The organism is Actinomadura rugatobispora (assembly GCF_055379765.1).
This window is the reverse complement of the sequence record NZ_AP029191.1, coordinates 1,825,120-1,940,462: the sequence shown is the minus strand read 5'-3', so window position 1 is coordinate 1,940,462 and position 115,343 is coordinate 1,825,120. Positions and strand designations below refer to the sequence as shown.

General features: G+C 71.5%; 95 protein-coding genes, 2 tRNA genes and 2 pseudogenes (2 of these 99 only partly in view). 65 read left to right on the top strand and 34 right to left on the bottom strand.

Features of this window, described 5'->3' with window-relative positions; all coding sequences use genetic code 11:
• Positions 1-1,187 carry the 3' end of an AfsR/SARP family transcriptional regulator gene (locus tag ACZ466_RS08045; RefSeq protein WP_378282647.1) on the top strand. It extends 1,930 nt beyond the left edge of the window, so only the last 1,187 of its 3,117 coding nucleotides appear in the window; its start codon lies beyond the left edge, outside the window; the stop codon is at positions 1,185-1,187.
• A gap of 1 nt (position 1,188) precedes the next feature.
• On the opposite strand, the gene ACZ466_RS08040 is transcribed toward ACZ466_RS08045, so the two are convergent.
• Positions 1,189-3,867 (bottom strand): ATP-binding protein, encoded by a 2,679-nt coding sequence (locus tag ACZ466_RS08040; protein WP_378282648.1) that lies wholly within the window; start codon positions 3,865-3,867, stop codon positions 1,189-1,191.
• A 246-nt stretch (positions 3,868-4,113) separates the two neighbouring features.
• Entirely contained in the window at positions 4,114-5,742 is a 1,629-nt protein-coding gene (gene groL, locus ACZ466_RS08035) for a chaperonin GroEL (protein WP_464043101.1), read from the bottom strand.
• Between the two features lie 218 nt (positions 5,743-5,960).
• Here groL and ACZ466_RS08030 point away from each other — a divergent pair, with 218 nt between their 5' ends.
• On the top strand, positions 5,961-6,536 hold the full coding sequence (locus ACZ466_RS08030) for a TetR/AcrR family transcriptional regulator (RefSeq protein WP_378293013.1): 576 nt from the start codon (positions 5,961-5,963) through the stop codon (positions 6,534-6,536).
• A 67-nt stretch (positions 6,537-6,603) separates the two neighbouring features.
• On the opposite strand, the gene ACZ466_RS08025 is transcribed toward ACZ466_RS08030, so the two are convergent.
• On the bottom strand, positions 6,604-7,533 hold the full coding sequence (locus tag ACZ466_RS08025; protein WP_378293011.1) for a LysR family transcriptional regulator: 930 nt from the start codon (positions 7,531-7,533) through the stop codon (positions 6,604-6,606).
• Between the two features lie 132 nt (positions 7,534-7,665).
• Complete coding sequence (locus ACZ466_RS08020) at positions 7,666-8,085, bottom strand: histone-like nucleoid-structuring protein Lsr2 (RefSeq protein ID WP_378293009.1); 420 nt, start codon at positions 8,083-8,085, stop codon at positions 7,666-7,668.
• A gap of 364 nt (positions 8,086-8,449) precedes the next feature.
• On the opposite strand from ACZ466_RS08020, the gene ACZ466_RS08015 reads away from it, so the two are divergent.
• The 8 genes from ACZ466_RS08015 to ACZ466_RS07980 all read left to right on the top strand — a co-directional run bounded on the left by ACZ466_RS08015 (position 8,450) and on the right by ACZ466_RS07980 (position 14,767).
• Positions 8,450-8,647 carry a DUF3073 domain-containing protein gene (locus tag ACZ466_RS08015; RefSeq protein ID WP_378293007.1) on the top strand — a complete coding sequence of 66 codons (198 nt, stop codon included), beginning with the start codon at positions 8,450-8,452 and terminating at the stop codon, positions 8,645-8,647.
• A gap of 47 nt (positions 8,648-8,694) precedes the next feature.
• Complete coding sequence (locus ACZ466_RS08010; RefSeq protein WP_378293005.1) at positions 8,695-9,045, top strand: ArsR/SmtB family transcription factor; 351 nt, start codon at positions 8,695-8,697, stop codon at positions 9,043-9,045.
• 397 nt (positions 9,046-9,442) lie between these two features.
• Positions 9,443-10,285, top strand: a complete 843-nt coding sequence (locus ACZ466_RS08005) for a universal stress protein (RefSeq protein ID WP_378293003.1) — start codon at positions 9,443-9,445, stop codon at positions 10,283-10,285.
• An 18-nt stretch (positions 10,286-10,303) separates the two neighbouring features.
• Positions 10,304-10,732 (top strand): RNA-binding S4 domain-containing protein, encoded by a 429-nt coding sequence (locus tag ACZ466_RS08000; RefSeq protein ID WP_378293001.1) that lies wholly within the window; start codon positions 10,304-10,306, stop codon positions 10,730-10,732.
• 76 nt (positions 10,733-10,808) lie between these two features.
• On the top strand, positions 10,809-11,636 hold the full coding sequence (locus tag ACZ466_RS07995) for an alpha/beta fold hydrolase (protein WP_378292999.1): 828 nt from the start codon (positions 10,809-10,811) through the stop codon (positions 11,634-11,636).
• 25 nt (positions 11,637-11,661) lie between these two features.
• Positions 11,662-12,705 (top strand): AI-2E family transporter, encoded by a 1,044-nt coding sequence (locus ACZ466_RS07990; RefSeq protein ID WP_378292997.1) that lies wholly within the window; start codon positions 11,662-11,664, stop codon positions 12,703-12,705.
• 59 nt (positions 12,706-12,764) lie between these two features.
• Positions 12,765-13,160 carry a winged helix-turn-helix transcriptional regulator gene (locus ACZ466_RS07985; RefSeq protein ID WP_378292995.1) on the top strand — a complete coding sequence of 132 codons (396 nt, stop codon included), beginning with the start codon at positions 12,765-12,767 and terminating at the stop codon, positions 13,158-13,160.
• A 125-nt stretch (positions 13,161-13,285) separates the two neighbouring features.
• A complete protein-coding gene (locus tag ACZ466_RS07980) occupies positions 13,286-14,767 on the top strand; it encodes a multicopper oxidase family protein (RefSeq protein WP_378292993.1) in 1,482 nt (493 codons plus the stop codon).
• A 2-nt stretch (positions 14,768-14,769) separates the two neighbouring features.
• On the opposite strand, the gene ACZ466_RS07975 is transcribed toward ACZ466_RS07980, so the two are convergent.
• A complete protein-coding gene (locus tag ACZ466_RS07975) occupies positions 14,770-15,606 on the bottom strand; it encodes a helix-turn-helix transcriptional regulator (RefSeq protein WP_378292991.1) in 837 nt (278 codons plus the stop codon).
• 104 nt (positions 15,607-15,710) lie between these two features.
• Between ACZ466_RS07975 and ACZ466_RS07970 the strand changes: the two genes are divergently transcribed.
• The 7 genes and pseudogenes from ACZ466_RS07970 to ACZ466_RS07940 all read left to right on the top strand — a co-directional run bounded on the left by ACZ466_RS07970 (position 15,711) and on the right by ACZ466_RS07940 (position 23,745).
• A complete protein-coding gene (locus tag ACZ466_RS07970) occupies positions 15,711-16,715 on the top strand; it encodes an ABC transporter substrate-binding protein (RefSeq protein ID WP_378292988.1) in 1,005 nt (334 codons plus the stop codon).
• Positions 16,712-17,521 (top strand): siderophore-interacting protein, encoded by an 810-nt coding sequence (locus tag ACZ466_RS07965; RefSeq protein WP_378292986.1) that lies wholly within the window; start codon positions 16,712-16,714, stop codon positions 17,519-17,521. Before ACZ466_RS07970 ends, ACZ466_RS07965 begins: the two co-directional genes overlap by 4 nt.
• Positions 17,511-18,131, top strand: a complete 621-nt coding sequence (locus ACZ466_RS07960; protein WP_378292984.1) for a FecCD family ABC transporter permease — start codon at positions 17,511-17,513, stop codon at positions 18,129-18,131. The genes ACZ466_RS07965 and ACZ466_RS07960 overlap by 11 nt, the downstream gene beginning before the upstream one ends.
• 103 nt (positions 18,132-18,234) lie before the next feature.
• Positions 18,235-18,417: an iron chelate uptake ABC transporter family permease subunit gene (locus ACZ466_RS07955; protein ID WP_378292982.1), complete on the top strand. Its 183-nt coding sequence runs from the start codon at positions 18,235-18,237 to the stop codon at positions 18,415-18,417.
• Positions 18,418-18,753: 336 nt separating this feature from the next.
• Positions 18,754-19,488: pseudogene (locus ACZ466_RS07950) on the top strand (FecCD family ABC transporter permease); the annotation flags it as partial.
• A complete protein-coding gene (locus ACZ466_RS07945; RefSeq protein WP_378286875.1) occupies positions 19,485-20,261 on the top strand; it encodes an ABC transporter ATP-binding protein in 777 nt (258 codons plus the stop codon). The pseudogene ACZ466_RS07950 and the gene ACZ466_RS07945, both read left to right, overlap by 4 nt.
• A gap of 70 nt (positions 20,262-20,331) precedes the next feature.
• A complete protein-coding gene (locus tag ACZ466_RS07940) occupies positions 20,332-23,745 on the top strand; it encodes a protein kinase domain-containing protein (protein ID WP_378286876.1) in 3,414 nt (1,137 codons plus the stop codon).
• On the opposite strand, the gene ACZ466_RS07935 is transcribed toward ACZ466_RS07940, so the two are convergent.
• Positions 23,742-24,971: a beta-ketoacyl-[acyl-carrier-protein] synthase family protein gene (locus ACZ466_RS07935; RefSeq protein ID WP_378286877.1), complete on the bottom strand. Its 1,230-nt coding sequence runs from the start codon at positions 24,969-24,971 to the stop codon at positions 23,742-23,744. The two genes, ACZ466_RS07940 and ACZ466_RS07935, sit on opposite strands and share 4 nt — an antisense overlap.
• A gap of 173 nt (positions 24,972-25,144) precedes the next feature.
• Between ACZ466_RS07935 and pgfA the strand changes: the two genes are divergently transcribed.
• The 3 genes from pgfA (at position 25,145) to ACZ466_RS07920 (ending at position 27,484) form a co-directional block, all read left to right on the top strand.
• The gene (gene pgfA / locus ACZ466_RS07930) at positions 25,145-26,074 is read left to right on the top strand and encodes a cell envelope lipid trafficking protein PgfA (protein WP_378286878.1); all 930 of its coding nucleotides are present in this window, start codon (positions 25,145-25,147) and stop codon (positions 26,072-26,074) included.
• A gap of 62 nt (positions 26,075-26,136) precedes the next feature.
• Positions 26,137-26,478 (top strand): DUF5713 family protein, encoded by a 342-nt coding sequence (locus tag ACZ466_RS07925; protein ID WP_378286879.1) that lies wholly within the window; start codon positions 26,137-26,139, stop codon positions 26,476-26,478.
• Between the two features lie 97 nt (positions 26,479-26,575).
• On the top strand, positions 26,576-27,484 hold the full coding sequence (locus ACZ466_RS07920; RefSeq protein ID WP_378286880.1) for a M56 family metallopeptidase: 909 nt from the start codon (positions 26,576-26,578) through the stop codon (positions 27,482-27,484).
• Positions 27,485-27,496: 12 nt separating this feature from the next.
• On the opposite strand, the gene efeU is transcribed toward ACZ466_RS07920, so the two are convergent.
• Positions 27,497-28,405, bottom strand: coding sequence for an iron uptake transporter permease EfeU (efeU, locus tag ACZ466_RS07915; RefSeq protein ID WP_378286881.1), 909 nt, complete (start codon positions 28,403-28,405; stop codon positions 27,497-27,499).
• A gap of 137 nt (positions 28,406-28,542) precedes the next feature.
• Between efeU and efeO the strand changes: the two genes are divergently transcribed.
• Together efeO and efeB are read left to right on the top strand one after the other, a co-directional pair.
• Complete coding sequence (gene efeO / locus ACZ466_RS07910; protein ID WP_378286882.1) at positions 28,543-29,673, top strand: iron uptake system protein EfeO; 1,131 nt, start codon at positions 28,543-28,545, stop codon at positions 29,671-29,673.
• Complete coding sequence (efeB, locus tag ACZ466_RS07905) at positions 29,670-30,884, top strand: iron uptake transporter deferrochelatase/peroxidase subunit (RefSeq protein ID WP_378286883.1); 1,215 nt, start codon at positions 29,670-29,672, stop codon at positions 30,882-30,884. Before efeO ends, efeB begins: the two co-directional genes overlap by 4 nt.
• 12 nt (positions 30,885-30,896) lie before the next feature.
• Here the strand turns inward: efeB and ACZ466_RS07900 are convergent, their stop codons facing one another.
• On the bottom strand, positions 30,897-31,238 hold the full coding sequence (locus ACZ466_RS07900) for a BlaI/MecI/CopY family transcriptional regulator (protein ID WP_378286884.1): 342 nt from the start codon (positions 31,236-31,238) through the stop codon (positions 30,897-30,899).
• A 286-nt stretch (positions 31,239-31,524) separates the two neighbouring features.
• On the opposite strand from ACZ466_RS07900, the gene ACZ466_RS07895 reads away from it, so the two are divergent.
• Positions 31,525-32,268, top strand: a complete 744-nt coding sequence (locus tag ACZ466_RS07895; protein ID WP_378286885.1) for a FadR/GntR family transcriptional regulator — start codon at positions 31,525-31,527, stop codon at positions 32,266-32,268.
• 22 nt (positions 32,269-32,290) lie between these two features.
• Here ACZ466_RS07895 and ACZ466_RS07890 read toward each other — a convergent pair whose 3' ends face one another.
• Together ACZ466_RS07890 and ACZ466_RS07885 are read right to left on the bottom strand one after the other, a co-directional pair.
• Positions 32,291-33,388 carry an ABC transporter ATP-binding protein gene (locus ACZ466_RS07890; protein ID WP_378286886.1) on the bottom strand — a complete coding sequence of 366 codons (1,098 nt, stop codon included), beginning with the start codon at positions 33,386-33,388 and terminating at the stop codon, positions 32,291-32,293.
• 56 nt (positions 33,389-33,444) lie between these two features.
• On the bottom strand, positions 33,445-34,245 hold the full coding sequence (locus ACZ466_RS07885; RefSeq protein WP_378286887.1) for an alpha/beta fold hydrolase: 801 nt from the start codon (positions 34,243-34,245) through the stop codon (positions 33,445-33,447).
• 386 nt (positions 34,246-34,631) lie between these two features.
• Between ACZ466_RS07885 and ACZ466_RS07880 the strand changes: the two genes are divergently transcribed.
• The 4 genes from ACZ466_RS07880 (at position 34,632) to ACZ466_RS07865 (ending at position 39,644) form a co-directional block, all read left to right on the top strand.
• Complete coding sequence (locus ACZ466_RS07880; RefSeq protein ID WP_378286889.1) at positions 34,632-36,419, top strand: ABC transporter permease; 1,788 nt, start codon at positions 34,632-34,634, stop codon at positions 36,417-36,419.
• 203 nt (positions 36,420-36,622) lie between these two features.
• Positions 36,623-37,681, top strand: coding sequence for an ABC transporter substrate-binding protein (locus ACZ466_RS07875; protein ID WP_378286890.1), 1,059 nt, complete (start codon positions 36,623-36,625; stop codon positions 37,679-37,681).
• Positions 37,682-37,860: 179 nt separating this feature from the next.
• Entirely contained in the window at positions 37,861-38,931 is a 1,071-nt protein-coding gene (locus tag ACZ466_RS07870; RefSeq protein ID WP_378286892.1) for an LLM class flavin-dependent oxidoreductase, read from the top strand.
• Between the two features lie 62 nt (positions 38,932-38,993).
• On the top strand, positions 38,994-39,644 hold the full coding sequence (locus tag ACZ466_RS07865) for an NADPH-dependent FMN reductase (RefSeq protein ID WP_378286893.1): 651 nt from the start codon (positions 38,994-38,996) through the stop codon (positions 39,642-39,644).
• A gap of 557 nt (positions 39,645-40,201) precedes the next feature.
• Here the strand turns inward: ACZ466_RS07865 and ACZ466_RS07860 are convergent.
• Positions 40,202-41,032 (bottom strand): FadR/GntR family transcriptional regulator, encoded by an 831-nt coding sequence (locus ACZ466_RS07860; RefSeq protein ID WP_378286895.1) that lies wholly within the window; start codon positions 41,030-41,032, stop codon positions 40,202-40,204.
• Between the two features lie 842 nt (positions 41,033-41,874).
• Between ACZ466_RS07860 and ACZ466_RS07855 the strand changes: the two genes are divergently transcribed.
• From ACZ466_RS07855 to ACZ466_RS07815, 9 genes are all read left to right on the top strand, one after another.
• Complete coding sequence (locus ACZ466_RS07855; protein WP_378286897.1) at positions 41,875-42,669, top strand: enoyl-CoA hydratase/isomerase family protein; 795 nt, start codon at positions 41,875-41,877, stop codon at positions 42,667-42,669.
• Complete coding sequence (locus tag ACZ466_RS07850; protein WP_378286898.1) at positions 42,666-43,856, top strand: ABC transporter substrate-binding protein; 1,191 nt, start codon at positions 42,666-42,668, stop codon at positions 43,854-43,856. The genes ACZ466_RS07855 and ACZ466_RS07850 overlap by 4 nt, the downstream gene beginning before the upstream one ends.
• Positions 43,857-43,890: 34 nt before the next feature.
• Complete coding sequence (locus ACZ466_RS07845; protein ID WP_378286899.1) at positions 43,891-44,760, top strand: branched-chain amino acid ABC transporter permease; 870 nt, start codon at positions 43,891-43,893, stop codon at positions 44,758-44,760.
• Positions 44,757-45,830 carry a branched-chain amino acid ABC transporter permease gene (locus tag ACZ466_RS07840; RefSeq protein WP_378286900.1) on the top strand — a complete coding sequence of 358 codons (1,074 nt, stop codon included), beginning with the start codon at positions 44,757-44,759 and terminating at the stop codon, positions 45,828-45,830. The genes ACZ466_RS07845 and ACZ466_RS07840 overlap by 4 nt, the downstream gene beginning before the upstream one ends.
• Entirely contained in the window at positions 45,827-46,567 is a 741-nt protein-coding gene (locus ACZ466_RS07835) for an ABC transporter ATP-binding protein (protein ID WP_378286901.1), read from the top strand. Before ACZ466_RS07840 ends, ACZ466_RS07835 begins: the two co-directional genes overlap by 4 nt.
• A 4-nt stretch (positions 46,568-46,571) precedes the next feature.
• Positions 46,572-47,372: an ABC transporter ATP-binding protein gene (locus tag ACZ466_RS07830; RefSeq protein WP_378286902.1), complete on the top strand. Its 801-nt coding sequence runs from the start codon at positions 46,572-46,574 to the stop codon at positions 47,370-47,372.
• Positions 47,369-48,913, top strand: coding sequence for an AMP-binding protein (locus ACZ466_RS07825; RefSeq protein ID WP_378286903.1), 1,545 nt, complete (start codon positions 47,369-47,371; stop codon positions 48,911-48,913). Before ACZ466_RS07830 ends, ACZ466_RS07825 begins: the two co-directional genes overlap by 4 nt.
• Before the next feature lie 3 nt (positions 48,914-48,916).
• Entirely contained in the window at positions 48,917-49,708 is a 792-nt protein-coding gene (locus ACZ466_RS07820) for an SDR family NAD(P)-dependent oxidoreductase (protein WP_378286904.1), read from the top strand.
• 475 nt (positions 49,709-50,183) lie between these two features.
• Complete coding sequence (locus ACZ466_RS07815; RefSeq protein WP_378286905.1) at positions 50,184-51,638, top strand: tyrosine-type recombinase/integrase; 1,455 nt, start codon at positions 50,184-50,186, stop codon at positions 51,636-51,638.
• Positions 51,639-52,691: 1,053 nt separating this feature from the next.
• Here ACZ466_RS07815 and ACZ466_RS07810 read toward each other — a convergent pair.
• The 7 genes from ACZ466_RS07810 to ACZ466_RS07780 all read right to left on the bottom strand — a co-directional run bounded on the left by ACZ466_RS07810 (position 52,692) and on the right by ACZ466_RS07780 (position 64,257).
• The gene (locus ACZ466_RS07810) at positions 52,692-53,003 is read right to left on the bottom strand and encodes a hypothetical protein (RefSeq protein WP_464043088.1); all 312 of its coding nucleotides are present in this window, start codon (positions 53,001-53,003) and stop codon (positions 52,692-52,694) included.
• Between the two features lie 442 nt (positions 53,004-53,445).
• Entirely contained in the window at positions 53,446-54,585 is a 1,140-nt protein-coding gene (locus ACZ466_RS07805; protein WP_378286907.1) for a hypothetical protein, read from the bottom strand.
• Positions 54,542-59,002, bottom strand: a complete 4,461-nt coding sequence (locus tag ACZ466_RS07800; RefSeq protein ID WP_378286908.1) for a coiled-coil domain-containing protein — start codon at positions 59,000-59,002, stop codon at positions 54,542-54,544. Before ACZ466_RS07800 ends, ACZ466_RS07805 begins: the two co-directional genes overlap by 44 nt.
• Before the next feature lies 1 nt (position 59,003).
• Positions 59,004-59,819, bottom strand: a complete 816-nt coding sequence (locus ACZ466_RS07795) for a hypothetical protein (RefSeq protein ID WP_378286909.1) — start codon at positions 59,817-59,819, stop codon at positions 59,004-59,006.
• Positions 59,820-59,824: 5 nt separating this feature from the next.
• Complete coding sequence (locus ACZ466_RS07790; protein WP_378286910.1) at positions 59,825-61,303, bottom strand: hypothetical protein; 1,479 nt, start codon at positions 61,301-61,303, stop codon at positions 59,825-59,827.
• 1,068 nt (positions 61,304-62,371) lie between these two features.
• Positions 62,372-62,890, bottom strand: coding sequence for an NUDIX domain-containing protein (locus tag ACZ466_RS07785; protein ID WP_378286911.1), 519 nt, complete (start codon positions 62,888-62,890; stop codon positions 62,372-62,374).
• A 14-nt stretch (positions 62,891-62,904) separates the two neighbouring features.
• Positions 62,905-64,257 carry a helix-turn-helix domain-containing protein gene (locus ACZ466_RS07780; protein WP_378286912.1) on the bottom strand — a complete coding sequence of 451 codons (1,353 nt, stop codon included), beginning with the start codon at positions 64,255-64,257 and terminating at the stop codon, positions 62,905-62,907.
• A 438-nt stretch (positions 64,258-64,695) separates the two neighbouring features.
• Here ACZ466_RS07780 and ACZ466_RS07775 point away from each other — a divergent pair, with 438 nt between their 5' ends.
• The 5 genes from ACZ466_RS07775 (at position 64,696) to ACZ466_RS07755 (ending at position 68,388) form a co-directional block, all read left to right on the top strand.
• On the top strand, positions 64,696-65,157 hold the full coding sequence (locus tag ACZ466_RS07775) for an ATP-binding protein (RefSeq protein WP_378286913.1): 462 nt from the start codon (positions 64,696-64,698) through the stop codon (positions 65,155-65,157).
• Positions 65,158-65,518: 361 nt separating this feature from the next.
• Positions 65,519-65,938 carry a plasmid mobilization relaxosome protein MobC gene (locus ACZ466_RS07770; protein WP_378286914.1) on the top strand — a complete coding sequence of 140 codons (420 nt, stop codon included), beginning with the start codon at positions 65,519-65,521 and terminating at the stop codon, positions 65,936-65,938.
• Positions 65,935-67,482 carry a relaxase/mobilization nuclease domain-containing protein gene (locus tag ACZ466_RS07765; protein ID WP_378286915.1) on the top strand — a complete coding sequence of 516 codons (1,548 nt, stop codon included), beginning with the start codon at positions 65,935-65,937 and terminating at the stop codon, positions 67,480-67,482. Before ACZ466_RS07770 ends, ACZ466_RS07765 begins: the two co-directional genes overlap by 4 nt.
• 195 nt (positions 67,483-67,677) lie before the next feature.
• Complete coding sequence (locus tag ACZ466_RS07760) at positions 67,678-68,178, top strand: hypothetical protein (protein WP_378286916.1); 501 nt, start codon at positions 67,678-67,680, stop codon at positions 68,176-68,178.
• Positions 68,179-68,190: 12 nt separating this feature from the next.
• Positions 68,191-68,388, top strand: a complete 198-nt coding sequence (locus ACZ466_RS07755; protein ID WP_378286932.1) for a DNA-binding protein — start codon at positions 68,191-68,193, stop codon at positions 68,386-68,388.
• Between the two features lie 239 nt (positions 68,389-68,627).
• Here the strand turns inward: ACZ466_RS07755 and ACZ466_RS07750 are convergent.
• Positions 68,628-68,701: transfer RNA gene (locus ACZ466_RS07750), tRNA-Gly, on the bottom strand.
• A gap of 136 nt (positions 68,702-68,837) precedes the next feature.
• On the opposite strand from ACZ466_RS07750, the gene ACZ466_RS07745 reads away from it, so the two are divergent.
• A tRNA-Pro gene (locus ACZ466_RS07745) sits at positions 68,838-68,911 on the top strand.
• Positions 68,912-69,362: 451 nt separating this feature from the next.
• On the opposite strand, the gene ACZ466_RS07740 is transcribed toward ACZ466_RS07745, so the two are convergent.
• Positions 69,363-70,442, bottom strand: coding sequence for a peptidoglycan-binding domain-containing protein (locus ACZ466_RS07740; RefSeq protein WP_378286917.1), 1,080 nt, complete (start codon positions 70,440-70,442; stop codon positions 69,363-69,365).
• Between ACZ466_RS07740 and ACZ466_RS07735 the strand changes: the two genes are divergently transcribed.
• Positions 70,429-71,118 carry a nucleotidyltransferase domain-containing protein gene (locus ACZ466_RS07735; protein ID WP_378286918.1) on the top strand — a complete coding sequence of 230 codons (690 nt, stop codon included), beginning with the start codon at positions 70,429-70,431 and terminating at the stop codon, positions 71,116-71,118. The two genes, ACZ466_RS07740 and ACZ466_RS07735, sit on opposite strands and share 14 nt — an antisense overlap.
• Here ACZ466_RS07735 and ACZ466_RS07730 read toward each other — a convergent pair.
• The 3 genes and pseudogenes from ACZ466_RS07730 to ACZ466_RS07720 all read right to left on the bottom strand — a co-directional run.
• A complete protein-coding gene (locus ACZ466_RS07730; RefSeq protein WP_378286919.1) occupies positions 71,115-71,630 on the bottom strand; it encodes a hypothetical protein in 516 nt (171 codons plus the stop codon). The two genes, ACZ466_RS07735 and ACZ466_RS07730, sit on opposite strands and share 4 nt — an antisense overlap.
• Before the next feature lie 52 nt (positions 71,631-71,682).
• Positions 71,683-73,923 (bottom strand): alanine--tRNA ligase, encoded by a 2,241-nt coding sequence (alaS, locus tag ACZ466_RS07725; protein ID WP_378286920.1) that lies wholly within the window; start codon positions 73,921-73,923, stop codon positions 71,683-71,685.
• 44 nt (positions 73,924-73,967) lie between these two features.
• A pseudogene (locus ACZ466_RS07720) lies at positions 73,968-74,321 on the bottom strand (alanine--tRNA ligase-related protein); the annotation flags it as partial.
• Positions 74,322-74,490: 169 nt separating this feature from the next.
• Here ACZ466_RS07720 and ACZ466_RS07715 point away from each other — a divergent pair.
• Positions 74,491-75,078, top strand: coding sequence for a hypothetical protein (locus ACZ466_RS07715; RefSeq protein ID WP_378286921.1), 588 nt, complete (start codon positions 74,491-74,493; stop codon positions 75,076-75,078).
• Here ACZ466_RS07715 and ACZ466_RS07710 read toward each other — a convergent pair.
• Positions 75,065-75,514: a winged helix-turn-helix transcriptional regulator gene (locus tag ACZ466_RS07710; protein WP_378286922.1), complete on the bottom strand. Its 450-nt coding sequence runs from the start codon at positions 75,512-75,514 to the stop codon at positions 75,065-75,067. The genes ACZ466_RS07715 and ACZ466_RS07710 overlap by 14 nt on opposite strands.
• 161 nt (positions 75,515-75,675) lie before the next feature.
• On the opposite strand from ACZ466_RS07710, the gene ACZ466_RS07705 reads away from it, so the two are divergent.
• Together ACZ466_RS07705 and ACZ466_RS07700 are read left to right on the top strand one after the other, a co-directional pair.
• Positions 75,676-76,263, top strand: coding sequence for a YceI family protein (locus ACZ466_RS07705; RefSeq protein ID WP_378286923.1), 588 nt, complete (start codon positions 75,676-75,678; stop codon positions 76,261-76,263).
• A 131-nt stretch (positions 76,264-76,394) separates the two neighbouring features.
• Entirely contained in the window at positions 76,395-79,046 is a 2,652-nt protein-coding gene (locus tag ACZ466_RS07700) for an ATP-binding protein (protein ID WP_378286924.1), read from the top strand.
• Between the two features lie 21 nt (positions 79,047-79,067).
• Here the strand turns inward: ACZ466_RS07700 and ACZ466_RS07695 are convergent, their stop codons facing one another.
• From ACZ466_RS07695 to ACZ466_RS07675, 5 genes are all read right to left on the bottom strand, one after another.
• A complete protein-coding gene (locus ACZ466_RS07695; protein WP_378286925.1) occupies positions 79,068-79,808 on the bottom strand; it encodes an HAD family hydrolase in 741 nt (246 codons plus the stop codon).
• Positions 79,805-80,653: an alpha/beta fold hydrolase gene (locus ACZ466_RS07690; protein WP_378286926.1), complete on the bottom strand. Its 849-nt coding sequence runs from the start codon at positions 80,651-80,653 to the stop codon at positions 79,805-79,807. Before ACZ466_RS07690 ends, ACZ466_RS07695 begins: the two co-directional genes overlap by 4 nt.
• Positions 80,654-80,759: 106 nt before the next feature.
• Positions 80,760-82,361 (bottom strand): glycosyl hydrolase family 18 protein, encoded by a 1,602-nt coding sequence (locus ACZ466_RS07685; RefSeq protein WP_378286927.1) that lies wholly within the window; start codon positions 82,359-82,361, stop codon positions 80,760-80,762.
• A 237-nt stretch (positions 82,362-82,598) separates the two neighbouring features.
• Positions 82,599-83,243 carry a LuxR C-terminal-related transcriptional regulator gene (locus ACZ466_RS07680; protein ID WP_378286928.1) on the bottom strand — a complete coding sequence of 215 codons (645 nt, stop codon included), beginning with the start codon at positions 83,241-83,243 and terminating at the stop codon, positions 82,599-82,601.
• Complete coding sequence (locus ACZ466_RS07675) at positions 83,195-84,490, bottom strand: sensor histidine kinase (RefSeq protein WP_378286929.1); 1,296 nt, start codon at positions 84,488-84,490, stop codon at positions 83,195-83,197. Before ACZ466_RS07675 ends, ACZ466_RS07680 begins: the two co-directional genes overlap by 49 nt.
• Positions 84,491-84,684: 194 nt before the next feature.
• Here ACZ466_RS07675 and ACZ466_RS07670 point away from each other — a divergent pair, with 194 nt between their 5' ends.
• Positions 84,685-85,122, top strand: a complete 438-nt coding sequence (locus tag ACZ466_RS07670) for a DUF6210 family protein (RefSeq protein WP_464044008.1) — start codon at positions 84,685-84,687, stop codon at positions 85,120-85,122.
• A gap of 272 nt (positions 85,123-85,394) precedes the next feature.
• The gene (locus ACZ466_RS07665) at positions 85,395-87,977 is read left to right on the top strand and encodes a Tex family protein (RefSeq protein ID WP_464044007.1); all 2,583 of its coding nucleotides are present in this window, start codon (positions 85,395-85,397) and stop codon (positions 87,975-87,977) included.
• Positions 87,978-88,072: 95 nt separating this feature from the next.
• Here ACZ466_RS07665 and ACZ466_RS07660 read toward each other — a convergent pair whose 3' ends face one another.
• On the bottom strand, positions 88,073-89,476 hold the full coding sequence (locus ACZ466_RS07660; protein WP_464043079.1) for a hypothetical protein: 1,404 nt from the start codon (positions 89,474-89,476) through the stop codon (positions 88,073-88,075).
• A 346-nt stretch (positions 89,477-89,822) separates the two neighbouring features.
• Between ACZ466_RS07660 and tig the strand changes: the two genes are divergently transcribed.
• The 4 genes from tig to clpX all read left to right on the top strand — a co-directional run bounded on the left by tig (position 89,823) and on the right by clpX (position 94,424).
• On the top strand, positions 89,823-91,361 hold the full coding sequence (gene tig, locus ACZ466_RS07655) for a trigger factor (protein WP_378292388.1): 1,539 nt from the start codon (positions 89,823-89,825) through the stop codon (positions 91,359-91,361).
• Positions 91,362-91,619: 258 nt separating this feature from the next.
• Positions 91,620-92,252 (top strand): ClpP family protease, encoded by a 633-nt coding sequence (locus tag ACZ466_RS07650; protein WP_378292408.1) that lies wholly within the window; start codon positions 91,620-91,622, stop codon positions 92,250-92,252.
• 61 nt (positions 92,253-92,313) lie between these two features.
• Positions 92,314-92,976, top strand: coding sequence for an ATP-dependent Clp protease proteolytic subunit (locus ACZ466_RS07645; protein ID WP_378292410.1), 663 nt, complete (start codon positions 92,314-92,316; stop codon positions 92,974-92,976).
• Positions 92,977-93,149: 173 nt separating this feature from the next.
• Complete coding sequence (clpX, locus tag ACZ466_RS07640; protein WP_378292391.1) at positions 93,150-94,424, top strand: ATP-dependent Clp protease ATP-binding subunit ClpX; 1,275 nt, start codon at positions 93,150-93,152, stop codon at positions 94,422-94,424.
• 121 nt (positions 94,425-94,545) lie between these two features.
• On the opposite strand, the gene ACZ466_RS07635 is transcribed toward clpX, so the two are convergent.
• From ACZ466_RS07635 to ACZ466_RS07625, 3 genes are all read right to left on the bottom strand, one after another.
• Positions 94,546-95,211 (bottom strand): response regulator transcription factor, encoded by a 666-nt coding sequence (locus ACZ466_RS07635; protein ID WP_378292393.1) that lies wholly within the window; start codon positions 95,209-95,211, stop codon positions 94,546-94,548.
• A complete protein-coding gene (locus tag ACZ466_RS07630) occupies positions 95,208-95,993 on the bottom strand; it encodes a sensor histidine kinase (RefSeq protein ID WP_378292395.1) in 786 nt (261 codons plus the stop codon). The genes ACZ466_RS07635 and ACZ466_RS07630 overlap by 4 nt, the downstream gene beginning before the upstream one ends.
• 156 nt (positions 95,994-96,149) lie before the next feature.
• The gene (locus ACZ466_RS07625) at positions 96,150-96,704 is read right to left on the bottom strand and encodes a hypothetical protein (protein ID WP_464043076.1); all 555 of its coding nucleotides are present in this window, start codon (positions 96,702-96,704) and stop codon (positions 96,150-96,152) included.
• A 289-nt stretch (positions 96,705-96,993) separates the two neighbouring features.
• On the opposite strand from ACZ466_RS07625, the gene ACZ466_RS07620 reads away from it, so the two are divergent.
• Together ACZ466_RS07620 and ACZ466_RS07615 are read left to right on the top strand one after the other, a co-directional pair.
• Positions 96,994-99,627, top strand: a complete 2,634-nt coding sequence (locus ACZ466_RS07620; RefSeq protein WP_378292400.1) for a valine--tRNA ligase — start codon at positions 96,994-96,996, stop codon at positions 99,625-99,627.
• A 305-nt stretch (positions 99,628-99,932) separates the two neighbouring features.
• Positions 99,933-101,057 (top strand): hypothetical protein, encoded by a 1,125-nt coding sequence (locus tag ACZ466_RS07615; protein WP_378292402.1) that lies wholly within the window; start codon positions 99,933-99,935, stop codon positions 101,055-101,057.
• Positions 101,058-101,063: 6 nt separating this feature from the next.
• Here the strand turns inward: ACZ466_RS07615 and ACZ466_RS07610 are convergent, their stop codons facing one another.
• On the bottom strand, positions 101,064-102,299 hold the full coding sequence (locus tag ACZ466_RS07610; protein WP_378292404.1) for a folylpolyglutamate synthase/dihydrofolate synthase family protein: 1,236 nt from the start codon (positions 102,297-102,299) through the stop codon (positions 101,064-101,066).
• 175 nt (positions 102,300-102,474) lie between these two features.
• On the opposite strand from ACZ466_RS07610, the gene ACZ466_RS07605 reads away from it, so the two are divergent.
• The 11 genes from ACZ466_RS07605 to ACZ466_RS07555 all read left to right on the top strand — a co-directional run.
• Positions 102,475-103,845: a bifunctional folylpolyglutamate synthase/dihydrofolate synthase gene (locus ACZ466_RS07605; RefSeq protein ID WP_378292412.1), complete on the top strand. Its 1,371-nt coding sequence runs from the start codon at positions 102,475-102,477 to the stop codon at positions 103,843-103,845.
• Positions 103,846-103,853: 8 nt separating this feature from the next.
• Positions 103,854-104,258 carry a DUF4233 domain-containing protein gene (locus ACZ466_RS07600; protein ID WP_378292406.1) on the top strand — a complete coding sequence of 135 codons (405 nt, stop codon included), beginning with the start codon at positions 103,854-103,856 and terminating at the stop codon, positions 104,256-104,258.
• A 123-nt stretch (positions 104,259-104,381) separates the two neighbouring features.
• On the top strand, positions 104,382-105,758 hold the full coding sequence (locus ACZ466_RS07595) for a hypothetical protein (protein WP_464043073.1): 1,377 nt from the start codon (positions 104,382-104,384) through the stop codon (positions 105,756-105,758).
• A 121-nt stretch (positions 105,759-105,879) separates the two neighbouring features.
• Entirely contained in the window at positions 105,880-106,290 is a 411-nt protein-coding gene (gene ndk / locus ACZ466_RS07590; RefSeq protein ID WP_378291305.1) for a nucleoside-diphosphate kinase, read from the top strand.
• Between the two features lie 232 nt (positions 106,291-106,522).
• Positions 106,523-107,557: a rod shape-determining protein gene (locus tag ACZ466_RS07585; protein ID WP_378291302.1), complete on the top strand. Its 1,035-nt coding sequence runs from the start codon at positions 106,523-106,525 to the stop codon at positions 107,555-107,557.
• Between the two features lie 146 nt (positions 107,558-107,703).
• Complete coding sequence (gene mreC / locus ACZ466_RS07580; RefSeq protein WP_378291300.1) at positions 107,704-108,723, top strand: rod shape-determining protein MreC; 1,020 nt, start codon at positions 107,704-107,706, stop codon at positions 108,721-108,723.
• Positions 108,724-108,728: 5 nt separating this feature from the next.
• The gene (mreD, locus tag ACZ466_RS07575) at positions 108,729-109,328 is read left to right on the top strand and encodes a rod shape-determining protein MreD (RefSeq protein WP_378291298.1); all 600 of its coding nucleotides are present in this window, start codon (positions 108,729-108,731) and stop codon (positions 109,326-109,328) included.
• Positions 109,325-111,397: a penicillin-binding protein 2 gene (mrdA, locus tag ACZ466_RS07570; RefSeq protein WP_378291295.1), complete on the top strand. Its 2,073-nt coding sequence runs from the start codon at positions 109,325-109,327 to the stop codon at positions 111,395-111,397. The genes mreD and mrdA overlap by 4 nt, the downstream gene beginning before the upstream one ends.
• Positions 111,394-112,578 (top strand): rod shape-determining protein RodA, encoded by a 1,185-nt coding sequence (gene rodA, locus ACZ466_RS07565; RefSeq protein WP_378291293.1) that lies wholly within the window; start codon positions 111,394-111,396, stop codon positions 112,576-112,578. Before mrdA ends, rodA begins: the two co-directional genes overlap by 4 nt.
• A 130-nt stretch (positions 112,579-112,708) precedes the next feature.
• Complete coding sequence (locus ACZ466_RS07560) at positions 112,709-114,631, top strand: TIGR03960 family B12-binding radical SAM protein (RefSeq protein ID WP_378291291.1); 1,923 nt, start codon at positions 112,709-112,711, stop codon at positions 114,629-114,631.
• Positions 114,632-114,870: 239 nt separating this feature from the next.
• Positions 114,871-115,343, top strand: partial view of a TIGR03936 family radical SAM-associated protein gene (locus tag ACZ466_RS07555; protein WP_378291289.1) — the 5' portion only. Its footprint extends 418 nt past the window's final position; only the first 473 of its 891 coding nucleotides appear in the window; it begins with the start codon at positions 114,871-114,873; its stop codon lies off the right edge, out of view.

Here is a 115,343-nt window from a genome sequence, read left to right as displayed (position 1 = left end):
TCGAGGACGGCGCGGCCGAGGCCGCGCTGCGGCTCGTGAACGCCCTGTGCTGGTCGTGGTTCCTGAGGGGACGCCTGGGCGAGGCGCTGCACGCCTTGGACAAGGCGATCGGCGCAGCGACCGGCGCCGCGTCCCGGGGCATCGACCCCGCGCTGCTCGCCCGCGCCCGGACCTGGCGTGCCGGGCTCGCGATGCTCGAAGGCGACGGCAACGGCCGCGCGGAACTGACGCGGGAGGCGCTGGCGGCCTTCGAGGGCCTGGGGGACGGCCACGGCCGCGCCTGGGCGGCCTGGTTCCTGGGCTTCGCCCGCGCCGGGTTCGGCGACCTCGGCGCCATCGACGACCTGGTCGGCCAGGCCCTCGACGGGTTCGCCGCCGCGGGCGACGGCTGGGGCACGGCCGCGGCGCTGCGCTCCCGCGCCGGGCAGGCGATGGTGCGGGGCGACCTCGCGGCCGTGGAACGCGATGGTGAGCGAAGCGCCGCACTGTTCCGGAGCCTCGGCGACCGGTGGGGGCTGCTCCAGGTCACCGAGCCGCTGGGCGTGCTCGCCGAGACCAGGGGCGACTACCCGCGCGCCGCCGCGTACCACGAGGACGGGCTGCGCACGGCCGAAGAGCTGGGGCTGTGGACGGAGGCGTCGGGCAAGCTGGCCCGGCTCGGCCGCGTCGCGCTGCTGGAGGGCGACCACGACCGCGCCGACGACCTGCACCGCCGCGCCGCACGCCTGGCCAGGGCCGAGTCGCACCGGCGGGCGGAGAACTTCGCCGAGATCGGGCTGGCCCTGGCCGCCCGGAGACGCGGCGACCTGGACGCGGCGGAGTCGTACCTGCGCGCGTGGCTCGACTGGTGCCGCGACGCCGACGGCAGCCCCGGCCTGGCCCTGATCCTCGCCGAACTCGGCTTCGTCGCCGAACTGCGCGGCGACGGGGAGTCCGCGCTGCGCCTGCACCGGGAGGGGCTCGCCGCCGCCCGCGCCACCGGGAACCCGCGCGCGGTCGCGCTCGCACTGGAGGGCCTGGCGGGGGCGCTGGACGATCCAGGCGAGGCGGCGCGATCGCTGGAGGAGGCCACCGCGATCCGCGCGTCCACCGGCGCGCCCCTCCCGCCCGCCGAACGCGCCGACGTCGACCGCATCGCCGCCCGCATCGCCGCGTCGGCCACCCCCACGCCCGCTTCCGCCGGCTGAGTCAGGGGGAGGGCACGGCGGCCTCGGACTCGGGGAGTTCGCGGACGGTGTCGTCGTCGAGGATCAGCAGCCGGTCACGGACCCGGGACGCCTGCGGTGAGCGCAGGTCCTGGAACGCCTCCAGGGCCCGCGTCCAGCACGCGCGGGCGGCCTCGGGCCGCCCGGCCCTCAGATGGGCCTTGCCGAGGCCGTCGAGGGTCTCGCCCCGGCCCCGCCAGTCGCCGATCTCGCGGAAGATCTCCAGCGCCCGCCCGTAGTGGCCGGTGGCCTGCTCGGGACGTCCCAGCGTCTGGTAGGCGTGGCCGAGCCCGTACAGCGCCCAGCCCTCGGCGCGCCGGTCGGTGCCCCGGGCGATGCACAGCGCCCGCTCGAAGTGGTTCAGCGCCTCGGCGTGGCGGCGCCGTCCCGCGTACGCGAACCCGAGCCCGCCGAGCGACCAGGCCCGGCCGCCCGCGTCGCCGATCTCGGTGGAGATCCGCAGCGCCTGGCGGTGCAGCAGGATCGCCTCGTCGTAGCGGTGCAGGCGGCGCAGCGCGTACCCGAGGCCGTGCAGCGCCCACGCCTCGCCCCGCCGGTCCCGGACGTACTTGAAGATCAGCTGCGCGCTGAGGAAGTGGTTGGCCGCCTCCTCGAAGCGGCCGCGGTCCTGCCGGGCGAAGCCGAGCGCGCCCAGCGCGTACGCCTCCCCGGCGTCGTCGCCGGAGTGCCGGGCCGAGTCGAGGGCGCCGCGGTGGGCGGCGACCCAGTCCGTCCACGGGCCGCGCGGAAGGCAGAGCGTCCACAGCGCCAGCGGGAGCCGCCACCCGATGTCGTGGTGGCCGGTCGCGGGCGCGTGGCGGACGGCGGCGACCAGGTTGTCCCGCTCGGACTCGCACCACTCCCGCGCCTCCCGCGCGGACCGGAAGCGGCGCGGCGGCGGGCCGTCCGGCACGGTCAGGCGGGGCGCGACGCGGTGCGGGCACAGCAGCCGCCGTGCGTCGTCGGCGGTGTGCAGGTACCAGGCCAGGACGCGGCGCACGGCCGCGGAGCGGTCCCGCCGCGGCTCCTCGGTCTCGGCCAGCTCGGCGGCGTAGCAGCGCAGCAGCCCGGTGAGGCGGTAGCGGCCGCCGGGGGCCGCCTCCTCCAGCAGGTGCGCCCGGACGAGCCGGTCGAGCAGCCGCCGCGCCTCGCCGGGCCCGGCACCGGCGAGGGCGGTGGCGGCGCCCGGCGACACCTCCGCGCCGGGATGCAGCGCCAGCAGCCGGAACATCCGCGCGGCCGGGGGCGGCAGCGCGTGGTACGACCACGACAGGACGGTGCGCGGCGCGGTGTGCTCGTCGTCGGCGCCCAGCACGTCCAGGCGGTTGCGCTCGTCCAGCTCCCGGACCAGGCCCGCCAGCCGCAGGCCGGGACGGGCCGCGGCGCGCTCGGCGGCCACCCGCAGCGCCAGCGGCAGGTGGGCGCAGTGCCGGGCCAGGTCCGCGGCGGCGCCGGGCTCGGCGTCCACCCGTTCCGCGCCGACGATCCGGCGCAGCAGCGCGCGGGACTCGGCGGGCTCCAGCGGCGCCAGCTCCAGCGGGCGGGCGCCCTCGCGGGCGGTGAGGCCGGACAGGTCGCCGCGGCCGGTGACCAGCACCGCGCAGCCGGGGGCGCCCGGCAGCAGCGGCCGGACCTGCGCGGCCGAGGCGGCGTTGTCCAGCACGATCAGGACGCGGCGGCCGTCCAGCAGCGACCGGTACAGCGCCGACCGGGCGGCGGGCGGGGCGGGGATCCGCCCGGCGGGCACGCCCAGGGCGTGCAGCACCCCCTCCAGGGCCTGCTCCGGTGCGAGCGCGGGCTCGGCGGCGTACCCGCGCAGGTCCACGTACAGCTGGCCGCCGGGGAAGCGGTGCCGCGCGCGGTGCGCGGCGTGCACGGCCAGCGCGGTCTTCCCGACCCCGGGCGTGCCGGTCACGAGCGCGATCACCACGTCGTCGCCGGGAGTGAGCCGATCGTCGAGCAGGGCCAGTTCCGCGTCCCGGCCGACGAAGTCGCGGACCGCGGCGGGGAGCTGGCGCGGTCCCTCCGGCTCGCCGGGGGCCCGTCCCAGGACGAGCCCGGACAGAGAGGGGAGGCCCGGCAGGCCCGGCAGGCGCACCCAGCCGCGCGTCAGCGTCTCCTTGACCGCCACCGGCACCTGGCGGTACGCCTTGGGGTCGCTCGCCGGGTGGTGCCGGATCACCTCCTCGTAGAACCACTCGGAGGCGATGAGCGCGAGCGTGCCGGGCGACCCGCGCAGCGCGTCCTTCAGCGGACCGGCCTCCAGCAGGCGGAACGCCAGGTTGATCGCCGTCCCCGCCACGCCGTGGTCGTCGTGCTGCACCTCCCCGGCGTGGACCGCGGCGCGCAGCCGGATCCGCGCCTCCGGCCCGGCGCCCCCGTTGTGGGCCTCCAGCTCCGAGGCCAGCTCCACCGGGAGCCGCCCGGCCAGCAGTTCCTTGGGCACCTCCGAGGGCACCAGGATCAGCACGCCGTCGCCGCGGTCCTCGCGGTGGCAGCGCTCCCAGCGCAGGCCGGAGCGGATGAAGGCCCGCCGCAGCGCCCTGTACAGACCTTCGCGCACCGCGACCTGGTCGCGGTTGGTCCGCCGGTGATCCCCGTAACCGGCCACGTCCACGCACATGATCGCCCGATGGACCGCCGGTGGTCGCTCCGCCGCCATCACCCGTCACCCCGTTCCCGTCCGTTCCGCCTTCCACATCCCGTGCATCGGCCCATGCATCGGCGTATGCATATGGGTGCCCAAATGCACGTGCATACGCATGAGCATGGGGCGATGCTAGCGCGTCCCGGCGCTCCCGTTCTTCCGTTCACGCGCAAGACTTTTCGGTACTGACGCACCGCAGTGATCGAAAAAAGGGGCGGTCCTGTCGGACCGCCCCTTTTGGACCTGTTCAGTGGTCCATGCCTAGAAGTCCATGCCGCCCATGTCCGGGGCGCCCCCGCCGGCGGCCGGGGTCTTCTCCGGCTTCTCGGCGATGACGGCCTCGGTGGTCAGGAACAGCGCCGCGATCGAGGAGGCGTTCTGCAGCGCCGACCGCGTCACCTTGGCCGGGTCCAGGATGCCCGCCTCGAACATGTCGACGTACTCGCCCGTGGCGGCGTTCAGGCCCTCACCCGGCGTCAGGTTGCGGACCCGCTCCACCACCACGCCGCCCTCCAGGCCGGCGTTCACCGCGATCTGCTTCAGCGGCTCCTCCAGGGCCCGCTTGACGATCGCGGCACCGGTGGCCTCGTCGCCGGACACGTCCAGCTTCTCGAAGGCCGGGACGGCCGCCTGCAGCAGCGCCACGCCGCCACCGGGGACGATGCCCTCCTCGACCGCGGCCTTGGCGTTGCGCACCGCGTCCTCGATCCGGTGCTTGCGCTCCTTGAGCTCCACCTCGGTCGCCGCACCGGCCTTGATCACCGCGACACCGCCGGCCAGCTTGGCCAGCCGCTCCTGCAGCTTCTCGCGGTCGTAGTCGGAGTCGGTCCCGTCGATCTCGGTCCGGATCTGGTTGACCCGGCCCGCGATCCCGACGGCGTCGCCCGCACCGTCCACGATCGTCGTCTCGTCCTTGGAGACGACCACCTTGCGGGCGCGGCCCAGCATCTCCAGGGTGGTGTTCTCCAGCTTCAGGCCCACGTCCTCGGAGATGACCTGGCCACCGGTGAGGGTGGCGATGTCGCCGAGCATGGCCTTGCGCCGGTCGCCGAAGCCCGGGGCCTTCACCGCCACCGACTTGAAGATGCCCTTGATCTTGTTCACCAGCAGCGTGGGGAGCGCCTCGCCCTCCACGTCCTCGGCGATCAGGAGCAGCGGCTTGCCGGACTGCATCACCTGCTCCAGGACGGGCAGCAGGTCCTTGGCGGCGGAGACCTTCCCGTCGACGACCAGCACGTACGGCTCGTCGAGGACGGCCTCCAGCCGGTCCGGATCGGTCACGAACAGCGGGGCCAGATAGCCCTTGTCGAAGCGCATGCCCTCGGTGAGCTCCAGCTCCAGCCCGAAGGTGTTGCTCTCCTCGACGGTGATGACGCCTTCCTTGCCGACCTTGTCCATCGCCTCGGCGATCATCTCGCCGATCTGCGGGTCACCGGCCGAAATGGACGCCGTCGAAGCGATCTGCTCCTTGGTCTCCACATCCTTGGCCAGCTTCGACAGCTCTTCGCTCACCCGCTCCACCGCGGCCTCGATGCCACGCTTCAGCGACATCGGATTCGCACCGGCGGCAACATTGCGCAGACCCTCACGGACGAGAGCCTGGGCCAGGACGGTCGCCGTCGTCGTGCCGTCACCGGCGACGTCGTCGGTCTTCTTCGCGACCTCCTTCACCAGCTCCGCGCCGATCTTCTCCCACGCGTCCTCGAGCTCGATCTCCTTGGCGATCGACACACCGTCATTGGTGATCGTCGGAGCGCCCCACTTCTTCTCCAACACCACATTGCGACCCTTGGGACCAAGGGTCACCTTCACGGCATCGGCGAGCTGGTTCATCCCGCGCTCCAGACCCCGACGGGCCTCCTCATCGAACGCGATCATCCTTGCGGCCATAGGCTCCGTCCTCCCGAAAACACGACGGCCGTGACGGACCCGTCCGGCGCCCGCGACGGACCACCCCCGCGAGGAGGTGTCGCCGGCCGGATCCGCGCTGGCCCGCATTGGCACTCTCCTTCCCGGAGTGCCAATCCCTGACGCCAGTACTGTAACCACAAGTTGCGTGCCACGCACAAGTTGCGCGTCACGCAAAGATCTTCCGCTAGACTCCCCGCATGGACGACCTGGACCTGCGCACCCGCAACCGGCTCGCCACCCGCGCCGCCATCAGCGCCGCCGCCCTCCGGCTGGCCCTGGAGAACGGCCCGGAGAACGTGCGCGTCACGCAGATCGCCGAACTGGCCGGGGTCTCGCCGCGCACCTACAACAACCACTTCTCCAGCCGCGAGGAGGCGATCTGCGCCGTCGCGGCGGACCGCGGCGAGCAGCTCGCGGCGGCGCTGCGGGCCCGCCCGGAGGCCGAGCCGCTGAACGAGGCGCTGGTCGCCGCGGTGATCGAGGTGCACACGCCCGCCGAGCCGGACCGGGCGATCATCCGCATGATCGCCTCCAACCCGTCGCTGCGCGGCGAGTACCTCAAGGCGATGGCGGCGATCGAGCCGCCGCTGGCCGCCGCGATCGCCGAGCGGAGCGGTGCCGGCGAACTGGGCGCCGCCGTCCTGGCCGCCTCCGTCGTCGGCGCGACCGCCGCCGCGACCGGCCACTGGCTCCGGCTCGACGACGGTACGCCGTACGAGACCGTCCTGCGGGAGGCCCTCCAGCAGATCGGCCTCCCCGGGCTGTGTTTCTAAGTCCCGGCCCACGGCGCTCGCCTGGCGGCTCGCCCCTGACCGGGACTTGGCGAGCGCGGCCAGGCCTTTAGCCCCTCGTAGGGCGGTCGCGCGCACGCCGCGCGTCCGCCGCCCGGCGCAGCGCCTCCAGGCCGTGCGCGACCGGCGGCTGCCGCCCGCTGCCCCGCCGGACGCAGGTGATGATCCGCCGGGACGGCACCGGATCCCCGCGCAGCGGCACCCGGACCGCGCCGTTCTCGGGAGGCAGCGACGCGAGCCGGGGCACCAGCGCGACCCCGAAGCCCGCCGAGACCAGGGCGGAGACGGCGAACCACTCGTTGGCGTCGTGCGCGATGCCGGGCGTGAACCCGGCCGCGGCGCACGAGGCGAGCAGCAGATGGTGCTGGTCGGGACGGTTCGGGCAGCCGATCCACGGTTCGTGCGCCGCCTCGGCCAGCTCCACCGCGCCGCCCGCGGCCAGCGGATGCCCCGGCGGCACCAGGAGGTCCTGCGGCTCGTCCAGCAGCGGCCGCTGGTCGAAGCGCGGATCGCCGGGCGGCGGGCCGTCCGCCGTCGGGATCACCACGGCGATGTCGGTGCGGCGGGCCAGCAGCTGCGAGAACACCTTCTGGCTCTCCTGCTCGGCCATCCGCACGCCCAGCCGGGGGTGCTCGGCGCGCAGCAGCGCGGCCGCCGGGGCGACGAGCGCGGCCAGCGCGCTGGACACGGCGGCGAACCGGACCTGGCCCGAGGTGCCCTGGCGGTGCGCCGCGAGATCGGCCTGGGCCCGTTCCCACTGCGAGCAGAGCGTGTCGGCGTGCTCCAGCACCGTGTACGCGGCGGGCGTGAGGCGGACCCGGCGGCCCTGCGCCTCCAGCAGCGGCACGCCGAGGTCCTTGCCGAGCTGGCGGAGCTGCTGGGAGACCGTCGAGGGCGTGAGGTGCAGGACCTCGGCGGTCGCGGTGACCGTGCCCTCCTCCTGGAGGACGCGGAGAGTCTGCAGCCGAGGGTCGATCATGTGGCCATTCAACACGAAACCCTGCGGGATCTTGTGATGGCCGTGAACGATCCGTTCCCGGGAACGCGGACGGGCGGCGCGTGACCGCGCCGCCCGTCCATCGTGCGGGGATCCCGTGCCGGGCGCGAGACGCTAGGCGTCGTCGCCGGGGCCTTCGCCGGAGGCGTCCGCGGACGCCTCCCCGGAGCCGGGCCTGCCGTCGGGCGCCGCGTCGGGGTGGGCCTCGATGAACGCCGCGTACACCTCGTCGGCGATCACGCCCTTGGCCGAGACCTCGACGTCGTTCTCCCGGGCCCACTCGCGCACGTCGGAGTTGGTGTACCCCTTGATCTTGGCCGGGCTCGCGGCCTTGCGCCCCCGTCCGGCGGCCTTCACCTCGCGGGCCTTGTCGACGAACGCCTCGATGGTGTCGAGCGCGTCCCGCAGGCGCTTGTCGTTCGCGTCGCTCAGATCGATCGTGAACTTCCGTCCGAGGACGTCGAAGTCCCGCTTGGCGACATCGCTGTCCTCGGTGCCGTCGATGTCGTCGACGAGGATGACCTTCTCCGCCATGTGGTCCTTTCCGCTAGCTGGCTACCCAGACGCTAGCGGACTCGGGCGCGTAGTAGCGCCGCTCTCGCGGCGTGCCCTCTCGTTCTCATCGGCGCTGGTCGTCGCCCTGCCGGACGGGGCGATTCCGGCCCGCCCGGCCGGCTCGCCGCCCTCCGTCACCGGGACCGGCCGCCCGCCCTCCAACCGGGTCCCGCCCGTGCCGGGGGCGTGTACGGGCCGTGATGTGGGGGCCGTCACATTCAGAGTTCGAGTTGAACAAATTTTCAATTGGCTACAATCGCGGGCGTGCTCAGCATGAGTCGGCGATAGAGCGGGCCGCGTCGTTCAAGGGTGACGTGGCCCTTGCACGAGAGAGGGCGGGCGTATGGGACGCGGTCGGGCCAAGGCCAAGCAGACGAAGGTCGCGCGGAAGCTGAAGTACAGCGGAGGCGGTACCGACCTGGAGCGGCTTCGCCACGAGCTGGGAGTCACCGAGTCGCCCGCGGTGCCCGCGGGGCACGTGTCCGTCCCCGAGGACGCCGCCGAGGGCGAGCGTGACCATGACCGGGAGCCGGGCGCGTGAACGACGGCGCCCGCGTCCCGCACGGCCCCTGGACGAGGGCCTGAGGGATGCCGGTCCCCGCGCACCGGGCCCAGGCCGAGCTCTTCAAGACGCTCGGCCACCCGGTGCGCGTCCGGGTCCTCGAGATGCTGTGCGAGGGGCCCAGACCGGTCCGCGACCTGCTCGCGGAGATCGAGGTGGAGGCCTCCAACCTCTCCCAGCAGCTGGCGGTGCTGCGCCGCTCCGGGATCGTGACCGCCCGGCGCGAGGGGGCCAGCGTGACCTACGAGCTGGCGGGCGGTGACGTGTCGGAGCTGATGGGCGCGGCCCGGCGGATCCTGGCCGACCTGCCGGCCGGTGAGGACGAGCCCGCCACCGGGCTCGAGACCGGCGGCCGCACCCGGCTCGCCACCCGCTGAACCGTCCCGTCCACGGGGCATCCCCGGCCCCAATTTCTGGTCGCGCCGGAGTGAAAAGGCCCCAGCGGAGGACCAAGGTCCCTATCTGAGCCGCCCCTCCTCGACCACAGTGAAGATCGCGCCGGATGGCCGATCATGACCATGGTCCCCCCGTCCGGCCGCGCGCCGGTGGACGGGAGGGAGCGGGAATGGGCACGTCGCGGCCGCCCTGGCTGATGCTGGCCATGGCCACCCTCGGGTTCGCGCTGAACTGGGACGGATCCCGGTGGGCGCGCTGACCGACCGGTTCGGCGGGTGGGTGATGCATCGGCGTGTTCGGCATGGGCATGGGCGGCACCGCCGCTGCGGGGCTGGGAAAGAACACCGTGAGGCACGCGAGCCGAGGGAGCTGAGCACGATGACCGACCCCATCGCCGTGGGCACCGACGGATCGCCGGGCGCCTCCCGCGCGGTGCGGTGGGCGGCGGACGAGGCCGCCCTGCGCCGCCGGCCGCTGCACATCGTGCACGCCATCGACCGGGGCCTGTACGAGCTGCCGCTGTTCGCGCCCGGCCAGATCGCCGAGAGCGTCGCCGAGGCGGGCGAGGAGATCCTCACCGAGGCCGCGCGGACCGCCCGGGAGCACCGGCCCGGGATCGAGGTGACCACCGAGCTGGTCGCCGAGGCGATCGCGGTCGTGCTGGCCGACCGGTCCCGGCGCGCCTTCGAGCTGGTGGTGGGCCATCGCGGCCGGGGCGGGTTCGCCAGCCTGCTGCTGGGCTCGACCGGGCTGCGGCTGGCCGGGCACACCGCCGTGCCGGTCGTGATCGTGCGCGGCGATCCCGCGTCCGCCGAGGGCGGGGGAGAGGTCGTCGCCGGAATCGACCTGGTCTCGGACCCCGGCGGCATCCTCCGGTACGCCTTCGACGCCGCGTCCGTGCGCGGCGCCCGCGTCCGGGTCCTGCACGCCTGGCGGGACGGCGGCGCGGACCTGCCCGCCGCGGCGGTCGTGGAGAAGCTCGAGCAGGAGGTGGTCCGCGCCCAGGCCCCCGTGCGCGGGGACTTCCCGGACGTCGAGGTCGTGGCGGACATCGTCCGCGACCATCCCGTCACCGCCCTCCGCGAGGCGTCCCGCGGGGCCGCCCTGGTCGTCGTCGGCGCCCACGACCACAACTGGCTGAACGTCCCGGGCCTGGGCTCGGTCAGCCACGGCGTGATCCACCACGCCCACAGCCCGGTCGCCGTCGTCCAGTCCGGCTGACCGGCTAGGGTCGGGGGCATGGAGGGTGAGGGCGGTTCGGTCCGGGTGGACGTCTGGCTGTGGTCGGTGCGCCTGATCAAGACCCGGTCCATGGCCACCGGCGCGTGCCGTGCGGGGCACGTCCGGGTGAACGACGTGCGCGTCAAGCCGGCCTCGGTGGTGCGGCCGGGCGACGAGGTGCGGCTGCGGCTGGACGGCCGCGAGCGGATCGTCGTCGTCCAGAAGATCATCAAGAAGCGGGTCGGCGCGCCCGTCGCCCAGGAGTGCCTGATCGACAAGAGCCCGCCGCCGCCCCCGCGCGAGGCGCTGGTCCCGATCGCCCGGCGCGACCGCGGCGCGGGACGTCCCACCAAGCGCGACCGCCGCGAGATGGAGCGGCTCCGCAGCCGGCCGGGCATGCCGGCGCCCCCGGTACCGCCCGGTAAAGATCTGCCGACCGGATCTTGACTTTCCGGACATCCCGCCCGGGTACCGCCTCGTTGGTGACCGAAACACCGCCAACGAGGAACCGGGGGGCCGCGGCATGGGTGTCATCACGACGCGCGACGGAGTGGAGATCTTCTACAAGGACTGGGGCTCCGGCAGGCCCGTCCTGTTCTGCCACGGCTGGCCGCTGAACGCCGACGCCTGGGAGGACCAGCTGAAACTGGTCGCCGAGAACGGCTACCGCGGCATCGCCCACGACCGCCGCGGGCACGGCCGCTCCAGCCAGCCCTGGGACGGCTACGACTTCGACACCTTCGCCGACGACCTCAACGACCTCATCCAGGCCCTCGACCTGCGCGACATCGTCCTCGTCGCGCACTCCATGGGCGGCGGCGAACTCGCCCGCTACATCGGCCGCCACGGCACGGGCCGGGTCGGCAAGGCCGTCCTGCTGTCGGCGATCCCGCCGCTGATGCTCAAGACCGACACCAACCCCGAGGGCGTGCCCGCTGAGGCCTTCGAGGACATCAAGAAGGGCATCCTCGCCGAGCGCTCGCAGTTCTGGAAGGACGCCAGCGAGGGGTTCTTCGGCGCCAACCGCCCCGGCAACAAGGTGACCCAGGGCAACCGTGACGCCTTCTGGTACATGGCCATGCACGAGTCCATCCAGGCCGGGGTGAAGTGCGTCGACGCGTTCGCGCGCACCGACTTCACCGAGGACCTCAGGAAGTTCGACATCCCCACGCTCGTCGTCCACGGCGACGACGACCAGATCGTGCCCATCGACGCCACCGGCCGCAAGACCGCGGAGATCGTCGCGAACGCCACCCTCAAGGTCTACGAGCGGGGCTCCCACGGCATCGCGCTCGTCCCGGGCGACAAGGAGAAGTTCAACCGCGACCTGCTCGACTTCCTCAAGGGTTAGGGCCCGAAGTGGCCTCAGGCGTCGCGTGAAACCCGCCGGGCCGCCGCCCGGGCTCCGCCGGGCCGCGCTCAGCGTCGCCTGCCTGCTGGTGCTGACCGCGGGGGCCGGCCTGGTGCTGGCGCTGCTGGTCCACCTGGCGCCGCTCACCCTGGCGCTGGTGGCGACGCTGCTGATGGCGGCGCTGATCGAGCCGGTCTCCCGGAGGCTGCGGGCGCTGCGCCTCCCGCCGTGGCTGGCCGCGCTGGCCGGGGTGTTCGCGCTGATCGCGATGGTCTCGCTGCCGCTCGTGCTGATCGGGAACCAGACCGTCCGCCAGTGGCCGCACCTGCGCCTGGGCCTGCGGCGGGGACTGGACAAGATCCGCGAGCTGATCCTGGGCGGCCCGTTCCCGATCACCGCCCAGCGGCTCGACGCGCTCGCCGAGGACCTGCGGCACGCGCTGGTCAAGTCCGCCCCCGATCTGGCGACCGGCGCCGGGGTCGCCACCCAGGGCGTGGCGTCCATCCTGATCGCGCTGGTGCTGCTGTTCTTCGTCCTCAAGGACGGCGCCTCCATGTGGCGGTGGGCGCTGGGCCTCGCCCCCGCCCGCGTCCGCCACCGCGCCGACGCGGCGGCGCGGGCGGGCTGGGAGGCGCTGGTCGCCTACATCCGCGGGACGGTCCTGATCGCGTTCGTGGACGCCGTCGGCATCGGCACGGCGCTTCTGGTCATCGGGATCCCGCTGGCGCTGCCGCTCGCGCTGCTGACCTTCGTTGCCGCGTTCGTCCCGATCGCCGGGGCGACGGTCGCGGGCGCGGCGGCCGTGCTCATCGCCTTCGTGAGCAACGGCGTCGGCGACGCGCTGCTGGTGCTGGCGGCGGTGATCGTCGTGCAGCAGGCCGAGGGCCACCTGCTGCAACCGCTGATCATGGGCCGGGCGCTGCGGCTGCACCCCGCCGTCATCATCATCGCCGTCACCGCCGGGACGCTGCTGGCCGGGATCGCGGGCGCGATCGTCGCCGTCCCGGTCACGGCCGTGTCCTACCGGGTCGCGATGGTCCTGCGCGAGACGCCCGCCGAACCCCCCTGACGCGCCGCGCGGACGCGTGGAGCCCGGCGGTACCTGGTACGCCTCGTATACTGCCTGCCATGGCGCAACCGACCACGGAGCCGGACGCCCCCGCGCCCGCCGCGTCCGCCGCGTCCGAGGAGGGCCGTGACCTGGTCCGCGACGTGCTCGGACGGATCGGCGACAAATGGTCCGTGGTCGTCGTCTGCCGGCTGGGCGGCACCACCCGGCGTTTCAACGAGCTGCGCCGGCTCAGCGCCCCCATCACCCAGCGGATGCTCAGCGCGACGCTGCGCGGCCTGGAACGGGACGGCCTGGTGACGCGGACCGTCCACGACACCAAACCGCCGCGCGTCGACTACGCGCTCACTCCGCGCGGGCTCGGCCTCCTCCAGGTCGTCCGGCCGCTGGCCGGATGGGCCGAGGACAACGCCACCGAGATCCGGGACTCGCGGGCGGCCTTCGACGCCCGGTGACCCACCGGCACCGGATCGTCACCGTGAGATGAACCGGCGGACTCCCGCATTTCACGATGCGTCCGCTTTCCGCGGTCATGACAAGGGAGCCATGTGTTGATCTTCCTAGCGTTGTCGGAGACCGCATGAAACGCCGCAGATTTCTCGCCGCCGCCGGTCTGGCCGGGCTGGGCACCGGGTGCGGGCAGGCCTCCTCCGGGGTCTCCGCGCCGCGGAAGCCGCTCTGGATCCCGCCGATGCTGCGGCCGCGGCGCGACGTCGACGGCGTCCGCCGGTTCCAGCTGAACCTGCGGCCGGGGCGGACCGAGTTCCTCCCCGGCAAGAGGGCCGCGACCTGGGGCGTCAACGGCCCCCACCTCGGCCCGACGCTGCGCGCCTCGCGCGGCGACCGGGTGGAGATGCGGGTCATCAACGGGCTCCCCGAGTCGACCACGCTGCACTGGCACGGAGTGCGGGTGCCCGCCGAGGCGGACGGCGGCCCGCACCAGATCATCGGCCCGTACGGGATGTGGGTGCCGGAGTGGACCATCGACCAGCCCGCCGCCAGCGCCTGGTACCACCCCCACCCCCACGGCCGCACCGAACTGCACATCTACCGCGGCATCGCCGGGATGTTCCTCATCGACGCCCCGGACGCGCCCGACGCCCTGCCCCGCGCCTACGGCGTGGACGACATCCCGCTGATCATCCAGGACCGGACCTTCCGCGCCGACGGTTCGCTGGACGAGGCCGCGCTGTACCAGGACAGGTTCGGATTCGAGGGGCAGACCGTCCTGGTCAACGGCACCTACCGGCCCCTCCTGCGCGTCGGCGCCGCGCGCGTGCGGTTCCGGCTGCTGAACGCCTCCAGCGCCCGCGTCTACCAGGTCGGATTCACCGACGGGCGCCGCTTCCACCTGATCGCCACCGACGTCGGCCTGCTCGCCGCGCCGCTGGAGGTCGACCGCGTGCAGCTCAGCCCGGGCGAGCGGGCGGAGGTGCTGGTCGACTTCGCGGCGGGCGACCGGGTGACGCTCAACAGCCTGGGCGAGCAGCCCAAGAACACCGCCGGCGACGGGAAGGCCGACGGGAAGGACGACCTCGACCTGCTGGCGATCGCGGCGGCCGGGCGGCTCACCCGCGCGGGCCGGATGCCGTCGCGGCTGTCGGCCGACCCGATGATCGAGCCGCCGCCCGGCGCCCGCGTCCGCACGTTCGTCCTGGGCCACCACGACATCAACGGCAAGATCATGGACATGGGCCGCATCGACGAGGTCGTGCCCGCGGGGAGCACCGAGATCTGGGAGATCCGGAACGAGAGCTTCGCCCACAACTTCCACATCCACGGGGTCGCGTTCAGTGTCCTGGACGTCAACGGGGCGCCGCCTCCCGGCCACCTCCGCGGCCTCAAGGACACCGTCCTCGTCCCCAGGGCGGGCACGGTCAGGGTCGCGGTCACCTTCAGCGAATGGTCCGACCCCGTCAGGCCGTACATGTTCCACTGCCACTTCCTCCGGCACGAGGACCTGGGCATGATGGGCCAGTTCGTCGTCGTCGAAGCGGGCACCGAGGACCGGGTCCCGACCCGGCTTCCCGGCATACCCGCCCACCACCGCCGGCGCCACTGACGTCATGTCGTCCGGCCGGGCGCCGGCAGCGGGCCGCGGGACGCGTCCGGGAGGCGGCCGGGGGTGTGGCCGTACTCCTTGGCGTAGGCCGCGATGAAGGCGGACGGGCTGCCGTAGCCGACGCGGTGGGCGACCTTGGTCACCGGCTCGGTCCGCAGGAGGGCGCGGGCCGCGCTCAGGCGCAGCTTGGTCCGCCAGGTCGTGTACGACATGCCGAACTCGCGGGTGAAGTCGCGCTGGAGCGTCTTCACGCTGATGCGGAGGTGGTCGGCCCATTCGGCCAGGCCGGTGGGGTCGCCGGGGTCGTGCGTCATCCGGCGCGCGACCGACCTCGCGAACCCGAGCCCGGACGCGCGGGCCGCGGCCTGGGCGTCGGACGAGGCGGCGAGGCCCGCCATGATGCGCTCGCGGGCGGCGAGCGCGGCGGCCGCGTCGTACCCGGGCCGGGAGATCTCCTGGACGAGCAGCGCCGCCTCCTCCGTCAGCGACACCGGCCCGGCGTGCAGCCCGCCGATCCCGGGGGGCACCTCGCGCAGGCAGACCCGGTAGACGGTCTGCCGCTCCCCGGCGGTCACCTCGTGGACGACGGCGCGCCGTGCCCAGAACGCCTCCTCGGAGGCGGTGAAGCACGAGGACGGGCCGTGCGCCGACGCCAGGACGCCGTCGGGGGACCAGTAGAGCTGGTGCAGGAAGTCCTGGCGCTGCGGCCCGAACGACAGGGACCCGGACGACCGGTAGCGCAGGATCAGGATGCCTCCCGGGGTGCCGAGCCCGTAGCCGAACTCCTCGCACCGCTCCGGATTGACCAGATTGTCCAGGGAGTGTCCCAGCACCGTCACAAGACGACCTCTCAGCGATATCCAGCGAACTGAGGTAAGGCTAACCTAATTCGCGCTGCCGCTGTTCGGGCGGTGCCCCAATCCTGTGCACGAAGGAATCGACCATGTCCCCACGCAAGTCCCGGCGGATCGCGGCGGCGCTCGCGTCAGCCGCCGCCACGGCGCTCGTCCTGACGATCTCCGGCTGCGGCTCGTCCGGATCGGCGGCGTCGTCCGGCGCGACCCGCGTGTTCGAGGCCGACAACGGCAGGGTGACGATCCCGGCCGCGCCGAAGCGCATCGTCGCCACCGGGTACGCCGTCCCCGTCCTCATCGAGGCGGACGCGCCGCTGGCCGGCATCTCCGAGTGGACGCGCGGCGTGCCGATGATGACGCGGGAGGACCTCGCGACCTACCAGAGGCTCACCAAGATCGCGGGCAACCCGGCCGACACCACCAACTACGAGGCGATCGCCAAGGTCAAGCCGGACCTCATCATCGTCGGGGTGCCCAAGCCCGTCCTCGGCGACCTCGACATGAAGCGCCTGGAGTCAATCGCCCCGGTGGCGGTCGTCGGGCCGTCGCTGCCGTCGTCCTGGCGCGAGCTGTCCAGGCGGCAGGCGGACGCCGCGGGACGGGCCGCGACCTTCCAGCAGACCAAGGACGCCTACGAGAAGCGGGCCGCGGAGCTGAAGGCCAAGTACGCCGGCGTGCTCGGCGGCCTCGAGTTCGGGCACGTCGGAGCCTACGGCGAGGGGCAGCAGGGGACCTTCCAGCGCGAGTTCGCCGGATCCTGGGGCACCAACATCGCCACCGACGCCGGCGTCACCTACTACGGCCAGGTCAAGAAGAAGGGCGGCGGCTCCAGGGACGTGAGCGAGTACCCCTCCATCGAGGAGGTCCCCGCCAGCCTCGGCGAGGCGGACGCCATCACCTACACCGTCAACGCCGACGGCTCCGTCCCCGACCCGGTGAAGTACGTCCTGGACTCCAAGCTGTGGAAGAACCTGCCCGCGGTGAAGGCCGGGAAGACCTTCGCCGTCCGCTACACCGAGGCGGCCACCTACACCTCCGCGCTCAAGACCCTCGACGCGCTCGACACGGCCCTCGCGCCGCTGGTGAAGTCATGACCGCGGTCGACCGCAGCGAACCGGGGGCGCGCGTCGCCGCCCACCACCGCGACGGCACGGGCCTGACCCGCGTCCCCTACCCGATCGAGGTCCGGACCGCGACCGTGCGGCGGCGGGAGACGGTCACCCCGAACATTCTGCGGCTGACGTTCGGCGGGCCGGGTACGGCGGGGCTGCACACCTACCAGTTCGACGACCACGTCCGGATCGTCTTCCCCGACCCGGACGGGACTCGCCGCGACCCCGTCCCGAACCGGCGGACGATGATGCTCGACTGGCCGCGCCCGATGCCGCGCACCCGCAAGTACACGATCCGCCGGTACGCGGGCGACGAGATCGACATCGACTTCGTGCTGCACCCGGGCGGGCTGGCCTCCGACTGGGCGCGCCGCGTCGAACCGGGGGAGGAGGCCGTGCTCGCCGGACCGCCCGGCGCCAAGGCGTTCGCGCAGACCTACGACCACTACGTGCTCGCGGTGGACGCCACGGCGCTCCCCGCCGCCGCGCGCTGGCTGGAGGAGTCGCCCGCGGACGTGTCCGCCCACATCGTCGTCGAGACCGCCGATCCCGCCGACCACGCCTACCCCTTGGCCGACCGGCGCGGCGTGGAGGTCACCTGGCTCGTCCACGCGGAGGGCGGGCTCGCCGACGCGGTCCGCTCGCTGGACCTGCCCGAAGCCCGGACGTTCCTCTTCGCGGCGGGCGAGACGGAGGCCGTCAAGCCGCTGCGGGCCTGGAGCTCGGAACGGATGGACGCGCTGTTCACCGGCTACTGGAAACGTGGAGTCTCCGGGCTTGAAGACTGAGTCCCCAACGTCGCCGGACGCGCGGAGGGGACGCGCCGGCCTGCTGCTGGTCGGCGTCGCGCTGATCGCCGCGCTGGCGGTGCTGAGCGTGTGCGTCGGCGCGCAGGCCGTCGCGCCCGGCGAGATCTGGCGCGCGTTCACCGACCACACCGGCACCGACCAGCAGACGATCGTCCGGGACGTCCGGCTGCCGCGCACGCTCCTCGCCGTGTGCGTGGGCGCGGCGCTCGGCGTCGCGGGCGCGCTCGTCCAGACGCTGACCCGCAACCCGCTCGCCGAGCCCGGCATCCTGGGCGTCACGTCCGGCGCCGGGTTCGCGATCATCGTGGGCACGGTCCTGGGCACCGGCGACTCGCAGCTCTCGCGGCTGCTCCTGGCCGTCGCCGGGGCGGTCCTGGCGACCGCCGTCGTGTACGGGGTGGGGCGGACGTACCCGCTGCGGCTCATCCTCGCGGGCGTCGCGGTGACCTTCGTCCTGTCGGGCGTGTCGCTCGGCCTGCGCCTGGTCCACCCGGAGGCGCTGGACCGCCTCCGCTTCTGGTCCGTCGGATCGCTGGCCGGCCGCGCCCTCATCTGGGCCGTCCGCCGGCACGGGACGGCGGCGCTGTGACCGTCATCCGGATCGGGCCCGTGTCCGCGCGGGCCGAGCGGCGGACGCTCGCGGCCACCGCCGCGCTGGGCGCCGTCGCGCTGGTACTGGCGGCGGTCGCGCAATGCCGCGGGGACGTGTTGGGACCCCGCCCGCCGAGGTGCTGCCCGCGCTCTTCGGGCACGGCGACGCGGCGATCGCCGTCCGGGAATGGCGGCTGCCGCGCGTCGCCGCCGCGCTGGTGTTTGGCGCCGCGCTGGGATTGTCCGGCGCGATCTTCCAGAACCTCACCCGCAACCGTTCCTAAGGACTGTGCATAAGTTGCTCAGCCGCGCGCCCCGAACGGTCTTGGACGCACTGGTCCCCGGCGTACTCGACCCCGGGCCGGCGACACGCATCCTGTGCGTGGTCCGTTCCCGGGAGGCCGGTTCCCTACGCGACCTGGCCAAGTGGGCTCGACCAGAGGCGACGGGGAGGCCCCAGACCATCACTCCGGTGGAAAGGGGGCCCCGCACGCCGACATCGAACCCGGCGTCCCAGATCACGCTACAGAAAGTACAGGGACCAACACAAGCCGTCAAGTCGGATCACTTGATCACCCCCATGTTCACTCAACCGACCTCACAGGCGAACAGTTCGCAACCCCCTCGGCAGCCCCGACGTCCTGGGTCTCGACCAGGGCGCCTACACGGGCGTGCTCGCCGCGATCACGCTGCTCGGCGGCACCGCGGGCGGGCTCGCCGCCGGGTCCCTCGCGGGCGGCGTGCTCGCGGCGCTGGCCGTCTACGCGCTCGCGTACCGGTCCGGGATCAGCGGGCTGCGGCTCGTCGTCGTCGGCATCGCCGTAAGCGCGATGCTCACCGCCGTGAACTCCTGGATCGTCCTGCGCGCCGAGCTCGACATCGCGATCGCCGCGACGAGCTGGAGCGCGGGCTCGCTCAACGGCGTCGACTGGAGCGAGCTGCGGCTGCCGTTCCTGCTCGTCGGCGCGTTCACGCTGATCATCGCCGCCAATGCCGGCGCGATGCACCAGGCCGCGCTCGGCGACGAGGTCGCCGCCACGACTGGCGTGGGCCTCGGACGGCACCGGCTGCTGATCGTCCTGGCGGGCGTCGGCTGCACCGCGACCGTGACGTCGGCGACCGGCCCGATCGTGTTCCTGGCGCTGGCCGCGCCGCAGATCGGCCGCCGCATCGCCGGGGCGGCGGGCGTCCCGCTGGTGCCCGCCGCGGTCACCGGCGCGGTGCTGCTGCTGGCGGCCGACCTCGCCGCGCAGACCGTCCTGGCACCCGTCGCGCTGCCCGTCGGCGTCGTGACGTCGGCGCTCGGCGGCTCCTACCTCATCTGGCTGCTCATCAAGGAGGTGCGGCGACCGTGACGGACCGCCTGACCGCCCGTGACCTCACCCTCTCCTACGGCGAGCGGGTGGTGTCGACGCGGCTCACCCTGGACGTCCCCGACGGCGCGTTCACCGCCGTCGTCGGGGCCAACGCGTGCGGGAAGTCGACGCTGCTGCGCGCCTTCGTCCGGCTGCTCGCGCCGACGGAGGGACGGGTGGCCTTCGACGGGCGCGACGTCCGCGACCACCGTCCCAAGGCCATCGCCCGGAAGATCGGGTTCCTGCCGCAGGGGGCGGTGGCACCGGAGAACATGCTGGTCAGGCAGCTGGTGGCGCGCGGCCGCTACCCGCACCAGTCGGTGCTGTCGACCTGGTCGCCGGGCGACGAGCGGGCCGTCGCCGCCGCGATGGGCGCGGCGGGCGTCACGGAGCTGGCGGAGCGGCGCGTGGAGAACCTGTCGGGCGGGCAGCGGCAGCGCGCGTGGGTCGCGATGGTGCTCGCCCAGCAGACGCCCTACCTGCTCCTCGACGAGCCCACCACCTTCCTCGACATCACGCACCAGTACCAGCTGCTCGCGCTGCTGGCCCGGCTGCGCGACGAGGGGCGCACGGTCATCGCCGTCCTGCACGACATCAACCAGGCGTGCCGGTTCGCCGACCACCTCGTCGCGATGAAGGACGGCCGGATCGCCGCCGAGGGCAAGCCCGCCGACATCGTGGACGCGGACCTGCTGCACGCGGTGTTCGACCTGCCGTGCGTCGTCGTCCCCGACCCGGTGAACGGCACCCCGATGGTCGTGCCCACGATCTGAGGTTCGCGGCCGGGGGGCGACTGTGATTGGGTCGGTCATGCAGACATGAGTGTCTACTTGCGGGGGACGGGTGCGGGTCGGCGACGTGATCGACGGGCGGTACGAGGTGACCCGCGTCCACGAGCACGGCGCCATGGGACTGGTGTACCGGGTCCGGCACCTGACCTGGGGCATCGACCTCGCGGTGAAGAGGCCCCGGCCGGAACTGCTCACCGCGGACCGGGACCGGGCGCGCTTCGTCGCCGAGGCGGAGGCGTGGGCGTCGCTGGGCCTGCACCCCCACGTGTGCGCGTGCCATTACGTCCGCACGCTGGACGGCGTCCCGTGCGTGTTCGCCGAGTACGTGCCGGGCGGGGGCCTGCACGAGTGGATCGAGGACCGCGGGCTGTACGAGGGCGGCCCGGCGCGGGCGCTCGAACGGATCCTGGACGTGGCCGTCCAGATGGCGTGGGGCCTGGAGCACGCGCACGGCCGCGGCCTGGTCCACGGTGACGTCAAACCCGCCAACGTCCTGCTCGACGCCGAGGGGACGGCCAAGGTCACCGATTTCGGGCTGGCGGGCGTCCACGGCACCGAGGCCGGCGGCGGCCCCGGCGAGGTTTCCGGGGACGGGACCATGCTCGTCCCGTGGGGCGGGCACTCGCCGCCCTACGCCTCGCCCGAGCAGTTCGCGGGCAAGAGCCTGGGACGGCGCAGCGACGTCTACGGCTTGGCGGTCTCGGTGCTGGAGATGCTGGCCGGGGGACGGACGTGGATGGTCGGGCCCGCCGCCGGCGAGGCCCTGACGGCGCACGTGGCCGCGGGCCCGGAGGCGGGGACGGGACTGCCCGCCGTGCCGCCCGAGCTCGCCGAACTCCTCGCCCGGTGCCTGCGCGAGGACCCCGGGGCGCGTCCGCGCACCATGGCCGAGGTCACCGCCGAGCTGGTCGCCGTCCACCGCCGTGTGACGGGCCGCGCCTACCCGCGCCCGGAGCCGGTCGTGGCCGAGCCGCGCGCCGACGAGCTGAACAACCAAGCACTGTCCCTGCTGGACCTCGGCCGCCCGGACGAGGCCGAGGAGATGTTCGCGGCGGCGCTGGCGACCGACCCGCGCCACCTGCAGGCCGGCTACAACCGGGCCCTGCGGCGCTGGAGGACCGGTGCCCTCACCGACGGGGAGGTGGTCGACGAGCTCCTCGACTTCCGTCCGCACGACGGAGGCCCGTGGCAGTCCCTCTACCTGCTGGCCCTGGTGGAGCTGGAGCGCGGGAACCTCGTCCAAGGCCGCTATCTCCTGGAGACCCTCGACGAGGACCGGCCCGGCGAACCGGAGGTGCGGGCGGTCCTGAACGCCCTGCCGCCGCGCGGCGTGACGACGAAGCCTCCCGGCGCAGGCCAGGCGGCCCCGTGGAGCGTCCCTCCGCGCCAGGCGCCGCGGAACTGGCGTCCCCCGGAACCGCCCGCGCCGGCCGCCCTGCGAATCCTGCACGGGGGACGCCGCCTGCTGTACGGGGACGCCGACGGCGTCGTCAAGTTGTGGGACCGCGAGACCTGGAGATCCCTGCAGACGCTGAAAGGGCACGCCGGTCCCGTGCGTTCCGTCGACGTCTCCGCGGACGGCCGCCTGGCGGTCTCCGGCGCCGCCGACGACCAGGTGCACGTGTGGGACCTCACCGACGGCACCCTCCTGCAGACCCACACGCCGCCGGGCCTGGAGGCCACCCCGTGGATCCACGCGGTCAGGCTCGCCCGAGGAGCCCGCGACGTGCTCGCGGTGTCGGAGGAAGGGCACCTGTTCGTCTGGGACCGCGAGAGCGGGCGGCCGCGGCTGACGCTCCAGCCGCCCGGCGACGGCCTCAGGCGGCAGGTCGAGGTGAGCGCCGACGGCCGCCGGGTGCTGCTGGTGACCTGGCCCGGCGGCGCGGCCGAGCTGGTGGACCTCGACACGGGACGCGTCGAACGGCGGAGCCCGTTCGGCCTGAACGTCACCGCCGCACGGCTCGGCGCCGGCGGGCGCACCGCCGTCGTCGCCCAGGGCGACACGATCGCCATCTGGGACCTGCGCGAGGGACGCCGCCTGCGCACCCTGACCGGGCACACCGACGAGATCGGGGCGCTGTCGCTGAGCCCGGACGGCCGGTTCCTGATGTCGGGCGGCCGGGACCAGACCGTGCGGCTGTGGGACCTGGACACCGGGCGATGCGTCCGCACGTTCGGCCGGGCCCACGGCGTCCACGGGCACACCCTCCCGGTCACGGGGGTGCTGATCCGCGCGGACGGCAACGGCGGGATGTCGGTCGGCGCCGACGACACGGTGCGTTCCTGGGAGATGGGGCCGCCGTACACCGCCCCGTACCAGGTGGCCGTCCCGCGCCGGACCGAGGAGATGAACCGGCAGGCCGTCCAGATGCGCGCCCTGGCCGAGGAGGCCGAGCGGGCACTGGAAGAGAGCAGGTACACCGACTCCCTCGGCCTGCTCACGCGGGCGCGGGCGATCCCCGGGTATGAGCGGGAGCCGCGCCTGGTGGACGCCTGGCACGAGCTCGGCCGCCACCTCGGCCGCACGGGCCTGCGCGACGGCCACCTGGTGACGGCGCTCGGCGGGCACCGCACGGCCGTCCGGTCGGTGGACGTCGACCCCGGCGCCGGGCTCGCCGCGTCCGGCGGCGACGACGGCACGGTCCGGCTCTGGGACCTGCGCGCGGGCCGCTGCACGCGGGTGATCGAGGCGACCGCCGGGGCGACCCGGGTGTACGAGCTCGGCGTGGTCGCGGTCCGGCTGACCCCCGACGCCCGCGTCCTGGCGCTGACCTGGGACGGGAGATTCCACGCCTGGTCGGTCGCGACCGGGGAGCGGCTGGCCGGGAGCGCGGTCGTGCCGGTGCGGTCGCGCGGGGCGGGCGTCACCGCCGCGTCGTTCACCCCGGACGGGCGGCGGCTGCTGGCCGGCGGCGGCGACGACGATCTGATCCGCTGGTGGAACCTGGACACCGGCGGGCTCCTGCAGGTCCTGGACGGGCACGCCGGCCCGGTCGCGGCGGTGTCGGCCGCCGCGAGCGGCTGGACGGCGGCGACGGCCGGACGCGACGGCACCGTCCGGCTGTGGGACCTGGCCACCGGCCGCCCGACCCGCCACCTGGGGCGGTTCACCGGCCGTCCCGGCTCGGTGTGCCTGAGCGCCGACGAACGCCTGGTCATGGCGACCGGCTGGGACGACGACCGGCCGACCCGGATCTGGGACGCCGGCAGCGGCGAACTGCTGCACGGCGGCGCGTGGAAACCGCGGTCGGGCCGGCTCACCGCCGACGGCCGCTTCGCGGTGATCGGCGGCACGGACGCCATGCTGCGGGTCTGGAACCTGCGGAACGGGCGCGGGACCGTCCTGCACGGGCACCGCAAGGAGATCAACGACCTCGCGCTGACGCCGGACGGCCGCCACGTGGTGTCCGGAAGCGCCGACGGCACGGTACGGCTCTGGGAGTTCGACTGGGAACCGGGCGGCTAGCCGAGCCGCGGGCTCAGCACCAGGGCGGCGTTGTGGCCCCCGAATCCGATGGAGCAGGACAGCGCCGGCGCCACGGGCAGCGCCCTCGGTGCGCCGGCGACGATGTCCAGCCCCTCGGCGTCGGCGCCGCCGGTGAAGTTGGCGACGGGAGGCGCGAGCCCGTCCCGCGCGCTCAGCAGAGCCATCACCGCCTCGAAGGCCCCGCCCGCGCCGAGCAGGTACCCCGTGACGCCCTTGAGCGCGGTGATGGGCGGCCCCGCGCCGTCGAACACCGCCCGCAGGGCCGCCGCCTCGGCGCGGTCCCCGGCCGGTGCCGCGCTGCCGTGCGCGTTGACGTGCCCGATGTCGGCGGGGCCGAGCCCCGCGTCGGCCAGCGCGTCCGTCATCGCCCTGGCCACCAGGGCCCCGTCAGGACGCGGGCTCACGATGTCCGCCGCGTCCGAGGTCAGCGCGTATCCGGTGATCTCGCCGTGGACCCGCGCCCCGCGCCGTTCGGCGACGTCCGCGCGTTCCAGGGTGAGGAACGCCGCGCCCTCGCCCATGACGAAGCCGTCGCGCTCCGCGTCGAAAGGGCGGCTGGCCTCCGCCGGCGTGGCGGTGCGCCGCGACAGGGCCCCTAGCCGGTCGAAGGCGTGCACGAAGAACGGCGTCAGCAGCGCGTCCACCCCGCCCGCGACCGCCCGGTCGAGGTGACCCGCGCGGATCGCCCGTACCGCCTCGCCGATCGCCACCGCGCCGCTCGCGCACGCCGCCGCGAACGTCAGCGCGGGGCCGCGCAGGCCGTACCTGATGGAGATGTGCGCCGCCGTGGCGCTCGGCATGATCATCGGAATGGTGTAGACGGGCGGCCGCTCTCCGGCGAGCAGCACGGCGGTGGCCAGGCTCAGACCGCCGCTGCCGACGTAGACGCCCGAACGGGCCGCGTCGCCGGCGAAATCCGGACCGGCGTCGGTGACGGCGTCGACCGCCGCGGCGATCCCGAGCTGTGAGGCTCGGTCGAGACGCCGCCGCTCGGCCTTGGAGAAGTAGCGATCGGCGCCCAGCTCGGGAACCGGGCATCCGATCGCGACGGACAGTCCCGAGTCCAGGAGCTCGGGCAGGTGGACGGCCTGCGGCTTGCCCGACAACACCGTCTCGTAGGCGTCCGCGACGGTGTTCCCCGCGGGGCTCTTGACGCCCATCCCCGTCACCACGACGGGGTGGGAAACGCGCTGGGCTGTCGACACGGGGTGCCCCTTCCAACGGCGTACGGCCGAGCAGGCTACGGCCCGGGAGCGGCGCTCCGCTTAGCCCGGGCGCAACAAGTGGCCCGCTCCCGACTGTCCGACCGTGACAAGCAAACGGTCCAAAGCCTGGGAGAGCCTTGGCCGCCCAGTTCCAAAGCACGAGGAGGCGGCACATGCGGCGGACCATCGGCCCGGTCCTGACCGGCGCGGCGGCGTTCCTGCTGATCACCGGCGCCCTGCTCCACTTCTACGTGGCGCCGCGGATGACGCGGGCACCGGCGAACGTCTACGCGGTCACCACCATGCGCGCCGAGAACGCGACCTACCTCGACGCCTCGACGGCGAAGGTCCGTACCGGGGCCACCGTGACCTCGACCACCACCGTGCGCGGCGACCCCGCGGCCGGCCACGGCCGGATCGCGGTGTGGGAGTCCTTCACCGCGACGCAGGACCTCGCCAACGACACGACCCTGAGCTACGCCCGCGACCGGATCGCCTTCGACCGGAGCAGCGCTCAGCTCGTCAACTGCTGCGACGCGTCCATCGACGGGCACACCGGCGTGCCGATGTCGGGCATCGGCAAGTTCTGGCCGATGAACGTGGAGAAGAAGACCTACATGCTCTTCGACATCCCCACCCAGCGGGCCTGGCCGGTCACCTACCAGGGCGAGGAACGCGTGGGCGGGCTGCGGACGTACAGGTTCGTCCAGCGCGTCCCCGACACGATCGCCCCGGGCGAGGTCCCCGCGGTGCCCGCGTCCATGCTGGGCATGAAGGGCAACGCCCCGACCCCGGTGCAGCGCCACCACCAGGGCGAGGCGACCTACTGGATCGACCCGCGCACCGGGGCGCCGGTGAACGTCCGCCAGAAGGTGCACTCCACCCTGGTCGCGAAGCAGGGCCCCGGCCGCCTGGTGGTCGCCGACATGGACCTGCGCATGACCGAGGACGGCCGCCGCAAAGCCCTCGCCCAGGCCAAGAACGGCCGATGGGGCCTCCTGGCGCTCACCACCCTGGCCCCCATCGCCTGCCTGCTCCTGGGCCTGGCCCTCCTCGCCACGGCCCTGATCACCGCCAGAACCCGGACGCCGCACAGGCACTGACTCCGCGAACTGTCGGCGGCGCAGGGCAGTATCGGCCGCAGCCGTGCAGAGGAGAGAAACCGGTGCCGTTCACCAACCAGCAGATCAGCGATCACGCCTTCCTGAAGGGGATGTACGAGGACGGCTACTATCCCGATCACGTCGTCGACAAGGGGAAGGCGATCCTGCTGCGGCTGTGCGAGCGGATCGAGGCCGAACGCCCGTCCGACCTGGCGGCGCTCTACGTCCTGACGCAGGCCGCGACGGAGGAGTTCAACGCGCTGGCCGAGGATTTCGACGCGGCGGGCAGCGAGCTCGAGACGGTGGCGCGTGAGTTGATCGGCGAAGACTTCTGGTTCGTGGCCACCGCCTACGGCTTCGCGGACGCGGACGCGGAGGAACTGATCGCCACCCGCGACTGGTGACCGGCACCCCGCGACGGGGCGGCGTCGTGGCGCGATGCGAGACTGTCAGCCACGCGCGAGTCGGGAAATGAACGTGTTTGATCATTTTGTCTGGTCAGTGCTGGTCGCACCGGCCCTGGTGGTGGTCGTCGTCTCCGTGCCGGCCGACCGCGTCAGGCCGGCGGCCGGGGTGACGGCGCTGGCGTGGTCGGCCGCGGCGGCGGCCGTGGCGACCCTGGTCAATCTGGGCGCGTTCACGGTGAAGGCCGCCGCCGAGGTGCCCGGCGTCGCCCATCGTTTCGGCCTGTCGTACCAGACGGTCGTGCAGGACACCGCGCACCAGCGGTGGGTTCCGTGGCTGTCGGCGGCCCTGCTCGCCTGCGGGACGGTCGCGGCGGCGCGGGTGTGGCGCAAGCACCGCCGCGGTTGGCGGTTCGCCCGCCGGTTCGCCGGGACGCCGGGTGACGGGCAGGTCGTCCTGGTCGATCGGACCGAGATCGACGCGTTCGCCGTCCCCGGCCGCCCCGGCCGGATCGTCGTCACGACCGGGATGCGGGAGGCGCTGGACGACGACCAGTTCGCCGCGCTCGTGGCGCACGAGCGCGCCCACCTGGACGCCGGCCATTCCCGCCTGATGCTGGTGGCCGAACTGGCGGGGGCGGTGCATCCGGCGCTGCGCTGGGTCGCGCGCCGCGTGTCGTTCCTCATCGAGCGCGCCGCCGACGAGCGGGCCGCCGGCGCGGTCGGAGACCGGCGGACGGTGGCGACGGCCATCGCGGCGGCGGCGCTGGCCGCCGACCGGCGTCCGGCGGCCGACGGGCCGGTTCGCCTGTCCTTTGCCAGAGCCGTCCACCCCGGGGCCGTCCCGCGGCGCGTGGCCGCCTTGCTGGCACCGCCGCCAGGCCGGCGGCGCGCCTGGCCGGTCATCGTCCCGGTGCTCCTGGCGGCCGGCTCCGTGGTCTGGACCGGGGAGGCGCTCTACGACCTGTACGAGTTGCTCGTCCTGGCGCACCATCTGGCGCCCTGAACGAACGAGCCGTCACGCCGCCCCGGGACCCTGCCCGGAGGCGGATCCGGAGGCGGATCCGGGCGCCGGCGCGGGGGCCGGCCGGCCAGGTGCGGTGCGCGGGGTCCCGGCGGCCTGGGGGCGCAGGAACAGCACCATGACCGGGACCAGGTAGGCGATCCAGATGATCAGCTGGAGCCAGGTCACGGTGGGGGTGAGGTTGAAGACCCCGTGCAGCAGCGTCTGCGTCCACTGCCCGGCCCTGCCGAACCCGGCGAAGAACTCGGCGGGCTGCAGCGCCAGCGCGCCCAGCCCCGGCAGGACTCCGGCCTCCTGCAGGTCGTGGAAGCCGTAGCCCAGCACGCCGGCCGCCACCACGATCAGCGCGATACCGGTCCAGGTGAAGAAGCGCTTGAGGTTGAGCCGCAGCCCACCCCGGTAGAGCAGGTACCCGAGCACCACCGCGGTGGCCAGCCCCAGCAGCGCGCCGATGATGGGCGTGCTGCCGGAGTTGGAGTTGCTCGTGTTGATCCACAGGAACAGGGCCGTCTCCAGCCCTTCGCGGCCGACCGCCACGAACGCCACCACGGCCAGTGCGGCCGGGCCGACGTTCAGGGCACCGGCCAGCTTGCCCTCCAGTTCGGCCTTGATGGAACGGGCGGCGGTGCGCATCCAGAAGACCATCCAGGTCACCAGGGCGACCGCCACGATCGACAGCAGCCCGCCGGCCAGCTCCTGGACCTTGAAGTGGTTCTCCTGGGCGACCAGCAGGTTCAGTAGCAGCGCGAACCCGACGCTCACGGCGACGGCGGTCCCGATGCCGGCCCATACCGGGATCAGCGCGTCCCGCCGCCCGGTCTTCACCAGGTAGGCGGTCAGGATGCTGACGACCAGCGCCGCCTCCAAGCCCTCGCGCAGGCCGATCAGATAGTTGCCGAGCATCGCACCGTCCTTCGCGGTGAGCGCCGGAAGCCGCGCTCTAGCTTCTACACGCGAATAAAATTAAGGTTAGCATTAACTAACTTTCAACCCCCTACGCGGCGCTCGTGCCCGCACCCCTGGAGAACGAAGTCATGCGCATGTCGCCGTCTTCCGCGGTCCTCACCGGCGTCGCGGCGGTGTCGGTGTCCCTGCTCGCGGCCTGCGGCGGGGACGCCGGGGGCGGGAACCCGGACACCACGAAGATCGTCGCCTCCGACAGCGAGTGCGAGGTCACCAGGAAGGACTTCCCGGCCGGGGTCAACGAGTTCCACGTGACCAACACGGGCTCCCGGGTGACCGAGGTCTACGTCTACGCCCCCGGTGACAAGATCGTCACCGAACGGGAGAACATCGGCCCCGGCACCAGCGTCACCCTGACCGTGCAACTGGCCGCAGGCACGTACCAGATCGCCTGCAAGCCCGGCATGGTCGGCGCCGGCATCCGCCAGGACATCACCGTCACCGGCCAGGCCGACCCCAAGCTCGACCCGCGCGCCGAGAAGGCCGTCACCGACTACCGCGCCTACGTCGTCGAGCAGACCGACAGCACCATCGCCGCGACGCGGAAGTTCGCGGCGGCGTTCAAGGCCGGGAACGTCGCGGAGGCCAAGAGGCTGTACGCGCCGTCCCGGATCGGCTGGGAGCGGATCGAGCCCGTCGCCGAGTCGTTCGGCGACCTGGACCCCCGTGTGGACCTGCGCGAGGCCGACCTGAAGCCCGGCGAGAAGTGGACCGGATGGCACCGCCTGGAGAAGGCGCTGTGGAAGACCGGCTCCACCAAGGGCGAGGAGCAGTACGCCGACCAGCTCATCAAGGACCTCGGCGAGCTCAAGGCCAAGGTGAACGCCGCCAGGCTCGACCCGCCCATCACGCCGGTGTCCATGGCCAACGGCGCCAAGGAACTCCTCGACGAGGTGGCCACCGGCAAGGTGACCGGTGAGGAAGAGGTGTTCAGCCACACCGACCTGGTCGACTTCAAGGCCAACGTGGACGGCGCGTTCAAGGTCTACCAGCTGCTGCGGCCGGTCGTGCGGGACAAGGACCCGGACCTGGCCAAGGAACTGGACGAGAACTTCACCAAGGTCCAGGATGCGCTGACGAAGCACCAGAGAGGGGACGGCTATGTCTCTTACGACACCGTGGGCAAGGCCGACCGCAAGACGCTCGCCGACGCCGTGAACGCGCTCGCCGAACCGCTGTCCAAGCTCGCCAAGGCCGTCACCAAATGACCGGACGCCCGTCCCGCCGCCGGATGCTGGGCTTCTCCGGCGCGAGCCTGCTGGTCGGGGGCGCCGCAGGAGCGGGCTTGGGCCGGGTGGCCACGGCGGAGCCCTCCCAGACCCCGCCCGTCCCGCCCGTCCCGTTCCACGGCCGGCATCAGGCGGGCATCGTCACGCCCGTGCAGGACCGGCTGCACTTCGCGGCCTTCGACGTGGTCACCGACGACCGCGCCGAGCTCGTCCGGATGCTCAAGGAGTGGACGGTCGCCGCGGCGGCCATGACCCGGGGTCGGCCGGTCGGCGACGGCGCGGTCGGCGGCCTCCCGCAGGCCCCGCCGGACGACACCGGCGAGGCCCTCGGCCTGCCGCCGTCCCGCCTGACCTTGACGATCGGATTCGGGGCCGGCCTGTTCGAGAAGAGCGGCAAGGACCGCTTCGGCATCAGGGACAAGCGGCCCGCCGCCCTCGTCGACCTGCCGCACTTCCCGGGCGACCGGCTCGACCCCGCGCGCGGCGGCGGCGACATCGCCGTCCAGGCGTGCGCCGACGACCCGCAGGTCGCCGTGCACGCCGTCCGCAACCTGGCCCGCATCGGCTTCGGCACGGTCGCGGTGCGCTGGTCGCAGCTCGGCTTCGGCAAGACCTCCTCGACCACGCCCGCCGAGCAGACGCCGCGCAACCTCTTCGGCTTCAAGGACGGCACCGAGAACATCCCCGGCACCGACGCCGGCCTCCTCGACGACCACGTGTGGGCCGCCGACGGATGGATGGCCGGCGGTTCCTACATGGTCGTGAGACGCATCCGCATGCACATCGAGACGTGGGACCGCACGTCGCTGCTGGAACAGGAGGACATCATCGGCCGCGACAAGAGCGAAGGCGCCCCCGCGGGCAGGTCCAAGGAACGCGACAAGGTGGCCCTGGCCGCACTCAAGCCCGATGCCCACGTCCGGCTGGCCCACCCTGACACCAACCACGGTGCGCGCATCCTGCGCCGCGGCTACTCCTTCACCGACGGCACCGACGGCCTGGGACGCCTGGACGCGGGTCTGTTCTTCATCGCGTTCCAACGCGACCCGCGCAAGGGGTTCATCCCGATCCAGCAGTCTCTGGCAGGCGACGCCCTGAACGAGTACATCCAACACGTCGGCTCAGGAATCTACGCCTGCCCACCGGGGGTGAACCAGGGCGGGTACTGGGGCGAGACCTTGTTCGGGTGACAAGAGCCGTCCTCAGCCCTCGTCGTCCTGGCGGAGCAGGTCGCGCAGGAGTTCCTCGTCGCCGGGGTCCAGCGAGCTGACGAACCGCCGCAGGACCGAGGCACGATCGTCTTCCTTGCTCAGCAGCCGGTTCATCCTGAAGGCGGTCAGGCCCGCCGCGTCCGCCACCGCCCGGTACCGGAAGGCCCGCCCGTGACGGCGCCGGGAGGCGACACCCTTGCTGTGGAGCCGGTTCAAGGTCGTGACGACCGTGCTGTAGGACAGGCCGGCCCCGGCACCCAGCCGCTCCAGCACCTCGCCGGTGGTCAGCGGCTGCTCGGCCTCCGCCAGGACGGTGAGGATCTGCGCCTCCAACTGCCCCGCTCCCCGGCGTGCCGCGGGCGGACCGGCTTCTGAAGGCGGATTCGACGTCACCTGGAAAACTCTAGCTCCCGCGGCTCCCGCCGCGGCGACTTCGGGGTGCCGCCATCAGTGCCGTACATATACTGATGGACACGTCCGGTTGTCTGCGCACCCCTGCCGTCGGCGCCCCTCGCAACCGCCGTCGAAGCCGTCGCCAGCGAATGGGGAAGGTCCAGCACTGATGAAGGCCCCAAGCTCTGGGGTGGCCCGGCAGATGAATCAGCCATCGATCGGCGAGATGGTGGCTGACATCCTGCGCACCCGGATCCTCACCGGCGAACTGCCCGAGGGCTCACTGCTCCCGCGTCAGGAGGACCTGATGCGCGAGTTCAATGTCAGCCGTCCCCCGATGCGCGAGGCGCTGCGGATCCTCGAGGCCGAGGGACTGGTCGTCGTCCGCCGCGGCAACGTCGGCGGCGCCCAGGTCCGCGCACCGGACCGCAGCGCCGTCGCGAGCAACCTCGGCATGCTGCTCCAGTTCAAGGACGCGCCGCTGAAGGACCTGGCCGACGCCCTGGTGGAGATGGAGCCGCTCTGCGCGGCCCTCGCCGCGGACCGCGAAGACCGCGTGGAAGCCGTGATCGCCAAGCTCCGGCCGTACCTCGATCGGCAGCGCGAGCACCTCGAGAACGGCGCGGAGTTCACGGCCCACTGCAAGGCGTTCCACGACGCGATGATCGCCGCGTGCGGCAACGACACGATCCGGATCTCCGTGGGCGCCCTGGCCGCCCTCTGGTCGACGCAGGAGCAGGCGTGGGCCGACGTCGCGGCGTCGACCGACGGCTACCCGCCCATCGCGCAGCGGGAAGAGGTCCTGGCGATCCATGAGCAGATCGTCGACGCCATCGAGAAGGGGAACCGTACACAGGCGATGGCCCTGACGCGCGCACACGCGCGCGCCTACCCGCAGCACGTGCTCGCGACGGGCGAGCGCCGGCGGATCATCCTCACGAGCACGGGCCGCGGCCACGCCGGGCCCTGACCCGCCGCTCAGGCCGCCCCCGTCACCGATCGCCCTCGTAGGTGCGCAGGCTCGCCAACGGCGCGCTGACGGCGAGCGGTTCGCCGGGTTTGAGGGACCGGATCCACGTTCCGGCGTCTCCGGTCCCGACCCGCACATGCAGACGGGTCTCCTTGGCGCGGACGGTGACGTCGACGTGCCGGCCTCCGTATTCGGCCGTCACGAGGTCGGCGTCCAGAGCGACGGCCCCCTCGAGATCGTCCGGCTGCCGCGGGTGGACCCGGAGGTCATCGGGCCGGACGCGTGAGACCGCGCGCTGTCCGGTGAGCGCACCGAGGTCGTCCGGGCCGACCCGGGCCCCCGCGGGCGACGACCAGCCGCCGTCGACACGCTCCCACTCGATGCGGTTCGACATGCCGATGAAGGCGGCGACGTAGTCGCTCGCCGGTTCGACGTACACGCGCTCCGGCGTGTCGCACTGCTCGATCCGGCCGTCCCGCATGATCGCGATCCGGTCGCCCAGCGCGAGCGCCTCGTCCTGGTCGTGCGTGACGAGGACCGCGGTGAAGCCGAGCTCCTGGTGCAGTTCGCGGATCTCCGTCCTGACCTGATCGCGCAGTTTCGCGTCGAGATTGCTCAGGGGCTCGTCGAGCAGGACGAGGCCGGGCCGGGCGACCAGGCCCCGGGCGAGCGCGATCCGCTGCTGCTGCCCACCGCTCAGCTGGGCCGGGTAACGGTCGAGCAGGTCGCCGCAGTGCACCATGTCCGCGGCGTTCTCGACCCAGCCGTCCGCGATCGCCTCGCGCCTGCCCCTGACCTTGAGGGGGTAGGCGATGTTCTTGCGGACGGTCATGTGCGGCCACAGCGCGTACGACTGGAAGACCATGCCGATGTCGCGCTTGTGGATGGGGACGTTCCAGCCGCGCCGGCCGTCGAACACCGTCGTGTCCCGCAGTTGGATCGTTCCGCCGTCAGGGGTCTCAAGCCCGGCCAGACAACGCAGCGTCGTCGTCTTCCCGCAGCCGCTCGGGCCGAGCAGGACGAGGAAGTCGCCCTCCCCGACCTCCAGGTCGAGACCGTCCACGACGGTGGTGCGCCCGAAGCGCTTCGTCAGACCCGAGACGGCGATTCCCGATGCCATCAACCTTTCCTTTCCGTCGATTCGAGGCGGCCGCAGCCCATGGGAACGGACGCCGCTCAGGAGTGGCGCAGCACCCATCCCAGCTGCAGGGACGCGAAGAACGCGGGGTCCTCCGCGTAGTAGGCGTGCCCGCCGCCCTCGACGGTGACCAGCTGCGCGCCGGCGATCCCCCGGTAGAGGTCGCGGGCATGCGCCGCCGTCGTGAGGATGTCCTCCGTCCCCACCGTGACCAGCGTCGGCGATGAGATCTTCGCCAGCTCCTCGTCGGACATCCACTGCTCGGTCGCGACGCGCAGGTGCGAGGCGTACTCGGACTCCGACAACTCGTCGATCTCCGCGGCGCCCTCGGGCAGTTTCTGCATCGACATCTTGTCCGGGCTCCACCCCCAGAGCGCGACGAAGGAGCGCAGCAGCTGCGGCGCGAGGCCGCCCGCGAGGAGCTGCCCGCGGAAGTCGAGCATCGCGAGGAGGCGGGGGTCGGGCCGGGCCGCCGTGGAGTGCAGCGCGAGGCTCTTGACCAGGTGCGGGTGACGTGAGGCCACCCTCATCGCGATCCCGCCTCCCAGCGAGACGCCGCAGACGTGCATGGGGCCCTCGCCGATGGCCTCGATCAGCTCCGCGGCGTCGTCCGCGAGGTCCTCGATGGTGGTGGACTCTCCGATCGGGGAGGCCTTGCCGACACCGCGGTTGTCGAAGGTGACGCACCGGAGGTGGGGCGCGAGGTGCTCCACGATCGGATCCCAGGCGCGGTGATCGGTCCCCAGCCCCTGGATCATCAGCACGGAGGGCCCCTCACCCTTCGTGCACACCACCGTCTTCAGGGCCGACAGCGAGATCGTTTCGAGCTTCGAGTCCAACGGTTCCTCCGCGATGCGTTCGACGGACGGCCAGGAGGGCTGATCCTACAAACTTTGTACTGTTAGCGCCATGGCATGGCGCCTCCGGCCGCGATACCGATGCTCCCAGGCATCGCGGGCTGGAGGGGAGTCTAGATTCTGTATAAAGATTGCAGTACTGTGCGGCGAACGGGCTCCCGGCCAGATCGCGGTGACGCGTACCCGGGAGGACGCGGAGCCGGACCACGCGGACCGGCTCGGTCTTCCGGGGCCGAACCGTCGTCGTGGGCCGCCGACCCTACCGACCGCACGCCCGAGCAGGGGCGGACCGAGGCGCAGGCCCCGGTGGCGAAAGATCCTCGGCCGCCGGCCCCGCGGACATCTCACGACTGACGAAGGACGTGATCGTGAACGCCGATCTGCGCGACTCGGACGGGGCCGTGAAAGCCACCGTCGGCGCGTACGGACGACCCGAGGCCACCGCGAGTCCCGGCGATCCGGCCGGGTCACGACGCGCCGCGACATGGATCCGCCGCCACGGCCTGTCCGCCGGGCTGGCGCTCGTGCTCTCCTACCTCGTCGTCTTCCCGCTGGTGCGACTGCAGTACCTGGCGCTCCAGGACGGCGGGCGCGCCTACCGCGACGCGTTCGCGCTCCCGGACATCGGGAAGACGGTCCTCACGACCGTCGCGCTGGGCGCGGGTTCGCTCGTGATCTCACTCGTCGCGGGAGTGTCGCTCGCCTGGTTCGCGCTGCGGCTGCCGCGTCGCTGGGCGTGGCTGTCGGCGATCCCCATCCTGCCGATGGTCCTCCCCGCCGTCGCGGTGGTCGTGGGATGGGCGTCCCTGCTCTCCCCGCAGGTGGGGTACCTGAACATCGCGCTCCGCAAGCTCCCCTTCGTCGACGTCCAGGCCCCCGAGGTCGGGCTCCCGAGCGGACCGCTCAACGTCTACAGCATCCCGTGGATCATCGTCGTCACCGGCATCCAGCTCACGCCGCTCATCTTCCTCTTCGTGCAGTCCAGCCTGCGGCAGCTGAACTTCGAGGCCGTCGAGGCGGCCATGGTCGCCGGCGCGTCGCCGGCACGCTGCTTCCTCGGAATCGTGGTACCGCTGCTGCGGCCCGCCATCGTCTACTCCGCGGCGTTCGCGATGCTGCTGGGGCTGGGGCAGCTGACCGCTCCCCAGTTCCTCGGGACCAGGGAGGGCATCCGCGTGCTCGCGACCGAGGTGTACCGGTTCGGTGGCGAATCGCCGACCGACTTCCCGCTCGCCGCGGCGGTCGCCTCCCCGCTGCTCCTCGCCGGTCTCGCGTTCATCCTCATCCAGCGCGTGTCGCTGCGGCGGGACTTCAGGTTCGTGAGCACCGGGGCCAAGGGCACGTCGCGGCCGGGCAAGCCGTCACGTCTGGCGGCCCCGGTGATCGCCCTGTACGGGCTCTTCACGCTGGTACTGCCGTTCGGCGCGCTCGCCCTCGTGGCCTTCTCGTCCTTCTGGACCGGAATGATCGACGTGGACGCGTTCACCCTGAAGAACTTCGAGCGCGCCCTCAGCGACGAGTCGATCATCGAAGCGCTCGTCACGAGCATCACGACGTCGGTCGGTTCCATCCTCATCGCCCTGCCGCTGGGATACCTCCTGGCCGAGGTCATCTACAGGCGGCGCGGGAACGCCGCCGTCCGGACGATCCTCGACGTGATCACGCAGCTCCCCCTCGGCATACCCGCGGTGGTCTTCGGGGTCGGATTCCTCTACGTCTACATGGGCCAGCCGTTCCAGCTCTACGGCAGCCGGCTGCTCATCGTCATCACCTACGTCGTGCTGGTGCTCCCGTTCACCGTGCGCCTGCAGCTCACGGCGCGCATGTCCCTCGGCACCGCGTACGAGGACGCGGCGCGGGCCAGCGGCGCGAGCACGCTGCGGGCCCATCTCACCGTCGTCGTACCGATGATGCGGGGTGCCATGGCGGGCGCCAGCGTGCTCATGTTCGTCATCCTCACCCACGAGTTCGCGGCCTCGCTCTTCGTCCGCTCCACCAACACCCAGGTCCTGGGGACCCTGCTGTACGACGAATGGACGCACGGGTCGTACCCGATGGTCGCCGCGGTGGGCCTGATCATGTCGGCGGTGACCGCCGCGGGGCTGGTCGTCGCGGTCTGGGTCGGCGGTCGCGAAGCCACCCTCGACCGGCTCTGACCCGCGCCGGATCGGGATCACCGCCGCGAAGCCGCCGGCCATTGTCCATCTGTTAAAAGATAGCTATCCTCATAAGTATTGATACTTCTGCTCGGGGTGGGCCACGGCTGTCCGGCCGTCGTCGAAGGTCGCTCGAACATGTCGCCCCGTGCGCGGGTGCCACCGGCACCACTACGCCGAGACGACGAGAGGAGACGGTCAGGGTGAAGATCCGCACACGATGGATGCGCACGGCGGGCGTTCTGCTCGCCGCATCACTGCTCGCCGCCGGCTGCGGGGGCGGGGACGGCGGAAGCGGTCCCGCGCCCACCGGCGACGCCCAGTGGCAGGCGGTCGTCAAGGCGGCGAACAAGGAGGGCCATGTCACCTGGTACACGATGGCGCCGCAGTCGGCCCAGGAAGCCCTGAAGAAGGCCTTCGAGAAGAAGTACCCCGACATCTCGGTCAAGGTCCGCTCGATGGGGATCGCCGAGCTGAACTCGGCGCTCGAGGCGGAGAAGAAGACCGGCGCGGAGGGCGCCGACGTCGCCACCTCGGTCGCCTACAGCTGGGTCTACGAGAAGGAGAAGGCCGGGTGGTTCGCCGACCTGACCGGCGGCTCGCTCAAGGCGCCTGAGTGGACCTCCAGCGGTTACCTCGTCAACAACAAGATCGTGGTCGCGCCCCTGGGGCTGATCGTCCTGGGGTGGAACGCGACGCTCCTCCCCGGGGGCGTGAAGACGTACACGGACCTGCTCAACCCGAAACTCGGCAACGGGGCGATCGGGGTCGTGCAGCCGGAACCGGCGATCCACGCGGACAACTGGGCCTTCATCGAGAAGAACTTCGACCAGAACTGGCTCCAGAAGCTGGCCGCCCAGAAGCCGACCGTCTTCCCGAGCGCGTTCGCGCTGCAGGAAGCGCTCGCCGCGGGTGAGGTCGCCGTCGGCAGCTTCGTGTCGGCCACCGACATGGTGGGGCTCCAGGACAAGGGAGCCCCCGTCAAGTTCGCGGTGACCAACCCGGCGTGGGCGGCCCAGAACCTGTTCTTCGCGCTCAAGTCCGCGAAGCACCCCAACGCGGCGCAGGTCTTCATGGACTTCTTCGCGTCCCCTGAGGGACAGCTGGCGGCGGCGCGCAACGGCTACAGCCCCCTGAAGGACGTCGCCCCGAAGACGCTCGGCGGCAAATCCCGCGTCGTTCTGACGGACGTGAAGCAGGTCCTCGACCCGAAATGGGGCCCGGAATACCTCGCGCGCTGGAAGCAGACGTTCGGGAAGTAATGAGCCGCGCACAGGGATGAAGCGGGCGGGGCCCGGCGCACCAGGAATGGCTCCGACGCCGGCCCCGACCGCCATCATCCTCATCATTGCGTCATCTTTATAAAGAATGTAAAGTAAGTCCACGGCAATGGACCCCGATGAAGCCCCGTCTGTCATCGGGCGACGAGAAGGGATGTCCGGTGAAGTTCGGACTCTTCCAGACCCCGTACACGCGCCCCGAGCGCAGCCCGCTGGAGACGTTCACGTGGGCGGTGGACCAAGCGGTGGCGGCCGAGAACGCGGGCTTCTCGGAATTCTGGGCCGGCCAGCACTTCACGCTCGCGTGGGAGGCCATCCCCAACCCTGAGATGGTCCTGGCGGCCGCGGCGCGCGAGACCAGCCGCATCACCCTCGCCCCCGGCGCGCACCTGCTGCCCTACCAGCACCCCGCGGGCCTGGCCTCGCAGACGTCGTGGCTGAGCCACATCGCCGAAGGCCGGTACATCCTGGGCGTCGCGACCGGCGTGAACCCCATCGACGCCCAGTTCCACGGTCTCAAGAACCGGGCGGACAACCTCGCGATGTCGATCGAGTCACTCGACATCATGGAACAGGTCTGGTCCGGCGAGCCCTTCGAGTACGTCGGGCAGTACTGGACGGCCGCCTTCCCCGCGCAGAACGACACCCACCAGCTGCGCGACCTGCGTCCCCACGGCGGCAGCATGCGGATCGCGATGGCCGGGGCGAGCCCGAACTCGACGTCGATCCAGTGCGCCGGATCCCGCGGCCTGATCCCCCTGTCGTTCGGCGGCAGCCCCGAACTCGTGGCCAACCACTGGGAGAACTACCTCGCGGGCGCGCGGGAGACGGGCCGTCAGGACGGTTTGGACCGCGGCATTCATCACATCGCCATGGAAGTGTTCGCGGCCGATACCGACGCGGAAGCCGAAAGGATCGTCAAAGAAGGACCGATCGGCCACGCCTGGCGCGAGCACCTCGTTCCCAACGAGCAGGGCCGGGCACGCAGAGCCGGCATCGCCCCGGTCTGGGACAGCAACTCCTCGATGGACGAACTCATCCGGCACAAGATGGTCGTGGGAAGTCCCGACACCGTCGCGGAAAAGCTTCAGGCCCTCATCGAGAAGAGCGGCGGCTGGGGGACCACCCTCGTGTTCGGCCACGACTTCATCGACGACCCGTCCCCCTGGAACCACAGCATGGAACTCCTCGCCAACGAGGTCGCGCCCAAGATCGGATCGGACGTCAAGTAAGCACATTCGGCGACAACGGTCGAAGCCGAACGAATACCGGCCTAATAGAGCGGTGGGATGAAATGCGAGACACCCCCTTCCTTGTCGGGCTCGGCGGCACCCTCCGAGCGCAGTCATCGAGTGAATCGGCCCTCAGGATCGTCCTCGAGCACGCGCAGAGCCTGGGGGCGACCGCACGGCAGTTCAGCGGTGAGGACCTCGCGAGCCTGCCCCCGTACGCTCCCGAGCGGCCGGATCGGACGGTTCTCGCAACCGAACTCGTCGCCGCCCTCCGCCTGGCCGATGGAGTCGTCATCGCCTCGCCTGGCTACCACGGATCGGTCTCCGGTCTCCTGAAGAACACGCTCGACTACATCGAGGACATGCGGACGGACGCCCGCCCCTACCTCAGCGGGCGCGCGGTCGGCATGGTCTCCACCGCGTACGGCTGGCAGGCGGCCGTCACCACGCTCACGTCGATGCGGGCGATCGTCCACGCTCTCCGAGCATGGCCGACTCCCTTCGGGGCCGCGATCAACTCGGCGCAGGTCCGGATCGGACCCGATGGCTGCAGCGACGACGACGTGACGTCCCGGCTGCGCACCGTGGCGGAGGAGGTGGTCACCTTCGCCGTCCGTCAGCGAGCGTGGGCGAACGGGACCGCGCATGATGGTCCGGCTGTTCGGGAGGATCCCCAGCCCAGCGGCAGCCGGTCAGATCAAGGCGCGGTGTAGCCGAAGAGGACTCCCCGATCGCCGGACTTCGGCGAGCACCGCGGATCAGGTCGTGCGCCGCGAAGGCGGCCCCGGCGACCAGGTCGGCCGTCGGCGCGGCCCCGAGGGGTTCGCTCGCGCCCGCCAGGAGCCCGGCTCGTCCCTGCACCGCGAGATCCGTTCCGGGCCTGAAGCCCTCCGCGCGCGTGAGTCAAGCCTCCAGCGCCGCCCTTTCAGGTCCAGTGTGATCGCGGACTTGGTGCGGTTCAGCGCGTGGAACGGAGCGAGGAGCGGAACGTCGGTTCCTCGCCGAGGTCTCCCGGCGGCATCGCGGCGCAGGGGCCGGGACGACTGCTCGGCGAGGCTGAGTACAACACGGCCCGGTCCCCTCCCGCCCGAGCTCACCTGGTGGTCTATCGCGGGGGACGGCCAGCGGAGCCGGACGAGCCCCAGGCGTGCTCGGCGGCCACCAGGGCCTCGTCGTCGGCGGTCCACCCTGGGAACGGTCACGCCGGCTCCTGTCCCGCCACGGGATCGGTCGGCGAGACGGAGCTGGGTGGATCGGGGTGGATACGGTGTCAGCGCCCTGGTCTGAGCCCTGGATTCCGGGAGCTGTGCAGACGGGTGATCGGCAGGTCGCGCCGGCCTTCGAGGACATGGTGGTGCGAAGCCAGCGAGTGGGATCGGCTCAGGTTGGTGGCCTGATGGCGGTCGCCGGCGGCGATCGCGGTGGCGATCATGTGGTGCACCTTCAGGGCGCGGCGCTGCTGCTCGACGGCCGGGTACTCCGAGGCCGCCGCGACCACGTCGGCCCAGTCGAGTTCCTGCGTCGACCAGAGCTGCGCGAGGGCGCCCGCGGTGAGGATCAGGGTCGTGTTCCCGCAGCCGCTCACCACGGTCTCGTGGAACTCGCGGCCGATCGAGGTGAAGTCGTGGGCCTCGCCCACGGCGCGCTCCTGCGCGTCGACGAGGGCGTACAGCCGGGGGACCAGGTCGTCGTGCCGGTCCGGGCGCGTGGCGGCCACCCCCGCGCACAGCGGCTCGATCTCGTTGATCGCGTCCGACAGATCCCCGAGGGTCACCTGCTGGAATCTCAGGAGGAGGCCGAGGGTGTAGGTGGTCGCGTGCTGCGAGGGCGCGAGCACCACGACGCCGCCCTGGTTGCCGCGCCGCACCGAGATCAGTCCTTCGGCCTCCAGGATGCGCAGCGCCTCCCGGTACGAGGGCCGGCTGACATTGAACTCGCGGAGCATCTCCTCCTGGCGGGGGAGCAGGCTGCCCTCGGCGAGCTCGCCGTTGATGATCCGGTCGCGGATCGAATCGGCGATCAGTTCCGCGACCGCGGGCTGGCCGAATTGCAGGTCCGGATATGGCTTTTGACGGGACCGCGCCCCAGTCGCATCCGGCATGAGGTCTCCGATCAGGCTCTTCACTCCGAGTTATTATCTGTATAAATATAACACATTTGAAGGGGGAGGCGGTGTGATGTGAACGACACACACCGTCATATGGCGTTCCCCTGCGCATTCTGGCGCACCGTACGGGAACGGTCTAACCGGCAACGGCCTAACCGGGGCGCCCTGGCAGACCGGACATAAGCGCAGGTCGGAGCCGGGATCGCCGGACCGGGCGAGGAAATGCGCAGGCTCGGTGCAGCGAAGGGCGACCGGATGGGCCCGCGTCCCCGAACCGGCTGGACGCGGTACTCCTGATGGCGGCCGCTGTCGTGGCGGGAATGGCCGTGACTCCGGTGAATTGGAAGCTTCCACCCGAGACCGCCGCGGTATACCTCGCAGACCTGACCCCTTTCCTGGTCTTCTGCTCCCGCGAGCATCGTGCCATCTCGGAAGGCGTCACCGGAGCCGTGGTCGTCGATCGTCGATGACGAGCCCGCCGCTGGGACGGCCGGGAACGCCGCTGGGAGAGGGGTGCGGCCCCGGAGTCCGGCCGCGGTGCCGATCCCCTGACGATCATGTCCACCTGGCGGCCCCACCGGAAGGCCCGGCGCGGCAGCTTGTTCCCCGCCGGCGACCCTGTTCGGGCGTCGGCGCCGGGGCGAGCTCGGCTTCGTCGAGCGAAGCGGCCGGATGTTCGGGTGCGGTGGAGAGAACGTCCACCCGGCGGCGATCGAGCGCGGCCGCCCGGTGGTCGGCGCGCCGAGTGCGGACCCGGGCGCCGAGGCAGGTGGTTGACTATATGTTCAAAGATTGATTTGATGCGCGTGTCGGGCGTCACAATCTAGGAGAAACAGATGTCCCTAGACCTTCCCCCCACGGTGCGGTACGAGGTGCGCGATCGCGCCGGCGTGCTGATCCTCGACCGCCCGAAGGCCAAGAACGCGCTGAGCCGGGAGATGTACGCCGCCGTGCGCGACGTCGCCCGGGCTGTGCGGACCGATCCGGCGGTCGACGCCCTGGTGCTCGCCGGTGCCGGTGGGGCGTTCGCCGTCGGCGGCGACCTCAAGGAGATGCGGGCCATGCTCTCCGGCCCGGACCGCTCCGAGATCCTCGGCTACGAGGACCATCTGCCCTTCGAGGCCGTGCGCCAGCTGCCCAAGCCCACGATCGCCGTCATCGACGGCCTGTGCATGGGCGGCGGGCTCACCCTGGCGCTGATGTGCGACATGCGGATCGCGACGGAGTCCTCGACCTTCGCCATCCCCGAGGCCCGGGTCGGCATCGTCGACGGGCACCTCCCGCGCCTGCTGCGCGACCGTGTCCCGCCCGCCGTGCTGCGCCGCTGGATGTACACCGGAGCCCCGTTCAGCGCCCGCGACGCCTGGCACAACGGCCTGCTGTCGGAGCTGGCCGACGACGCCGAGGATCTCCAACGCCGCCTTGGAACGCTCCTCACCGAGCTGAGCGCCGCGTCCAAGCCCGCCATCGCCCGGCTCAAGGGCATCTTCAACGAGGTCATGCCCCTGCCCTCCATGAGTGACGCCTACGACTCGCTCCTCAACGAGGAGGTGCTGGTGCACCTGAAGGGGTTCGGTGCGAACCAGGGCGCCGGCACCGCCGCGCAGCCCGACGGGGGGACCCGGGCGTGAGGCGCGCACGCGGAATCCGGGCCGGTGCCGTGGCCGGCACCGCCCTGGTGACGGTGCTCGCCGGATGCGGTGGTGGTGGAGAAGGCGGCCCCACCTACCGGATCGGCATGTCGATGGACCTGTCGGGAGCCATCGCCTTCAACGGCAAGCCCGCGGCGGCCGGACTGCGCGCCTACATCTCCGACCTGAACGCCCGGGGCGGCGTGAACGGCCGCAAGGTGGACCTGAAGGTGCTCGACGACGGCTCCGACGTGGCCAAGGGACGGGTCAACGTCCAGCAGTTCACCTCAGAGAAGCGGCTGGCCGTCTTCGGGTTCATCCTGCCGAACCTCAGCATTTCGGGAGTGCCGCTCGCGGCGACCCGCAAGACCGCGATCGTCGGGCTGGGCGGCCCCGGCAGCCTGTTCGAGCCGGTCAACCCCTACTACTTCTCCTACGAACTGCGGGCCGAGCGCCTGGAATCGGCGATCCTCAACCACATCGCCACCCGGGCGCAGGGCGACGGCGTCGCCAAACCGCGGGTGGCGGTCTTCTCCGTGGACACCCCGTCGAACCGGGACATGGTGAAGCTCGCCCAGAAGGACATCGCGTCCCGCGGCTGGACGCACGCCACCACGCAGTACATGCCGGTCGCGCCGACCGATGTGACCGCGCAGGGCGCGGCGATCAAGGCGGCCAAGCCCGACTACGTGCTGCTGAGCCACAACGACGCCGGCGCGCTGGTGGCGGTGCGGGGACTGCGCGCGCAGGGCGTCACCGCACCGGTGATCAACCAGTGGGCGGGCTCGGCCGACGCGACCCTCAAGCAACTCGGCGACTCCTACGCGGCGTTCCGCTCCTACTCCAGCCCCACCGAGAAGGGCGTCCCCGCGGTGGAGGCGATGAGGCAGGCCGCGACCAAAGCGGGGGAGGCCGGCAACATGACCAACCCGTACTTCACCCAGGGCTGGGTCGCGGGCATCCTGATCGAGCGCACGCTCAAGGCGTGCGGCGCGTCCTGCCCGTCCGCGCAGAAGTTCCGCGACGCCCTGGAGGGCCTGGGAACGATCCAGACCGACGGCCTGTCCGGCCCGCTCACCGTGAGCGCCAAGAGCCACGAGCTCGTCAGCACGGTCAGGTTCTTCAGCTGGGACAAGGCCAGCGACTCGGCCAAGCCGCTGACCGGCTGGGTCAAGGCATTCGGATGACCGCCCCCGGGCACGCGAGGGGGGCGCGGCCGCCATGGTGAGCCTTCTGGTGGGAGCCCTGGTGCTCTCGGCGATCTACGCGCTGGTGGGGTTCGCGTGGGTGCTGCTGCGGCGCACCAACGGGATCCTCAACCTGGCGACCGGCGCCCAGCTGGCCTTCGGCGCGTTCATCTTCAACCAGTACGCGACGAGCTGGGGCCTGCCCTGGCCGCTGGTGGTGCTCGGCACCCTGGCCACGGTGGCGGCCCTGGGGGCGGTCACGCACTGGCTGATCTTCCGCAAGCTCTCGGGCCAGCCGGAGTTCGCACTGGTCATCGCGACGCTCGGGCTCGCCAGCGCCCTCAAGGGCATCAGCTCTCTCACCTGGGGGACCGAGGCCCGGGTCATGCGCGAGCCGGTGGACAGCCGCGTGGTCGACCTGCCCGGCGGCGCCTCCACCACCCTGTACGGGCTGTTCGGGCTCGTGGCCGCACTCGTGGTGTTCGCCGCCGCGCACGCCTTCTTCCGGTACTCGACCACCGGGGTGCGCATGCGCGCCGCCGCGGAGAACCCCGTGCTGTCCGCGCAGGGCGGCATCGCCGTCGACTGGGTGTACGTCCTCGGCTGGGCGATGGCGCTCACCGCCGCCGCGGTGGCGGGGATCATGTACGCCTACCAGACCGCGCTGAGCTTCCACGGGGTGGACGCCCTCGGCCTGCGCGGCGTGGCCCCCGCCCTGGTCGGCGGCCTCACCAGCATCAAGGGCGTCATCCCCGGCGCACTGATCATCGGGCTCGCCGAGACGTTCGGCGTGAAGCTGTTCGGCGGCTCGGCCCAGGACGTCGCGGCCTGGGCGGTGATCCTCGTCGTCCTGCTGCTCCGGCCGCAGGGGCTGTTCGGCGAGAAGCAGGTGGAACGCGTATGACGACGACGGACCGCCCCCTGACCCCGCCGGCCGAGCACTCCCAGGGCCGTGACGGCACGACCGCCGTGCGCCGGTACGGCGGCCGGGCCGCGGTGGCGCTGCTGGTGTGCGTCCTGCCGCTGGCCCTCCAGGACTACCAGCTGTCCCTGGTGAACTCGGCGCTGATCGCCGCGCTCGGGGCACTGGCGCTGACACTGGTGATGGGTTTCGCCGGGCTGGTGACGGCCGGCAACGCCGCACTGCTCGCCCTCGGCGCCTACGGCGCGGCGGCCGGCGCGACCGGGATGGGCCTGCCGTTCGCGGTGGTGCTGGCCGCGTCGCTGCTGGTCGGCGGGCTCGTCGGATTGCTCGCGGGCCTGCCGGCGCTCCGCGTGACCGGTATCTACCTGGCGATCGCGACCCTTGCGCTGCACTTCATCCTGATCTTCATCTTCAACGAGTACCAGACCCAGGCGGTCGGGTCGGCGGGGTTCGTGCTGCCGATCGCCGCGATCGGCGGGCTGGCGATCGACACGACCCTGAAGTGGTACGTGCTGCTGGCCGCCGTGCTCCTGCTCGCGTGGTGGATCGTGCTCAACCTCAAGCACAGCAAGTTCGGGCGGGCCTGGATGCTCATCCGCGACACGCCCCTGGCCGCGGCCAGCCAGGGCATCCCCCTGGCGTCCTACAAGCTGACCGCCTTCGTCATCTCCTCCGCGCTGGTCTCGCTGTCGGGGACGCTGCTGGCCTACTCCCAGCAGACCGTGTACATCGAGAGCTTCACCCTGGAACTGGCGATCCAGTACATCGCCATGGTGATCATCGGCGGGATGGGCTCGCCGGGCGGGGCGATCGCCGGCGCGGCCTTCGTCATCCTGCTGCCCACCATCCTGTCGCGGCTCATCTCCCTGCTGCCCCCCGAGATGCCGGTCGTGTCGTTCCTGCAGCAGAACCTGGGCGACGTGCAGCTGATCATCTACGGAACCCTGGTGGTGGTCTTCCTGATCTGGCGGCCCGACGGGATCGCGGGCATCGCCCGCGTCCTCACCTCGATCCCGCTGCCGGGGCGGGGCAAGGGCGGCGACCGGTGAGCCGGCCGCTGCTGGAGATCCGGGACCTGACGGTGTCCTACGGCGGCGGCAGCGTCGCGGTGGACCACGTCGATCTGGACGTGCACGACGGCGAGGTATGCCTGGTCCTCGGGGCGAACGGCGCGGGGAAGACCTCGCTGCTGCGCGGAGTGGGCGGGTTCGCCTCCAGCGAGCGCGGCCGGGTCCGCGGCGGCCGGGTGCTGGTCGGCGGCGTCGACGTCACCGGGCTCCCCCCGCGCGCCATGGTCGGGCACGGCGTGGTCCTGGTGCCCGAAGAGACCAAGGTCTTCGGGACGCTGACGGTGGGAGAGAACCTGCGCGCCGCCCCGGCGAAGGGCGGGCGGGCCTCCCGGGCCGCCCTCCTGGAGGAGGCCGTGTCGCTGTTCCCGTTCATCGCCGAACGGATGAACCTGCCCGCCGGCCAGCTCAGCGGCGGCGAGCGCCAGCAACTGGGCATCGCGCGCGCCCTCCTGCTGAGTCCGCGCCTGCTGATGGTGGACGAGGCGTCGCTCGGGCTGTCGCCGATCGCTGTCCGCGCGGTGTTCGAGTCGCTGCGCGCGCTGGTCGACTCCCGGGGGACCACCCTGCTGATCGTCGAGCAGAACGTGCGGGCGGCGCAGGCGATCGCCGACCGCGCCCACGTCATGGTGTCCGGCTCCGTCGCGCTGACCGGCCCGGCGCGCGAGGTCCTGCAGAGCGAGCGGGTCCGGCGCACCTACCTGGGACTGGAGGTCTGACCGGATGACCGGGAACGGTACCGCCGCGGCGGCCGTCCGCACCCAGGGCCTGGACGTCCGCCTCGGCGGGACCCATGCCGTGCGGGAGGCGACCGTCTCGTTCGGGGAGGGCACGACCTCCGGCCTCGTCGGGCCCAACGGAGCGGGCAAGTCGACGCTGCTCAACTGCGTCAGCGGGCTGGTCCCGGTGAGCGCGGGCCAGGTCTTCCTGTACGGCGAGCGCAGCACCGGCATCAAGCCGCACCGCCTGGCCGCCATGGGAATCGGCCGGTCCTACCAGGGCGCGCAACTGGTCATGGAACTGACCGCCGCCGAGAACGTGATGGTCGGCGACCACCTCGCCGTGCGCACCGGCCTGCTGGGCGCCGGCCTGTCGCTGCCCGGCGCCCGCCGGGCCGAGCGGCGGGCCCGCGAACGCGCCCTCGGTGCGCTGGAGCGGGTCGGGCTGCGGCAGCATGCGGACCGGACGGCCCGGGAACTCCCCTACGGCGTGCAGAAGCGGGTCGACCTCGCGCGGGCGCTCGTCAGCGAACCCCGCTGCATCCTGCTCGACGAACCCATGGCCGGGCTGTCGCGCTCGGAGAAGGAGGAGGTCGTCGAGGTGCTGGCGGGGCTGCGCGTGGAGGGCGGCCCGACCCTGGTGATCGTCGAGCACGACATGCGGGTGATCAACCAGCTGTGCTCCGACGTGGTCGTCCTGAACGCCGGCGCGGTCCTGGCCGTCGGGCCCCCGGACGTCGTGCTGAACCGCCCCGAGGTGGTCGACGCCTACATCGGCCGAGACAACGAACAGGAGCGCCCGTGAACCCCTTCGCCCAGATGCTCGACCGCTGGCTCGCCACCGGCGCGCGGCTGCGCGTCCAGGCCGAGGACGTGGACGCCGCGTCGCTGGCCGCCGACGCGACGGCCGTCGCCGAGCAGTTGCGGTCCCTGGGGATGGACCACCGCTCTCGCGTCGCGACCTTCATGAACACCAGCGCGCAGGCGCTGGCGGTCTGGTTCGGCACCGCCATGACCGGCTGCCTGGAGGTGCCGCTCAACACCAACTACCGCGGCGACCTGCTCACCTACCTGCTGCGCGACTCCGAGACAGAGGTCGTGTTCTGCGACGCCGGACTCCTGGAGACCCTGACCGGGAGCCTGCCGGGAACCAGCGTCCGGCATGTGATCGTCGCCGGGCGGGTACCCGAGCAGTGGCAGGGCACGGTGTCCGTCCTGGAGAGCGGCGGATCCGGCGACTTCCACCGGTGGTGTTCGGACGCCTCCAGCGGCGTGGTCCTCTACACCTCCGGGACGACGGGGCCCTCCAAAGGCGTCCACCACTCCCAGGAATCCTGCGTCGAGCTGGCCAGGGCGGTGGCGCGGCTGAACGACTACGGCGAACGCGACACCCTGCTGAACTTCTTCCCGCTCTACCACCAGAACGCGCGCTACACCGGGGTCGGCGCGGCCCTCGCCGCGGGCGCCGGGTTCCAGCTCGACCGCCAGTTCAGCAGCTCGCGCTTCTGGGACATCTGCCGCGCCGGGAACGTGACGGCGTTCAACTACCTCGGCTCCGTCCTCGGCATGATCCTCAAGGCCTCCCAGGGCCTCGACGACCGGCAGGCCCGCGACCACACGGTCCGGGTCGCGTGGGGCGCCGGTGCGCCCCGCGACGTCTGGACGACGTTCGAGACCCGTTTCGGGGTCACCATCTCCGAGGTCTACGGGCTGACCGAGGCGCCCATGGCGACCGTCAACCGGTCCGCCGGCCGGTCGCCGGCCGGCTCCGCCGGACGCGAGAGCGACCTGTTCCACGTGCAGGTCGTGCGTCCCGGCGGAGAACCGGCCGGGCCCGGCGAAGTCGGTGAGATCCGGCTGCGGCCCAAGCGGTCGAACGTGTTCATGCGCGGCTACCTCGGCCGCGAGGCCGACACCATCGCCGCGACGCGGGACCTGTGGTTCCACACCGGCGACTCCGGCTGGCTCAGCGAGGACGGCGACCTGTTCTTCGCCGACCGGATCAAGGACGCGATCCGGCGCAAGGGGGAGAACATCTCGGCCTGGGAGGTGGAGTCGGTGCTCCTGTCCCACCCCGATGTCGTGGAGTGCGCGGTGTACGCCGTGCGTCCCGACGACGAGGACGAGGTGATGGCGGCCGTCGTCCTGCGTCCCGGCGCCGACGCCGGGGCGACCATCGCCGCCGTCGAGCACCGGCTGCCCCGGTACGCCGTCCCCCGCTTCGTGCGCGTCCTGCCGGAGCTGCCCCGCACCCCCACCCAGAAGGTCGAGAAACCGGCCCTGCGCCGCCGCGGCCTCGAAGGAGACGTGCTCGACCGCGCCGAAAAGACAACAGAAAAGGAGTGAGCGTTGGACCTCGACATCAAGGACCGCGTCGCGATCGTTACGGGCGGCAGCAAGGGCATCGGCCTGGCCTCGGCCGCCGAACTCGGCCGCGCGGGCGTCAAGATCCTGCTCGCCGCGCGCGGCGAGCAGGACCTCGACAACGCCGTGAAGCGCCTGCGCGCCGACGGCGTGGACGTGGCCGGTCATGTCGCCGACGCCGCCAAGGCCGAGGACGTGGACGGGATCCACGAGGCGGCGGTCGCGGCCTTCGGCCGTGTCGACATCGCCGTCTGCGCGGCGGGCGGCGGCCACGGACCGCTGCGCTCGTTCAGCTGGCAGCAGTGGGTGGAGCACTTCGAGCTGAACGTGCTGAGCGGCGTCGCGCTCGCCATGCGCTGCATCCCGGAGATGCGGGAACGCGGCTGGGGCCGGATCGTCTTCGTCGGCTCCACGTCCGGGCGCGAGGCCGACCAGCGGTGGGCCGCCTACGGCGCCGCCAAGGCGGCCCTGATCCACGCGGCCAAATCGCTGGCGCTCGGCTATTCCAAGGACGGCGTCCTGGTCAACTGCGTCCTGCCCGGCCTGACCCGCACCGAGGGCGTACTCGCCGGATACCAGGCCCAGGCCGACCGACTCGGCGTCACGACCGACGACGTCGAACGCCGGATGCTCGAACTGCAGCCCATCGCGATGGGCCGCCCCGGCGAGTCGGCCGAGGTCGCGGACGCGATCGCCTTCATGTGCTCGGAACGAGCCTCCTGGATCGCGGGCACCTCCCTCCTAGTAGACGGAGGCACAATCCGCGTAACCCCCTGACCCCGCCCCGAAAACGGCGCCCTGCCCAAAACCAGGGCGCCGTTCCGTCCCCCAGACACCGCAACCACCCTTCGCTGAGGCGCCTCCCCCGACCCGGTCGCTACTCACCACAACCACCCCAACCACCCAGGGACCGCGCAGCCACTCCAGCAGCGGCTGGGGTGCCGTTGGGAGCTGCCTGGTGCCAGAGTGAACACATGATCACGCTGAATCACAGCGATAGAGAATCTTGAGGGCGGTCTCAGAGGCGTGCGATCAGGGCTCTGACCTGGGGGGCTTTGGAGCGGGCGACGGGAATCGAACCCGCGTAGCCAGTTTGGAAGCGGCAGAAAAGCATCCCCGAAGATCACGCTCAACCCCGCTAAACTGCAGGTCAGAGGCTGTTTCGTATGCCATCCTGTGCTCGCTGATGTCGCTGGGATTTCCGTGATCCAGTGACAAATGAGTGACAGATGATCTCGCTTCCCGGGGGACCATGGGTTTCACACGCAAGCGCACGGGTCCGCACGGCACCCGGTACCAGGCGCTCTATGACGACGCCAGGAGCGTCCGCCAGACGGCCGGCACCTTTGCCACGCGCAAGGAGGCCGACCGAGCCTGGCAACGAGCCGAGGCACGCATCGCCGAGGGCAAGGCAGGCGACCCTCGCCGAGCCCGGCAAACCTTCCGCACCTACGTCAAGGAACGCTGGTTCCCGAACCACCGCATCGAGGCATCAACCCGCCAGGACTACGCCTACGCGCTCGCCTCCCACGTCATGCCGTACTTCGGCGACATGAAGCTGCAGGACATCACCTCGGAGACCGTCCGCGAGTGGATCACGCACCTGAAGAAGCAAGGTGCCTCGGCCTACCGCATCAAGTACTGCAAGACGGCCATCCTCAACGCCATCTTCACCACCGCCGTCAACGACGGCGTCCTCGTCTACCACCCCAGCCGCGGCGTGAAGACCGACCCCGTCCCCGAGAAGCCGCGTCAGATCATCACGACCGAGCAGTTCGCCCGCATCTACGAGGCCCTCCCGGACGCGACCGCCCAGCTCTTGGTCGAGACCGACATCGAGAGCGGCCTCCGCTGGGGCGAACTGACCGAACTGCGCGTCAAGGACCTTGACTTCACCACCGGCATCCTCACCGTCAGCCGCTCTGTAGTCGAACTCGTCCCCAAATACCACCCCGAAGGCCGCCGCTTCCTGGTCAAGGACTACCCCAAGGGCAAGCGGTGGCGCCGCTTCAAGCTCAGTCCCCAGATCGTCGCCAAGCTCAAGGCACACGCAGAAGCCAACAACCTCGGCCCAGACGACCTCTTCTTCAGCCGCCGCCGGGACAAACCACCCAAACCCGAACTCGTAGAACCCGAAACCCTCACCTTCAAAGCCCCGAACGGGCGCACCTACACCCACGGAACGATCACGGCCTACAACCTCGGCAAGTGCAAGTGCGACCGCTGCCGAGCCGCCTACGCCGCTTACCGAGCCAAGCGTCGAGCCCAAGGCAGAGACAGCCCCCGCAAGCCCCGCATCGTCGACACCGAACCGCACATCTCCGCCAACTGGTTCCGCAAGTACTGCTGGCACCCAGCCCGAGACGCCGCCAACCTCGGTTGGTCACCTCGAATCCACGACCTCCGCCACGCCCACGCCTCCTGGCTCCTCGCTGGCGGCGCCGACCTTCAGGTGGTGAAGGAACGCCTCGGTCACCGCAAGATCTCCACAACCGAGCGCTACCTTCACACCCTCCCCACCGCCGATGAAACCGCCCTGGAAGCCCTGAACAAGATCCGCACAACACCCGCAGGACCGCCGGGTTCCCCGAACGCAGAGAAGGAACTGGCCGATGCGAAAGCCAAGATCGCCGAACTCCAAGCATTAATCACCGATCAACTGATTGCTCAGAAGACCAGCGACAACCTCAAGCTCCGCCCTGCCTAGAAGGGCCGTACATTCTCGCCGGTGAGGGTGGCCGAAAGTGGCCTAGCGTCATCGTTTGTTCCTCAGGCACCGTAAGCAGCGCGTCTCTTGATCTAACCTTCGAGATATGGAAGAAGCCCCCGAGCTGATTGCTTCGTGCAGTGCCGTCACGAAGATTGTGCGAGAAGAGAGGGAGAGCCTGCGGGCGCGCTACGGCCAGCCTGTTAGTGGAGGATTTCCTCATTCGGACCTTTTGTGCGAGTCTCAGGCTGGCCATCCTGGTCGCCACGTCCTCCTAGTCAACGAATACGAGGGTATGTTGCTGGTCTGGCTTCACTGGGACGATGAGGGTGCCCGCGAGTTTGCCTCGATGCCCGGATGTCCAGCCGAGATCCCGATGACCGACACAGAGCCCGGCGAGTGCTGCACCTTTCCCGCAGAGCACTGGGGAGCGCACTCCTACGAGACCGACCACTTTGCGCGCAGCAGGGAATGGTGGTCGACGCACGAACCTTGGCGCGAGGAACGTGAAGCCCTCTATGCAGCCCTCAGCAGTGGCACAGGCGTCTTGGGCCCTGGCCCTGGCTACTACGATGGGACCGGGTACTGGCTCTCGGGATATCCCCCGACCAGCGGCCGTGCACGCTGACCCGAAGGTCCCGCTTGCGAGCCGCTTGTCCGCGCCGCCCCGCACTGCCCCAGAAACGACGAAAGGCTGGTCGGTCGAACGCGTAGGCCCGTATCAGTCTGTCGCTCGGCGTGCCGCCCTCGGTGCTCGGTTCTCGTGCTGCTTGCAGGAGGAGCGCGGCGACGCAGACGGCCGGGATGGGTAGGCCGTTTCTGGCGTTTCGGTCTTGACCTGGAGGCGCAGCAGTTGCCATCGGACCTGTTGCGGTTGCTCGCCCACCCACAACTCAGCGGCGTCAAAGTCCATCAGGTCCCAGGTGAGCCTGAGAACCTCGCCTTTCGGTGGCCTCAGCACGAAGGCGGGCTCTGCGCGCAGCACTGGCAGGTCGTGCGGAGCTTGAGCTGAAGGGATTCAACCCAGCCATTCGGGCTGTTCTGGAGTGTGCTCTATTGGAGTGGTGAGGCGGTCTGCTGTCTTCCGTGATGGCCGAGGTCGTGGTCGGGTGCACGATGGCCTCGTGAATAGAGCGAGGAGTGCCGGTGGGCACCGGCGATGTGGCTCGAGGAACCGCAGGCTGGTCGAACCCCGGGCAGCAGGTTCTCGCGGTTGGCGGGCGGGCGCAGCCACGGCAGCGGACAAGCCGAATGTCCTCGCACCGCAGCCCCGAGCAGCTCGCCGCGCCGCAGGCCGACGCAGAGCACCAGGACGTAGAAGGCGTAGAGTTGGTCCTTCTTGGCCGCCTTGAGGACGTCCCGCACCCGGTCGATCGTGAGCCCTTCGGTTGCCCCGTAACGGCCAACTCCCACACGTCCGCAACATCGGCCGCCACAGCCTCAAGAGATCCACGCCGCCTTAGTAGCCGCAGGCATGGACGTCCAACACACCAACCTGACCCAACACCCACGACGCCCTAGCACGGTCAGCCACCACACTGACCAGGCTAGCCAGAGGCCGCCGCACGTCCAGGACCTCAAACTCACCCGAAGCCGCCGCAGCCTGGATGAGGACTTTCGATACGTCTTTCCATCCGCTCCTTCCGAGATCTTCCCGCCGAACGAGACTTGATCCGGCCGTCGGTGTAGTTGCCGGTTTGGACGTTGCGACCCTCGCTTGCCCCGGTGGACAGGCGCCACCGACGCCCCTCTTGTGCAGATCAGCGCCACCTAACTGTTGCGATCATCATTGCTCGACCGCGTCCGTTCAGCGAATGTCCTGGTGCCACGCGGTGTCGCGAGTCAGGTGGCGATGGTTGGCCCATTCCTGGGCGATCCGACGTCCGCCAGTAAGGAGGGCGGTCACGGCTGGGCGTTGGCTGAGGGGGAGCCAGGCGCTAAGGGAGGAGGCCACATCGGGGGCGACGCAAGACTCGGTGCCGTGGCGGGGGCGGCCAACCCGAAGGAGCAGCTTATACAGCGCCGTCGCCGGGAGAACGGGGGGGAGGCCGATAGCGGTGGCGGCTTGAGATGCCTTGAGGGGGATGGTGAGGCCACTTGGGTCGAGGTCCCCGAAATAGCGGATTTCGGCGATCCGGTGCTTGGCGGCGATCGATCGGATCGAGGCGCGAAAGGAGCCGCCGACTCCCCAGGCGACATAGCCGAGCCGATGGTCTGAGGGGAGCGCGTCGACGATGGACCACCACGTGGTGGAGTTCTCGATGACGAGGAGCAGGTCGCCGTGGCCGACCCTGTGGAACCGGCCCTTGTCGTCGGTGGCGGGGAAGGTCTCGGTCAGGAGGGGAAGCGGTGGGCGGAAGGTGCGGAGCACTTCGTCGAGCCGAGCGGTGTCGGAGAAGAGGACGCCGCTTCTGAGATTGTCGAGAGCTTTCTCGGGAATGGGGAAGTCGGCGTCCGAGCCATAAGTGCCGAAGATCTCCAGAGTGCGCTCGCGAAGCGGCAACGGAGTTAGATCGGGGGCGCTCTTCAGCCAAGTATTGATGGCCCTGTAAGCGGCCTTCTGCCGTGGGCCGGCCGTTCTCCAGGATGCGGCCATGCCGCTGAGCTCGGGATGCCAGGACGGCATAGGAACGGACGTGGCCCGCCGCGGCGTCTCGGGAAGCAGCCAGACTCCGACGGGCAGCGGGGCCATGTCGGGGGCTCGCTCCCGCAGTGGTCTGACGATGCGGTGCTGTTCGAGTTGTTTGAGGAGGTGGGCCAGCACCTCCGGTTCGTAGGCGTTGTCGGGATTGCGATTGTGGACGAGTTGGAAGACGTCATAGACGTCCCGGATCGGGACACGGGTCTTGGCGCCCTTGCCGAGGCCCCGGTCGTCGGCCCATCGGCGGAGTCCCGCAGCGAGCTCACGCTCCCTTCGGGGGAGGGACCTGTCCTGTGCCTCTGCCATGGCTGTAGATTCTCGCAGTGCTGATCCGCCCGACGCCGTCAGAAGGCGGCAGAGCGTCGAGGTGCCCCTTGACCCGCGCGTCGACGGACAGGAACATGCGGGCGGACCTGAGATCCTCGTCGTTGCGAAGCCTGATGATCAGAGGGAACTGGCGCAGCGCCCTGTCGTCGAAGAGCCCTGTTGTGTAAATGAGCTGGACCCCGAGCGTGCGCGCGACGGACAGCTGGAGATCCAGCAGGTAGTAGGCGTTCGCCCGGCCGATCGGGTTGTCGAGGAACAACAGCCCGGCGCGGTGCTCCGCGCGCCGGCCACGGTCGTTGCCGCGGAGCGCCGCCATCGTGCAGTAGAGCAGGATCGCGGCGGTGAGCTGCTGTCCGCCGGAGAAGACCTTTTTCACCCGTGAGACCCGTTCGCGTTCGGCGCGCAGTGTGGTGTCGGGTTTGAGGACGTAGACCTTGATCCCCTTGGGTGTGGCCGCATGGACGGCCCTGAGTATCAAGGCCAGACCGGTGCGCTGGACCTTGCGGTTGTCGGAGGTCCTCCCGGCGGCGGCTTCATCGACGACCTCGCCGAGACGTTCCATGAGGAGTTCGTTGCCGAGGAGCTCGAATTGGAAGCGGAGGAACTCCTCGTTGTGCCAGTCGCCGAGGCTGCTTGGGAGCCGGGACACCCGCTGGGCGGTGCGGAGAACACCGATCGCCTTGTCGGTCTCGCCCTTGAGATTGGTGACGATGTTCCGGCGGTGCCGTTCGGTCTGTTCGAGATCGTCGTTGAGGGACCGAAGACGGGGCCGCAGCCGTTCCTCCCAGGGTTCGGCCTTCTCCGCAAGTCGCTCGGGTTCCGTCGCGTTGATCTCGCGCTGAACAGCGGCGCCCAGTTCGGCGAATCGGTCGCTCCTGGTGAGGGCGTGCAGGGCGCGCCCCGACTTCCTCACCTGGTCGGCGTCCTCCAAGGCCGCCGATCGCGTGGACTTTCGGGAGGCGAACAGGACGTCGTACTCGTTGACGGCGGACGCGTAGTCGCCCTCGTAGGGCGTCTCGACGGAATCCGTCAGATCCTCCTCGAGTCCCTTGGCAAGGACGCCGAAGGACCTGGCCGCCTCCTCCGCTCCCGAGTGTTCCCCTTGCCGGAGATCCAGTTCCTTCTCGCGTTCGGTGACCAGACGTACGGCGGCGGCGTGCTCGTCGAGCGTCTGCCGGATACTCAGGTCACAGGCCGCGACGTCCACCGGAAGCGGATGGAGGAACCTGTCGACGGGCCCGGCCTCCTTGTCGTCCCATGCCGTTTGGAGCCGTTGGGCCTCGTGCTCGCACACACCTCGGCGGACACGCGCGTTGTGGTGATCCTCATCGGCCACAGCCCGGGCCCGCACGGCCAGGTCGAGCGCTGACGCCCGGCTGGCCGCACTCGCACCCGCAGTGGTTTTGAGGAGGTCCTGGGCACGTTCCCGGATCTTCGAGTTGAGGGCTTCGTAGGTCGCCGTCGTGGCCGCGGCGGTCTTCTCCGCAGTCGCCAGCCGCTCCATCAGATCTTCGTCGGTCGCGGCGCGCTGGTATTGCTCCGCCGCCGCAGCGTAGAGTTCGCGCAGTACCGGGACGGGCTCTGCAGGGCGCGCACCGGAGTCGGTGATCTCCTCAGCACCGGGCAACGCGGCACGTTCCGCGTCGAGGTCCCGCTCCGCCCGGCGCTGCCGGTCGGCCTCGCGAACCGCGTCGGTGGCCAACCGGTTCTCGTTCAGGGCGTCGTTTCCGAGACGTTCGGCGGTCTCGCTCTCCACACGGGCGGTCTCGAGTAGGCCCCTCCGCTTGTTCTTCCAGCCTGGGATCTTCTCGGCCTCGTCGGCCAGAGCGGTGAGGGTTCGGACCAGGTCTTCCGATCTCGTTCTTTCCTCCGCGAGAGCCTGCCGCTTGACACGGGCGTGGAGAAGCCGACGCTCGTTCTGCTCCTTGGCCCTTTCGGCCGTGGCCACGGCCGCCGTCGCCTCGGTGAGTTCCATTGCGGCTCGATCGCGATCGCCTTCGAGTCCGGTAATGCGCCCCGGTGGATAGTCCCGCAGCCAGTCACGGACTCTGCTCAGAAGGGCGGTGTCCCTCTCTTGGGCCTCCGTGAGCGCGGCGATGGCCGTGGTCCTGTCCCGGTGCCGGGACTCGATCCGCTCGTGTTCTCGTTCGGCGGCTGCCTCGTCGTAGAGCGCGGGTTTGAAGGGGAGCACGAAAGCGGGTACGCCGGAGCCGGGCCGCTCCAGTTCTTCGGTCGTGGCGACGGTCACGACCGAGGCCGACTGGTGACGCTCGTCGGACAGGATCCGGCGGGCGTCCTCGACGTGCTCCTTCGAGTTCAGGAGAATTCCGGCCACCAGGTGCGGATGGACGCGGACGAGTTCGCGCCGCCGGTCTCGGTTCTGAATGTCGCTGACATATCTCCATCCCGGCCATGCCTGAATGTTCTCCCTGACCAGGGCCGCGCATGCCTCCTCCACCCCGGCCGACGGCGGGAGCAGGTCGCCCTCGGCGAGGGCCAGGCGGTCGCGTTCGTCCTGTGCCTGCTCGACCATCAGGGCCACGATCTTGTGGGTGTGCTCCGCGATCGCCTCGGCGAGGGATTTCGCGAGGGTTGGAGCGTCCTGCTCAAGGAGGACGTCCCCAGTCTGGAGGAGTTCCGCGAGGCGGTCCTCCGCTTGGAGGAGCGCGCGTCGTCGGTGGGCCTCCTCAACGGCGTCCCTCGCGGCGTCATGCCGTTGTTCGGCGTCCTTGGCCTCGAGGTCCGCGCCACGTTGTTCGGCATCGAGACGCGGCCAGTCGTCGATGAGCTCGTTGACCTGCTTCTGGGCGCCGGCCACCTTCTCGTAAAGGTCCTGTCGCTTGTTCCGTTCGGTGGAGAGCGCAGTCGCGAGCGTCTCGGGTGCCTCGATGAGGCCGTCGTTCACGGCTTTGTCGAGCCGCCTCCCCACGTTGGAGATCAGGTCGGTGAGCGTGACCGCGTTTGCCCTCGCCTCGGCGGCCTTTCCGGTCGCTGTCTGCTGCGCTTCGCGTGCGGCGGCTTCCCTGTTCTGGTGTTCGGCGGCCTCCTCATCGAGGACTGCGGCGGCGTCGGCGGCGTTCCGCGCGAGGCCAAGGAGCGCACGCGCGAGAGACATGGCGGCGAGCGTCCGGGCCTCTAGGAGGGGACGTGCCTGATCGTCGCGTTCCTGAACGAGTTCGCGAAGGCGTCCGGCCTCGGCGGCGTTGCTGAGATGATCGAGTACCGCGCCGGTGCTCTGCCATGCGCTGACCTCGGCCTCGGCCTGGCGAGTCCTCCACTCCGTCTCGTTCGTGTTTCGATCAGCCGCCTGGAGCGCCAGTATCGCCTTCCGGAGGCGCAGTGCTTGCTCGCGGTTCAGGAGGGCGGTGGCCTCGAGCTCGGCCTCCTTGAGGGACGTCTTGGCTGCCTTCACCCGCTCCGTGAGGCTGACCAGCGACGAGTTCTCACGGCCGCTGCGGGCGGTGACGCTCCCGGCAAAGGCACTGAGTGAGGCTTGGGCCCGCGCCGAAGTGTCGTATGAGACTGCGGCGCGCTCCGCGTTCCGTCGCAGCGGGGCGAGGAGCTCCAGCGTTTCCTCCACGAAGTCCCGTTCCAGGACAGTGGTGGCGCGTTTGGCCAGCTTCTCGACGTGCTCGGAGACGAGGTCGGCGAGCGGAGTCAGGTCCCGCTCGAGCAGGACGGCCTCCAGTAGGAAGTCGACGAACCGCTCGTCGGTCTCCATGGTGAAAGCCCGGACGGCCTCGCCTTCGCCCGCGTTCATGTGCCGCTGGTAGTGGAACAGTTCGGTGTCGATGCCGAGCTTTCCCAGGCGCTCGGTCCAGTCGCCGTGGCTCCTGGGCCAGTAGAGATCAAGATGCGAGTCCTCGACGAACGCCGCGCTCAACTGGGCGCGGTACGCCTGAAAGGTCAGATAGCGGCCCTGCTCGACGACTGGGAGACTTTCGAGGTTGAGCTTCTCGTTGGGAAACAGGCAGTACCACTGTTCAAGAAAGTTCTCGGCGGTCGCTGAAACCGTCTGCCCCTTCCAGGCCATGGTTTTCCCGGTGATCAACAGGCGTCCGGTGACCGAGTGCGTCCACTCCAGGATCACGTGGGAGACGTCCCTCGCACCGACGAAGTCGCCAAGGGAGGTTCCGTCCGAGCCGCCGACGACGTTGCGCTGGCCTGGCAGCAGGACCGAGAACACGAGCTTCAGCAAGACGGACTTGCCGCCGCCGTTCTCCAGGAAGACAACGCTGGCCGACGACGGCCGAAGCACCTCCGACACACTTGCGAACAGGTTCGCCTGGTAACCCGTTACCGGACGGCCCGCCTTGCTGAAGTCTAGGAGGACGTTCTCGTAGCGCGCCCCGGAGGGACCGACGGAACGGAGGCAGATTCGGGAAAGCTCGTACATCTCACTGGTCTCCCGACAGCGCCTCGGAATCAGGTCGGCGAACGAGGCCGCCCTGCGACATGGGCGGACCGTTCATGATCTCGGTCAGCTCATCGAACAGCCGGAGTGCCGCGAGCTCACGGACCTGGAGCTGGTATCGGTTGGTCGTCCGGAAGACCCGGTCGGACTCCTCCGCCTCCTCGTTGTAGGCCGTGAGCATGCCCTCCTCGAGGAGATACCTTACGACTCTGAGGACGAGCGCCTCGTTGGTGTGAGGCGCGACCCGGTCGTCCCGCGTCTCCGCGGCTTCCGGTCGGCGGGCGTATAGCCTCCAGACCCGTTCCAGTTCCGGTTCGCCCTGCGGTGGATCCCCGTTCTCGCCAGCCGCCGCCGCCCGTGCGTCCAACTCCTTGCAGACGTCTTGGACGACGCGGTCGACCTCTCTGACCGAGATCCGGCCGACGTACTTGTCGTCGGCGAGGTCGGCGGGTCTTGGAAAGCCCAGCGCAGCTGCCGCGAGGTGGACGATGCCGTGGAGGACGCGTTCGGTCTCCCGGTGCTGGGCCTGGCGGAACAGCCGGGCGTAGGGTTCGAGCTTCGTTTCGAAGAACGAGCCTGGAAGCGGTGCGAGGACGGAGCCGGCGCTCCCGGTGACGCCGATGACACGGAGCTTCAGTCCCGCCGCATAGCGGTGGACGATCCGCTCAAACTCCGGATCCTCGTTGTAGCGCCGGACGAGCGCCGCGTAGTCCAGGTCGCGGAACGGACGGAGTTTGGGCCGGAAGCCGTAAGCGACGAGTCGGCCTGCAGCCTCAATGTCGTCCTCGTCCTCGAACACGGGGTTCACCGCTCGCCTGCCCTTTCGTCGTTCCGCTCGATAAGTGCCGAGGTGACCAGCAGGTCGTCGCCGCCGAAACCGGGGACGTCGAGCGGTGTGCCCGTGGGGACCGACAGCCGCAGCGCGCGATCCCCTCTGTGAACGCTCGAGCGCGCTTCCGGCGCGAAGGCGTGCTGGGCCAGAAGAGCCACCAGGTCTGGAAGGTTCTCAAGGTCGGACTCCGCCGCCTCCGCCAGGAGGTCCGACAGCCTGCGAACCCTTCCGGGGAGGTTCAGCAGACGCTCTGCGGCATCCCATTCCGCGTCGGAGAACCCACTGGGTTCGGGCAGTGGCGCGAACTCGGGCTGGGGCACCGGTTCAGCGTGCCGTGGCCGCTCGGGCGGGGGATCGAACAGCAGCCGAACGAGTCCCGTCAAATGGACGGGGGCGCTGGCTTCGGGGCCACTGGAGGCCGCGAAGAACCGCGCGACGGGTTCGGCCGCCTCGGCGACGGAGAGCGCCATCAGCGGCTTGAGTAGACCTCCGTACAGGTCAATGCCGAGCCCGCCGGGCCGTCCCGAAAACTCCTGGCGGTCCTGTTCCTCGCGAAAGACCACGCGAGCCCCGATCAGCCACCGTTGCAGAACGGTGTGGCGGCGGACACAGTCCTCGACGATGTCGACGAGTTCGGCAGCCGCGCGCTTGAGTACTGGATCGTCCGCCTCGTCTCGCGTCCGTGTGATCTGTGCGGCGATCCCGCGTTCCATGACGACACGTTCCTCGACGTGTTCCAGCGCCTCGTCCAGGAGCCCGGGCATCGTCTCCATCCAGTCCACCGACCATACGTCGCGCCGCGTGGCGTCGAGGCGTGCTCGGATCTCCTCGCCGAGTTGGATCGTCCGGATCCGGGCCTGCTCGGCGACGAGCTTCGCGTCCTGGAGCCGCCCCCGCTTGATCAGGTTCCGAAGCCGGACCTCGGCGGCGATCTGCGCTGACTCGACGTCCGTGTCGAGCGCTCCGACCAGCACGTTGAGTGCTTCGTTGGACGCCCTGAGCACGAGCCCGCCGCGCTCGTCCCGCTGCTCTTCCAGCAGCCGGAACCGGAAGTCCAGCCTGACGTGGCGGCCCGCCTCATCGGTCACCCCGTAGGACGAGGTGAATCCCCTCTCGATGTGCTGAGCGTTGAGCAAGCCGTTCAGCACCCAGCGAGCCACGGCCGTCCACTCATTCGCTGATCGATCGGGCGCGATCTGCCGAGCGTGCTCCGATAGCCGCTCAATGACGCGGTCGTGCCCCGCGCCGGTCTCGAAGTCTTGGGCGATCGCGACGATGTCGATGGCGTGCAAGGCCAATTCTGCCATCGGGTACACCCGTGCGTCCGCCCAGGTGACGAGCCCCTTCCTCTCGTCGAGCTCATGTAGCGGCCGGGTGAGGGATAGCGCCTTGACCCTCTCGCTGAAGCTCCGATCGGATGATCCCCCAGGTTCAATGACATCTCCTGTCACGGCAGTCACTGTATCGTTCAGAATGAGCACAGTGCCGTCATTTCTCACCCTTGCGTCCGGCTCTGTCATGGAGTTCGCCTGCTTCCCGAGCCAGCTCGCAGGAGGGCGCGCCATCGTCCGTCCGAAGCATCGTCACCCAGGTGAAGTCCATCCACATCGAACCGGACAGCCTCCTGTCCTGCGCGATCCACCCCTCGGGCGAGTTAGTAATCAACTGTGTCGTGTTGGCCTACTGACTGCCGGAGCGCAACCACATGCTCCAAAACACTCGGGGCACGGAACGTCTCGGTGCCCCGCGAGCGGCGTTCCCAGCGTGCAGCGCCGCTGCCTGAGTCACCGAACCGACCAGTAGGCCACCTTGAGATCTTCCGTCTGATTGGATCTCCCTCTCCGCTGGGAGAGGGATCTGGCTCGAGCGTGGATCAGCCTGTTGGTCTTGCGCACGCGGGGGTGGTCCACTCAAGGTGAAGTTCCAGCCCTAGGAACACGAGTGATCCCCATGCCTGTGGGGGCAGGCCGTGACGCCAGATGACTCCGGTCTCCCGACGCAGATCCTCCTCACACTCGGGGAGCAATCCACCACACCAGCACTGGCATGCCCACTGCAGCAGGTGGTCTCATGCCTACAGGCATCGTCCGCGACTAAAGACCGGTCTACTTCACGCTGTTAGCGCAGTTATTCCGCGAAGCAATCGTGACAGGGCTTGCGGGTGAGAGTGGGCTCACGGGGGTAGGATCTCAGCAGAGGGCGGAGCTAGGCTCAGTAGGCAAGGCAATTCGCTTATCGGGTTTTCGCTCATCAGGCACGTGCATCTTTGCAGGTCAGTGCAGCGTTCGGGGCGTGTGACCTGAAAGCAGAAGGTTGGCGATTGCGTCCGTCCCTGTCACAAAGTCACCTCCGAGCAGCGGGAATGTGGTCAGGGTTTCTGCCATCTTCAGTTGGTGTGATGGTGCAGGGTGGGATCCTCGGGACGATCACTGTCAGCTGCCGGTAAGCAGCGTGCCCGCCGCCGGTATCCGTGCTCCAAGGGTGACCCTCGGGAAGCTCAGAACGATTAGAGCGGCTTATCACCGGTGGCCGTTCTGTAGATAGGAGGCCTTACCCGCTTGGAGGCTGTGCAGTGCTGCATGTGCGCGACGCCAGACGTATGGGCGGAGGCGGTTGGCGGCTTCGTTGTCGTTGCAGAATTCGAAGGCGCCTAGCTCTTCATCGTTCAGGCTGAGGTTAGCGATCTGGTGCTCATCGAGTACGCCGCCGTCGAAGATGAACATGAGGGAGTCGTCCCAGGGGCCGTGTGGGGGTACCCAGTCGATGCATAGGAGTCGGCCGGGGTGGATGTCGAGGCCCAACTCTTCCTTCAACTCGCGGCGGACGGTCTCTGTTGGTGGTTCGTTGGCTTCGCTCATACCGCCGGGTAGGTCCCAGTCCGGCTTGTACTTCGGGTCTACAAGGAGCAGCCGGCCCGCGGGGTCGCGGATGAGCGCGTCGGCGCCGACGCGCTTGCGTGGTTGGGTGGCGTTGCCCTCGGCGAGATGGGCGCGCCATGCTTCGGGGTCGCGCTCGTAGAGCGGTTCTTCAGGAGACATCGGTTCTCCTCGGCTCATCGCGCAGTGGCGGCGTCGCTGCTCAGCCAACTGTAGAGACCGCGTCGGCTGCGGACGACATCTTCTAGGCAGGGTAGGAAGTCGGCGACCGTGACGTTCGCTCGGTATGGCCTCAGTAGCGCCTGTAGCTCGTCGAGTTGCTGGGTTACGAGGTGAGAGCTCAACCCTTGGATGGCGTCGACGACTTCGCGGGCTTGGGTGCATGCCTCTTCCGGCTGGCCTTGGGCGATGAGCACTGTCACCAGGAGGAGCTTGGCGAAGGCTCGGCTGCGGATGTGGCTGTCGGCGCGCAGCTCGATGATGCGTCGGGCCTGGCGCTCGGCTTCGGTCAGGTGCCCGAGTTGGCGCATGCAGCGAGCGGTTTCGCTGGCCAGCGAACCGGCGTCGAAAGGGCTGACCCATGGTGACGGTACGTCGGAGGGGGAGCGTTCTAGTGCCTTCTCCGCGTCGGTTAGGGCGTCAGTGCAGGCGGCGTGATCGGTGAGCGCTGCCAGGCCGCGTGCTGCCATGGCATAGAGCCGTGCGGAGAGCGCTGGTGCTGGGGGTGCGTCGGCGAGTGCGGTGTGGCCTTGCTGTGCAAGCGCTATGGCGTCTTCCGGTTCGTCCTGGTGCAGGGAGAGGTGGCTCATGCTGGCGTAGATATGGGCGCTGAGCTGGGGGTCCCCGCCCATCTGGGCCAGGTGGAGTGAACGGCCGAAGTGCTGGCGGGCGATGCGGTCGTGGCCAGCGTCGTGAGCCATCCAGCCTGCCATCTCGGTGAAGCCGCCTGCTGCGGTGAAGACGTTGACCCCTCGCTGGGGCGTGTGGCTGCCGAACAACTGGGGCGCGAGCGTGGTTTGCAGATAGCTCGTGACGGTGGGGTAGAGGTGGCCGCCGCCGACCTGGCGGTCTGCCGCGCGGAAGGCGTGCAGTGTCGTCATGTTCGGGTCGTCACTGGACAGCGCCAGGCTGGCAAGCGGGTTGAGTACGGCTTGCTGCACGGCGGCGGGTAGCGATGGAGCGGTGGCTTGCCGGATAGGTGGGGATGTGGCGGGTGGCTGACGGTCTTCTGGGAGCTTGAACCACAGCAGGCAGGATGGAATGCCGAGGGTGCGTGCCCAGGGGATGAGGCGGTCCAGGTCGGTCACTGGTGGGCCGCTCTCGATGCGACTGAGCTGGGTCTGAGTGATGTTGAGCCAGCGGGCGACGATGTCTTGCGGCAGGGCACGCGGGCCGTGGTGGGGATGATGCCGGTACGCCCGGACGACCTGCCCCATGTGCCAGCTGACCAGGGCCGCCCGTAGGGGCTCGGAGCTCCAGAAATCAGCGGGCACGGTCAGTGGCGTGATGAACCGGTCACGCGCTTTCACCTGACACGGAGCGCACCGAACGCCCGGATTGTCCCGAGCGAGACGCGTGCCGCAAGTGTGGCAAATACGCGCATTATCCCCTGTGGTCATAACCGACGGTGGCTTCCTGGGGGTAGTCGATTACGGTCAGTATATGTCGCCTGGTGGTGACTTGTCTCGCCGCTATGCATCGTGCGCATAAACGGTAGGCGGAACCAGCGTAGCCCGGTAGTTCCCCAGGTCGCAGGCTGGTCCTCCACCGCAAAGCACCAACTCACGCGGAGAGAACCATGCGCACGGCTGGCAAGCGAGCTGGAGAGGTTGCCTGCCGGCCGTGTGTTCCCGACGCGGGGTCGATGTCGTTTGTGAATGTCCGCTCCCCCCTGCGGTATTTGCGAGAGCCCTGCTCCGGCATCGGCCCTGCTCCACCCTGGCCGCCAACGCATCGAGGAACGCATCGTGAACACTTGGACGCACCAAAGCGAGCTGACACTCATTGCACTTCCCAATGCCGCGTATTGGGGCCGGCGGCATACCGAGGAGGTCTTGAACCGGTGGAATATGCGTTGCGTGCTCGGCGACGCGAAGCTCGTCATCACCGAGTTCATCAGCAACGCGGTGAAGGCGACCGGCACGCTGGATGTGCAGCAGCAGGAGGCATACGCCAAGGACCCGCTCGCTGTGCCCTCTGCCGAGCTGTCCCAGCTCGAACAGGTGCGGCTGCGGCTGTCGTGCAGGCGGGCTGAACTGCTCGTCGAGGTGTGGGACAGCAGTGACGAACCGCCGGTCGAGCAGCTGCCCGACTTCGAGTCCGAGGGCGGGCGCGGCCTGTTCGTTGTGCGGGCCTTCTGTGAGAAGTGGGGCTGGTACCCGGCGCAGGGCGGCGGCAAAGTGGTATGGGCGGAGCTGCGCGCACCGTGACCTGCGTGCTGGACCTCAGGACTACACCCGGACTCTTGTGGAGATCATCTCGCTGATGCCTCTCGCCATCGAGCCCAATCTGGCACCGGCGACGATTACGGCGGTTCTCGTTCTTGGCCCAGGTGCCGGAAAATTGGGGCGTTTGCCGGCGGGTGAACGGTTTGAGAGTTCGCGGCATCGTGCGTCACGATCTGTTCGTCTTCGGAATGAAAGCGTCTGCGTGACCTAGCATTCATCCAGCCCAGCGCGGGATGCAAGATAGCTGGTAGAGCGCTACCTGTTATGGATAACTTCCGCTCGGAAGATCACACTGGCCAGGTGGGGACCGAGCGCGGTCCCCAAGAGCCGTGAGCGGAGGTACATGGGGAGAGCGAAGCATGAGGACGGCCAGTCAGAGCCGTTGCAGCGTCGGGCGAAGCTCGGTGAAGGGCGACGGAGAGAACGGGAACTGAGAATCCGTGTCAGCGACCAGAAGTACAAAGAGATCCATCAAGCCGCGACACAGGTCGGGCTCGCTTGTAGTGCCTTCGTGGTAAGGACGGTCCGCACTGCGATCCGGGAGCAGCGGCCCTTGGACGGAGCGCTCGCCGCGGTGCATGCCGACCTGCGGAATGCCAGCCGCCAGGTCAACGCGGTCGGCGTCAACCTCAACCAGCTCGTGCGCCATGCCAACACCCACAACGAGGTTTCCGATTCGCTGCCGTGGCTGGCCGCGTACTGCTTCCAGGTCGTGCGGCGGGCTGAAGCGGTCATCGTCGAACTCGGTAGACATCTGCCGTGATCGCCAAGGTCACCCGCGGCACCGATGTCGGCAACCTGCTCCGCTACCTGTACGGGCCGGGCAAGCGGAACGAGCACGTTGATCCACACATCGTTGCCGGATACCGGCACCCAGCCGCACTGGAACCACCCAGACCACCGGGCAGGAAGTACGATCTTCGGTCGCTGGCTGATGCGCTTGGCTCCCCAATGGAGACCCTGCGGGGCAGCCAGCCAGCCGAGCCGGTCTGGCAGTGCTCGCTACGGACGGCTCCCATAGACCGTGCCCTGACCGATGAGGAGTGGGCCGACGCCGCCGAGGAGCTGATGCATCAGACCGGCATCGCACCACGCGGCGATCCGGAGGCCTGCCGCTGGATCGCCGTCCGTCACGCGGACGATCACATTCATGTCGTGGCCACGCTCGCACGGGAAGACGGCCGCCGCCCGAACATCACCCGCGACTACCTCAAAGCGCGGAAGGCATGCCAGGTCGTCGAGCAACGGTACGGCCTGTGCCGCACCGCGCCCGCGGACCGGACGGCGGCGCCGCGTCCTACGCGCGCCGAGACGGAACGCGCGCAGCGCGCCGGCTTGAAGGAGCCGCCTCGCGTCACCTTGCGCCGACAGGTCGCTGCAGTCGCCGGATCCTCTGACAGCGAGGAAGCCTTCTTTGCTGGACTGCGTGAGCGCGGGTTGTCGGTCCGGCTGAGATTCAGTGTCCGGACGCCGGGAGAGGTTACGGGCTACGCCGTGGCGGTGCCCGATTACACGAACTCGTCAGGTGCGCCGATCTACTTCTCGGGCGGCAAACTCGCCGCTGACCTCACCCTGCCCAAGCTGCGTCACCGGTGGGGGGACGACGCCGCCCGCGAGCCGGATGCCCGATCGCACAGGTGGACACGACGGGCAGTGGCCGACTATGAGGTGCGGGTTGGCGCTTACCGGGAGGCTGCTCGGGTGGCCGGGACGGCGGCCTGGCAGATGCGCGCACTCTGCGATCCACGTGTTCGTGCCGATCTCGCAGCGGCGGCGTCCGACGTCCTGCACGTGACCGCGGACATCACCGGAAACCGCGAACTGGCCAAAGCCGCCGACTTCTACGATCGCGCCGCCCGGGAACCCTACGGCCGTCCACCACCGGTCACGCCGTATGGGGGCGCCCTGCGTTCCGCTGCGCGGATGCTCGCCGCCGCCAACATCCACCAGGGCGATCGACGTGACCAAAGAAGGGACCTCACGGTCGACCTGCTATTCCTGATAGCGAACCTCGCCGACCTCATCGAATCGGCCGCCGAGCATCGCCTCGCCCAACACCGCCTCGCACAGGCCGACGCTGCTCGCCGAGCTGCAAGTCGGCTCCACACCATCCGTCAGCTGGCGTCTGGATCAGCCTCCCCGGCACCACCGCGCGTCGCAGACCTCGCTGAGGAGGCCCGGACGACGGCACGTCTTGCGGCCAGCTCCTTCCCGGTGCCGCTGGCCGACGGGTTGGGCTCGACGGCCGTACCGGCCCCTCGACTGGCCAAGGAGTCACCGCGTCCAAGGGGCGTGCCCAGGCGCTGAGCGGCAGGGGGCGAGACTCGCCGATGCGCTCGCAGTGGTGGAGCCATGATCACCCTAAGTGCACAATGACGGAGCGTAAACAATGTCATGAAACGGCAGAGCGTCTAGCTGCCGCTCCTCGAGAGGAAGGACGGGCCATGTTCACGATCAGCTCTGGCTCTCCCAGAGAGGGCCTGCACCTCAAGGAGTGCATTCATGACCTACGACCGAGGCAAGACCGGTCGTGACGTCCAAGCGGACTGCGAGACTGAGCAAATCGCTCACGAACTGGAAAGGGTCGTCCGGTCGCTGAACCGGGCCGTCGGTGAACCTCGCGGTCTGGATGGGGCGGCAACCGTCCACGTGGTGTTGGACGCCGTCTCGGCAGCCGCCTCCGGCCTCGATCAACCCCTACAGCAACTCGAGCGCTTCCTGGCGCGCCAGCACGCGGATGGGCGCCTCGTCCATAACTCTGGCGCGAATCTCGACGAGGCGCTCGGCGCCTGCAGCCGCTCCATCCTTCACGCTCGTCATCTGGGCGCGGGGTGTGGCGAAGCGGTCAACCAAGCGCGAAGCGCGATCGACCATGTCCGTGGCACGGGCCTGTCGGCAGTCGGTGCACCGTCGTCCTACAACATCGCTGGCGAAACGGCATCCACGGCCTCGGGAGGCGGGCAACGGGCGAGATGGTTCAGAGGCCTCAGGAAGGGGGCCTGAGCCGTGAAGCAGATGAGCCACGAGGAGCTTCTCGCCCTGCCCACCACGATCAGCATCGAGACCGCCGCACGCGCCATCGGGTTCGGGCGGACGCGTGCTTACGAGTTGGCCCGCCGCGAGCAGTTCCCCTGCAAGGTCATCCGGGTGGGGGTCAGCTACCGGGTCGTGACGGTTGACCTCCGGCGCCTGCTCGGGATCGAGCCGAGCTAGCGAGACGTCCGCAGGCTGAAGGTCCGGTTCTCCGTTGGGAGCCGGACCTTCGGTGTTGAGGGCGCGTGGTTGTCCCCCGTACCGATCTCTGCTGGGGGCGGTCAGACCTTGATCACGAAGGTTCGCAGATGAACCAGGATGCCGCTCAGGCGTGCCCGATCCCAGTGACAAATGGGTGACAAATGATCTTGGGAGGGGCGGTCAAGACCGCCCTGCGAGGCTCTGACCTGGGGGAACGGTGGAGCGGGCGACGGGAATCGAACCCGCGTAGCCAGTTTGGAAGACTGGGGCTCTACCATTGAGCTACGCCCGCTTGGGGTCGGCGGCGGCCTGGCGGGGCCGGCACGTCGATCGCCATCCGTAGAGTACAGGGTTTCGGGGGTGCTCGGGTCCGGGTGGTAATGGGCGAGGCGTTCGGGGCTGATCGGCACTACACTGCTCGGGTCAGACGGGCTGTGGCGCAGTTTGGTAGCGCACCGGCTTTGGGTGCCGGGGGCCGTGGGTTCAAATCCCGCCAGCCCGACGTAGGTCAGAGGCCCTGTTCTCCTTTGGGGGACGGGGCCTCGGCTGTGTCCGGCCTACGTTGGTCTCGGGGCTTCCTGGGGACGGTGGCGTGTGTTCAGGTTGCGGTATGCGTGCGGGCATCGTTGTCGTTTGCTTGTTGCTGGCCGGGTGTGAGAGTGGGGCCCCGTTGCTCGTCCTCCGGTTGCCTCCTCGCCTGGGGTGAGTGTTCCGACTGAGAGGTTTCAGGGTGCTTGGCGCGCAGAGGGTTCGGCTGCCTGAGGACGAGGGGAATGCGGAGCGCATGCGCACGTGTGCCTCGCTGCTCATGCCTGGAGAGGTTGTGCGGATTGAAGGGCAGTGCGTTCCAGGCATGCCTGGCTCGGCACGGGGTGAAGTTGCCGGCTGAGGGTGAGTGGCTGCGGATCGACCGGCGTGAGGAATCCGTGATGGACTCGGCGCTCAAGCAGTGTTCATGACAAGGCGAAGAGCCTTTCCCAGGTTTCGGCGTTGACGGTGCCTGTTTGCGGGATTCCCTCGCGTTCCTGGAAGGCGATGACGGCGTCGCGGGTGATGGGGCCCAGTTCGCCGTCGCCGTTGAGCTGGGTTCCGCTGATCATGTTGAGGCGCATCTGGACGCGCTTGACGTCGATCTCGGCGAGCGTGCCGGGGAAGGGGCGGGTTCCGGCGACGAGATCCCAGGCGGCCGAGGCGGCGTCGCCTGCGCGGGTGCAGAACCAGAGCCTGAACACGGGGCCCGTTGGTGCGGTCTCGGTTGTCGCGAGCAGTTCGCCTCCGGCGCCTCCGACGCGGCCTTCTGGAGACGGCATCTCCCGGGGCACCAGACGCATCTGGGCGTTCTCTTTTGACTCGAAGACGGCGCCGGGGCCGCTGCGGCTGATGGCGTGGAGGCCGAACCCGGCGTCGCTCGTGCCCAGGACTCCCGTGCTGGTGCGGCTGTCCCCGTGACTGCCGATTCCGGTGCGGCTCATGCCCAGGGTCGCGGTGTTGCTGTCGCTCATCCCGTGGACGCCGAAGCCGGATCCGCTCTTGCCGAAGACGCCGGTGCCCGAGCCTGTTCCGAGGGAGTCGAGGTTGACCTCGGCCGGTGGCACGTTGAGGTTCATGAGGTCGTTGGTGTTGGTGACGCTCGCCCCGACGACACCGATGCGCTGCCCGAATCCGGTTCCCAGTACGCCGAACTGGGAGAAACGGCCATGGCCGTACAGGCCCGCGACTCCGCCGCCACTGGTCTGTCCCACGACGCCGCACCGGCGGGCGTTCACCCGGAGGCCGAATTGGAAGCCCGTGTCGTCGGAGGAGAGGGTCGAGAACGCCGTCTGCGGGAATCCCGAGTCGGCGAATGGGGGGCCCATCGCGGTGAACTGATCGTCATGCATTTGCGATTCTCCCTTTTCTCTTGTGGTGCGGCCGTGCCCGCTGAGGTGCAGGGCAAAACGGGGTGTTGCCGCTTCCGGTCGGCCGTGCCCCTTGAAAAGCGGGTGCGCGGGTAGGGGAGGAAGATCCAGGATGGGGGGCGTGGTCGAGGTCACCAATGTGCTGCTGGCGGGGGTCGTGGGGTCCACGGCCTATGGGCTGGCGACGCCGGAGTCGGACGTGGACAGGCTGGCGGTCTTCGCGGCGCCGACGGCGCTGTTCCACGGGCTGCGGCCGCCGACCGGGAGGCAGGCGACGAAGGTCACCACGAACCCGGACGTCACCCAGCATGAAGCGGGCAAGTTCGCGAGCTTGTGCCTGGGGGTCAATCCGTCTGTGACGGAGCTGCTGTGGCTTGAGGAGTACGAGACCCGGACGGGGTTGGGGGACCGGCTGATCGGGATCAGGGCGGCGTTCCTGTCGGCGCCCCGGGTGCGGGACGCCTATCTCGGGTACGCGGTGTCGCAGTTTCGTCGGTTGGAGGGCCGCGGGGACGGGTCGTTCTCGGCGGACACGCGGAAGCGGACGGCCAAGCACGCCCGGCATCTGGCCAGGCTCGTCCACCAAGGGCTGGAGCTGTACCGGACGGGCCTGCTCACGGTGCGGCTGGCCGAGCCGCAGTGGTACCGGGACTTCGGCGAGCGGGTGGCCGGGGGCGAACTGGACGAGGCGAAGGCGGTCCTGGCCAAGGCGGAGCAGGACTTCGACGCGGCCTCCACGCCGCTGCCGGAGCGTCCTGACGAGGGCGCCGTGGAGGAGTGGCTGCTCCAGGTGCGGGCGGCCTTCCTCTAGCGGGACGGGCCGGGCGCGACGGCGGTCTTGGCGAGATCACCGGCCCGGACGCGGTCCAGGACGGTGGACACGCTGGTGACCACCTCGTCGAGGTTCTCGCGCAGCGCGTCGGCGGAGGCCCGGTAGTCCTCGGGGGAGTCGACCTCGGCGGCCTCCAGGAGCGGGACGGCGTCGGCGAGCTGAGATTCCAGCCAGCCGATGGGGTCGGCGGTCAGGTCCTCGCTGAAGACGCGCCGCCCCGGCTCGTTGTCGGCCATCCCGGGGTGGTGGTGCATGCGGTCCTTGGTGCCGGGGCCGTTCGCGGCGGTCTCCAGGAAGTCGGCCCGCCAGACGGCGCGGTCGGCCACCACCCGCTGGGAGGCGTTGATCGAGCCGCGCCACGGCTCCGGGTCGAGCAGCCGCAGCTCGACCCGGACGCCGCGTTCGCGCCCGCCGCGGACCGGGTCGGGGTCGATCAGGAACACGTCCTCCACCGTCACTCCGAGACCGCCGAAGCAGAACACACGCAGCACGCCTGACTCCTTTCGCCCGATAAGTCGGACGATACGCCAGGGGGCGCAGCAATCAAGGTGTCAGGAGATCGCGCGCGGAGCGGGCCGCCAGGCCGAGCGCCTCGTCCAGCCGCTCGGGGCGGCGTCCGCCCGCGTTCGCGATCGGGCCCCGGCCGCCCGTGCCGCCTCCGAGGGCCGCCGCGGCTTCCCTCAGCAGCGACGAGGCGGTGCCGGACGTCGCATCGGTGAGCGCGGCGACGAGGGTCGCCTTGGCGCCGGAACGCGTTCCCAGGATCACCGCGCCCGGCTCGGTGCGCGGGCGTCGCGCCAGCACGTCGGCGGCGAGCGTGCGGAGGTCGCCGGTGTCCGGGACGATCGCGCTGATCAGCCAGCCGCCCGGCAGCTGCTCGGGGCCGTCCGCCAGCCGGCGCGCCAGCGCGGCGCGCTCGGCGTCGCGGAGCGCGTCCAGGTGGCGGCGGGTCTCGGCGAGCAGGTCGAGCCGCTGCCGCAGCCGCGCCGGGGCCTGGTCCGGCGGGACGTTCAGCAGCGCCGCCAGCTCGGCGAGCAGCGCGTGCTCGTGGTCGTGGTGGCGCAACGCGTCCGCGCCGGCCAGCGCCTCGATCCGGCGCAGCCCGGTGCCGATGGACGACTCGCCCACGATGTGCACGGGCCCGGCCTGCGCGCCGTGCCCGACATGGGTGCCGCCGCACAGCTCGCGGGACGCGTCGCCGATGTCGACGATCCGGACGCGGTCCCCGTATCTCTCGCCGAACATGGCGGTCGCGCCCGCCGCCTCCGCCTCGTCCCGGGTCGCCTCCCAGGCCCGGACCCCGGGATCGTCGAGCAGGTAGTCGTTCACGAGGGTCTGGACGGGGCCGGTGTCGACCGGGGCGAAGTGCGCGAAGTCGAACCGCAGCCGTCCGGGCTCCACGCGGGAGCCGCGCTGCGCCGCGTGGTCGCCGAGGACGCGGCGGAGCATCGCGTGCAGCACGTGCGTCGCGCTGTGCGAGCGCGCCGTGGCGTCCCGGCGCGCCGCGTCCACGACCGCCTCCGCCTCCTCGCCCGCGCGGACGGCGCCCTGGGCGACCCGCGCGGTGTGCACGTGCAGGCCGTCCAGTCCGGGACGGGTGTCGAGGACCTCCAGCACCGCGCCGCCGGAGGTCCGCACGGTGCCGGTGTCGCCGACCTGCCCGCCGCCCTCCGCGTAGAACGGGCTGCGGTCCAGGATCAGCTCGACCTCCTGGCCTTCGGACGCCTCCGGGACAGGCCCCGAGCCGTCCAGGAGCGCGACCACCCGGCCCTCGGACGCCGTCGTGCCGTACCCGACGAAGGAGGTGAGGCCGTGCCGGGCGACGACGTCCCGGTAGAGGTCGCGGCGCGCCACCGCGCCGCCCTTGCGCTCGCGCCCGGCCTGGTGCGCCTGCCGCCGCTGCTCCTCCAGCAGTTCGGCGAACGCGTCCGCGTCCACGGTCAGCCCCGCCGAACGCGCCGCGTCCACGGTCAGGTCGACGGGGAAGCCGTAGGTGTCGTGCAGCTCGAACGCCGTGCGCCCTGGCAGCACCGCCGAGCCCGACGAGTGTGCCGCCGTGATCGCCGAGTCGAGCAGCCGGGACCCCTGCCGCAGCGTCCGGCCGAACGCCTCCTCCTCCGCCGCGCACACCCGGCCGATCAGCGTGCGGTGGCGCTCCAGTTCCGGCCACGCCTGGCCGAGGGTGTCCACGACGCTGCCGGCCAGCGAGGGCAGCACCGGGTCGTCGACGCCGAGCAGCCGCGCGTGCCGGATCGCGCGGCGCATCAGCCGCCGCAGCACGTAGCCGCGCCCGTCCCGCGCCGGCAGCACCCCGTCGGCGACGAGGAACGCGACCGACCGCGCGTGCTCGGCCGCCACCCGGAACGACAGCGACTCCTCGCCGCCGTCCCGCCCCGGGTAGGGGCGCCCCGCCAGTTCCTGGACGAGCCGCAGCGTCGGCGCCAGCAGGTCGGTCTCGCACAGAGTGCCGGCGCCCTGCAGGACCGCCGCGAGCCGGTCCAGGCCCAGGCCGGTGTCGATGCTCCTGGCGGGCAGCTCGCCGACGATCGGGTAGCCCTCCTTCGCCGGTCCCTCGCCCCGGACGTTCTGCATGAACACGAGGTTCCAGAGCTCCAGGTAGCGCTCGCCGTCCACCGCCGGGCCGCCCTCGGGGCCGAACGCCGGGCCCCGGTCGTAGTGCAGCTCCGACGACGGCCCGCACGGCCCCGGGACGCCCATCGACCAGTAGTTGTCGGCCATCCCGAGCCGCTGGATCCGGCCGGCCGGACGCCGATCCGCCGCCACAGCCGCTCGGCCTCCCCGTCGTCGGTGTAGACGGTGGCCCACAGCCGCTCCGGCTCCAGCCCGAACCCCCGGGTGAGCAGCTCCCAGGCCCAGGCGATCGCCTCCTCCTTGAAGTAGTCGCCGAAGGAGAAGTTGCCGAGCATCTCGAAGAACGTGGAGTGCCGCGCGGTGCGGCCCACGTTGTCGATGTCGGAGGTGCGCGCGCACTTCTGCGCGGTCGCCGCCCGGCGGTGCCCGGGGACGGACTGGCCGAGGAAGCACGGCTTGAACTGGTCCATGCCCGCGCCCGTCAGCAGCAGCGTGGGATCGGACGGGACGAGCGGGCTGGACGGTACGACGCGATGGTCGCGCGCCGCGAAGAAGTCGAGGAACGTGCGACGGATGTCAGCGGAGAGCATGGAACGGCCTCACGAGGTCGATGGGACGACGGCGCACACCGCCGAGCCGGGCCGGGCACGGCTGCCCGCTCCCCAGCTCGGCGCGGCTAGCTCGCCGCCCCACCTCGTGGAAGGCCATGCGCGTCAAATTACCTCGCGTTCACGATCACGCGCACCCGATTATGGGCCCATGCCCCCCGACCCCGATCCGCCTCCCGGGCCTGACTCCGACGCCGTCCCGGAGTCGCTTCTCGGCGCCGAGCGCGTGCCGGTGCGGTACGACTACGTGGGGCCGTCCGACATCAGGGCGCGGGTGCGGCCGGGGGAGGGCGGGGCGCCGATTCGCTCCCCCGGTGACGTGCGGGCGTGGCTCGAGGGGCGGGAGCCGGGCGAGCGCGGCGAGCCGTTCACCTACGTGGTCGACCTCGGCGGGACGCTCCGGCTCGCGCCGCGGCGCAGCGAGCACGTGGCGTGCGCGGGCGGCGGGCCCGTCCTGGCCGCCGGTGAGATCACCTTCGACGCGTCCGGCCCGGCCGTGGTCGAGGTCAGCAACCAGTCCACGGGCTACTGCCCCGGCGTGGAGTGCTGGCCCGAGGTCGCCGCCGCGCTGGACGGGGCGGGCCTGCGGCGGCGGCCGGACGGCTTCACCCACCCGTTCGTGTTCCGCCGGTGCGGCGCGTGCGGCGAGCTCAACCTCGTGAAGGACGCCCACTACGTCTGCGCCGTCTGCGACGCCGACCTGCCCGAAGGTCCGGAGGAGGGCTTCAGGACGTCCTGAAGCCCTCCGGGCCGGCCTCGTCCGCCGCGCGGGCGTCGTAGTCGGCGCGGGCCTCCTCGATCAGGTCCACGTGCGCCTCGGCCCAGATGATGAACGCCGAGGCGGCCTCCAGGAGGGTCTTGCCGAGCGGGGTGAGCGCGTACTCCACGTGCGGCGGCATCACCGGGTACATGGTCCGGATCACGATGCCGTCGCGCTCCAGCGTGCGCAGCGTGACCGTCAGCATCCGCTGGCTGATGCCGTCGATCGTCCGGCGCAGCTCGCCGAACCGCATGGTCCGGTCGGCGAGGACCGCCAGCACCTGCAGCGACCACTTGTCGCCGACCCGGTCCAGGACCTCCCGTCCCCGGCACGTGGGCGCGTACATCGTCCCGGTGGTGAGCGCGCCCGCCGGGACGGACGGCCCGGGACCGTGCTCGACGCTGCTGTTCTGCATGGTTATCTCCAGGTGACCAGGGCAGGTGAAAGTGCCTTCTTGCGCCGTACGCGGGGTCTCCGCACGATGGGAACGGTTCCTTTCCGGAAGCGACGTACCGACCGGAACCAGGGAACTGAACGGAACCTTCTTACTGTGCAGAACCGCTCCAAGGAGACACCATGACGACCGACGTTGTCGAGATCCCCGGCTATGTCGCCGGAACCTGGACCATCGACCCCGTGCACTCCACCGTCGGCTTCACCATCCGCCATCTCATGGTCAGCAAGGTCCGCGGCCGGTTCGGGGCGTTCGAGGGCCAGGTGGTCACCGGGGCGGACCCGCTGGAGTCGGAGGTCACCGCGACCATCGACCTGAGCTCGATCGACACCGGCAACGCCCAGCGCGACGAGCACGTCCGGTCGGCCGACTTCCTGGACGTGGAGAAGCACCCGAGCATGACCTTCCGCTCCACCGGCGTGCGGGCGGCGGGCTCGGCGTTCCTCCTGGACGGCGAGCTCACGCTGCGCGGCGTGACCCGGCCGGTGACGCTGGACCTGGAGATCGAGGGCTTCGGACCGGACCCGTTCCGCACCGACGACCCGTTCAAGGGCGCCCGGGCCGGGTTCACCGCCAGCACGGAGATCAACCGGCTGGACTTCAAGGTCGGCGACGCGTCCACGGTCCCGGGCGGCGCGCTGGCCCTCGGCGAGAAGGTGCAGATCGTGCTGGAGATCCAGGCCGCCCTGGACACCGACGCTCCCGCTTGATCACGAAGAAGTCATCACCTCGTCGCCGGCCAGGGGTTGGAACGGCGCTCGGTTCCCGCGATCGTGGTTCTTTCGGGGGAATCGCGTAGATCGCCGGGCCGGGCCGTGGCCGCTGGGACGAGGGGGCGCGCATGCCGAGGGGACCGTCCGAACCTCCGCCACCGCCGCCGTCCCCGTCCGAGCCGGGACCTTCCCCGGCGGTCCGGCGCGGGGCCCGGCTGGCCGCGCCCTGGATCGTGGGCGGGCTCACCGCGGTGATCACCGCCGTCACCACCTCGCTGGAGTCCCTGGCCCTGCCCGAGTCCGCCCGGGCGGCCGTGATCGGCGGCGTCGCGGTGCTGGCCGGGCTCGCCGCCTGGGGCGGCCAGACCGGATTCCCCCAGGTCGGGGGCGGCGGCCAGGGCAGCGGGGGCGGTGCGGACGAGCCGGCCCCGCCGGTGGTCCCCGCCCAGCTGCCGCCGGTGACCGCGCACTTCACGGGGCGTGGGCGGTCGCTGGCGCGGCTGCGCCGGGCGTTCGCCCCCGAGGCCCGCTCGCCCGTCGCGCCGCTGGTGGTGTCGGTGCACGGCCCGGCCGGGGTGGGCAAGTCGGCGCTGGCCGCCCGGTTCGCGCACGAGATCGCCGGCGACCACCCCGACGGCCAGCTCTACTTCGACCTGCGCGGCGAACCGCCCTCCGGCGAGACCGGGCCCGAGCCCGAGGAGGCTCAGGTCCGGCCCGAGGAGGTCTTGATCGGCTTCCTGCTGGCGCTGGGCGTGCGGCTCACCACCGACCCCGGCGGCCTGCAGGAGCTGCGCAAACTGTGGTGGACGTGGGCGCGCGACCGCCGCCTTCTCGTCCTGCTGGACAACGCGCACGACGGCGACCAGGTGCAGGCGCTGCTCCCGCCCGCCGGGGGCTGCGCGGTGCTGGTCACCTCGCGGCAGCCGCTCTACCTCCGCAACACCCTCGATCTGCGGCTGCACGAGTTCACCGAGGCGCACGGCGTGGAGCTGCTGCGGCGGCTGGCCGGGGACGGCCGGGTGGCCGCCGACCCGGAGTCGGCGGCGGCGATCGTGGAGCTGTGCGGCCGCCTGCCGCTGGCCATCAGCATCTGCGGCGGGCGGCTCGCGGCCCGGGAGGGCTGGACGCTGCGCGAGATGGCCGGCCGCCTCCAGGACGAGCGGCGCCGCCGCCTGGACGAGCTGGAGGTCGCCCGCAACATCGACAGCAGCGTCCGCGCCAGCCTCCAGCTCAGCTACGACGACTGCACCCGCACCCAGCGGCGACTGCTGCGGGCGCTGGGACTGCTGGCGGCGCCGGACGTGCAGGCGTGGGTGGCGGGCGCGCTGCTGGACGTCTCCGACCTCGAGGGCGGCGACCACCTGGAGGCGCTGGTGGACGCCCAGCTCGTGGAGTGCACCGGCACCGACGCCACCGGCCGGATGCGCTACCGCCTGCACGACCTGGTCCGGCTGTACGCGCGCGAGCAGGCCGAGCGCGAGGACTCCGGCGACGAGCGCAGCGCCGCCATCGAACGCGTCCTGGACGGCTACCGGGAGCGGGCCGAGGCGGTCGCCGCCCACCGCTGGCCGCAGGACTGGCACCGCCGCTCGGGGCCCGGCACCGGGACGGGCGGGGGCGCGGCGCCGACCGTCCCGGAGCACACCGCGACCGACTGGCTGAGCAGCGAGCGGCCCGCCCTGCTGGCGCTGCTCGACCAGGCCGCGGAGCGGGAGATGTGGGGGCTGGTGTGGCGCCTCGGCCGGGCTTCCTGCTCGCTGTTCCACTCGCTGCGGGTGTTCTGGCAGGAGTGGCGGACGGTCGCCGAGCTGACCTGGACGGCCGCGCGGCGCCTGGACGACGGCCGCTCGCTGGGCATCGCGCTGCTCGAACGGGCCACGGTGATGAGCGGCCGGGGCCAGTCCGAGCGGGCGCTGGCCGACCAGACCGAGGCCCTGGAGATCTTCACCGGGCTGCGCGAGACCTGGTGGCGGGCCCGTGCGCTGCGCGCCGTGGGGATGAGCCTGCGGGACGCGGGCAACATCGACGAGGGCCAGCGCTACCTGCTGGAGGCGATCGAGACGTTCCAGCGGGAGGGCGACCCGTGGTGGCAGGCCCGTACCCAGCGCAACCTGGCCGAGCTCAGGCTCGCCCAGCGGCGTTCGGAGGAGGCCAGGCAACTCCTGGAGGAGGCGCTGGACGTCTTCCACCGCAACGGCAACCGCTATTCCGAGGCCCAGACGCTGCGCGCGCTCGGCGAAGTCCTGGCCACGGAGGGGCGGGCCCTGTACGCGGCAGGCGACCATGCCGCCGCGGAGACCAGGTTCAGTCTCGCCGCGCCCGCCCTGGAACGGGCTGCCGAGGCGTTCCGTTTCCGGCGCGAGCAGTGGGAGGAGGCCCGCTGCCTGCGCGCCGCCGGGGAGGTAGGGGATCCGCGCAACGGCCTGCGCGAGCTCATCTTCGTCCGGCAGGCCAAGGAGATGCTCGAAGGGCTCGGCGACACCTGGGGCGTGGCGCGCACGCGGGTCTCGGAGGGGCGGGCGTACGGGCGGCTGGACCGGCACGACGAGGCCGCGGACTCGGTGCGCCAGGCCATCGAGGTCTTCGACGAGCTCGGTGACCGCTGGTGGCAGGCGCGCAGCAGGCGCTCCCTGGCCGAGGTGCTGATCGGCGCGGGCCGCAACGAGGAGGCGCGCGAGCCCGCGGCCCAGGCCCTGGAGATGTACCGCAGCCTGGGCAACACCGCCGGAGAGAGCCGAGCCCGCGACGTCCTGGCCCGCGCCTCCGGCTCCGCGCCCTGAGCGTTGCTGGTGGGCGGCCTGTCAGGTCAGGAGGGGTGGGAGGTCGGCGAGTGTCGTGATGCGCGGTACCTCGTGGTCGCCGCCCTCCTCGGTCTGGCCGGAGTCGGGGCGGGGCATGCCGGGTGCGGCGGGGCCGGGCCGGTCGAGCCAGATGCCGTGCAGCCCGGCGGCCCGGGCGCCGAGCGCGTCGGTGGCCAGCCGGTCGCCGACGTACGCGGTGCGCGCGGGCGCCGTCCCGGCGGTGCGGCAGGCGAGGTGGAAGATCTCCGGGGCGGGCTTGGCGGCGCCCGCCTCCTCGGAGATGACCAGGTGCGGGAAGCGGCCGGTCAGCCCGATCCCCGCGATCTTGGCGCGCTGCTGGGGGCCGTTGCCGTTGGTGATGATGCCGAGCACCGGCGGCCCGGGCAGCGCGGCGAGCGCGTCCAGGCAGGCGGCCGCGTCGGCGAAGAGGGTCCAGCGCTCCTCGTACCGCTCCAGGTATCCGGCGAGCCAGGCGTCGGCGCGCGGGGCGTCCCAGTCGCCCAGGCCCAGCTCGGCCGCCAGCATCGTGATCCGCGTCCGCCGCTGCTCGGCGAAGGACAGCTCGCCCGCCAGGTAGCGCAGGTAGACCAGCTCTTCCAGCTCGATCCAGCGGCGGGCCACGTGCCCGGGGTCGGCCTCGGGCAGGGACGCGGCCGCCGCCCCGGCCGCCGCGGCGCCGTGGTCGAACAGCGTCCCGTCGAGGTCGAACAGGACGGCCTCGATCCCCGATTCCGCGTTCACTGCCGCCCCTTCCGGTGGTCGTGGAGGAAGTTCAGGAGCGCGGCCGTCAGCTCGGCCGGGGCGTCCTCCTGGACGAGGTGCCCCGCGCCCTCGATCAGCCGCAGCCGCGCGCCCGGGATCGCGGCGGCCAGCTCGTGCGCCTTCTCCACCGGGATCCAGGAGTCGTCGGCGCCCCAGCACACCAGCACGGGGATGCCGATCTCCCCGTACCGGACCTGGATCTCGTCGGTGAAGCGCTGGTCGGCCTGCGCGATCTGGCGGTAGAACGCGGGCTGCCCGGCCTCGCCGAGCCAGGGCTCCACGAGGGCGGCCAGCGTGGCCGGGTGCAGGCCGGGGGAGCTCGCCGAGGTGACGTACTCGCGGGCGAGCGCCCGGTGCAGCGCGGGCGGGAGCTGCTCGAACACGGCGGCGTTGGCGCCGACCAGCCGGAAGAACGGGGACCCCCACGGCGCCAGCGCGACCGGGTCGACGACGGCGAGCGCGCGGTAGCGGGCGCCGTGCAGCAGGTGGGCGCGCAGGGCGACCGCGCCGCCGAAGTCGTGCGCGACGACCAGCGGCTCGTCCAGGCCCCAGTGCTCCAGCAGCCCGGTGAACACGCGGCCCTGGGCGGCGAGGGAGACGTCCTGGCCGGGCGCCTTCTCGGACGCGCCGTACCCGGGCATGTCCCACACGTGCACCCGGTGCCCGGCCGCCGCGAGGGCACGGCCGACGTGCCGCCACACGTAGGACGAGAACGGCGTACCGTGCAGCAGCACGAGCGGCTCGCCGCCGGGGTCGCCGAACGCGGCCCAGCGCACCTCGCCCGAGGTGCTCGCGTACGTCCCGTCCAGTTTCCAGTCGGCCAACACTGCCCCCTGATCGCGTCGTACCCGCCCGGCGATTGTGTCAGCCGGGACCGACGGAACGGGCCCCCGGTCGCCGTCCGGCGGCGACCAGGGGCCCGTCGGCGGGTCAGCCCAGCCCGTTGCGCATCGCGGTGATCAGCTCACCTCCGGTGGTGTCGCCGCTCAGCTCCCAGAAGAAGGACCCGGCCAGCCCCTGGTTCTTGGCGTAGGTCATCTTCCCGCCGATGGAGCCCGGGGTGTCGTAGCTCCACCACTGGGCGCCGCACTTGGCGTACGCGGTGCCCGCGACGGTGCCGGTGGACGGGCAGCGGTTCTTGAGGACCTTGTAGTCCTCGATGCCCTGCTCGTAGGTGCCGGGGGCGGGTCCGGTGGCCGTGCCGCCGGGCGCGCTCTGGGTGACGCCCGTCCAGCCGCGCCCGTAGAAGCCGATCCCCAGGAGCAGCTTGCTCGCGGGCACGCCCTTGGACCTGAGCTTCTGGATCGCCGCGTCGGAGTGGAAGCCCTGCGTGGGGATCCCGTTGTAGGTGGTCAGCGGGGAGTGCGGGGCGGTGGGCCCGCCGGCCGCCCAGGCGCCGAAGAAGTCGTAGGTCATCGGCAGGTACCAGTCGACGTACTGCGCCGCCCCGCCGTAGTCCGCGGCGTCGATCTTGCCGCCCGCGGTGCCGTCGGCGGTGATCGCCGCGGTGACCAGGTTGCTCGAGCCGAACCGCGACCGCAGCGCCGACATCAGGTTCCGGAACGCCGCCGGCCCGCTGGTGTCGCAGGTCAGCCCGCAGGCGTTGGGGTACTCCCAGTCGATGTCGATGCCGTCGAACACGTCCGCCCAGCGCGGGTCCTCGACCAGCCGGTGGCAGGACTCGGCGAACGCGGCCGGGTTGGCGGCGGCCTGGCCGAAGCCGCCCGACCAGGTCCAGCCGCCGAACGACCAGATCACCTTCAGGTGCGGGTGCTTCTTCTTGAGCTTGCGGAGCTGGTTGAAGCTGCCGCGCAGGGCCCCGGCGTCCCAGGTGTCGGCCTGGCCGTCGACGCTCTCGCCCGCCTGGTAGAAGCGGTCGTAGTCGGCGTAGCCGTCGCCGATGGCGCACTGGCCGTTCTGGACGTTGCCGAACGCGTAGTTGATGTGGGTCAGCTTGGATGCCGAGCCGCTGGTGTCGATGTTCTTGACGTGGTAGTTGCGCTGGTAGACGCCCCACTGCGCGAAGTAGCCGATCACCTTGCGCGCGCCCGGGCCGGGACCTGGACCGGGATCCGGGTCGGGGTCGGGGTCCGGGTCGGGGTCCGGGTCGGGGTCGGGCTGGCCGCCCGAGCCGTCGCAGGCGCCGCCGTTGACCGTGCAGCCGGAGATCCAGCCGGGGCCGGTCCCGCCGAATCCGAAACTGGCCGTCGCGCCCGCGGCGAGCGTGCCGTTCCAGCCGGCGTTGGCGAAGGTGTGGCGGGTGCCGGAGACGCTGCGGGTGGCGTCCCACGCGGAGGTGACGGTCGTCCCGGCGGGCAGGTCGAAGGCGACCTTCCAGCCGGAGAGGGAGCTCGCGGTCCCGTTGGTGATCGTGCACCGGCCCTCGAAGCCGGTGCCCCAGTCGGAGGTCTTGGTGCAGGCGGCGGTGACCGCCGCCGCCGTCGCCGGTGGCGCGCCTGCCAGCGCCGCGCCCGCCGCGATCGTCAGTGCGCCGGCGAGCGCGAGGGCCCGCCGTCCGCCCGGTCTGGACATGGTTCTCCGTTCAGCTCGGCCCCCGAACCCAACAGCAAACCCCGCTCTCTCTTAGGAAAGTTTCCTAAGAGTTGGCGCGATGGTAACCGGGCGGGGACGCACCGGCAAGGGCCCCGGAGCCGCTGGTCGCGGCACCACCGGAGGGGCCGCCGGGTGGTCTGCGCGGCGGCCTGCGGACGTACGGCCGGACCCGCCGCACGAAGAAAAAAGAAAGAACGCGGAGTGCCCGCGCGGGCGTCAGGCGCCCAGGTAGGCCAGGACGGCCAGCACCCGCCGGTTGTCGTCCTCCGACGGCGGCAGGCTCAGCTTGCTGAAGATGTTGTTGGTGTGCTTGCTGATCGCCTTCTCGGTCACGAACAGCGCCGACGCGATCGCCGCGTTCGACCGGCCCTCGGCCATCAGCCCCAGCACCTCGCGCTCACGCGGGGTCAGCGCCCGCAGCGGCTCCTCGCGGGCGTGCCGGGTCAGCAGCTGGGCCACCACGTCCGGATCCAGCGCGGTGCCGCCCGCGGCCACCCGGCGCACCGCGTCCACGAACTGGCTCACGTCCGACACCCGGTCCTTCAGCAGGTAGCCGATCCCGCCGGTGCTGTCGGACAGCAGCTCCCGCGCGTACAGCTGCTCCACATGCTGGGACAGCACCAGCACCGGCAGGCCCGGGATCTCCTTGCGCGCCTCCAGCGCCGCCTTCAGCCCCTCGTCGGTGAACGTCGGCGGGAGCCGCACGTCCACCACCGCCACGTCCGGACGGTGCGTCGTCAGCGCCCGCAGCAGCGAGGGCCCGTTGTCGACCGCCTCCACGACCTCGAACCGGAAGGCCTCCAGCAGGCGGATCAGCCCGTCCCGGAGGAGGGCGAGATCCTCGGCGATGACAACGCGCACGGCAGCTCCATGGTCACGACGGTCGGCCCTCCGGGCGGGCTCGTCACGGCCATCGTCCCATCGAACGCGGCCAGGCGCCGTTCGATGCCCCGCATGCCGCTGCCCGCCCCGGGGTCGGCGCCGCCCTCGCCGTCGTCCCCGACGATCAGCTGCAGCCGGTCGGAGCGGTACTCGACCTGCACCCAGGCCCGGGACGCGCCGCTGTGCTTGACCACGTTGGCCAGCATCTCGGCGACCGCGAAGTAGGCGGCCGACTCCACCGGGGCGTCGGCCCGTCCGGGCAGCTCGATCCGCACGTCCACGGGCAGCGGCAGGGACAGCGCCAGCGCCTGCACCGCGCCGTCCAGGCCGCGTTCGGCCAGCACCGGAGGATGGATCCCGCGGACCAGGTCGCGCAGCTCCGTCAGCGCCTTCCCGCTGGCCGACCGGGCCTCCGTCAGCAGCTCCTGCGCCGCCTGCGGATCGTGCTTCATCAGCTCCTCGGCCAGCCCGATGTTCATGCTCAGCGCCACCAGCCGGGCCTGCGCGCCGTCGTGCAGGTCCCGCTCGATCCGGCGCAGCTCGGCCGCGGAGGCGTCCACGGTCTCGGTCCGGGTCTCGGTCAGCTCCTGCACCCGCTCGGCCAGTGCCGTCCGCGCGGGCGACAGCAGCGCCTGGGTGAACAGCGCGTGCCCCTTGAGGATGCGCGGAGCCGCCGGGAGCGCGAACGCCGTCAGCGCCGCCCCCAAGCCCATCGACCCGGCGATGCCCACCGCCCCCCAGTCCTCCAGCGGCCAGAACGGGCCCCAGCCGTAGAAGGTGATCTGGCCGAGCCAGGGAGCCACCACGACGCCTTCGACGCCGTACACCAGCAGCGAGGCCGGCAGCAGCCCCAGCAGCATCCCGAGCGGCATGTTCAGGACGAGCCACAGCAGGTCGCGCCACGTCGCCGGATCGCCCAGCAGCCACTTCAGGAGCCGGAACAGGTTGTTCCCCCGCTCGGGACGGGGGCGGTAGGGCACCGGGACCGGCACGGCCGACCACTCCGCCGCCCACACCCGCTGGAGGTTGGCGAGCGCCCGGACGGCCAGCAGCACCAGCGGCGTCAGCACGATCCCGATCCCGAGCGGGATGAACGCGATCGACAGCACCGCCAGCACGAACAGCGGGATGCCCGCCCCCAGCGACAGCACCGCCTGGATCAGCCCGCGCAGGCCGGTGAGCAGGCCCGTCTTGATGATCTGGCGGGTGCGCTCGTCGTCGATCATCGGCTCCTCCACGGGCGGGTTCGGCAGGCTCGGCGGGGGTCGGCAAGGTCCGCAACGGACCAAGGCCCGTGCGCGGCGGGCGCGGGGCGTCCCGCCGGCTCCTCCATTGTGGCTGCGCGATCCCGCTTCCTCAGTGGTGCTAGGTCCACCAGTCTGGTGGAGTGCGGGAGAAGGCCAGGGGGAAGCGGTACGTGATGCTGGATCCGGACGGGACGCTCGGCGACTGGCTGGCGGTCGTCGTCCGGGCGGCCACCGGCGTCGTCTACGAGCAGGAGTACGGCGGCACGGCCCGCCGCCAGGGCGCCGTCGAGGGCTACCTCGTGCAGGTGGGGACCCGCGACCCGGGCACCGGCCGCGAGAGCCTGCGCGAGCTCCGCGCCCTCTTCCGGCGCGAGACCGCCGGCGGCGGCGCGTTCGGCGACCCGCCCGGGCGGCCCTCCGCGGCGTACGAGAGGCTGTGCTCGGCGGTCGCCTCCGTGAACTTCTGGGCCTCGTCCCCCGTACCGGACGGGGAGGCCCGCCGGTCACCGCTGGCCGTCGACGAGGAGAGGCTGCGCGAACTGGACGACGCGTGGGTCCCGGTCCGCACGCCCGACGGCCCCGGCGTCCTGCTCTGGAACGGCGCCCGCTGAGGTAGCTTCCGGGCCGTCCACCAGGGCGGTTTCCGCGGCGCCTGCCAGCGCGGCCGCGGAGGCGACTTCCGAGGTGACGCGACAAGCGGCCCGGTTCCCTGCACAATGCATGGGCGAACCTACAGGGGAGAAAGCGAATCCACACCGTGACCGCATCCATCAGCCAGACACCCACCGGCCCGGGCGCCGACGACGGCGACGAGGCCGCCGCGACCGCACCGGCGGCCGCTCCGCAGGAGGCGCCGGCGGCACCGCCGTCTGACGCCCCGTCCATCACCGGGCGGATCGCGGCCGAGCTCGGCGTCAAGGAGGGCCAGGTACGGGTCGCCGTCGACCTGCTCGACGGCGGCGCCACGGTGCCGTTCATCGCCCGCTACCGCAAGGAGGCCACCGGCACCCTCGACGACGCCCAGCTGCGCGCGCTCGAGGAGCGCCTGCGCTACCTGCGCGAGCTGGACGAGCGGCGCGCGGCGATCCTGGAGTCGATCGAGTCCCAGGGCAAGCTCACCGACGAGCTGCGCGCGCAGATCATGGCGGCCGAGTCCAAGGCCCGGCTGGAGGACATCTACCTCCCGTACAAGCCCAAGCGCCGCACCAAGGCGCAGATCGCCCGCGAGGCGGGGCTGGAGCCGCTGGCCGACCTGCTGCTGGGCGACCCCTCGCACGACCCCAAGGCCGCCGCCGCCGGGTACGTCGACGCCGAGAAGGGCGTCGCGGACGAGAACGCCGCGCTGGAGGGCGCCCGCGCCATCCTCGTCGAGCGCTTCGCCGAGGACGCCGACCTGATCGGCGCGCTGCGGGAGCGGATGTGGACGCGGGGCCGCATGCTGTCCCGGGTGCGCGAGGGCAAGGAGGAGGCGGGCGCCAAGTTCGCCGACTACTTCGAGTTCGCCGAGCCGTTCGCCAAGCTGCCCTCGCACCGCATCCTCGCGCTGTTCCGCGGCGAGAAGGAGGAGGTCCTCGATCTCGACCTGGAGCCCGAGGAGGGCGGCGAGGACGCCGAGGCCGCCGGTCCGGGAGGCCGCACCTCCTACGAGGTCGAGATCGCCGCGCGGTTCGGCATCACCGACCAGGGCCGTCCCGCCGACCGCTGGCTGTCCGACGCGGTGCGCTGGGCGTGGCGCACCCGCGTCCTGGTCCACCTGGGCATCGACCTGCGCACCCGGCTGCGGCAGGACGCCGAGGACGAGGCCGTCCGGGTGTTCGCCGCCAACCTCAAGGACCTGCTGCTGGCCGCGCCCGCCGGCACCCGCACCACCATGGGCCTGGACCCGGGCCTGCGCACCGGCGTCAAGGTCGCCGTCGTGGACGCCACCGGCAAGGTCGTGGCCACCGAGACGATCTACCCGCACGAGCCGAAGCGGCGCTGGGACGAGTCCATCGAGACCCTCGCCAAGCTGGCCCGCGCCCACTCGGTCGACCTGATCGCCATCGGCAACGGCACCGCGTCCAGGGAGACCGACAAGCTCGCCGCCGACCTGATCGCGCGCCACTCCGACCTGCGGCTCACCAAGGTCATGGTGTCGGAGGCGGGCGCGTCGGTGTACTCGGCCTCCGCCTACGCCTCCCGCGAGCTGCCCGGCATGGACGTCTCGCTGCGCGGCGCGGTGTCCATCGCCCGGCGGCTGCAGGACCCGCTGGCCGAGCTGGTCAAGATCGACCCCAAGTCGATCGGGGTCGGGCAGTACCAGCACGACGTGTCGGAGGTGAAGCTGTCCCGGTCGCTGGACGCCGTCGTCGAGGACGCGGTGAACGCGGTGGGCGTGGACGTCAACACCGCCTCCGCGCCGCTGCTGACGCGCGTCTCGGGCATCGCCGAGGGGCTGGCGGAGAACATCGTCGCCCACCGCGACGAGCACGGCCCGTTCCGCAGCCGGACCGGGCTGAAGGAGGTGCCGCGCCTCGGGCCGAAGGCGTTCGAGCAGTGCGCGGGCTTCCTGCGGATCCCGGGCGGGGACGACCCGCTGGACGCCTCCAGCGTGCACCCCGAGGCCTACCCGGTGGCGCGCCGGATCGTGGACGCGTCCGGCGGCGACATCCGCGGGCTGATCGGCAACACGGCGACGCTGCGCGGGCTGCGGCCGCAGGACTTCGTGGACGACACCTTCGGGCTGCCGACCGTGACCGACATCCTGGCCGAGCTGGAGAAGCCCGGCCGTGACCCGCGCCCGGCGTTCCGGACGGCCGAGTTCAAGGAGGGCGTGGAGAAGCCCGCCGACCTGGAGCCGGGCATGGTCCTGGAGGGGGTCGTGACGAACGTCGCCGCGTTCGGGGCGTTCGTGGACGTCGGCGTGCACCAGGACGGCCTGGTGCACATCTCGGCGATGTCGGACCGGTACGTGGAGGACCCGCGCGACGTGGTCAAGCCCGGCGACATCGTCCGGGTGAAGGTCCTGGACGTGGACCTGAAGCGCAAGCGGATCTCGCTCACCCTGCGGCTGGACGACTCGTCCCGCGCGGGCGGCGGCGGCGAGCGCGGGGAGCGCGGCGGGCCGTCCGGGCGCGGCGGCGGGCAGCAGCGCCAGGGCGGACGCGGCGGCCAGGGCGGCGGCCAAGGCGGCGGCCAGGGCGGCGGTCGCGGTGGCCAGGGCGGCCGTGGCGGCCAGGGCGGCGGCGCACGCGGCGGTCAGGGCGGCGGCGGACGCGGCGGGAACGGCGGCCGGGGCGGTCGCGGCCCGTCCGGTGACCGCGGCGGCTCGGGCGGCGGCGCCATGGCCGACGCGCTGCGCCGTGCCGGGCTCGACAAGGGCCTGCCCGGCGGCTCGTCCGGCGGTGCCGGCGGCGGCCGGGGCCAGGGCGGCCAGGGCGGCCAGGGAGGCCAGGGCGGCGGCAAGGGCGGCAAGCGCCGCCGCTGACGAACGCCCCGCAGATCGATCGCGGCGTGTCACCGATTACGGGCTGACCGTAATCGGGGCACGCCGCGTTTCGTCCCGGGGGAGAGCGGGTCGGGTCAGCGGCGGGAGCCGCCGCCGGGGCCGGGCGGGCGGCGGCTCCCGCCCTCCGGCCGGTCGTGGGGCAGCGCGCCGCCGAACTGCTCCTGGATCTCGTACGCGTTGTCGTCGTCGAAGACCTCGGGCCGGTACGGCCCGCGTCCCAGCGGATCCTGCGCGTACGGGCCGGGCACCGGAGGCGGCGGCGCCTCGGGCGGGGGCGCCCCGTCCTGCGGCATCGGGAACTCGCCGGTGCCCTGCCCGGCCGACGTGCCCAAAGCGTGCGGGCCCGAGCCGCGGTCGGGCGCGAGCTGCCCCGACGGCGTCCGGCCCGGCGCCCCGGCGTCCGGCCGGCCGCGCCCGGGAGGCCGCTGCCCCGGCGGGCGATCGAACGGGGTCGGCGCCGACAGCGTCCCGGCCTCGGCCCCCGGCCCCTCCCCGCTCCGTGCCCCCGGCACCTGCGCGAACGAGGACACCCCCAGGCCCGTGCGGCCCGTCGCCGGTCCCCCGAACGGGTCCCGCCCGGGCGCCTCGTCCTCCGCCCGCCGGTCCGCGCCCGGATCCGGCTCGGCGAGGGGGCGGTGCCGCGGGAACTGCAGGAGGGCGATCGCGGCGAGCGCCAGCGCGCCCAGCCGCATCATGAAGTACCGGGCGTCCTGCGGCCACGGCTCCCCGTACATGAACGTCCCGGTGACCAGCAGGTGCGTCTTCGCGCTCACCGTCATCACCACGGCCACCACGGACACCCGGCAGCGCTGGAACGCGGCCATCAGCACGCCGAACCCGACCACCGCCGCCGTCACCGTCGCGTACGGGTAGGGCGTCAGCAGGCTGTCCACGCCGATGCCCGAGTCGCTCCAGCCCTTGATGCACAGCTCGGCGGTGCCGATCGGGATGCCCGAGCTCAGCCCGTAGGCGATGCCGGTGATCGGGCGGGCGTGCCGGCCGTCCGGCCGGTGGTCCCCGGTCAGCATGATCGCCAGCGGCACGATCAGCGCCGGCGCCACGATCACCGCCAGCTTCCACAGCGGCACGTCCACCGCCTTGATGGGCGGCGGGTTGCCGATCGAGGCGGCGATGAGCAGCAGCGCGGCCCCGAACATCAGCAGGCTCAGCCATTCCCGCCCGGTCAGCCGCTCGCCGAAGAACGCCAGCGCGATCAGCAGCAGCGGGACGGCGCCGGACATGAAGATCGGCACCGCGATGCCGAGCGACAGCTCGGCCAGCGCCAGGATCTGCAGCGTCAGCCCGCTCAGGACCAGGACCAGACCGGCCAGGAAGACCCAGTCGGTGAGGATCGACCAGGTCATGTGCCACAGCCGGTTGGCGCGCAGTGGCTCGATCCGGTCGGCCGCGAGCTTGAAGATCGCGAAGCCCAGGTAGTACAGGGCCGTCGCCCCAAAGGCCGCAACTATCCCATTCATCCCGGACGATTATGGGGGTCCGGGTGCTCAATGTCACACCCTCGCAACACATTGGTGATACCGATACGGTTGTGCGGTTCATCTGATAGACCGCTCATCGCGGTGCGTGACCGTCGTCACGAACACGATGTGCGACCGATCCGGAACTTCCCGCCGAACTCGGCCGGACCTCGGCGGGTGAGTGTCCGCACTCCTCGCCCCGACCCCATAGACTTGGGCGCGCGACGGCGCGGACCCAATCATCGGCGTGCCCGTTCCTGCCGCCTCACAGCTTCAGAGATCGGCCGGGTGAGTACGCGTCGAACGCCGCGGCCGAGACAGCGCCCGATCAAGGAGACCAACCCCAGTGAAGACCGATGTCGAGGAGCTGACCCCCACGAGGGTCAAGCTCACCGTCGAGGTTCCGTTCGACGAGCTCAAGCCGAACCTCGACAAGGCGTACAAGGAGATCTCGCAGCAGGTGCGGATCAAGGGCTTCCGGCCCGGCAAGGTCCCCGCCCCGCTGATCGACAAGTACGTCGGCCGGGGTGCGGTCCTGCAGGAGGCCGTCAACGACGCCCTCCCCGAGCTGTACGGCCGCGCCGTCGAGGAGAGCGAGATCTTCGTCCTCGGACAGCCCGACGTGGAGGTGACCGAGCTCGACGACGGCAACCAGTTCGCCTTCACCGCCGAGGTCGACATCCGTCCCAAGTTCGAGGTGCCCGGGTACGACGGCCTCGAGGTCACCGTCGACGACGCCGAGGTCGGCGACGAGCAGGTCGAGGAGACCATCGGCAACCTGCGCGAGCGGTTCGCCTCCCTGACCGCGGCGAGCCGGCCGATCGAGGAGGGCGACTTCGCCACCATCGACCTGGTCGCCCGGATCGGCGGCGAGGAGATCGAGGACGCCTCCACCAGCGGCTACTCCTACGAGGTCGGCAGCAAGTCGGCCATCGAGGGCCTGGACGACGCGCTGACCGGCCTGTCGGCCGAGGAGGACGCGACCTTCACCAGCACCCTGGTCGGCGGCGAGCACGCCGGCGAGGAGGCCGAGATCACCGTCACCGTGCAGAGCGTCAAGGTGAAGAACCTGCCGGAGCTGGACGACGACTTCGCCCAGATGGCCAGCGAGTTCGACACCATCGACGAGCTGCGCGAGGACGTCCGCACCCGGCTGGGCCGGCAGGTCAAGCTGCAGCAGATCTCCGACGCCCGCGACAAGGCGCTCGAGGCCCTGCTGGAGAAGATCGACATCCCGCTGCCCGACACGGTGGTCGAGGAGGAGGTCAAGCGGCGCGAGCAGCAGCTCGAGCAGCAGCTCCAGATGGCCGGGCTGAGCAAGGCCGACTACCTCAAGGAGGAGGAGAAGTCCGAGGAGGACTTCGACACCGAGGTCGCCGTGGCGGCCCGGCAGGCGGTCAAGGGCGGCTTCGTGCTCGACCAGCTCGCCGTCCAGGAGGAGCTGGGCGTCGAGAACGAGGAGCTCAGCGAGTACGTCGTCACCCAGGCCATGCAGATGGGCGTGCAGCCGCAGCAGCTGGCCGAGTACCTGACCGAGAACAACCAGCTCCCGGCGATCGTGTCGGAGGTGCTGCGCAACAAGGCGCTCAACCTGCTGGTCGAGCACGTCACGGTCAAGGACGAGTCCGGCAACGCGATCGACGTCGAGGCCGTGCGCCGCGAGCTGAACGGCGAGACGGGCGAGACCGTCGAGGCCGTCGAGGACGACGCCGAGGCCGAGACCGCCGAGTCCACGGAGACCGCTGAGACCTCCGAGACCCCGGAGACCTCCGAGACCGCTGAGACCGCTGAGACCGCCGAGACGGAGACCGAGGCCGCCGAGGTGGACAAGCCCGCCGAGGCCACGGCCGAGGCCGCCGAGGAGACCCCCAAGAAGGACGCCTGAGCAGGCATCCCGGGCCGTGACGCGCCCGGCCTGCGGTCGCCCGCCCCGCGCGGCGGGCGGCCGGGAGGCGCGCGTCCCGCAGCCGGAGGAACGCCCCGTGCCCGTCTCCGGGCCCGGGGCGTTCCCCGTTCCATGAGATCTCCATGCGCGGGTACGCCCCCAGCGAAAAGCAGGCCCTCCCGGCTTAAGCGGGCCCTGAGGCGCGTTAATGTCCAATCATCCGAACCGATAAAAGGACCGGAGGAACACCCGGTGAGCATGCCTCCGACTTTCGACGAGTCGTCGCGGATCCAGGCGCGGGTCGCCGAGGCGCCCCTGCTGCCTCTGGGCGACCAGCTCTTCCAGCGCTTGCTGCGCGAGCGGATCGTCTTCCTCGGCCAGCAGGTCGACGATGACATCGCCAACCGCATCTGCGCCGAGCTGCTGCTGCTGTCCGCCGAGGACGGCCGCCGCGACATCACCTTGTACATCAACTCGCCCGGCGGCTCGGTCACGGCCGGCATGGCGATCTACGACATCATGCAGTACGTGCCCAACGACGTGGTGACGGTCGGGATGGGCCTGGCCGCCTCGATGGGCCAGTTCCTGCTGTGCGCCGGCAAGCGGGGCAAGCGGTACGCGCTCCCGCACGCGCGGATCATGATGCACCAGCCGTCCGGCGGCATCGGCGGCACCGCCTCCGACATCAAGATCCAGGCCGAGCAGATGCTGTACGTCAAGAAGACGCTCGCCGAGAAGATCGCCGAGCACACCGGGCAGGCGCTCGACCAGATCGAGCGCGACTCCGACCGCGACCGCTGGTTCACCGCGAGCGAGGCCAAGGACTACGGTTTCGTCGACCACGTGGTGCTCAGCGCGACCCAGGTGCCCTCCGAGGGCCCCGTCTCCTGACGACCTGAATCCTTATCGGAGGCACACAGTGAGCGATCTGATCCGACCCGGTTTCGGCGATCTGGTCCGGCCGGGAGTCCAGGCCGGCGGCGGCCCGCTGCCGGTCGACAACCGCTACATCATCCCCTCCTTCGTCGAGCGCACCACGTACGGGGTCAAGGAGATGAACCCGTACAACAAGCTCTTCGAGGAGCGGATCATCTTCCTCGGGGTGCAGATCGACGACGCGTCCGCCAACGACGTGATGGCCCAGCTCCTCACGCTGGAGTCGATCGACCCCGACCGCGACATCAGCATCTACATCAACTCGCCCGGCGGCTCGTTCACCGCCATGACGGCGATCTACGACACGATGCAGTTCGTCAAGCCCGACATCCAGACGGTCTGCATCGGCCAGGCGGCCTCGGCGGCCGCGGTGCTGCTGGCGGCGGGCACCGAGGGCAAGCGGGCGGCGCTGCCGCACTCGCGGATCCTCATCCACCAGCCGGCCACCGAGGGCACCTACGGGCAGTCCAGCGACATCGAGATCCAGGCCCGCGAGATCATGCGGATCCGCGAGCAGCTCGAGGACATCCTCGCCCGGCACAGCGGCAAGACCGTGGACGAGGTCCGCTTCGACATCGAGCGCGACAAGATCCTCACGGCCGACGAGGCCAAGGACTACGGCTTGGTCGACGACGTCTTCCTCAGCAGGAAGCGCAAGGCCGAGGTAGTGTCGTCCTGAGACGGCACACGGACCTGGGAGACCCTCAGCCCGGTCGTCATACTTCCGGGCGAGGGGCTTACCAAGTCCTCCTGAGGCGGTAACGTCGAGTCCAACGTCGAAAGCCTTCGGGACGCAACCGAGCTGCGCCGCATCCTCCAGGGCGGGCGGCCCCACGAAAAGGAGACAGTTGGGTGGCACGCATCGGCGACGGTGGTGATCTGCTCAAGTGCTCGTTCTGCGGGAAGAGCCAGAAGCAGGTCAAAAAGCTCATCGCGGGTCCGGGCGTGTACATCTGCGACGAGTGCATCGATCTCTGTAACGAGATCATCGAGGAGGAGCTCTCCGAGACCTCCGACCTCAAGTGGGACAGCCTGCCCAAGCCGAGGGAGATCTACGAGTTCCTCGACTCCTACGTCATCGGGCAGGACACGGCGAAGAAGGCCCTTTCCGTCGCCGTCTACAACCACTACAAGCGCATCCAGTCCGGTGACACGGGGCGGGACGACACGGTCGAGCTCGGCAAGTCGAACATCCTGCTGCTGGGTCCCACCGGATCGGGTAAGACGCTGCTCGCGCAGACGCTCGCCAAACTCCTCAACGTGCCGTTCGCGATCGCGGACGCGACGGCGCTCACTGAGGCGGGCTACGTGGGGGAGGACGTCGAGAACATCCTCCTCAAGCTGATCCAGGCGGCCGACTACGACGTCAAGAAGGCCGAGACCGGGATCATCTACATCGACGAGGTGGACAAGATCGCTCGCAAGAGCGAGAACCCCTCGATCACCCGGGACGTCTCCGGTGAGGGCGTCCAGCAGGCCCTGCTGAAGATCCTGGAGGGCACCACCGCGAGCGTCCCGCCGCAGGGCGGCCGCAAGCACCCCCACCAGGAGTTCATCCAGATCGACACCACCAACGTGCTGTTCATCTGCGGTGGCGCCTTCGCCGGGCTGGAGAAGATCGTCGAGTCCCGGGTCGGCAAGCAGGGCATGGGCTTCGGCGCGGTGATCCGCTCCAAGTCCGAGTTCGACGAGTCGGTGAACGTGCTGGGCGAGGTGATGCCCGAGGACCTGCTGAAGTTCGGCATGATCCCCGAGTTCATCGGCCGGCTCCCGGCCATCACCAGCGTGCACAACCTGGACCGCGAGGCCCTGATCAACATCCTGACCGAGCCCAAGAACGCCCTGGTGCGCCAGTACCACCGGCTGTTCGAGCTCGACGGCGTCGACCTGGAGTTCACCGACGACGCCCTGGAGGCCATCGCCGACCAGGCCATCCTCCGCGGCACCGGCGCCCGCGGCCTGCGGGCGATCATGGAGGAGGTCCTCCTGTCGGTGATGTACGAGGTCCCGAGCCGCCAGGACGTGGCCCGCGTCGTCATCACCCGCGAGGCCGTCCTGGAGCACGTCAACCCGACTCTCGTCCCGCGCGAACGCACCAAGCGGGAACCCAGGGAGAAGAGCGCCTGAGAGCGAACCCGAAAGCGCCCCTCCGCGGAGGGGCGCTCTCGTTTCGGGGCCTCTTTCGACCGGGAGCCCGCCGGCCTGGCCGCAGGCGGTCAGGCGGTCAGGCGGTGAGCCGGTCAGTCGGTTACGGGGTGTTGCGGGCGGAGTCGCCGAGGCCGGCCTCGCGGGCCAGGACGATCGCCTGGGCCCTGTCGGCCACGTGCAGCTTCATGAAGATGTTGCTGACGTGGTTGCGGACGGTCTTCTGGCTGAGGAACAGGGTCGCGGCGATGTCCTGGTTGCTGCGGCCCTGCGCGATCAGTTCGAGGACCTCCCGTTCCCGCTCGGTGAGCTGGGGGAACGCGGTCTGCCGCGGGTCGGGCATGTCGGTGAAGTAGGTCAGCACGCGGCGGGCGATCTCGGGGCCGTAGATGGCCTCGCCGGCCGCGACCGCGCGGACGGCGCGGGCGATCTCCTCGGCCCCCGACTCCTTGAGCAGGTAGCCGCGGGCCCCGGCGCGCATCGCGGCGAACACCGAGTCGTCGTCCCGGAACATGGTCAGGACCAGCACGCCGATCCGGGGGCTGGTGCGGGTGATCGTGCGGGTCGCCTCGATGCCGTTGCCGCCCGGCATGTGCAGGTCCATCACGACCACGTCGGGCTGCAGCTCGGCCGCCAGGCGCACCGCGTCGGGGCCGCATTCGGCCTCGCCGACCACCTCGACGCCCAGGGCCTGCAGCAGGCCCTTGAGGCCCTGCCGGAAGACCGGGTGGTCGTCGGTGATGAGGACCCTGATGCCCTCCGCGCTCATGTCTGCCCGCCTTCGCCGGTGAATGCCCGATGGTAGCCGGGTACGGCGAGCGGCAGGCGGGCGGAGACGATGGTGCCGACGCCGGGCCGGGAGGTGACGGAGCAGCCGCCGCCGACCTCGGCCGCCCACTCCCGCATGCGGGCCATCCCGCCGGTGTGCGGAGGGCCCGCGCCGCGGACCGCGTCGGGCAGCCCGACGCCCGAGTCGGCGATCATGATGTGCAGGTCGGCGTCCCGGCTGAGCAGCAGCAGCGCGGTGCCCGCCCGGGCGTGCTTGCGGATGTTCTCGACCGATTCCTCGACGATCCGGTACGCGGCGACCTCCACCGCGGCGGGCAGATCGGCCTGGTCGCCCTCGAACCGGACGTCGACCCGCTCGCAGCAGCCCTCGGCGAGCGCCTCGACGGCCGCCAGCAGCCCGAGGTCGTCGAGGGCGGGCGGGCGCAGGCCGTGCGCCATCTCGCGGATCTCGCCGACCGTGGTGGCCAGCCGGTCGCGCAGCTCCGACAGCAGCGGCTCGATCCGCTCCGGCTTCCCGGCCAGGGTGAGCCGGGCGGTGTCCAGGGACATGGCCAGGCTCGCCAGCGTGGGGCCCAGCCCGTCGTGCAGGTCGTGGCGGAGGCGGCGGCGCTCCTCCTCGCGGGTGGCCAGGATCCGTTCCCGCGAACGCTGCAGGTCGGTCGTCAGCCGGGTGAGGCGGGGGATGTGCGCCAGGTGCGCGGCCGCCGCGCCGGCGGCGAAGGCCCCCGCGAGCCCCGCCGCGCGCGCCAGTACCGATCGCATCCCGCTGCTTCCCCTCCCTCCTCGTTCCCCGTCGAGTCCGGACGCCGTTGTCCAGCCTCGCCGGTCGGGCGACCCGATGTCAGGTGACCTGAGTCCCGACCGCGGCGGGAACCCGGCGGCCCCGCCCGGAGGGCGGAAGGGGCGGGACCGTTCCCGTCAGCTCTCGATGTCGTCCCGCATGCGGCGCATCGCCGAGGCCACGGTGAGGTAGCTGATGTTCCTGGACGACGACAGCGAGCTCCCGTCGGGGACCGGCATCACGGTGCCGAACGAGCTGCCGGTGGACCAGGCGCAGATCGCGGTGCTGTAGGTGGAGACCGTCGACTGCCGGTTGCGGACCGTGCTGCAGACCGCCTTGCCGTCGCCGCCCGCGTCCGACACCGGGTAGGTGAAGGTCGAGACGTTGCTGCTGATCTCGGCGTTCACCGCGGTGCGCCAGGTGCTGTAGAGGTCGTCCTCGTCGAAGTCGCCGGTGCCGCCCACGAACAGGTACTTGTCCGAGCCCGAGCCGTACACGGCGCTCTTGACGTCGGTGATCCGGTAGCCGCTGGCCCGCCGGATGATCGACCGCTGCGAGTTCAGCTGGGAGGAGATCCGGCTCTCGGTGGAGTAGTCGCGGCTCATCCCGCCCGCGACCGAGGGCGTGTCGATCTCGTGCTTGCTGGTCGCGCCGATGACCACCACGACCACCACGACGAGCACCGTGAGCACCAGCCCGATCCCGATGATCAGCCCGATGATCAGGCCGGCTCCGGAGGAGCGGCGCGGGGGAGGGGGCGGGGCGTAGGCGGGCCCGGGGGGCGCCGTAACCGTAGCCCGGGGGACCACCGGGCGCGGGCGGGGGGTTCCAACCGCTCATATTCGTGACTCCTTGTCGCGGCCAGGCGGGCGGGTCAGGGGTTGGCCCTTCCGGCGAGGCTCCGCATCCTTCTGCTGATCTCTTTGACGCATCAGGGCGTCGGCGCGTTCTACCTTTTCGGGACCCGTAGAATCTGGCCCCGTGACAACGCCCAGCGATGAGCGAGCCCCCGAGGCCGCCGAGGTCGATCTGCCCACCCAGTACCAGCCCGCGAACGTCGAGGGCAGGCTCTACGAACGCTGGGTATCGGCCGGGCTTTTCACCGCCGACCCGGGCCGGCGGCCTGACGCCCCCGCGTACTCCATCGTGATCCCGCCCCCTAATGTGACAGGTTCCCTGCACATGGGCCATGCCCTGGATCACTCCATCCAGGACTCGCTGGTCCGCCGGCGCCGGATGCAGGGGTACGAGGCGCTGTGGCTCCCGGGCATGGACCACGCCGGCATCGCCACCCAGAACGTGGTGGAGCGGGAGCTGGCCAAGGACGGCAAGTCCCGCCACGACCTGGGCCGGGAGGCGTTCGTCGACCGGGTCTGGCAGTGGAAGGCCGAGTCCGGCGGCCGGATCCTGGGGCAGATGCGCCGGCTGGGCGACAGCGTCGACTGGACGCGCGAGGCGTTCACGATGGACGACCGCCGTGCACGCGCCGTTCGCACGATCTTCAAGCGGCTGTTCGACGACGGCCTCATCTACCGCGCCGAGCGGATCATCAACTGGTGCCCGCGCTGCCTGACCGCGCTGTCGGACATCGAGGTGGAGCACGCCGACCGCGAGGGCGAACTGGTCTCGCTCCGGTACGGGTCGGGCGACGACGAGATCGTGGTGGCCACCACCCGGGCCGAGACGATGCTGGGCGACACGGCGGTGGCCGTCCACCCCGACGACGCGCGCTACAAGCACCTGGTGGGGCGCGAGATCGAGCTGCCGCTGACCGGCCGCACCATCCCGGTGGTCGCCGACGCGCACGTCGACCCGGAGTTCGGCACCGGCGCGGTGAAGGTGACCCCGGCGCACGACCCCAACGACTTCGAGATCGGCCGCCGGCACGACCTGCCGCTGCTGACGATCATGGACGAGCGGGGTGTGATCACCGCGCACGGCCCGTTCCAGGGCCTGGACCGGTTCGAGGCGCGCCCGGCCGTGGTGGCGGCGCTGCGCCAGGAGGGCCGGATCGTCAAGGAGGTCCGCCCGTACGAGCACGCGGTCGGCCACTGCCAGCGCTGCTCCACCGTCGTCGAGCCGCGCGTGTCGCTGCAGTGGTTCGTGAAGGTGGCGCCGCTGGCGAAGGCGGCCGGCGACGCCGTCCGCGACGGGCGGGTCGCGATCCACCCGCCGGAGATGGCGGCCCGCTACTTCGAGTGGGTCGACAACATGCACGACTGGTGCATCAGCCGCCAGCTGTGGTGGGGGCACCGCATCCCCGTCTGGTACGGCCCGGACGGCGAGGTGGTGTGCCCAGGGCCGGACGAGGAGCCGCCCGCCGGGTGGACGCAGGACACCGACGTCCTCGACACCTGGTTCTCCTCGGCGCTGTGGCCGTTCTCCACGCTCGGCTGGCCCGAGGAGAGCGCCGATCTCAAGCGGTTCTACCCGACGTCGGTGCTGGTCACGGGCTACGACATCCTGTTCTTCTGGGTCGCCCGGATGATGATGTTCGGGCTGTACGCGATGGACGGCGCCGTGCCGTTCGAGACGATCGCGCTGCACGGCATGGTCCGCGACCAGCACGGCAAGAAGATGTCGAAGTCGTTCGGCAACGTCGTCGACCCGCTGGACTGGATCGACCGCTACGGCGCCGACGCCACCCGGTTCACGCTGCTGCGCGGCGCCAACCCGGGCGGGGACGTCCCGGTGGCCGAGGAGTGGGCGCAGGGCTCGCGCAACTTCTGCAACAAGCTGTGGAACGCGACCCGGTTCGCGCTGATGAACGGCGCGCACGTCCGGGGCGACCTGCCGTCCGCCGGGGAGCTCACCACGGTCGACAACTGGATCCTGTCCCGGCTCAACACCGTGATCGCCGAGGTCGACGCGCAGCTGGAGGGCTTCGACTTCGCCAAGGCGTGCGAGACGCTGTACCACTTCGCCTGGGACGAGGTCTGCGACTGGTACGTGGAGCTGGCCAAGGTCCAGCTGGCCGACGAGCGCGCCGGGGCGACCCGCCGGGTGCTGGGCGAGGTCCTGGACAAGCTGCTGCGGCTGCTGCACCCGGTGATCCCGTTCGTCACCGAGGAACTCTGGACGTCGCTGAGCGGGGCGGAGACGGTCGTGCGGGCCGCGTGGCCGGCCGCGGACGCGGCCCGGCACGACGCCGCGGCGGAGACCGAGGTGGCGTCGCTGCAGCGGATGGTCACCGAGGTCCGCCGCTTCCGCAGCGACCAGGGGCTGAAGCCGGGGCAGCGGGTCGCCGCGGCGCTCGACTTCGGCGGGTCGCCGCTGGCCGTCCACGAGGAGGGCGTCCGCACACTGCTGCGCCTCACCGAGCCGGGCGAGGGGTTCTCCGCGACGGCGTCGCTGCCGGTCGAGGGCGTGACGGTGCGGCTCGACACCGCCGGCGCGATCGACGTGGCGGCCGAGCGCAAGCGGCTGGAGAAGGACCTGGCCGCGGCCCGCAAGGAGGCCGACCAGGCCCGGCGCAAGCTGGCGAACGAGGCGTTCATGGCCAAGGCCCCGGAGGCGGTCGTGGCCAAGAACCGCGACCGGCTCGGGCAGGCGGAGATCGACATCGAGCGGCTGGAGGCGCAGCTGGCGGCGCTGCCCGCCGCGCCGGCCGGCTGACCGCCTGAGGCGTTCCCCGGCCTCCGGGCCGGGGGAATGCGCGAACCCGGCGCGGGCGGTGCGCGTCGAAGCTACGATCTTTGACTCGTGGGAAATAAGGCATTGGCAGCGCAATGACTGAATCGCCCCCTCGGCCCGAAATGCCGTCCGACGATCTGAACGCTCCGCCGATCCTCCCCCGCCCCGGAGGGGCGGCGGAGCCCGCATCGGCGTTGATCATGCCGCCGGCGCCGCTGCCCGTGGCCCCCTGGTGGGCGTCGTCCACCCCGGACCCCACGCCCCCGCCGTCGGTGACGAACCCCCCGGTGACCATCACCGACCCGATCCCGGTGATCGCCGAGCCGTCCGCCGCGCCCGGCCCTCCGATGGACCTGGTGACGGCGCCGCCCCCGGACCCGGCCGCGGTCGTGGTCGGGCCGCCGCCCCCGGTGGAGGTGGTCAGGGAGACGCTCCCGCCCGTGCCCGTGCCAGTGCCAGTGCCCGTGCCAATGCCCGAGGCGGTGCCGGCGCCCCGCCCACCGGCTCCCGTGGAGGTGATCCCGGAAGCCCCTCCGGAACCTCCGCAGGCTCGTACGGAGGCCCCGCCGGAACCCCCGCAGGCCCGTACGGAGGCCCCGCCCGCTCCAGTGGTCGCCCCGGCCGCGCCGAGCGCGCCCGCCACCGTCGTGGACCAGGTCATCTCGACCGGTCCACAGCCAAGCGTCGCCGTCCAGGACCTGCCCGTCTGGGACGCGCCGGATTCCCACTGGACGCCCTCCCCGGCCCCCGCCGCCACAGCCCAGCCCGCCCCGCCGCCCCCCGCGCCTCCGGCCGCCCCAGCGCCTCCCAGGCCGCCCGCGCCCGGCGCCGCCCGCAGGCGGTCCAAGGCGGGGCTGATTGCGCTGCTGGCCGTCGGCGCGGGCGTCGCTGCCGCCGCCGTCACGGCCGTGCTGGTCGCGGTGTCGGGCGGCGACGACGTTCCCCTGCGCAAGGTCGCCGCCGGGAGCACGGCCGGGGGGCTCCGCAAGGACGCCGCGGTCCCCGCGACGAGCGCGGCGTACCCGTTCATCATCGCCGCGGCCCGGTCCGGCGGCGTCGAGCAGGCCGCCACCGCCGGCGGCGTCTACCGCGATCCGGCGACGGGAGCGCAGAACATCCTGTTCCTCGGCGGGACGGCCCCGATCGGCGACCCCGCCGCGTTCCTCAAGAAGGCGCGCCCGAGCACGGCCCTCAAGGTCGCCCCGACCGTCCCGGGCAAGGGCAAGGCCGGCGGCCAGGTCTCCTGCGGAACGTTCGCCGTCCTCGCCGAGACCCACCTCTACTGCGCCTGGGCCACGGAGAACTCCTTCGGCTTCGTCGCCTCCAATGAGCCCGCCGGTGCCGTCCAGCCGTCCGCGCTGGCCCCCCTGACCCTCCGCATGCGCACCGACCTGGAGAAACGCTCGCCCTGACGCCGGCTACGGCACCTGGAAGAGCCGTTCGGTGCCGGCGTCGACCGTGTCGAGCACCAGCCCGACGAAGTAGACGGTGCCGAGCACGACCAGGCGGCGGCCCAGGCCGGCGAGGCGCTCGGGGGTGAGGTCGGCGGCGTCGGCGACGTCCCACGCCTCCGGCAGGGGATGGGAGAAACGCAGGCGGTCGTAGGGCAGCCGGGCGTAGGTCACCGGCAGGTCGCCCAGTTCGGCGATGGCGCCGTCCAGGTCCTTGTGGTCGGGGAGGCACACCACGGCGTGGTCGATGGCGCCCCAGCGGTCCCGCGCGGTGGCGAGCGCGGCCGCGATCCCGGCCCGGTCGATGGCGGAGTCGGCCAGCAGCGCGGTGCCGGTTCCGGGGACGGTGTGCCAGGACAGCCTGCCCGGCAGCGTGATCGTTTCCAGGACGGCCCGGAGGCGCGGGGCTTCGGGCGCGGGCCGTCCGAGGGCCTTCAGGAAGCGCAGGGCGGCCAGGTGGCCGGTCTCGGCGCTCGTCCGGGCCAGCCCGGCGGGCAGCAGCCGGGCGGGGAGCCCGCATCCGGCGTGGGGCGGCGCCTCGGGCTCCACGACCCCGCCGGTGATCTGCCGGACGGTCTCGGCGATCGCCGCGGCGGCCTCGCCGGTCTGCGGGGCGGAGACCACCGCCCGGGTGCCGGGGGCCACCGCACCGGCCTTCTCCACGGCGATCTCGGCGACCGTGTCGCCCAGGACCCCGGCGTGCTCGCGGAAGACGGGCGTGATCGCGGCGACGGTCGGAGGGAAGAGCGAGATCTCGTCCGAGCGGCCGCCCATGCCCGCCTCCAGGACCAGGACGTCCAGACCCGCCTCCCGTGCGTGCAGCGCCCCTGCCAGTAGGAACAGGCCCGAGGGGGACAGGTAGCCGCGGGTGCGTCCCGGGAGCCGCCGCATGGCGTCCTGGAGGCCGCCGGCAAGGTGCTCGAGCTCCCCTTCGCCGATCGCCTGGCCGTCGACACGGATCCGTTCCCGGTTGGAGCGGTAGGCGGGGCTGGTCACCGTTCCGGTCCGCAGGCCCGCGGCGGCCAGCACGGCCGAGGCATAGGCGGCCGCGGTGCCCTTGCCCTTGGAGCCCACGACGGCCAGGACGGGCCGGTCGGCGTCCGGCAGCCTCAAGACCTCCGCCAGCGCACGGGCCCGTTCCAGGCTGCGCCGTTCGTCCGGGCCGCGCCGCCGCCACTCGCGGAAGAACACCTCGGGGTCCACTGGCTCCGCCCCCTCGGATCGCTTCGGAGCACCGAGACCATGCTGACAGCCCAGCGGGTCCGGTGAGGCCGGCGGTACGCGGCAAGTAGGCTGCGAGAGTCACCTTCCGCAGCTATGGAGCGTCGTGAGCCAGGTAACCGAGCCGCTGGACTACCGCGCCGTCGTGAGCGCGATCATGAGCCGTGGGGTCGAGTGGGACATCGATCCCACCCTCGACCGGATCCGCGATCTGGTCGACGTACTGGGCGAGCCGCAGCGGGCCTGCCCGGTGATCCACATCGCCGGGACCAACGGCAAGTCCAGCACCGCCCGCCTGATCGAGGCGCTGCTGCGCGAGCGGGGCCTGCGCACCGGCCTCTACACCAGCCCCGAGCTGAACACCCTCCGCGAGCGGATCGCGATCGACGGGGAGGCGGTGAGCGAGGAGCGGTTCGTCCAGGTGTACGAGGACGTGCTGCCCTACCTGGGGCTGATCGACGACAAGCACGGCACCCGGCTGTCGTTCTTCGAGGTGCTCACGGCGATGGCGTTCGCGGCGTTCGCGGACGCGCCGGTGGACGTGGCGGTCGTGGAGACCGGGATGGGCGGCTCCTGGGACGCCACCAACGTGGCCGACGGCGCGGTCGCGGTGATCACGCCGATCGGGCTCGACCACACCCGCTACCTGGGCGACACGATCGAGGAGATCGCCGCCGAGAAGGCCGGGATCATCAAGCCGGGCGCGGTCGCGGTGCTGGCGCAGCAGCCGGTGGCGGCGGCCGAGGTGCTGCTGCGCCGGGTGGCGGAGACCGGCGCCACCGCGGCCCGGGAGGGCGTGGAGTACGGGGTGCTGAACCGGGACGTGGCGTTCGGCGGCCAGCAGTTGCGGATCCAGGGGCTGCACGGGATCTACGACGAGATCTTCCTGCCGCTGTTCGGGGAGCACCACGCGAGCAACGCGGCGACCGCGCTGGCGGCCGTGGAGGCGTTCGCCGGGGGAGCCCCGACCAGGGGCGAGGCCAACCTGGAGGCCGCCACGCGGATCGCGCCGGGCGAGTCGTACACGGGCGGCGAGGCCGGGCAGCTCGATCCGGCGCTGGTGCGCAGCGGGTTCGCCAAGTCGTCCTCGCCGGGGCGGCTTGAGGTGGTGCGCACGGGGCCGACGGTGCTGCTGGACGCGGCGCACAACCCGGCCGGGATGGCCGCGACCGTCGCCACGGTCACCGAGTCTTTCGGGTTCACCCGGCTGGTCGGGGTGGTCGCCGCGGCGGCCGACAAGGACGTCGCGGGCGTCCTGGACCAGCTGGAGCCGGTGCTGGCGGAGCTGGTGGTGACGCGCAACTCCTCGCCGCGCTCGATGCCGGTGGACGAGCTGGCCGAGCTGGCCGAGGGGATCTTCGGGCCGGAGCGGGTGCATCCGTCGCCGCGGCTGGACGACGCCATCGACCGGGCGATCGGCCTGGCGGAGGAGACCGGCGAGTACCGCGGCGCGGGCGTCCTGGTCACCGGCTCGGTGGTCACGGCCGGGGACGCGCGGACGCTGCTGCGGGTCCAGGACGGCCGGTGAGCGGGCCGGTGAGCGCGAGCGGAGGCGAGACGATGGAGCGTCAGGGCGGTGCGGCCCCGGCGCCGGTGCGCGCGGGGTCCGCCGGGCGGGGGCCGGCCCGGAGCCTGCTGGCGATGGTGCTGGCGTGCGAGGCGATCGTGATCGGGCTGGCCATTCCGGTGGCGGTCGCGGTGCTGAAGGTGGACGGCGCGACCGCCGGTCTGGTGTGCGGCGGCCTGGCGGTGCTCTGCCTGGTGATGGCCGGTCTGCTGAGGTTCCCGTGGGCGGTTCCGGCGGGCACGGTGCTGCAGGTGCTGATCATCGCGACCGGGTTCATGGTGCCGACCATGTTCTTCCTCGGTGCCCTTTTCGGTGCGTTGTGGGGAACGGCGATCTGGATGGGGCGCAAGGCGGAGGGCGCGCGGGCGCGCTAAATTCGCGGGGACGGCTTCGCCGTTCGTCCACCGCGTTCTCGAGGGTCAATTCCGGCATTTTTCATTAATGCCCTCTTTTTCGTACATGTCATCGGTGGGCGACGACCTCCGGAGGAGAGGGCCGTGTCCCACCGTTCCGTCACCGCCGCCGTGGCCACCGCCGGGACGGCGCTGCTCGCGGCGGCCGCGCCGGCCGCCGCCGCCCTGGTCCTGCCCGATCTCAGCCCGGACGTCGCGGCGCGCGCGGGGCTCGGCGACGGGTCCGGGTTCGTGCGTGCCGCGGGGCTGACGCTGCCCGCGCTGCTGCTGGCCGTCGCGCCGGCCGCCTGGCTCGCCCGCCGCCGCTCCCCGCGGGCCGTGCTGGTCGCGGGGCTGTGCCTGCTGGTCGCGGGGCTCGCGGGCGCGCGGTACGCGGACTCGGTGCCGCTGGTCGCGGCGGCCCGCGGGGCGCAGGGCGTCGGCGCGGGCCTGGCGCTGCCCGCGACGCTGGTGCTGGTGTGGGAGCGGGGCGGCCGGTTCCTGGCCGCGCTCTGGGCCGGGGCCCTGGCCGCCGGGCTGCTGGTCGCGATGCCGCTGGCGCTGCTCGCGGCCCCCTCCGCGGGGAGCGGCGACTGGCGGAGCGTGCTGGTGCCCGTCCCGTGGCCCGCGGCGCTGGCGGCGGGCGCGGCGGTGATCGTGTGCCTGATGGGACGGGGCGCGGAGCCGTTCGCCGCGCCGCGGCACGCGGAGCGGGCGCAGCTGGTGCTTCCGGCGGCCCCGGCGGCCGGGCTGGCGTTCCTGGCGGTGGTGACGGCCCGGGACTGGTCGCCGGGGGCGCGGCTGGTCGTCGCGTGCATCGCGCTGGTGGCGCTGTTCGGGCTGGCGCTGGCCGCGGGCCGGGACGCGACGGCGGGCAGCCCGCTCGGCTGCGCGGCCGTCATGGTCACCACGGGGCTGCTGGTGTACCCGGTGGCCGCGCCGCTGGCGGGTCTGGCGCAGGCCGCGGCGACGGGGACGGACGGGGCGGTGCCGCTCCTGCCGTTCGCCGCCGGGGGCGCGGCGGCGCTGGCCGGCGCGCTGCTCACCGCGCGGCTGGACGGGCGGGCGGCGCGGGCGGCCGTGCCCGCCGGCCACGGCCTGATCGTCGCGGCGGTGGCCGTCGCGCTGGCCGTGCCCGCGCCCGGCGACCCGCGCCTGCTGGCGGCGGTGCTGGTGCCGCTGGGGCTGGGCGCCGGGCTGGCGCTGGCCGCCTCGCTGCGCGACGCCGGGGTGGGCGCGGCCCTCTTCGGCCTGGGCCTGTGCTTCCCGGCCGTCCTCACCGGCCAGCTCCTGGTCCTGTCGCTGCAGGCGGGCCGCTGGTACCAGGCGCCGCCCGAGACGGCGGCGCAGCGGCTGGCGGTGCTGACCGACGGCTACCGGATCTGGCTCGTGGCGGCCGGGGTGATCGCCGTGCTGCTGGCGCTGGCCGCCCGGCGCCGGAGCGGCGGCGGCGCGGCCGTTCCGGAGCCCGGAGCCGGGTAAGCTTCGCGGCGCACCCACCTTTGAGCGCAGGGGCCGCCTCTGGGCGCGGGGGGTGCGCCTCTTCCGGCAGGCCCCCGCAGCGGGGCGCGCCCGCCATCCGACATTCCAAGGAGGACCATCCGTGTCCGAGCGCACTCTTGTCCTGGTCAAGCCCGACGGCGTCCGCCGCGGTGTCGTCGGCGACGTCATCTCGCGGATCGAGCGCAAGGGCCTGAAGCTCGTGGCGCTGGAACTGCGGACGCTGCCGCGCGAGACGGCCGAGGCCCACTACGAGGAGCACGCCGAGAAGCCGTTCTTCGGCGAGCTGGTCGAGTTCATCACCGGCGGTCCGCTGGTGGCGATGGTCGTGGAGGGGCCGCGCGCCGTCGAGGCGTTCCGCGCGCTGGCCGGCGCCACCGACCCGGTGAACGCCACCCCCGGCACCATCCGCGGCGACCACGCCCTGGAGATCGGTGAGAACATCGTGCACGGCTCCGACTCGACCTACTCGGCCGAGCGCGAGATCAAGCTGTTCTTCCCCGACCTGGGCTGAGGTCGATCACCCCCCGCCGGTGCGCCGCGCATTCGGGCGATCACCGCGGGAAACCCTGGACACGCGGGCCGGATCTTCCGGCCCGCGCTGTCTTTAACCGGGAACTCACCAGCTCAACACCCGTTTTTTAGGCGACTCGCGGCCTTCCGGTGCCTGCCCTGCCCGGCTTCGTCGCGTTACGATGGGGGCGCCGCTCTGCACGCCCGTCAAGCATGAAGGGCTCCCTTTCTTCATGGGTAACAAGCTGTCGTTCCTCGGCCGTGACATGGCGGTCGATCTTGGCACCGCCAACACGCTGGTCTATGTGCGCGGGCGCGGCATCGTCCTCAACGAGCCCTCGGTCGTGGCGATCAACACCAACACTGGGAAGATCGTCGCGGTCGGGATCGAGGCGAAGCGGATGATCGGCCGCACCCCGGGAAACATCGTCGCCGTGCGACCCCTCAAGGACGGAGTGATCGCCGACTTCGACGTCACCGAACGCATGCTCCGCTATTTCATCCAAAAGGTGCATAAAAGACGGCATTTCGCCAAACCGCGGATCGTGGTGGCGGTGCCCAGCGGCATCACCGGGGTGGAGCAGCGCGCGGTGAAGGAGGCCGGCTACCAGGCCGGCGCCCGCCGGGTCTACATCATCGAGGAGCCCATGGCCGCCGCCATCGGCGCCGGGCTCCCGGTGTACGAACCCACCGGCAACATGGTCGTCGACATCGGCGGCGGCACCACCGAGGTCGCGATCATCTCGCTGGGCGGCATCGTCACCAGCCAGTCGGTCCGGGTCGGCGGCGACGAGCTCGACCAGGCGGTGATCTCCTTCTCCAAGAAGGAGTACTCCCTGATGCTCGGGGAACGTACCGCCGAGGAGATCAAGATGGCGATCGGCTCCGCGTTCCCCACCAAGGACGAGGAGCCGCACGCCGAGATCCGCGGCCGCGACCTGGTCAGCGGACTGCCCAAGACTGTCGTGATCTCCGCCGAGGAGGTGCGGCGGGCGATCGAGGAGCCGGTCAACGCGATCGTGGACGCGGTCAAGACCACCCTCGACAAGTGCCCGCCCGAGCTGTCCGGCGACATCATGGACCGCGGGATCGCCCTCACCGGCGGCGGCGCGCTGCTGAAGAACCTCGACGAGCGGCTCCGGGAGGAGACCGGGATGCCGATCCATCTGGTCGACAACCCGCTCGACTCGGTGGTGCTCGGCACCGGCAAGTGCGTGGAGGACTTCGAGTCGCTGCGGCAGGTGCTCGTTCCCGAGCCCAGGCACTGACGGGCCGGCGGCGCCCTCAGGCGTCCGGGGGACCGCCCCCGGACGGTTCCTGACGGGCCGGCGGAGCCGTCCGGAGGGGCCGGGAGACCGGCCCCTCCGGCGACACTGACGCCCCACCCACAGGCGATGAATCGGGAGGTCGGTGGGTGAAGGACACCCGGCGGACCCGCGTGGTCCTCGGAGTGCTGCTCGTGGTCGCGCTGGCGCTGATCACGGTCGACTACCGCGGCGGGGCCGACTCCCCGCTGCGCGGGCTGCGCGGCGTGGGCGCCGCGGTCTTCGGCCCGGTCGAGCGTGCGTCGGCCTCGGTGGTGCGGCCGATCGGCAACACCTTCGACGCGATCACCGACGCGCCCGGCGAGCGCCGCCGGGCCGACCGGCTGGAGCGCGAGAACCAGCGGCTGCGCGAGCAGCTGCGCTCCAGCGGGATGGACAAGACCCGCGGCGCGCAGCTGGACCGGCTGCTCGGCACCGCCGGCATCGGCGGGTACAAGATCGTCGCGGCGCAGGTGATCTCGGCCGGTCAGGGCTTCGAGGACACCGTCACGCTGGACGTCGGCAGCCGCAGCGGGGTCAGGCCCGACATGACGGTGATGAGCGCGGACGGGCTGGTCGGCCGGGTCACCCGGGTCGGCCCCGCCACCGCGACCGTCCTGCTGGCCACCGACGTGACCTCCTCGGTCGGCAGCCGGCTGGAGGACTCCCGCGAGATCGGGATCGTGCAGGGCCGGGGCCGCCGCGGGTTCGGCGGCGGCGGCGCCACCCCGATGCGGTTCCAGCTGCTCAACGCGCACGCGCCGATGAAGGTCGGGCAGCGGCTGGTCACGCTCGGGTCGCAGGGCGAGCGGCCGTACGTGCCGGGCGTGCCGATCGGGGTCGTCGAGCGGATCGACGAGCCGATCGGCGGCCTGACCCGCACCGCCTACATCCGCCCGTTCACCCGCTTCACCACGCTGGACGTGGTGGCCGTGGTGGTCGCGCCGCCCAAGGCCGACCCGCGCGACGCCGTGCTGCCGCCCAAGCCGCCCTCCCCGAGTCCCACGCCCACCCCGAGCGCCACCTCCTCCCGGGCGGCCGAGGGCAGGCCGAGCGGGGAGCCCGGCCCGACGCCGAGCCGGTCGCCCGGCCGGTCGCCGAGGCCGACCACCACCGAATCGGGGGACTGATCGACGTGCTGAACGCACCGGAGAGCTCGCCGGCGGCCGGCCGCAAGCTGATGGCGGTCGTGGTGCTGGCGGTCGCGCTGATCCTGCAGGTGTCGGTGGCCAACCGGCTGCCGCTGCCCGGGCAGATCACGCCCGACCTGGTGCTGCTGGCCGTGGTGGCGCTGGCCCTGGTGTACGGGTCGCTGACCGGCGTCGTCGCCGGGTTCGCCGCCGGGCTGGCGGCCGACATCATCCCGCCCGCCGACCACACCATCGGCCGGTACGCGCTGGTGTACTGCCTGATCGGCTACGTGTGCGGGCTGGCCGCCGACGAGATGGACCGGCAGTCGCTGGTGCCGTTCCTGGCGGTGGCGGCCGGGGCGCTGGCCGGGACGGTGCTGTACGCGCTGACCGGGATGATGCTGGGCGACCCCAGATCGAGCTGGGCGCTGGTGTCGCGGATGGTGCCGCTCCAGGTGCTCTACGACGTGATCGCCAGCCCGTTCGTGGTGTGGTCGGTCCTGAAGGTGACCGGCCGGCACGAGTCCCGCGACCGCTCCCGCGACCGGATGGCGGTGCCGGCCGCCCGCTACCGCGCCATGTCGGGCCGGGGGTCGGGCCTGTGAACCCGCGGACCCACTTCCGGCTGGTCGTGCTGTACGTCCTGGTCGCCGCGATGCTGCTGGTGCTGATGGGGCGGCTGTGGACGATGCAGGTCCTGGACGGCGCGCACTACCGGCAGGTCGCCGAGCAGAACCGCATCCGCGACATCGTGGTGCCCCCGGTGCGCGGCATGATCCTCGACAGCTCGGGGCGGGCGCTGGTGCGCAACCGCACCGCGCTGGTCGTCTCGGTCGACAAGACCACGCTGTCGCGGCAGAAGGACGACGGCAGGGCGATCCTGACCCGGCTGGCCGGCGTGCTCGGCACCTCCTACGACGAGCTGATGAAGCGGACCCGGCTGTGCTCGCCGACGGTCAAGCGGCCGTGCTGGCCCGGCTCGCCCTACCAGCCGATCCCCGTGGACGACCGGGTCGACCCCAAGCGCGCCCTGCAGATCATGGAGCGGCAGGAGGAGTTCCCCGGCGTGACCGCGCAGGTCCAGGCCGTCCGCGAGTACCCGAAGCCGGAGGGGGCGACCGCGGTGCAGGCGCTGGGCTACCTCCAGCCGGTCACGCAGGAGGAGCTCGACAAGCGCAAGGGCGCCAAGTTCACCGGCTACAGCGGCGTCGACCTGGTCGGCCGGGACGGCCTGGAGGCCACCTACGACGCCGACCTGAGCGGCGAGCCCGGCCTGCGGCGGGTCCTGGTCGACAGCCAGGGCCGGGTGACCGGCACCGCCTCCGAGCAGGCCCCCGTCCCCGGCGACACCCTGATCACCAGCATCGACGCGCGGATCCAGGCCGCCGCCGAGAAGGCCCTGGACGACCAGATGAAGGCGGCCCGCGGGCGCGGCGAGAAGGCCGACGCGGGCGCCGCCGTCGTCATGGACGTGACCAACGGCCGGGTCGTGGCGCTGGCCAGCCGCCCCACCTACGACCCCGCCATCTGGACCGGCGGGATCTCCCAGGACGACTACGACGCGCTGCTGGGCAAGAAGCGCGGCGAGCCGCTGATCTCCCGGGCCACGCACGGGCAGTTCGCGCCGGGCTCCACGTTCAAGATCTCCTCGGTGGCGGCGGCGATCTCCGACGGCTACTCGCTCAACGGCATCTACCCGTGCCCGGGGTCGTACAACGTGGGCAGCCGCGCGTTCACCAACTTCGAGGGCCAGGGGCACGGCCCCATGAACCTGCACAAGGCCCTGGTCGTCTCCTGCGACACGATCTTCTACAAGTTCGCCTACGAGGAGTGGCTGCGCGACGGCGGCATGAAGCCGCGCAAGAACCCCAAGGACCCGATGGTCGCGATGGCCCGCGAGTGGGGCTTCGGCGCCCGCAGCGGGATCGACCTGCCGGGGGAGACGCCCGGCCGCATCCCCGACCGCGGGTGGAAGCGCGAGTACTGGAACGCCACCAAGAAGGCCGACTGCAAGGGCGCCAAGCAGGGCTACCCCGAGATCGCCAAGACCGATCCGGGCCGCGCCGCCTACCTCAAGGCCGTCGCCGCCGAGAACTGCGCCGAGGGCTTCGTGTGGCGCGCCGGCGACGCCGCCAACTTCTCGGTCGGGCAGGGCGACATCCTGGTCACCCCGCTGCAGCTGGCCCGCTCGTACGCGGCGCTGGCCAACGGCGGGCGGCTGGTCGTGCCGCGCGTCGGGGTGGCGGTGGTCCGGCCCGACGGCACGGTGGCGCGCCGCATCGACCCGCCGCCCGCGCCGAAGCTGCCGGTCGACTCCAAGGTGCTGAAGTACATGCGCGGGGCCCTGGCGGAGGTGACCAAGTCGGGTACGGCCGCCGGGGCGTTCCAGGGGTTCGATTTCAAGAAGGTCCACGTGGCGGGCAAGACCGGCACCGCCGAGGTGTGGGGCAAGAACGACACCTCCTGGTTCGCCTCGTTCGCCCCGGCCGACAAGCCGCGGTACGCCGTCGTCGCGATGGTCTCCCAGGGCGGCACCGGCGGGTCCACCGCCGGGCCCGCCGTCCGGCAGATCTACGAGGCGATGTACGGGCTCAACGGTCAGAAGCCCGCGCTCAAGGACGGGAAGCTGCCCGACCGGCTGCCCGACATCCGCGCGCTGAGGACCGAGCCGTGATCGGCGACGTCGGCGCCGGCTCCCTGGAGGGCTACGTCGACCAGAGCGCCTGGCGGCGGCGGGTGGGCGCGCTGCGCCGGCTCGACTGGGTGCTGGTGCTGGCGGTGCTGGTGCTGTCGGTCATCGGCGCGCTGCTGGTGCGGGCGGCGACCGTCCCGCTGCTGACCGAGCGCGGCGACGACCCCGAGAGCTTCTTCCAGCGGCACATCCTCAACGTCGTGCTGGCGTTCGGGGTGGGCGCCCTGGTCGCGCTGCTCGACTACCGGCTGCTGCGCGCCTACGCGCCGATCCTGTACGGCCTGTCGGTGGTCGGGCTGATCGCGGTGCTGACCCCGCTGGGCGACACGATCAACGGCTCGCACTCCTGGATCGTGCTCGGCGGCGGGTTCCAGTTGCAGCCCTCGGAGTTCGCCAAGGTCGGGCTGGTGGTGCTGCTGGCGATGATCCTGGGGGAGCCGCGGGACGGCGAGGTCGGCCCCGGCGGCCGCGACATGCTGCTGGCGCTGGGCCTGGCGGGCGCGCCCGCCGCGCTGATCATGCTGCAGCCCGACCTGGGCACCACGCTGGTGTTCATCGCGGTGGTGCTGGGGATGCTGGCCATCTCCGGCTCGCCCAAGCGCTGGCTGGCCGGGCTGGTGGGCGGCGGGCTGCTGGTGGCCTTCGCCGCGTGGTTCTTCGAGCTGCTCAAGCCGTACCAGCTGGCCCGGTTCACCGCGTTCATGGACCCCTCCGCCGACCCGCGCGGGGCGGGCTACAACGCCCAGCAGGCCCGGATCGCGGTCGGCTCCGGCGGGGTGACGGGCAAGGGCCTGTTCAACGGCGAGCAGACCGGCGGGCACTTCGTGCCCGAGCAGCAGACCGACTTCATCTTCACCGTCGCGGGCGAGGAGCTCGGCTTCGTCGGCGCGGCGGTGATCGTGCTGCTGCTGGGCGTGGTCATGTGGCGGGGGCTGCGGATCGCGACGCAGGCCGCCGACCTGTTCGGCACGCTGGTCGCCTCCGGGATCGTGTGCTGGATGGCGTTCCAGTCGTTCGAGAACATCGGGATGACGCTGGGGATCATGCCGATCACCGGGCTGCCGCTGCCGTTCGTGTCGTACGGCGGGTCGGCCACGTTCGCGAACATGATCGCGCTGGGGCTGCTGCAGGCCGTCCATCTGAGACGCCGCCCCTTCGACTGAGCGCGCGGGCCGTCGACCGGACGATCTTGAACGGCGCCGGGGCCCGGCCCGCGGCGGTACGCTGGATGGTCCATCCGCATCCGGATGGATCGATCCCAAGGCCCTTTCCCGGAATCCCGGAGGACATCGCATGCCTGTCGAGTCGATCTTCCCGCGTCTGGAGCCGCTGCTCCCGCGCGTGCAGAAGCCGATTCAGTATGTCGGCGGCGAGCTGAACTCCCAGGTGCAGGACTGGGACGAGGCCGAGGTCCGGTGGGCGCTGATGTACCCGGACGCCTACGAGGTCGGGCTGCCCAACCAGGGCGTCCAGATCCTCTACGAGATCCTCAACGAGCGTGAGGGCGTGCTGGCCGAGCGCACCTACAGCGTCTGGCCCGACCTCGAGGCGATCATGCGGGAGCACGGGATCCCGCAGTTCACCGTCGACGCGCACCGGCCGGTCGGGGCGTTCGACGTGCTGGGCGTCTCGTTCTCCACCGAGCTCGGCTACACCAACCTGCTGACCGCGCTGGACCTGGCCGGCATCCCGCTGGAGGCGGCCGACCGCGGCGAGGATCATCCGATCGTGCTGGCCGGCGGGCACGCGGCGTTCAACCCCGAGCCGGTCGCCGACTTCCTCGACGCCGCCGTGCTCGGCGACGGCGAGGAGATCGCGCTGGCGATCACCGAGGTGATCCGGGAGTGGAAGGCCGAGGGGCGGCCCGGCGGGCGCGACGAGCTGCTGATGCGGCTGGCCCGCTCCGGCGGCGTGTACGTGCCGCGGTTCTTCGACGTGACCTACCTGCCCGACGGGCGGATCCAGCGGGTCGCGCCCAACCGCCCCGGCGTGCCGTGGCGGGTCGAGAAGCACACCGTGATGGACCTCGACCAGTGGCCGTACCCGAAGAAGCCGCTGGTGCCGCTGGCCGAGACCGTGCACGAGCGGTTCAGCGTGGAGATCTTCCGCGGCTGCACCCGCGGCTGCCGGTTCTGCCAGGCCGGGATGATCACCCGTCCGGTGCGGGAGCGGTCGATCACCACGATCGGCGACATGGTCGACACCGGCCTGAAGGAGAGCGGCTTCCAGGAGGTCGGGCTGCTCAGCCTCTCCAGCGCCGACCACAGCGAGATCGGCGAGGTCGCCAAGGGCCTGGCCGACCGCTACGAGGGCACCAACACCTCGCTGTCGCTGCCCTCGACGCGGGTCGACGCGTTCAACATCACGCTGGCCAACGAGTTCTCCCGGGGCGGGCGCCGCTCCGGGCTGACCTTCGCCCCCGAGGGCGGCTCCGAGCGGATGCGCAAGGTGATCAACAAGATGGTCACCGAGGACGACCTCATCCGCACCGTGACCACCGCCTACGAGAACGGCTGGCGCCAGGTCAAGCTGTACTTCATGTGCGGGCTGCCCACCGAGGAGGACGAGGACGTCCTGGCCATCGCCGACATGGCCAAGCGGGTGATCAAGGCGGGCCGGGACGCCACCGGCCGCAGGGACGTCCGCTGCACGGTGTCCATCGGCGGGTTCGTGCCCAAGCCGCACACCCCGTTCCAGTGGGCCGCCCAGTGCGACCACGAGACCGTCGACCGGCGGCTGCGGGCCCTGAAGGACGCCCTGCGCGGTGACAAGGAGTACGGCCGCGCCATCGGCCTGCGCTACCACGACGGCCAGCCGTCGATCATCGAGGGCCTGCTGTCGCGCGGCGACCGCCGGGTCGGCAGGGTGATCCGCGCGGTGTGGGAGGACGGCGGCCGCTTCGACGGCTGGAGCGAGCACTTCTCCTACGACCGCTGGACGGCCGGCGCCGAGAAGGCCCTGGCCGGCGAGCCCGTCGACCTCGACTGGTACACCGTGCGCGAGCGCGACGAGGTCGAGGTGCTGCCCTGGGACCACCTCGACGCCGGGCTCGACCGCGAGTGGCTCTGGCAGGACTGGCAGGACGCCGTCGACGAGACCGAGGTCGAGGACTGCCGCTGGACGCCGTGCTACGACTGCGGGGTCTGCCCCACCATGGGCACCGAGATCCAGATCGGCCCCACCGGCAAGAAGCTGCTGCCGCTGTCGGTCGTCTGAGGACTCCGACGACTTTTTCGCCGAAGAGTATGAAAGATCGTCTTGCTGGGGAGGACTTCCGGAGAGAAGCCCGAACCGCCTTCGGGTACGGGGTTTCCGGAACCGACCGGGGCCGCGCCGGTACTGATCGCGACCGTTTCGGGCGCGGCCGCCGGGCCCAACGGCCCCGGGCGACCCGTACTCTATAGGGAGACGTTTTCGACTCGGCACGAGTAGGAAGGACAACAGCCCTGGCACCCATGCCGGAGGGTCCCGCACCGGCCCCAGTGATCCAGCGCCTCCGCGTGCGCTACGCCAAGCGCGGCAGGCTGCGGTTCACCAGCCATCGCGACATATCCCGGGCCGTGGAACGCGCCGTGCGGCGCGCCGGGATCCCTGTCGCGTTCAGCGCGGGATTCAGTCCGCACCCGAAGATCTCGTACGCGGGTGCGGCGGCGACCGGGGTGGCCAGTGAGGCCGAGTACCTCGAGATCGGGCTCATCGCGACCCGCGACCCTGCGCGGGTCCGGGCCGACCTCGACGCCGCCCTGCCGGACGGGCTCGACATCGTCGATGTCGTGGCCGTCGGCCGGGAGAAGTCAAGCGCGTTGGCGGATCGGCTCGAGGCGTCCGAGTGGCGGGTGCGGCTGGACGGCGTCCAGGAGACCGACGCCGCCGAGGCCGTGGCCGCCTTCCTGGAGGCCGCCGCGATCGAGGTCGAGCGCCTCACCAA

Coding starts and splice junctions, on each gene's coding strand:
- ACZ466_RS07705 (WP_378286923.1), top strand. CDS start 75,676: ATGACGACCGACGTTGTCGAGATCCCCGGCTATGTCGCCGGAACCTGG.
- efeB (WP_378286883.1), top strand. CDS start 29,670: ATGACCGGACGCCCGTCCCGCCGCCGGATGCTGGGCTTCTCCGGCGCG.
- ACZ466_RS08010 (WP_378293005.1), top strand. CDS start 8,695: ATGCCGGTCCCCGCGCACCGGGCCCAGGCCGAGCTCTTCAAGACGCTC.
- ACZ466_RS07700 (WP_378286924.1), top strand. CDS start 76,395: ATGCCGAGGGGACCGTCCGAACCTCCGCCACCGCCGCCGTCCCCGTCC.
- ACZ466_RS07675 (WP_378286929.1), bottom strand. CDS start 84,490: ATGATCGACGACGAGCGCACCCGCCAGATCATCAAGACGGGCCTGCTC.
- groL (WP_464043101.1), bottom strand. CDS start 5,742: ATGGCCGCAAGGATGATCGCGTTCGATGAGGAGGCCCGTCGGGGTCTG.
- ACZ466_RS07970 (WP_378292988.1), top strand. CDS start 15,711: ATGTCCCCACGCAAGTCCCGGCGGATCGCGGCGGCGCTCGCGTCAGCC.
- ACZ466_RS07985 (WP_378292995.1), top strand. CDS start 12,765: ATGGCGCAACCGACCACGGAGCCGGACGCCCCCGCGCCCGCCGCGTCC.
- ACZ466_RS07865 (WP_378286893.1), top strand. CDS start 38,994: ATGCGAGACACCCCCTTCCTTGTCGGGCTCGGCGGCACCCTCCGAGCG.
- ACZ466_RS07685 (WP_378286927.1), bottom strand. CDS start 82,361: ATGTCCAGACCGGGCGGACGGCGGGCCCTCGCGCTCGCCGGCGCACTG.
- ACZ466_RS07815 (WP_378286905.1), top strand. CDS start 50,184: ATGGGTTTCACACGCAAGCGCACGGGTCCGCACGGCACCCGGTACCAG.
- efeO (WP_378286882.1), top strand. CDS start 28,543: ATGTCGCCGTCTTCCGCGGTCCTCACCGGCGTCGCGGCGGTGTCGGTG.
- ACZ466_RS08030 (WP_378293013.1), top strand. CDS start 5,961: ATGGACGACCTGGACCTGCGCACCCGCAACCGGCTCGCCACCCGCGCC.
- ACZ466_RS07635 (WP_378292393.1), bottom strand. CDS start 95,211: ATGAGCGCGGAGGGCATCAGGGTCCTCATCACCGACGACCACCCGGTC.
- ACZ466_RS07660 (WP_464043079.1), bottom strand. CDS start 89,476: ATGAATGGGATAGTTGCGGCCTTTGGGGCGACGGCCCTGTACTACCTG.
- ACZ466_RS07605 (WP_378292412.1), top strand. CDS start 102,475: ATGAGCCGTGGGGTCGAGTGGGACATCGATCCCACCCTCGACCGGATC.
- efeU (WP_378286881.1), bottom strand. CDS start 28,405: ATGCTCGGCAACTATCTGATCGGCCTGCGCGAGGGCTTGGAGGCGGCG.
- ACZ466_RS07770 (WP_378286914.1), top strand. CDS start 65,519: ATGGGGAGAGCGAAGCATGAGGACGGCCAGTCAGAGCCGTTGCAGCGT.
- ACZ466_RS07955 (WP_378292982.1), top strand. CDS start 18,235: ATGCCGCGGGGACGTGTTGGGACCCCGCCCGCCGAGGTGCTGCCCGCG.
- ACZ466_RS07805 (WP_378286907.1), bottom strand. CDS start 54,585: ATGGCAGAGGCACAGGACAGGTCCCTCCCCCGAAGGGAGCGTGAGCTC.
- ACZ466_RS08020 (WP_378293009.1), bottom strand. CDS start 8,085: ATGGCGGAGAAGGTCATCCTCGTCGACGACATCGACGGCACCGAGGAC.
- ACZ466_RS07980 (WP_378292993.1), top strand. CDS start 13,286: ATGAAACGCCGCAGATTTCTCGCCGCCGCCGGTCTGGCCGGGCTGGGC.
- ACZ466_RS08015 (WP_378293007.1), top strand. CDS start 8,450: ATGGGACGCGGTCGGGCCAAGGCCAAGCAGACGAAGGTCGCGCGGAAG.
- pgfA (WP_378286878.1), top strand. CDS start 25,145: ATGCGGCGGACCATCGGCCCGGTCCTGACCGGCGCGGCGGCGTTCCTG.
- ACZ466_RS07650 (WP_378292408.1), top strand. CDS start 91,620: ATGCCTCCGACTTTCGACGAGTCGTCGCGGATCCAGGCGCGGGTCGCC.
- ACZ466_RS07890 (WP_378286886.1), bottom strand. CDS start 33,388: ATGGCATCGGGAATCGCCGTCTCGGGTCTGACGAAGCGCTTCGGGCGC.
- ACZ466_RS07800 (WP_378286908.1), bottom strand. CDS start 59,002: ATGTACGAGCTTTCCCGAATCTGCCTCCGTTCCGTCGGTCCCTCCGGG.
- ACZ466_RS07755 (WP_378286932.1), top strand. CDS start 68,191: ATGAGCCACGAGGAGCTTCTCGCCCTGCCCACCACGATCAGCATCGAG.
- ACZ466_RS07995 (WP_378292999.1), top strand. CDS start 10,809: ATGGGTGTCATCACGACGCGCGACGGAGTGGAGATCTTCTACAAGGAC.
- ACZ466_RS08000 (WP_378293001.1), top strand. CDS start 10,304: ATGGAGGGTGAGGGCGGTTCGGTCCGGGTGGACGTCTGGCTGTGGTCG.
- ACZ466_RS07830 (WP_378286902.1), top strand. CDS start 46,572: ATGACCGGGAACGGTACCGCCGCGGCGGCCGTCCGCACCCAGGGCCTG.
- ACZ466_RS07840 (WP_378286900.1), top strand. CDS start 44,757: ATGACGACGACGGACCGCCCCCTGACCCCGCCGGCCGAGCACTCCCAG.
- ACZ466_RS07895 (WP_378286885.1), top strand. CDS start 31,525: ATGGTGGCTGACATCCTGCGCACCCGGATCCTCACCGGCGAACTGCCC.
- ACZ466_RS07965 (WP_378292986.1), top strand. CDS start 16,712: ATGACCGCGGTCGACCGCAGCGAACCGGGGGCGCGCGTCGCCGCCCAC.
- ACZ466_RS08025 (WP_378293011.1), bottom strand. CDS start 7,533: ATGATCGACCCTCGGCTGCAGACTCTCCGCGTCCTCCAGGAGGAGGGC.
- ACZ466_RS07760 (WP_378286916.1), top strand. CDS start 67,678: ATGACCTACGACCGAGGCAAGACCGGTCGTGACGTCCAAGCGGACTGC.
- ACZ466_RS07860 (WP_378286895.1), bottom strand. CDS start 41,032: ATGCCGGATGCGACTGGGGCGCGGTCCCGTCAAAAGCCATATCCGGAC.
- ACZ466_RS07715 (WP_378286921.1), top strand. CDS start 74,491: ATGCCCCCCGACCCCGATCCGCCTCCCGGGCCTGACTCCGACGCCGTC.
- ACZ466_RS07855 (WP_378286897.1), top strand. CDS start 41,875: ATGTCCCTAGACCTTCCCCCCACGGTGCGGTACGAGGTGCGCGATCGC.
- ACZ466_RS07630 (WP_378292395.1), bottom strand. CDS start 95,993: ATGCGATCGGTACTGGCGCGCGCGGCGGGGCTCGCGGGGGCCTTCGCC.
- ACZ466_RS07785 (WP_378286911.1), bottom strand. CDS start 62,890: ATGTCTCCTGAAGAACCGCTCTACGAGCGCGACCCCGAAGCATGGCGC.
- ACZ466_RS07670 (WP_464044008.1), top strand. CDS start 84,685: ATGCTGGATCCGGACGGGACGCTCGGCGACTGGCTGGCGGTCGTCGTC.
- ACZ466_RS07845 (WP_378286899.1), top strand. CDS start 43,891: ATGGTGAGCCTTCTGGTGGGAGCCCTGGTGCTCTCGGCGATCTACGCG.
- ACZ466_RS08005 (WP_378293003.1), top strand. CDS start 9,443: ATGACCGACCCCATCGCCGTGGGCACCGACGGATCGCCGGGCGCCTCC.
- ACZ466_RS07710 (WP_378286922.1), bottom strand. CDS start 75,514: ATGCAGAACAGCAGCGTCGAGCACGGTCCCGGGCCGTCCGTCCCGGCG.
- ACZ466_RS07560 (WP_378291291.1), top strand. CDS start 112,709: ATGCCTGTCGAGTCGATCTTCCCGCGTCTGGAGCCGCTGCTCCCGCGC.
- ACZ466_RS07585 (WP_378291302.1), top strand. CDS start 106,523: ATGGGTAACAAGCTGTCGTTCCTCGGCCGTGACATGGCGGTCGATCTT.
- ACZ466_RS08040 (WP_378282648.1), bottom strand. CDS start 3,867: ATGGCGGCGGAGCGACCACCGGCGGTCCATCGGGCGATCATGTGCGTG.